This is a genomic window from Shimia sp. CNT1-13L.2, from assembly GCF_024331145.1.
Lineage (GTDB): Bacteria > Pseudomonadota > Alphaproteobacteria > Rhodobacterales > Rhodobacteraceae > Shimia.
Window position 1 is genome coordinate 393,536 of sequence record NZ_JANDJO010000003.1, and the last position, 113,074, is coordinate 506,609.

The 113,074-nt window shown below is 60.4% G+C and carries 107 protein-coding genes (2 of these 107 cut by a window edge); 49 read left to right on the forward strand and 58 right to left on the reverse strand.

Annotated features, from left to right (window positions below; genetic code table 11):
* From ligA to NNA36_RS08745, 3 genes are all read left to right on the forward strand, one after another.
* Positions 1-438 carry the end of an NAD-dependent DNA ligase LigA gene (ligA, locus tag NNA36_RS08735; protein WP_255106835.1) on the forward strand. It extends 1,785 nt beyond the left edge of the window, so the window shows 438 of its 2,223 coding nt (coding positions 1,786-2,223); its start codon lies beyond the left edge, outside the window; the stop codon is at positions 436-438.
* Entirely contained in the window at positions 435-2,525 is a 2,091-nt protein-coding gene (gene recG / locus NNA36_RS08740; RefSeq protein WP_255106400.1) for an ATP-dependent DNA helicase RecG, read from the forward strand. Before ligA ends, recG begins: the two co-directional genes overlap by 4 nt.
* Before the next feature lie 113 nt (positions 2,526-2,638).
* A complete protein-coding gene (locus tag NNA36_RS08745; RefSeq protein ID WP_255106403.1) occupies positions 2,639-2,761 on the forward strand; it encodes a hypothetical protein in 123 nt (40 codons plus the stop codon).
* A gap of 211 nt (positions 2,762-2,972) precedes the next feature.
* On the opposite strand, the gene NNA36_RS08750 is transcribed toward NNA36_RS08745, so the two are convergent.
* Entirely contained in the window at positions 2,973-3,425 is a 453-nt protein-coding gene (locus NNA36_RS08750; RefSeq protein WP_255106405.1) for an iron-sulfur cluster assembly scaffold protein, read from the reverse strand.
* A 65-nt stretch (positions 3,426-3,490) separates the two neighbouring features.
* On the opposite strand from NNA36_RS08750, the gene hisI reads away from it, so the two are divergent.
* Positions 3,491-3,850 (forward strand): phosphoribosyl-AMP cyclohydrolase, encoded by a 360-nt coding sequence (hisI, locus tag NNA36_RS08755; protein WP_255106407.1) that lies wholly within the window; start codon positions 3,491-3,493, stop codon positions 3,848-3,850.
* A gap of 56 nt (positions 3,851-3,906) precedes the next feature.
* On the opposite strand, the gene gluQRS is transcribed toward hisI, so the two are convergent.
* From gluQRS to NNA36_RS08775, 4 genes are all read right to left on the reverse strand, one after another.
* Positions 3,907-4,749 carry a tRNA glutamyl-Q(34) synthetase GluQRS gene (gene gluQRS, locus NNA36_RS08760; protein ID WP_255106409.1) on the reverse strand — a complete coding sequence of 281 codons (843 nt, stop codon included), beginning with the start codon at positions 4,747-4,749 and terminating at the stop codon, positions 3,907-3,909.
* Positions 4,746-5,357 (reverse strand): class I SAM-dependent methyltransferase, encoded by a 612-nt coding sequence (locus tag NNA36_RS08765; RefSeq protein WP_255106412.1) that lies wholly within the window; start codon positions 5,355-5,357, stop codon positions 4,746-4,748. Before NNA36_RS08765 ends, gluQRS begins: the two co-directional genes overlap by 4 nt.
* A gap of 54 nt (positions 5,358-5,411) precedes the next feature.
* Complete coding sequence (gene trmFO, locus NNA36_RS08770) at positions 5,412-6,755, reverse strand: methylenetetrahydrofolate--tRNA-(uracil(54)-C(5))-methyltransferase (FADH(2)-oxidizing) TrmFO (RefSeq protein WP_255106414.1); 1,344 nt, start codon at positions 6,753-6,755, stop codon at positions 5,412-5,414.
* A gap of 333 nt (positions 6,756-7,088) precedes the next feature.
* Positions 7,089-7,877 carry an enoyl-CoA hydratase gene (locus tag NNA36_RS08775; RefSeq protein WP_255106416.1) on the reverse strand — a complete coding sequence of 263 codons (789 nt, stop codon included), beginning with the start codon at positions 7,875-7,877 and terminating at the stop codon, positions 7,089-7,091.
* A gap of 56 nt (positions 7,878-7,933) precedes the next feature.
* Here NNA36_RS08775 and NNA36_RS08780 point away from each other — a divergent pair, with 56 nt between their 5' ends.
* Both NNA36_RS08780 and NNA36_RS08785 read left to right on the forward strand, forming a co-directional pair.
* A complete protein-coding gene (locus NNA36_RS08780) occupies positions 7,934-8,368 on the forward strand; it encodes a PaaI family thioesterase (RefSeq protein ID WP_255106418.1) in 435 nt (144 codons plus the stop codon).
* A 95-nt stretch (positions 8,369-8,463) separates the two neighbouring features.
* The gene (locus NNA36_RS08785) at positions 8,464-9,441 is read left to right on the forward strand and encodes an SLAC1 anion channel family protein (protein WP_255106421.1); all 978 of its coding nucleotides are present in this window, start codon (positions 8,464-8,466) and stop codon (positions 9,439-9,441) included.
* Positions 9,442-9,511: 70 nt separating this feature from the next.
* Here NNA36_RS08785 and NNA36_RS08790 read toward each other — a convergent pair whose 3' ends face one another.
* A complete protein-coding gene (locus NNA36_RS08790) occupies positions 9,512-9,742 on the reverse strand; it encodes a DUF1127 domain-containing protein (RefSeq protein WP_255106423.1) in 231 nt (76 codons plus the stop codon).
* A gap of 86 nt (positions 9,743-9,828) precedes the next feature.
* Here NNA36_RS08790 and NNA36_RS08795 point away from each other — a divergent pair, with 86 nt between their 5' ends.
* From NNA36_RS08795 to rpsI, 3 genes are all read left to right on the forward strand, one after another.
* Positions 9,829-11,223 (forward strand): PLP-dependent aminotransferase family protein, encoded by a 1,395-nt coding sequence (locus NNA36_RS08795; RefSeq protein ID WP_255106425.1) that lies wholly within the window; start codon positions 9,829-9,831, stop codon positions 11,221-11,223.
* A 159-nt stretch (positions 11,224-11,382) separates the two neighbouring features.
* Positions 11,383-11,844, forward strand: coding sequence for a 50S ribosomal protein L13 (gene rplM, locus NNA36_RS08800; RefSeq protein WP_255106428.1), 462 nt, complete (start codon positions 11,383-11,385; stop codon positions 11,842-11,844).
* Positions 11,845-11,847: 3 nt separating this feature from the next.
* Positions 11,848-12,333 carry a 30S ribosomal protein S9 gene (gene rpsI, locus NNA36_RS08805; protein WP_255106431.1) on the forward strand — a complete coding sequence of 162 codons (486 nt, stop codon included), beginning with the start codon at positions 11,848-11,850 and terminating at the stop codon, positions 12,331-12,333.
* A gap of 180 nt (positions 12,334-12,513) precedes the next feature.
* Here the strand turns inward: rpsI and NNA36_RS08810 are convergent, their stop codons facing one another.
* The 5 genes from NNA36_RS08810 to metA are packed head-to-tail and all read right to left on the reverse strand — an operon-like array spanning position 12,514 to position 16,686.
* The gene (locus tag NNA36_RS08810) at positions 12,514-13,287 is read right to left on the reverse strand and encodes a hypothetical protein (RefSeq protein ID WP_255106433.1); all 774 of its coding nucleotides are present in this window, start codon (positions 13,285-13,287) and stop codon (positions 12,514-12,516) included.
* Positions 13,288-13,298: 11 nt separating this feature from the next.
* Positions 13,299-13,916, reverse strand: coding sequence for a TetR/AcrR family transcriptional regulator (locus NNA36_RS08815; protein WP_255106435.1), 618 nt, complete (start codon positions 13,914-13,916; stop codon positions 13,299-13,301).
* Positions 13,909-14,778, reverse strand: coding sequence for a polyphosphate kinase 2 (gene ppk2, locus NNA36_RS08820; RefSeq protein ID WP_255106437.1), 870 nt, complete (start codon positions 14,776-14,778; stop codon positions 13,909-13,911). Before ppk2 ends, NNA36_RS08815 begins: the two co-directional genes overlap by 8 nt.
* 41 nt (positions 14,779-14,819) lie before the next feature.
* Positions 14,820-15,773 (reverse strand): alpha/beta fold hydrolase, encoded by a 954-nt coding sequence (locus tag NNA36_RS08825; RefSeq protein ID WP_255106439.1) that lies wholly within the window; start codon positions 15,771-15,773, stop codon positions 14,820-14,822.
* Positions 15,763-16,686, reverse strand: a complete 924-nt coding sequence (gene metA, locus NNA36_RS08830; protein WP_255106441.1) for a homoserine O-succinyltransferase — start codon at positions 16,684-16,686, stop codon at positions 15,763-15,765. Before metA ends, NNA36_RS08825 begins: the two co-directional genes overlap by 11 nt.
* Positions 16,687-16,872: 186 nt before the next feature.
* Here metA and NNA36_RS08835 point away from each other — a divergent pair, with 186 nt between their 5' ends.
* Together NNA36_RS08835 and NNA36_RS08840 are read left to right on the forward strand one after the other, a co-directional pair.
* Positions 16,873-17,859, forward strand: coding sequence for a hypothetical protein (locus NNA36_RS08835; RefSeq protein WP_255106444.1), 987 nt, complete (start codon positions 16,873-16,875; stop codon positions 17,857-17,859).
* A gap of 15 nt (positions 17,860-17,874) precedes the next feature.
* Positions 17,875-18,261, forward strand: coding sequence for a hypothetical protein (locus NNA36_RS08840; protein WP_255106446.1), 387 nt, complete (start codon positions 17,875-17,877; stop codon positions 18,259-18,261).
* 16 nt (positions 18,262-18,277) lie between these two features.
* Here the strand turns inward: NNA36_RS08840 and NNA36_RS08845 are convergent, their stop codons facing one another.
* From NNA36_RS08845 to guaA, 6 genes are all read right to left on the reverse strand, one after another.
* Positions 18,278-19,135, reverse strand: coding sequence for an ATPase (locus NNA36_RS08845; RefSeq protein WP_255106449.1), 858 nt, complete (start codon positions 19,133-19,135; stop codon positions 18,278-18,280).
* A 100-nt stretch (positions 19,136-19,235) separates the two neighbouring features.
* Entirely contained in the window at positions 19,236-20,153 is a 918-nt protein-coding gene (locus NNA36_RS08850) for a DMT family transporter (protein ID WP_255106836.1), read from the reverse strand.
* A gap of 103 nt (positions 20,154-20,256) precedes the next feature.
* Positions 20,257-21,381 (reverse strand): OmpP1/FadL family transporter, encoded by a 1,125-nt coding sequence (locus NNA36_RS08855; RefSeq protein ID WP_255106451.1) that lies wholly within the window; start codon positions 21,379-21,381, stop codon positions 20,257-20,259.
* A gap of 133 nt (positions 21,382-21,514) precedes the next feature.
* Positions 21,515-22,372, reverse strand: coding sequence for a DMT family transporter (locus NNA36_RS08860; protein ID WP_255106453.1), 858 nt, complete (start codon positions 22,370-22,372; stop codon positions 21,515-21,517).
* Positions 22,369-22,722, reverse strand: a complete 354-nt coding sequence (locus NNA36_RS08865; protein ID WP_255106455.1) for a hypothetical protein — start codon at positions 22,720-22,722, stop codon at positions 22,369-22,371. The genes NNA36_RS08860 and NNA36_RS08865 overlap by 4 nt, the downstream gene beginning before the upstream one ends.
* A gap of 143 nt (positions 22,723-22,865) precedes the next feature.
* On the reverse strand, positions 22,866-24,425 hold the full coding sequence (gene guaA, locus NNA36_RS08870) for a glutamine-hydrolyzing GMP synthase (protein ID WP_255106457.1): 1,560 nt from the start codon (positions 24,423-24,425) through the stop codon (positions 22,866-22,868).
* 147 nt (positions 24,426-24,572) lie between these two features.
* Here guaA and NNA36_RS08875 point away from each other — a divergent pair, with 147 nt between their 5' ends.
* Positions 24,573-25,271, forward strand: a complete 699-nt coding sequence (locus NNA36_RS08875; RefSeq protein ID WP_255106459.1) for an MgtC/SapB family protein — start codon at positions 24,573-24,575, stop codon at positions 25,269-25,271.
* 147 nt (positions 25,272-25,418) lie between these two features.
* On the forward strand, positions 25,419-26,963 hold the full coding sequence (locus NNA36_RS08880; protein ID WP_255106461.1) for a trimethylamine methyltransferase family protein: 1,545 nt from the start codon (positions 25,419-25,421) through the stop codon (positions 26,961-26,963).
* A 12-nt stretch (positions 26,964-26,975) separates the two neighbouring features.
* Here the strand turns inward: NNA36_RS08880 and NNA36_RS08885 are convergent, their stop codons facing one another.
* Positions 26,976-27,269 carry a DUF6477 family protein gene (locus NNA36_RS08885; protein ID WP_255106463.1) on the reverse strand — a complete coding sequence of 98 codons (294 nt, stop codon included), beginning with the start codon at positions 27,267-27,269 and terminating at the stop codon, positions 26,976-26,978.
* A gap of 441 nt (positions 27,270-27,710) precedes the next feature.
* On the opposite strand from NNA36_RS08885, the gene NNA36_RS08890 reads away from it, so the two are divergent.
* Complete coding sequence (locus NNA36_RS08890) at positions 27,711-28,610, forward strand: DUF6456 domain-containing protein (protein ID WP_255106465.1); 900 nt, start codon at positions 27,711-27,713, stop codon at positions 28,608-28,610.
* Between the two features lie 164 nt (positions 28,611-28,774).
* Here NNA36_RS08890 and NNA36_RS08895 read toward each other — a convergent pair whose 3' ends face one another.
* Positions 28,775-29,320 (reverse strand): peroxiredoxin, encoded by a 546-nt coding sequence (locus tag NNA36_RS08895; RefSeq protein WP_255106468.1) that lies wholly within the window; start codon positions 29,318-29,320, stop codon positions 28,775-28,777.
* A 226-nt stretch (positions 29,321-29,546) separates the two neighbouring features.
* Here NNA36_RS08895 and NNA36_RS08900 point away from each other — a divergent pair, with 226 nt between their 5' ends.
* Both NNA36_RS08900 and lipA read left to right on the forward strand, forming a co-directional pair.
* The gene (locus NNA36_RS08900; RefSeq protein WP_255106471.1) at positions 29,547-31,085 is read left to right on the forward strand and encodes a calcium-binding protein; all 1,539 of its coding nucleotides are present in this window, start codon (positions 29,547-29,549) and stop codon (positions 31,083-31,085) included.
* A gap of 106 nt (positions 31,086-31,191) precedes the next feature.
* The gene (lipA, locus tag NNA36_RS08905) at positions 31,192-32,142 is read left to right on the forward strand and encodes a lipoyl synthase (RefSeq protein ID WP_255106473.1); all 951 of its coding nucleotides are present in this window, start codon (positions 31,192-31,194) and stop codon (positions 32,140-32,142) included.
* A 15-nt stretch (positions 32,143-32,157) separates the two neighbouring features.
* On the opposite strand, the gene NNA36_RS08910 is transcribed toward lipA, so the two are convergent.
* Both NNA36_RS08910 and hpt read right to left on the reverse strand, forming a co-directional pair.
* A complete protein-coding gene (locus NNA36_RS08910; RefSeq protein ID WP_255106476.1) occupies positions 32,158-32,325 on the reverse strand; it encodes a hypothetical protein in 168 nt (55 codons plus the stop codon).
* Positions 32,322-32,861, reverse strand: coding sequence for a hypoxanthine phosphoribosyltransferase (hpt, locus tag NNA36_RS08915; protein ID WP_255106477.1), 540 nt, complete (start codon positions 32,859-32,861; stop codon positions 32,322-32,324). Before hpt ends, NNA36_RS08910 begins: the two co-directional genes overlap by 4 nt.
* Before the next feature lie 69 nt (positions 32,862-32,930).
* Between hpt and NNA36_RS08920 the strand changes: the two genes are divergently transcribed.
* Together NNA36_RS08920 and NNA36_RS08925 are read left to right on the forward strand one after the other, a co-directional pair.
* Positions 32,931-33,380 carry a type II toxin-antitoxin system RatA family toxin gene (locus NNA36_RS08920; protein WP_255106480.1) on the forward strand — a complete coding sequence of 150 codons (450 nt, stop codon included), beginning with the start codon at positions 32,931-32,933 and terminating at the stop codon, positions 33,378-33,380.
* A 37-nt stretch (positions 33,381-33,417) separates the two neighbouring features.
* Positions 33,418-34,710: an MmgE/PrpD family protein gene (locus NNA36_RS08925; protein ID WP_255106482.1), complete on the forward strand. Its 1,293-nt coding sequence runs from the start codon at positions 33,418-33,420 to the stop codon at positions 34,708-34,710.
* Positions 34,711-34,773: 63 nt separating this feature from the next.
* On the opposite strand, the gene NNA36_RS08930 is transcribed toward NNA36_RS08925, so the two are convergent.
* From NNA36_RS08930 to NNA36_RS08950, 5 genes are all read right to left on the reverse strand, one after another.
* A complete protein-coding gene (locus tag NNA36_RS08930; RefSeq protein ID WP_255106485.1) occupies positions 34,774-35,955 on the reverse strand; it encodes an ammonium transporter in 1,182 nt (393 codons plus the stop codon).
* 214 nt (positions 35,956-36,169) lie between these two features.
* Positions 36,170-36,823, reverse strand: a complete 654-nt coding sequence (locus tag NNA36_RS08935) for a uracil-DNA glycosylase family protein (RefSeq protein WP_255106488.1) — start codon at positions 36,821-36,823, stop codon at positions 36,170-36,172.
* Positions 36,807-37,283, reverse strand: a complete 477-nt coding sequence (locus tag NNA36_RS08940) for a CinA family protein (protein ID WP_255106491.1) — start codon at positions 37,281-37,283, stop codon at positions 36,807-36,809. Before NNA36_RS08940 ends, NNA36_RS08935 begins: the two co-directional genes overlap by 17 nt.
* Complete coding sequence (locus NNA36_RS08945; RefSeq protein ID WP_255106493.1) at positions 37,280-37,771, reverse strand: phosphatidylglycerophosphatase A; 492 nt, start codon at positions 37,769-37,771, stop codon at positions 37,280-37,282. Before NNA36_RS08945 ends, NNA36_RS08940 begins: the two co-directional genes overlap by 4 nt.
* A complete protein-coding gene (locus NNA36_RS08950; protein ID WP_255106497.1) occupies positions 37,768-38,910 on the reverse strand; it encodes a bifunctional 2-C-methyl-D-erythritol 4-phosphate cytidylyltransferase/2-C-methyl-D-erythritol 2,4-cyclodiphosphate synthase in 1,143 nt (380 codons plus the stop codon). Before NNA36_RS08950 ends, NNA36_RS08945 begins: the two co-directional genes overlap by 4 nt.
* Before the next feature lie 159 nt (positions 38,911-39,069).
* Here NNA36_RS08950 and dusB point away from each other — a divergent pair, with 159 nt between their 5' ends.
* From dusB to NNA36_RS08975, 5 genes are all read left to right on the forward strand, one after another.
* On the forward strand, positions 39,070-40,068 hold the full coding sequence (dusB, locus tag NNA36_RS08955) for a tRNA dihydrouridine synthase DusB (protein ID WP_255106500.1): 999 nt from the start codon (positions 39,070-39,072) through the stop codon (positions 40,066-40,068).
* Positions 40,065-41,150 carry an ATP-binding protein gene (locus tag NNA36_RS08960; protein ID WP_255106504.1) on the forward strand — a complete coding sequence of 362 codons (1,086 nt, stop codon included), beginning with the start codon at positions 40,065-40,067 and terminating at the stop codon, positions 41,148-41,150. Before dusB ends, NNA36_RS08960 begins: the two co-directional genes overlap by 4 nt.
* Positions 41,150-42,514, forward strand: a complete 1,365-nt coding sequence (locus NNA36_RS08965) for a response regulator (protein WP_255106505.1) — start codon at positions 41,150-41,152, stop codon at positions 42,512-42,514. The genes NNA36_RS08960 and NNA36_RS08965 overlap by 1 nt, the downstream gene beginning before the upstream one ends.
* 105 nt (positions 42,515-42,619) lie before the next feature.
* Positions 42,620-44,881 carry an ATP-binding protein gene (locus NNA36_RS08970; protein ID WP_369681647.1) on the forward strand — a complete coding sequence of 754 codons (2,262 nt, stop codon included), beginning with the start codon at positions 42,620-42,622 and terminating at the stop codon, positions 44,879-44,881.
* Positions 44,882-46,288 (forward strand): sigma-54 dependent transcriptional regulator, encoded by a 1,407-nt coding sequence (locus NNA36_RS08975; RefSeq protein WP_255106508.1) that lies wholly within the window; start codon positions 44,882-44,884, stop codon positions 46,286-46,288. It abuts the gene before it with no gap.
* A gap of 2 nt (positions 46,289-46,290) precedes the next feature.
* On the opposite strand, the gene NNA36_RS08980 is transcribed toward NNA36_RS08975, so the two are convergent.
* Complete coding sequence (locus NNA36_RS08980; protein ID WP_255106509.1) at positions 46,291-46,740, reverse strand: hypothetical protein; 450 nt, start codon at positions 46,738-46,740, stop codon at positions 46,291-46,293.
* A gap of 114 nt (positions 46,741-46,854) precedes the next feature.
* Between NNA36_RS08980 and trkA the strand changes: the two genes are divergently transcribed.
* The 4 genes from trkA to hflX all read left to right on the forward strand — a co-directional run bounded on the left by trkA (position 46,855) and on the right by hflX (position 51,389).
* Positions 46,855-48,231: a Trk system potassium transporter TrkA gene (gene trkA / locus NNA36_RS08985; RefSeq protein ID WP_255106510.1), complete on the forward strand. Its 1,377-nt coding sequence runs from the start codon at positions 46,855-46,857 to the stop codon at positions 48,229-48,231.
* Between the two features lie 67 nt (positions 48,232-48,298).
* Positions 48,299-49,753, forward strand: a complete 1,455-nt coding sequence (locus tag NNA36_RS08990; RefSeq protein WP_369681652.1) for a potassium transporter TrkG — start codon at positions 48,299-48,301, stop codon at positions 49,751-49,753.
* Positions 49,754-49,878: 125 nt separating this feature from the next.
* Positions 49,879-50,118 carry an RNA chaperone Hfq gene (gene hfq / locus NNA36_RS08995; RefSeq protein ID WP_008204623.1) on the forward strand — a complete coding sequence of 80 codons (240 nt, stop codon included), beginning with the start codon at positions 49,879-49,881 and terminating at the stop codon, positions 50,116-50,118.
* Positions 50,118-51,389 (forward strand): GTPase HflX, encoded by a 1,272-nt coding sequence (hflX, locus tag NNA36_RS09000; protein ID WP_255106512.1) that lies wholly within the window; start codon positions 50,118-50,120, stop codon positions 51,387-51,389. Before hfq ends, hflX begins: the two co-directional genes overlap by 1 nt.
* 107 nt (positions 51,390-51,496) lie before the next feature.
* Here hflX and NNA36_RS09005 read toward each other — a convergent pair whose 3' ends face one another.
* Together NNA36_RS09005 and NNA36_RS09010 are read right to left on the reverse strand one after the other, a co-directional pair.
* Complete coding sequence (locus NNA36_RS09005; RefSeq protein WP_255106513.1) at positions 51,497-54,286, reverse strand: bifunctional aconitate hydratase 2/2-methylisocitrate dehydratase; 2,790 nt, start codon at positions 54,284-54,286, stop codon at positions 51,497-51,499.
* Positions 54,287-54,534: 248 nt separating this feature from the next.
* Complete coding sequence (locus NNA36_RS09010; protein ID WP_255106515.1) at positions 54,535-57,000, reverse strand: penicillin acylase family protein; 2,466 nt, start codon at positions 56,998-57,000, stop codon at positions 54,535-54,537.
* A gap of 81 nt (positions 57,001-57,081) precedes the next feature.
* Here NNA36_RS09010 and NNA36_RS09015 point away from each other — a divergent pair, with 81 nt between their 5' ends.
* A complete protein-coding gene (locus NNA36_RS09015) occupies positions 57,082-57,954 on the forward strand; it encodes an NAD(P)-dependent oxidoreductase (protein ID WP_255106517.1) in 873 nt (290 codons plus the stop codon).
* Here the strand turns inward: NNA36_RS09015 and NNA36_RS09020 are convergent.
* The 3 genes from NNA36_RS09020 to hemB all read right to left on the reverse strand — a co-directional run bounded on the left by NNA36_RS09020 (position 57,929) and on the right by hemB (position 60,417).
* A complete protein-coding gene (locus NNA36_RS09020) occupies positions 57,929-58,726 on the reverse strand; it encodes an alpha/beta hydrolase (RefSeq protein ID WP_255106520.1) in 798 nt (265 codons plus the stop codon). The two genes, NNA36_RS09015 and NNA36_RS09020, sit on opposite strands and share 26 nt — an antisense overlap.
* 7 nt (positions 58,727-58,733) lie before the next feature.
* The gene (locus tag NNA36_RS09025) at positions 58,734-59,294 is read right to left on the reverse strand and encodes a YSC84-related protein (protein WP_255106523.1); all 561 of its coding nucleotides are present in this window, start codon (positions 59,292-59,294) and stop codon (positions 58,734-58,736) included.
* A gap of 121 nt (positions 59,295-59,415) precedes the next feature.
* Positions 59,416-60,417 (reverse strand): porphobilinogen synthase, encoded by a 1,002-nt coding sequence (hemB, locus tag NNA36_RS09030; protein ID WP_255106526.1) that lies wholly within the window; start codon positions 60,415-60,417, stop codon positions 59,416-59,418.
* Positions 60,418-60,527: 110 nt separating this feature from the next.
* Here hemB and NNA36_RS09035 point away from each other — a divergent pair, with 110 nt between their 5' ends.
* Entirely contained in the window at positions 60,528-61,052 is a 525-nt protein-coding gene (locus NNA36_RS09035) for a component of SufBCD complex (protein WP_255106528.1), read from the forward strand.
* Positions 61,053-61,062: 10 nt separating this feature from the next.
* Positions 61,063-64,530 (forward strand): transcription-repair coupling factor, encoded by a 3,468-nt coding sequence (gene mfd, locus NNA36_RS09040; protein ID WP_255106531.1) that lies wholly within the window; start codon positions 61,063-61,065, stop codon positions 64,528-64,530.
* A 107-nt stretch (positions 64,531-64,637) separates the two neighbouring features.
* Here mfd and NNA36_RS09045 read toward each other — a convergent pair whose 3' ends face one another.
* The 4 genes from NNA36_RS09045 to NNA36_RS09060 all read right to left on the reverse strand — a co-directional run bounded on the left by NNA36_RS09045 (position 64,638) and on the right by NNA36_RS09060 (position 68,475).
* Positions 64,638-65,846 (reverse strand): multidrug effflux MFS transporter, encoded by a 1,209-nt coding sequence (locus NNA36_RS09045; RefSeq protein ID WP_255106534.1) that lies wholly within the window; start codon positions 65,844-65,846, stop codon positions 64,638-64,640.
* 96 nt (positions 65,847-65,942) lie between these two features.
* Positions 65,943-66,320: a potassium channel family protein gene (locus NNA36_RS09050; RefSeq protein ID WP_255106536.1), complete on the reverse strand. Its 378-nt coding sequence runs from the start codon at positions 66,318-66,320 to the stop codon at positions 65,943-65,945.
* Positions 66,317-66,958, reverse strand: a complete 642-nt coding sequence (locus NNA36_RS09055) for a DsbA family protein (RefSeq protein ID WP_255106540.1) — start codon at positions 66,956-66,958, stop codon at positions 66,317-66,319. The genes NNA36_RS09050 and NNA36_RS09055 overlap by 4 nt, the downstream gene beginning before the upstream one ends.
* On the reverse strand, positions 66,955-68,475 hold the full coding sequence (locus NNA36_RS09060; RefSeq protein ID WP_255106542.1) for a class I adenylate-forming enzyme family protein: 1,521 nt from the start codon (positions 68,473-68,475) through the stop codon (positions 66,955-66,957). Before NNA36_RS09060 ends, NNA36_RS09055 begins: the two co-directional genes overlap by 4 nt.
* Positions 68,476-68,541: 66 nt before the next feature.
* On the opposite strand from NNA36_RS09060, the gene NNA36_RS09065 reads away from it, so the two are divergent.
* Complete coding sequence (locus NNA36_RS09065; protein ID WP_255106545.1) at positions 68,542-69,168, forward strand: helix-turn-helix domain-containing protein; 627 nt, start codon at positions 68,542-68,544, stop codon at positions 69,166-69,168.
* On the opposite strand, the gene NNA36_RS09070 is transcribed toward NNA36_RS09065, so the two are convergent.
* From NNA36_RS09070 to NNA36_RS09085, 4 genes are all read right to left on the reverse strand, one after another.
* Complete coding sequence (locus tag NNA36_RS09070) at positions 69,169-69,666, reverse strand: hypothetical protein (protein WP_255106548.1); 498 nt, start codon at positions 69,664-69,666, stop codon at positions 69,169-69,171.
* A 151-nt stretch (positions 69,667-69,817) separates the two neighbouring features.
* Entirely contained in the window at positions 69,818-71,020 is a 1,203-nt protein-coding gene (locus NNA36_RS09075; protein WP_255106551.1) for a hypothetical protein, read from the reverse strand.
* 173 nt (positions 71,021-71,193) lie between these two features.
* Complete coding sequence (locus tag NNA36_RS09080; RefSeq protein ID WP_255106553.1) at positions 71,194-71,832, reverse strand: DUF1638 domain-containing protein; 639 nt, start codon at positions 71,830-71,832, stop codon at positions 71,194-71,196.
* An 84-nt stretch (positions 71,833-71,916) separates the two neighbouring features.
* On the reverse strand, positions 71,917-72,615 hold the full coding sequence (locus NNA36_RS09085) for a B12-binding domain-containing protein (RefSeq protein ID WP_255106555.1): 699 nt from the start codon (positions 72,613-72,615) through the stop codon (positions 71,917-71,919).
* Between the two features lie 208 nt (positions 72,616-72,823).
* Between NNA36_RS09085 and NNA36_RS09090 the strand changes: the two genes are divergently transcribed.
* Entirely contained in the window at positions 72,824-73,909 is a 1,086-nt protein-coding gene (locus tag NNA36_RS09090) for a PA0069 family radical SAM protein (protein ID WP_255106838.1), read from the forward strand.
* A gap of 9 nt (positions 73,910-73,918) precedes the next feature.
* Here the strand turns inward: NNA36_RS09090 and NNA36_RS09095 are convergent, their stop codons facing one another.
* From NNA36_RS09095 to NNA36_RS09115, 5 genes are all read right to left on the reverse strand, one after another.
* Positions 73,919-74,185, reverse strand: coding sequence for a hypothetical protein (locus tag NNA36_RS09095; protein WP_255106558.1), 267 nt, complete (start codon positions 74,183-74,185; stop codon positions 73,919-73,921).
* Positions 74,186-74,436: 251 nt separating this feature from the next.
* Positions 74,437-75,285, reverse strand: coding sequence for an SH3 domain-containing protein (locus NNA36_RS09100; RefSeq protein WP_255106561.1), 849 nt, complete (start codon positions 75,283-75,285; stop codon positions 74,437-74,439).
* Between the two features lie 133 nt (positions 75,286-75,418).
* Entirely contained in the window at positions 75,419-76,432 is a 1,014-nt protein-coding gene (bmt, locus tag NNA36_RS09105) for a betaine--homocysteine S-methyltransferase (protein WP_255106564.1), read from the reverse strand.
* Between the two features lie 99 nt (positions 76,433-76,531).
* On the reverse strand, positions 76,532-78,283 hold the full coding sequence (locus NNA36_RS09110; protein ID WP_255106567.1) for a phosphatidylglycerol lysyltransferase domain-containing protein: 1,752 nt from the start codon (positions 78,281-78,283) through the stop codon (positions 76,532-76,534).
* A 264-nt stretch (positions 78,284-78,547) separates the two neighbouring features.
* The gene (locus NNA36_RS09115; RefSeq protein WP_255106569.1) at positions 78,548-78,862 is read right to left on the reverse strand and encodes a DUF1476 domain-containing protein; all 315 of its coding nucleotides are present in this window, start codon (positions 78,860-78,862) and stop codon (positions 78,548-78,550) included.
* Positions 78,863-79,020: 158 nt separating this feature from the next.
* Between NNA36_RS09115 and purC the strand changes: the two genes are divergently transcribed.
* The 6 genes from purC to NNA36_RS09145 all read left to right on the forward strand — a co-directional run bounded on the left by purC (position 79,021) and on the right by NNA36_RS09145 (position 87,652).
* The gene (gene purC / locus NNA36_RS09120) at positions 79,021-79,779 is read left to right on the forward strand and encodes a phosphoribosylaminoimidazolesuccinocarboxamide synthase (protein ID WP_255106571.1); all 759 of its coding nucleotides are present in this window, start codon (positions 79,021-79,023) and stop codon (positions 79,777-79,779) included.
* Positions 79,780-79,872: 93 nt separating this feature from the next.
* A complete protein-coding gene (gene purS, locus NNA36_RS09125) occupies positions 79,873-80,103 on the forward strand; it encodes a phosphoribosylformylglycinamidine synthase subunit PurS (protein WP_255106572.1) in 231 nt (76 codons plus the stop codon).
* A complete protein-coding gene (gene purQ / locus NNA36_RS09130; protein WP_255106574.1) occupies positions 80,103-80,771 on the forward strand; it encodes a phosphoribosylformylglycinamidine synthase subunit PurQ in 669 nt (222 codons plus the stop codon). Before purS ends, purQ begins: the two co-directional genes overlap by 1 nt.
* Positions 80,772-80,807: 36 nt before the next feature.
* Positions 80,808-82,574: an ATP-binding protein gene (locus NNA36_RS09135; RefSeq protein WP_255106576.1), complete on the forward strand. Its 1,767-nt coding sequence runs from the start codon at positions 80,808-80,810 to the stop codon at positions 82,572-82,574.
* 3 nt (positions 82,575-82,577) lie between these two features.
* Positions 82,578-83,912: a sigma-54 dependent transcriptional regulator gene (locus tag NNA36_RS09140; protein WP_255106578.1), complete on the forward strand. Its 1,335-nt coding sequence runs from the start codon at positions 82,578-82,580 to the stop codon at positions 83,910-83,912.
* Positions 83,913-84,445: 533 nt separating this feature from the next.
* On the forward strand, positions 84,446-87,652 hold the full coding sequence (locus tag NNA36_RS09145; protein WP_255106580.1) for a ribonuclease E/G: 3,207 nt from the start codon (positions 84,446-84,448) through the stop codon (positions 87,650-87,652).
* Between the two features lie 102 nt (positions 87,653-87,754).
* Here NNA36_RS09145 and NNA36_RS09150 read toward each other — a convergent pair whose 3' ends face one another.
* Positions 87,755-87,979 (reverse strand): sulfurtransferase TusA family protein, encoded by a 225-nt coding sequence (locus NNA36_RS09150; protein WP_255106583.1) that lies wholly within the window; start codon positions 87,977-87,979, stop codon positions 87,755-87,757.
* Between the two features lie 137 nt (positions 87,980-88,116).
* On the opposite strand from NNA36_RS09150, the gene NNA36_RS09155 reads away from it, so the two are divergent.
* From NNA36_RS09155 to NNA36_RS09165, 3 genes are all read left to right on the forward strand, one after another.
* Positions 88,117-88,869, forward strand: coding sequence for a cytochrome c biogenesis CcdA family protein (locus tag NNA36_RS09155; protein ID WP_255106584.1), 753 nt, complete (start codon positions 88,117-88,119; stop codon positions 88,867-88,869).
* Positions 88,870-88,956: 87 nt separating this feature from the next.
* Complete coding sequence (locus NNA36_RS09160) at positions 88,957-90,171, forward strand: hypothetical protein (RefSeq protein WP_255106586.1); 1,215 nt, start codon at positions 88,957-88,959, stop codon at positions 90,169-90,171.
* Positions 90,168-91,541, forward strand: a complete 1,374-nt coding sequence (locus tag NNA36_RS09165) for a cytochrome P450 (RefSeq protein ID WP_255106588.1) — start codon at positions 90,168-90,170, stop codon at positions 91,539-91,541. The genes NNA36_RS09160 and NNA36_RS09165 overlap by 4 nt, the downstream gene beginning before the upstream one ends.
* A gap of 1 nt (position 91,542) precedes the next feature.
* Here the strand turns inward: NNA36_RS09165 and NNA36_RS09170 are convergent, their stop codons facing one another.
* Positions 91,543-91,659 carry an entericidin gene (locus NNA36_RS09170; protein ID WP_255106590.1) on the reverse strand — a complete coding sequence of 39 codons (117 nt, stop codon included), beginning with the start codon at positions 91,657-91,659 and terminating at the stop codon, positions 91,543-91,545.
* Between the two features lie 6 nt (positions 91,660-91,665).
* Complete coding sequence (locus NNA36_RS09175; protein ID WP_255106839.1) at positions 91,666-93,378, reverse strand: extracellular solute-binding protein; 1,713 nt, start codon at positions 93,376-93,378, stop codon at positions 91,666-91,668.
* A gap of 401 nt (positions 93,379-93,779) precedes the next feature.
* Here NNA36_RS09175 and NNA36_RS09180 point away from each other — a divergent pair, with 401 nt between their 5' ends.
* A complete protein-coding gene (locus NNA36_RS09180; protein ID WP_255106592.1) occupies positions 93,780-94,553 on the forward strand; it encodes a 3-hydroxybutyrate dehydrogenase in 774 nt (257 codons plus the stop codon).
* 58 nt (positions 94,554-94,611) lie between these two features.
* Positions 94,612-95,649 carry a patatin-like phospholipase family protein gene (locus tag NNA36_RS09185; protein ID WP_255106595.1) on the forward strand — a complete coding sequence of 346 codons (1,038 nt, stop codon included), beginning with the start codon at positions 94,612-94,614 and terminating at the stop codon, positions 95,647-95,649.
* On the opposite strand, the gene NNA36_RS09190 is transcribed toward NNA36_RS09185, so the two are convergent.
* The 4 genes from NNA36_RS09190 to NNA36_RS09205 form a co-directional block, all read right to left on the reverse strand.
* The gene (locus tag NNA36_RS09190) at positions 95,646-96,344 is read right to left on the reverse strand and encodes a DUF502 domain-containing protein (RefSeq protein WP_255106597.1); all 699 of its coding nucleotides are present in this window, start codon (positions 96,342-96,344) and stop codon (positions 95,646-95,648) included. The two genes, NNA36_RS09185 and NNA36_RS09190, sit on opposite strands and share 4 nt — an antisense overlap.
* A gap of 83 nt (positions 96,345-96,427) precedes the next feature.
* A complete protein-coding gene (locus tag NNA36_RS09195) occupies positions 96,428-97,348 on the reverse strand; it encodes a pseudouridine-5'-phosphate glycosidase (protein ID WP_255106599.1) in 921 nt (306 codons plus the stop codon).
* Positions 97,345-98,238: a PfkB family carbohydrate kinase gene (locus tag NNA36_RS09200; RefSeq protein ID WP_255106601.1), complete on the reverse strand. Its 894-nt coding sequence runs from the start codon at positions 98,236-98,238 to the stop codon at positions 97,345-97,347. Before NNA36_RS09200 ends, NNA36_RS09195 begins: the two co-directional genes overlap by 4 nt.
* Before the next feature lie 44 nt (positions 98,239-98,282).
* A complete protein-coding gene (locus tag NNA36_RS09205; protein ID WP_255106603.1) occupies positions 98,283-99,095 on the reverse strand; it encodes a DUF4198 domain-containing protein in 813 nt (270 codons plus the stop codon).
* On the opposite strand from NNA36_RS09205, the gene NNA36_RS09210 reads away from it, so the two are divergent.
* A complete protein-coding gene (locus NNA36_RS09210; RefSeq protein WP_255106605.1) occupies positions 99,094-100,215 on the forward strand; it encodes a HupE/UreJ family protein in 1,122 nt (373 codons plus the stop codon). The two genes, NNA36_RS09205 and NNA36_RS09210, sit on opposite strands and share 2 nt — an antisense overlap.
* Positions 100,216-100,253: 38 nt before the next feature.
* Here NNA36_RS09210 and NNA36_RS09215 read toward each other — a convergent pair whose 3' ends face one another.
* Together NNA36_RS09215 and NNA36_RS09220 are read right to left on the reverse strand one after the other, a co-directional pair.
* On the reverse strand, positions 100,254-100,874 hold the full coding sequence (locus NNA36_RS09215; RefSeq protein ID WP_255106606.1) for a thiamine phosphate synthase: 621 nt from the start codon (positions 100,872-100,874) through the stop codon (positions 100,254-100,256).
* Between the two features lie 57 nt (positions 100,875-100,931).
* The gene (locus tag NNA36_RS09220) at positions 100,932-101,261 is read right to left on the reverse strand and encodes a TfoX/Sxy family protein (RefSeq protein ID WP_255106607.1); all 330 of its coding nucleotides are present in this window, start codon (positions 101,259-101,261) and stop codon (positions 100,932-100,934) included.
* Positions 101,262-101,386: 125 nt separating this feature from the next.
* On the opposite strand from NNA36_RS09220, the gene NNA36_RS09225 reads away from it, so the two are divergent.
* The 3 genes from NNA36_RS09225 (at position 101,387) to NNA36_RS09235 (ending at position 104,837) form a co-directional block, all read left to right on the forward strand.
* The gene (locus NNA36_RS09225; RefSeq protein ID WP_255106608.1) at positions 101,387-102,133 is read left to right on the forward strand and encodes an RNA methyltransferase; all 747 of its coding nucleotides are present in this window, start codon (positions 101,387-101,389) and stop codon (positions 102,131-102,133) included.
* Positions 102,134-102,209: 76 nt separating this feature from the next.
* A complete protein-coding gene (ctaA, locus tag NNA36_RS09230; RefSeq protein ID WP_255106610.1) occupies positions 102,210-103,358 on the forward strand; it encodes a heme A synthase in 1,149 nt (382 codons plus the stop codon).
* Between the two features lie 3 nt (positions 103,359-103,361).
* Complete coding sequence (locus NNA36_RS09235) at positions 103,362-104,837, forward strand: carboxypeptidase M32 (RefSeq protein ID WP_255106611.1); 1,476 nt, start codon at positions 103,362-103,364, stop codon at positions 104,835-104,837.
* Between the two features lie 9 nt (positions 104,838-104,846).
* Here the strand turns inward: NNA36_RS09235 and NNA36_RS09240 are convergent, their stop codons facing one another.
* The 3 genes from NNA36_RS09240 to gyrA form a co-directional block, all read right to left on the reverse strand.
* Complete coding sequence (locus tag NNA36_RS09240) at positions 104,847-105,410, reverse strand: hypothetical protein (RefSeq protein ID WP_255106612.1); 564 nt, start codon at positions 105,408-105,410, stop codon at positions 104,847-104,849.
* 139 nt (positions 105,411-105,549) lie between these two features.
* Positions 105,550-105,978, reverse strand: coding sequence for a hypothetical protein (locus NNA36_RS09245; protein WP_255106613.1), 429 nt, complete (start codon positions 105,976-105,978; stop codon positions 105,550-105,552).
* Positions 105,979-106,026: 48 nt separating this feature from the next.
* Positions 106,027-108,765 carry a DNA gyrase subunit A gene (gene gyrA, locus NNA36_RS09250; protein ID WP_255106614.1) on the reverse strand — a complete coding sequence of 913 codons (2,739 nt, stop codon included), beginning with the start codon at positions 108,763-108,765 and terminating at the stop codon, positions 106,027-106,029.
* Positions 108,766-109,175: 410 nt separating this feature from the next.
* Here gyrA and NNA36_RS09255 point away from each other — a divergent pair, with 410 nt between their 5' ends.
* Positions 109,176-110,492 carry a hypothetical protein gene (locus tag NNA36_RS09255; protein ID WP_255106617.1) on the forward strand — a complete coding sequence of 439 codons (1,317 nt, stop codon included), beginning with the start codon at positions 109,176-109,178 and terminating at the stop codon, positions 110,490-110,492.
* A 75-nt stretch (positions 110,493-110,567) separates the two neighbouring features.
* Here the strand turns inward: NNA36_RS09255 and NNA36_RS09260 are convergent, their stop codons facing one another.
* Positions 110,568-111,509: a radical SAM protein gene (locus NNA36_RS09260; protein WP_255106619.1), complete on the reverse strand. Its 942-nt coding sequence runs from the start codon at positions 111,507-111,509 to the stop codon at positions 110,568-110,570.
* 173 nt (positions 111,510-111,682) lie between these two features.
* On the opposite strand from NNA36_RS09260, the gene zwf reads away from it, so the two are divergent.
* On the forward strand, positions 111,683-113,074 hold the 5' portion of the coding sequence (zwf, locus tag NNA36_RS09265) for a glucose-6-phosphate dehydrogenase (protein WP_255106621.1). The gene runs 54 nt beyond the window's last position; 1,392 of the gene's 1,446 nt are visible here — the first part of the coding sequence; the start codon lies at positions 111,683-111,685; the stop codon falls past the right edge of the window.

Sequence of the window (113,074 nt, forward strand, 5' to 3'; positions counted from 1 at the left end):
GAAACCCGTGACAGGGCGATTGCAACTCAAGACGTGCCGGAAGGCGCCGCCGCGGCATGGGACGATCTGACGGGCATCGATGGGATCGGGGCCACCGTGGGCCTGTCGCTGTCGGATGCGATGGCGAACGAACACGAGCGGGCGGCGATTGATGAGCTGGTTGCCGAGCTTGAGATCGAAGCCCCGGCGGCACCAACCAAGGAAAGCCCGGTGGCCGGGAAAACCGTGGTTTTCACCGGCAAGCTCGAAAAGATGACGCGTGATGAGGCGAAGGCGCGGGCGGAATCCCTTGGGGCCAAGGTTTCGGGCTCAGTGTCGGGCAAGACCGATCTTCTGGTGGCGGGTCCGGGCGCGGGATCGAAGGCCAAGAAGGCGGCTGATCTTGGTGTCGAGACGATCGACGAAGATGCCTGGCTGGCGCTGATCGAAGGGCTATGAGCGGACGTCCGGAAATCCTGTTTCCGCTTTTTGCGGAGCTGACCACGCTGGACGGGGTTGGCCCCAAGACCGCGCAGCACATGGCGCAGATCGCGATAGAAAAGCCGCGTGACCTGTTGTTTTTGCTGCCTTATTCCGGTGTGGATCGTCAGCGGCGCGAAAGCGTGCTGGATGTGACCCTGCCGGATGTTGTCACCGTCGAGGTGCTTGTGGGCAGCCATCGGCCCGCCCGCAACCGTGGCGGTGCCTACAGGATCACCGTCGAGGATGGGCGCACGGCGTTTCAACTGGTGTTCTTTCATGCCAAGGGCGACTATCTCAAACGTGTGTTGCCGGAGGGCAGTCGACGGTTGGTTTCGGGCCGTGTCGAACTGTTCGACGGGGTGCCGCAGATGGTGCATCCCGAACATATCCTGCCGCCTGAGGAGGCCGCCGACATCCCGGCCTATGAGCCGGTTTATGCGCTCACCTCTGGGGTGACCCTTCGCACGATGACCAAAGCGGCGCAGTCGGTTTTGGCGCGGGTGCCGGAGTTGGAGGAATGGATTGATCCGGGCCAGAAGGCACAGGCCAAATGGCCCGATTGGCACGAGGCCATCACGGCAGCCCATGCGCCGGAAGGGCTCAAGGATCTGGCGGCGACGTCGCCCGCGCGGGAGCGGCTGGCCTATGACGAGTTTTTCGCCCATCAGGTGACGCTGGCCCTGGCGCGGTCGCGTCTGCAACGGGCCAAGGGGATCATCAGTGAGGCCAACGGGCGGCTGCAGGGCAGGGTGCTGAAGGCGCTGCCCTATCGCCCGACGGGGGCACAGCATCGGGCGATTGAGGAAATCACCGCCGATATGGCCACGCCTTTGCGCATGAACCGCCTGCTGCAGGGCGATGTGGGGGCGGGCAAGACGTTGGTGGCGCTGATGGCGATGCTGGTCGCTGTCGAGGCGGGTGGTCAGGCTGTGATGATGGCCCCGACCGAGATTCTGGCGCGCCAGCATATGGAAGGGCTGAAGCCGCTGGCAGAAAGCGCCGGTGTGGTGATCGAAATCCTGACCGGTCGTGACAAGGGCAAGGAGCGGCGGCTCAAGCTCGAGGCGCTGGCGCGTGGCGATATTCATATCCTTGTCGGCACCCATGCCGTGTTCCAGCAGGACGTGCATTTTGCCGATCTGCGCCTTGCGATCATCGACGAACAGCACCGGTTCGGCGTGCGGCAACGGCTGGAACTGGGCAAGAAAGGCGAGGGGGCGGATGTTCTGGTGATGACCGCGACGCCGATCCCGCGGTCGCTGGCGCTGGCGCAATACGGCGATATGGATGTGTCGATCCTTGATGAAAAGCCCCCCGGACGCCAGCCGATCAAGACGGCGCTTGTGTCGACCTCGCGGATGGACGAGGTGGTGGGCCACCTGCGCAAGGCGGTGTCCGAGGGCAAACAGGCCTATTGGGTGTGCCCCCTCGTGGATGAAAGCGAAAGCGTTGATCTGGCTGCGGCAGAGGAGCGTTTCAAACACCTGCGGGCGGCCTTGGGCGAAGGTGTTGTAGGGCTTGTGCATGGTCAGATGCCCCCGGCCGAGAAAGACGCGGCGATGGCGGCGTTTCAGAAGGGGGAAGCTAGCGTTCTTGTCGCCACCACGGTCATCGAGGTGGGCGTGGATGTGCCCAACGCAACGATCATGGTGATCGAACGGGCGGAAATCTTTGGTCTCGCCCAGTTGCACCAGCTGCGTGGGCGCGTGGGGCGGGGCTCGCAGGCGTCGACCTGTTTGCTGATGTATCAGGCCCCGCTGAGCGAGAACGGGGAAAAGCGCCTGACCACGCTGCGCGAGAGCGAAGACGGGTTCCAGATCGCGCAAACCGATCTGGAAATGCGCGGCGCAGGTGATCTGATCGGCACGGCGCAATCGGGAGTGCCGCGGTTCCGGATTGCCGATCTCGAGGGGCAGGCGGCCCTGATGGCGGTGGCGCAAAGCGATGCACGCAAACTGTTGTCGGATGACCCCACGCTCGAGTCGCCGCGCGGGCAGGCGGCGCGTGTTCTTTTGTGGCTGATGGAACAGGATCAGGCGATCCGTTTGATTACAGTGGGTTAGGTGAAGCGTTCCACTTTGTTCGCAAATGTTCTCAAAAAGTTCTTTACAGAATCTGAATCATATGAGAACAAATAAGCAACAAATGCTGATAAAGCTGAGCAGGAGCCGCCAAGATGATGACCCAGATCAAGACCGTGATCCGCAATTCCCGTAGCACCCTGATCCAGGATGCGATCGGGGGCGTTGCCTTGATTGTCATGATGCTGGTGGCCTTGCACGTGCCCGGCATTGCCTGAGTTTTCTGCCGCGTTCTCGTGCCGGTTCAACCTCGCATCCTGTCCCACTTTTTGATGCGCTGAGACTGACACTGCCTGTCCCAAGTCACTGAAGGGAATGCCTCTTTCCCCCTTCTTGCCAACCGGGTCCCTCACGGGAACGCACCTTTCCTGCGCCGCCTTCCTGTCCCGGAAGTGCGGCGTTTTTTTTGGTAAGGCCTTGGGGAGACGGTCAGGCGCAGCTTGCTTGAGCGGCCTGTTCCATGGCCTCGGCGGTGGCGTCAAGCGCCAGCATGATCGAGGCGTGCCGGTTCTTGTAGTCCCGCGCAGGGCGCAGCACTTCAAGCTCGTCAAATGGCGCCGGGGGTGTCGGGCCGTCCTCTTTGAGCATGACCTTGAGCGCGTCGCGGGCCGCGTGGATGTCCGCAAGCGAGCGGCCAATCACGTTGCTGCCCACAACCGAAGCCGCCGCCTGTCCAAGGGCGCAGGCTTTGACGTCTTGCGCGAAGTCGGCGATGCGACCATCGGCCAGCACAACATCCACCGTGACGGTCGAGCCGCACAGGGGGGAGCGCTTTTTGACCGTGGCATCCGGCGCATCGAGGCGTTTGGTATGCGGCATTTCTGCCGCCAGCGCCAGAATGCGCCCGGAGTAGAGTTTGATGAGATCGTTTTCACCAGACATGGCTGTTCCCTTTGCCGTGTCTTTCCTAGATAGAGGCCTTAAGCACAGATGCAAAGGAATTCGACATGGCATTCGATCCCAAATCCCTCACATACAACGAAGCAGGTCTGATCCCGGCCATTGCCCAAGATGCCACCAGCGGCGAAATCCTGATGATGGCCTGGATGAACGCCGAGGCCGTGGCCAAGACGCTTGAGACCGGCAAGGTGACCTATTGGTCGCGGTCGCGCCAGTCGTTCTGGATCAAGGGCGAGACCTCGGGCCACGTGCAGGAGCTGGTGGATTTCCGTTTTGACTGTGATCAGGACTGTATCCTCGTGATGGTGAACCAGACCGGCGCGGCCTGTCACACCAACCGCCGTACCTGTTTCTATACCGCCGTACGGGATGGCGAAGAAGTCGAACTGATGAAGCCGATGGGGTGAATGGCCCTTGCGGGCCATGCCTGCGGCGCGGGTATTTGATCCAAGAAGAAAAGGGCCTAGAGCCCGACAAGGGCGCGAATGTCGGCAGGCGTCGCGCCGTCCTGACGATATTTGGCAATGGCGCGTGCGTCATCGCGTTTGGCAAGGCGTTTGCCGCTGTCGTCGCGCACAAGGGCGTGGTGGTGATAGGTGGGCGTGGGCAGGCCGAGAAGGTTTTGCAGGAGAACGTGGATGCGGGTGGCGTCAAACAGGTCCTCGCCGCGCACCGCATGGGTGACACCGGTGGCCGCATCGTCCAGCACCACGGCAAGATGGTAGGAGGCTGCCATGTTGCGGCGCGCCAGAACAACATCGCCGATGGTGGTTTCCAGATCCTGTTGCGACAGCGCGTGTTGGCCGCGGTGCGCGGGGCCGGTTTCCGTGAAGGCAGCGGGCAGGCCCCTGATGCAGGCCCTGGTCATGTCGAGACGCGTGCAGGTTGCGGCTGAGGCGGGCAGGGCGCGGTGCCGGCAGGTTCCGGGGTAGATGCGCCCGTCGGGGCCGAATTCCGGCACGCCTTCCTGCGGGGCATTTGCCGCGGCTTCGATATCGCGGCGGCTGCACTGGCAGGTGAAGGTGAGGCCTTGTTTGGCGAGCTGTGCGAGGGCGGCTTCGTATTCGTCGAAATGCTCGGACTGGCGGCGCACGGGGCCGTCCCAGGTGAGGCCGAGCCAGGTCAGATCGTCGTAGATCTGCTGTTCCCAATGGGGCCGGGCGCGGGACTGGTCGAGATCGTCGATGCGCAAGAGGAACCGGCCACCTGATGCGCGCGCCATGTCATGCGCGACAATCGCGGAATAGGCGTGTCCAAGGTGCAGGGGGCCGGTTGGGGATGGGGCGAAGCGGCTTGTGAATGTCATGCCTTTTCAATGACATAAATGTAGGACTTTAGGTTCTGAGCGGGCAGGTGTGGCCCGTAGTCCCGCATTAGCAGACGGATGCCCCCATAGTCCATATGCTCACTGAGGCGGCCTTCGTAGGTTTTCTCGGCAATGGCATGGTCGTTCAGCGAGAACACAAGTTTCGCACCACGCGCAAGACCGGAGATCAGGGAGTCGAGAACCTCGGCAGGCGCACCGCCGGGGCCGAGCAGGCCGATGGCGGCGACGGTTTCATACTCTGCGATCCGATCGAAACCGGTGTCCGGAGCGATGCGGGTCAGGCGGCGGTAGATGCCTTTGGCCTCGGCCTGTGCGATCATTTCCGGCGAGATGTCGACGCCGTCGAGCGTCTCAAAACCGGCCATGCGCAGGGCAAGGCCCGAAAGGCCCGTGCCGCATCCGTAATCCAGAACCGGAGCGGCGGTGTTGGCCTTGTGGCGCAGAAGGGCCCTGGCGCAGCGTTCCGGTGTGGCATAGCCGTTGTCCTGGATCTCGGTCTCATAGGTGGCGGCCCAGGCGGCGTAGTGGGCGGCAACGTCCTCGGGGGCGTCGCCGCGGTAGATCTTGTCGATGAAGGTGTCTCCCATGCGATCAAGCTAACCGCATGGGGGAAAACGCGTCCAGCGTTTTGTCGGCCGTGTTTAGGCTTGGGTGTCCAGCCATGCCTGCCAATCGGTCTTGGCGCGGTCGGTATAGGCCTTGTAGCGGTCCTTGCGGCCACGACGGCCGCCCTTGAGGCCATCAACCGGCTGGAACAGGCCGAAGTTGACGTTCATCGGCTGAAAGGTCTTGGCCTCGGCCCCGCCGGTGATGTGGTGTACCAGAGCCCCCATCGCGGTGTTGAGCGGCGCGGTCTCAAGCGGTTTGCCGAGGATTTCGGCGGCGGCAAGGCGACCCGCCAGAAGGCCCATCGCGGCGCTTTCGACATAGCCTTCGACGCCGGTGATCTGGCCCGCGAAACGGATGTTCGGGCGCGACTTGAGACGCATCTGATCGTCCAGAAGCGTTGGTGAATTGATAAAGGTGTTGCGGTGAATGCCGCCGAGACGCGCAAAAGAGGCGTTCTCGAGACCGGGGATCATCTTGAATACCTCGGTCTGCGCGCCGTATTTCATCTTGGTCTGGAAGCCGACGATATTATAGAGCGTTCCCAGTGCGTTATCCCGGCGAAGTTGAACCACTGCATAGGCTTTTTCGTCGGGTTTGTGGGCGTTGGTCAGGCCGACCGGTTTCATTGGCCCGTGGCGCAGGGTCTCGCGGCCGCGTTCGGCCATCACCTCGATCGGAAGACAGCCGTCAAAGTAGCCGGCGGTTTCGCCTTCGTGGAATTCGGTCTTGTCGGCGGCCAGCAGAGCATCGATGAAGGCCTCGTACTGGTCCTTGGTCATCGGGCAGTTGAGATAGGCCTTTTGCTCTTCCTCGGTGTCGCCCTTGTCATAGCGCGATTGTAGCCATGCGACGTCCATGTCGATGCTTTCGGCATAGACGATGGGGGCGATGGCATCGAAGAACGCGAGGTGGTCGGCGCCGGTTTCCTTCTGGATCGCAGCCCCCAGACCGGCCGAGGTCAGCGGTCCGGTGGCGATGATCCAGTGGCCATCTTCCGGCAGTTCGGAAATCTCGCCGTATTCGACGCGCACGTTGGGCAGGTCGGTCAGCGCCTTGGTGACGCTTTCGGCAAAGGGGTCGCGATCAACCGCGAGGGCGCCACCTGCGGGCAGGCGGTGCTTGTCGGCCATGCCCATGATCAGCCCGTTGGCGGCGCGCATTTCCCAGTGCAAGAGGCCAACGGCGTTCTGTTCGTCGTCGTCCGAGCGGAAGGAGTTGGAGCAGACCATCTCGGCAAGGTTGCCGGTGCGGTGCGCAAAGGTTTCCACTTGGGGCCGCATCTCGTGAATAACCACGTCTACGCCCATATGCGCCGCTTGCCACGCCGCTTCCGATCCGGCCATTCCGCCGCCGATGATATGCAATGTCTGTGCCATGCAGCGGGACATAGGGCAGGAGGGCGGATTTGGAAAGGGGGAAGCGCGCGAAGGCGCGGTCTGGACGAGACGAGGTAGGTCAGTTGGTTTCGTGGCAGATCCGCACCTCCCGCAGCGCACACGGGAAGGCGCGCGCCTTGGTAAGGCGAAGCGGGTGGCCCTTGGGTGGTATCGGGACGGCCACCCGTCGCCGGGTGCGGCCGCGTGATTCCGGGCAGAAGGAAGGGCGCACACCCGAAGGCGCGAGAAGCTCGCGCAGGGACAGTGTGGCGCAGAACATCGAAATCCCCAAACAACCTTCTGGAAAAACACCGTTTTCCAGACGGAAACGGATCAGTCCTGCTGCCAGTTGGGGGGGCGTTTTTCCAGGAAGGCGCTGATCCCTTCCTCGGTATCGCGGTAAAGCATGTTCTCGACCATGACATCACCGGTATAGGCATAGGCCTCTGCGGTGGACATGGTGGACTGCTGGTAGAAGGCCTGTTTGCCAACCCGCACGGCCGCGCCCAGTTTTCCGGCGACGGTTTCGGCAAGCTCTGTCGCTGCCTGATCAAGCTGGTCATGCGGCACAACCCTGTTCACCAGGCCCTGCGCCTCGGCTTCGCTTGCGTCGAGAAACTGACCGGTGGTCAACATTTCAAAGGCTTTCTTGCGGTGGATGTTGCGCGACAGGGCCACCATCGGGGTCGAACAGAACAGGCCGATATTGACGCCATTGACGCCGAACCGCGTGCCTTCGGCGGCGACGGCCATGTCACAGGTCGCGACCAGCTGGCAGCCGGCGGCAGTGGCGATGCCGTGGACCTTGGCGATCACCGGTTGCGGCAGGGACTGAACCGTCAGCATCATGCGGGCGCAGCGGTCGAACAGGTCCTTGAAATAGGCCTTGCCGCCGTCTTCGGACTGGCGACCGGCGGTCATCTGCTTGAGGTCGTGGCCCGCGCAGAAGGCTTTGCCAGCACCGGACAGTACGATGGCGCGCACGCTGCGGTCGTCTTTCAGGGCGTCGAACTCGGACTGAAGCGCGGCCAGCATTTCGTCGGAAAGCGCGTTCAGGCGCTCGGGCGCGTTCATATGCAGATGTGCCACGGCGTTTACGTCGCGACGTTCGAGAATTGCCATCTTGTCCTCCCATGACTTTGCGGCAACCCTAGCGATCAAAATCACAGGAGAAAAGCATGGGCGTGAAATTCACGGTCGAGGAGATGAACAGCTACCTGGCAGAGGTGTTCCCGCAGGTTCAGGATGATTTCCGGGTGGAGGAACTGACCGAGACGGGCTGCGTCATGCGCCTGATGGTACAGGATCGGCATTTGCGCCCCGGTGGCACGGTTTCGGGGCCGTCGATGTTCGGTCTGGCGGATGTTGCGGCCTATGTGGCGACCATGGGCATGGTGGGCAAAGAGGCGCTCGCGGTGACAACCGGGTGTTCGATGGATTTCATGCGCAAACCGGCGGCGGGTGTTGACCTGATCGCCCGTGCATCTCTGCTGAAACTGGGCAAGACACTGTCGGTGACGGATATCCTCATCTACTCGGAAGGCATGGACCAGCCGGTTGCGCGCTCCACCATGACCTATTCCATTCCGCCCGCGGGCAAGGGGGCGCTTTGATGGGCATGGCGTTGATATTCTGTAATTGATATATGTCAGCGCGACTCTTCCCGCCTTCGGGCATTCGTGAAGAGAAAACAGAAGGACCGAGGCCCGTGACCGAGACGATTGAAACTGACAGCGCCGAACCAAAGCTCAAACATTTTCCCGTGCCGTTTTTCGCGGTGGTGATGGGGATCATGGGGTTGACCCTTGCCCTGCATGCAGGGGCCGAGGCCTATCCCGTTCTGGCAGGCGCATCCCAGGTGATCATGTGGGCCGGGATCGCGATCTTCACGGTGATCGCGGTGTTCTATTTCGCCAAGTACTTCAAGTATCCGGCAGCGGTGCAGGCAGAGTGGAACCATCCCGTGCGGTTGGCCTTCTTTCCAGCGATTTCGATTTCCATGCTGTTGATGGCCACCGCACTTCTGGCCCATGCGCCCGAGGCGGCGCGTGGTCTCTGGGTGATTGGCGCGGCGTTGCAGGGTGTTCTGACCGTGGCCGTGATCTCGGGCTGGATCAGTCACCGCAGTTTCGAAGTGGGGCAGCTGACACCGGCGTGGTTCATTCCTGCGGTGGGCAATGTCGTGGCCCCCATCGCTGGCGCCCGCCTTGGCTATATCGAGATTTCCTGGCTGTTCTTTTCGACCGGGGTGATTTTCTGGGTGATCCTGCTGACACTGGTGTTCAACCGCCTGATCTTTCACAACCCGATCCCGGGCAAGCTCTATCCGACGCTGGTGATCCTGATCGCACCGCCCGCCGTGGCGTTTTCGGCCTATGTGAACCTGACGGGACAGGTCGATCCCTTCGCCCGTATCTTGCTGAATGCGGGCTACCTGTTTGCGATCCTGATCCTTGTGCAGGTGCCCAAACTGGCCAAGTTGCCCTTTGCCCTGCCGTGGTGGGCGCTGAGCTTCCCCGTGGCGGCGCTGAGCATTGCGTCCTTCTCATTCGCACGCATGACCGGGTCGGCGGCGCATGAGATGATTGGCCTTGTGATCCTCGTGGTTCTGATCGCGATCATGGCCGGGCTGGTCTATCGGACCTGTCTGGCCATCCTGCGCAACGAAATCTGCGTGCCGGAATAAGCCGTTCACCAACGCGACCAACAAAAAAGGCCGGGACGTGTCCCGGCCTGAGTGCTGGCGTCCAACGGGGTCAGGCGCGCCAGAATCTCTTGGCGGCTTCGGCTTTCGCCTCTTCCAGGCTGATGCCAATATCCTGTAGACGCGCCGCCTCGAGACGGGCCAGCGCCCTCCGAGTGCGTGCGCGTCGGTCCCACTTGGTGACGAGCACAGCAAAGGCCAGAGCCCAGCGAGCGATGACCGGAAGAGGGTGGTCCTGCACGAATGAGATCAGCTGAATGCTGTTGTTTGCCGTCTGTACCATTGGGAACTCCTTTTGTATTGATACAATTTGCGACTTAGAGTAGGTATTTGATACAATTGTGCCGATCGGAAAGACAGGAAAACATTGTGACTGATACAATTTGGCCGCCAGATTTCGAGAAATCGTCCGAATCCAAGTATATTGTATTGGTACAATCCCTCCGCGCGGCGGTGCGGTCCGGCGAAATGGGCCCCGGCGAAAAGCTCCCGCCAGTGCGGGAGTTGGCCTGGAAGCTTGGCATTACCCCCGGAACCGTTGCGCGTGCCTATAAGCTCGCGGTCGAGGAAGGGTTGCTTGAGACAACGGTCGGGCGCGGCACCTTTGTGTCGTCCGGCAAGCGCGAGGAGGTGCCGGAAGAGGTGTCGCTCGTGGCCCACATGGCGAGCGACGATTTGAACCTGCGCGGCATTCGGGTGCCCGACGTCGGGCAGGACAGCATTATTCAGGGGATCATGCGTAAGCTGGGGGCAGAGGGTGGCATGGGCTATATCGACTGTCCGACGCCGCTCAAGGATGTGGCGGCGCGTCAGGCGGTTGTGCGCTGGATCGGTCAGGATCGCGTGGGCCGGTTCACCGAAGACGAGGTGGTGCTGGGGCTTGGGGCGCAACACACCGTGATCCTGACCTTGCAAGCCTGTCTGCACGGGGCGAACCCGATCATCCTGACCGAGGAACTGGCCTTTCCCGGCGTGCGCCACGCGGCCCGTCTTTTGCGGGCGCAGGTCATCGGCGTGCCGATGGATGCCGAGGGGCTGAGACCGGACAAGCTGGAAGAGATTCTGCGCCAGCATGGGGGGCAGGTCTTGTTGACCGCTGCGGAAACCCACAGCCCGACGACCCTGCGCACCTCGCTTGAGCGTCGTCGCGAGATTGCAGAGGTGGCCCGCCGCTACCAGTTGCAGATCATCGAGGATGATTGCCACACGGTGACGCGGCCCGAGTTGCCAGCCTACCGGGCAATCTGTCCCGAACGGGCGTGGTACGTGTCGTCGCTCACGAAATCCGTCTCTGCGGCGATGCGCTTTGGCTTTGTGGTCTGCGCCAAGGGGCAGGAGGGGGCTGCGCAGCAGGTGTCACAATCGTCCTTTTACGGGCTGCCCCTGCCGATGCTGGATATCTGCGCCGAGCTTATCAACAGCGGTCAGGCCGAGGTCATTCGCCAGCGCGTCGAAGACCGTGTGCGCAAAAGGGTGCAACTGGCGCTGAACATTCTGGGCCATTGGGACGTGCAGTGGCGCCCGGATGTTCCCTTTATCTGGATCAGGCTGCCGCGCGGCTGGCGTTGTTCCACCTTCATGCTGGCCTGTGGCAACGAGGGCATCGGCATCAAGCCCGCCGACGAGTTTGCATTGCCGGATGGACCGGTGCCAAATGCCGTGCGGATCGGCCTTAATCCTGATATTGCCGACCGCGAGTTCGAGGTCGCGATGCGAAAACTGTCCGATATCCTGTCAAAACCGCCCGCAGATGTGGATTTTTAATGGGGTAAAATAATACCTAATTTGCAACCTGTTGTTTTATATCATTTAATTCGGAAATAGTGCGCTTGACTGTGTTTGTGACACCTTTATAACCCGCCCATCGAATTTCGGTGCGTCCGTCTTGGGCGCATTCGTCAACCAAACATCAGGTAGACTGACATGAAAACCTTTTCTGCTACTCCGGCAGACATCGAAAAGAAATGGATCATCATCGACGCCGAGGGCGTGGTGCTGGGCCGTCTCGCATCGATCGTCGCCATGCGCCTGCGCGGCAAGCACAAGGCATCGTTCACCCCCCACATGGACATGGGTGACAACGTCATCGTCGTAAACGCCGACAAGGTCCAGCTGACCGGTCGCAAGCGTTCGGACAAGAAATACTACTGGCACACTGGCCACCCGGGCGGCATCAAGCACCGCACCGCCGAACAGATCCTGGAAGGCGAGTATCCGGAGCGTGTGGTCATGAAAGCTGTTCAGCGCATGCTGCCCGGCGGCAAGCTGTCGCGCAAGCAGATGACCAACCTGCGCGTTTACGCTGGCGCAGAGCATCCGCACGAGGCGCAAGCCCCGGAAGTGCTGGATGTGAAATCCATGAACTCGAAAAACACCCGGAGCTAATCAATGGCTGATCAAATCAACTCGCTTGAAGAGCTGAACGCCGTTGCTGGTGCAGAAGCTGTTGTCGAAGTAGAAGCCCCCCGCGAGCCGGTTCGTGACGAACTGGGCCGTTCCTATGCCACCGGCAAGCGTAAAGACGCTGTTGCCCGTGTATGGGTCAAGCCGGGTTCGGGCAAAGTTGTCGTGAACGGCAAGGACATGGACAAGTACTTTGCACGTCCGGTTCTTCAGCTGATCCTGCGCCAGCCCTTCCAGGTTGCCGGCGTTGAAGGTGAATTCGACGTATTCGCCACCGTTAAAGGCGGCGGTTTGACCGGTCAGGCCGGTGCGGTCAAGCACGGTATCTCGAAAGCTCTGCAACTCTACGAACCGTCGCTGCGTGGCGCTCTGAAAGCCGCTGGCTTCCTGACCCGTGACTCGCGCGTTGTTGAACGTAAGAAATACGGTAAGCGCAAAGCACGTCGTTCGTTCCAGTTCTCGAAGCGTTAAGCTCGACTGGACAAGAGATTACAAAGGGTCGCCTTCGGGCGGCCCTTTTTCGTTTTGTTTTGCGGCCAGAGGGCATTCGAGAAGGGCAGCGACTGCTTGGGCGGGCGCGAATGCGCCTGCCGGGAGGCAGGCAGGCGCAGCCCGGCGGGGCCGCCGGGCAAACCGGCCCGATAAGCTGAATTATTTCTGCGCGCGACGTTTCTTCAATTCGCGTCGCATCAGCCGGAAGCGGCGAAAGATCGAACCGCGTTCGCGGTTGATGCTGGTCAGGAGATGGCAGGCAAGGGGGCGCAGAACCGGATCGGTTTCAGCGGTGATCCAGATCATGCCAAGCAGGTTACGATCGAGATCGCCGTTCTTGATCGAATAAGGGGTCATTCCAAGCGGCAGGTTGCTGCGGGTGCGCGTGTCGAGGTCGAAGGGCTGTTTGGCCTTGAAACCGCTATAGCGTCTTTCGGTTTCGTAGAGTTTGATGAGGCCGAAAAACACGGTCAGTTCTGAGGCGCAACGGCGCTGGACTTCGTTTTCACCGTAGTCGCGAAAGGTCTGGAGCGCCGACAATTGCCAGCGCACGTCCAGCCGATCCATGAGGAAATCTCCGTGCTCCTGCCACATGGCAAGGAAGATCGCCCGCGCGATGGGGGGCGGATTGCTGCGGCGGGCGGCGGCGATGGTCAGGGCATGTAGCGCCAGAAATTCGGGCTGGCCTTCGAATTCCTTGCACAGGGTGGTGTATTTCTCGGCGGCGATCTTGTCGGGGTCCTCGAGCGTCTCAAGTTCGGCGTCTGTCGGGGCAATCACCTTTTGGTCGCGCAGGGGATCAAGCCCGAATTGCGCGATGTCGTGCAGGGTCTCGTTCATGCCGCGGTATTCCGCACGATAGGCGGGCGTCTGCTTGACGAGATCGGCAAACCCCTGCGGGTAGGTAAAGGAGCCTTCGAAGAGGTTTTCCATCACGTCCATCCTCAGCTGTCCGAGTCGATCAGGCCAAGCCCGCGCAAGTAAACGCCAATACCGCTTTCCAGCAGGTCTTCGGGCGGAAACGGGCTTTGGGTTCCGGGCGAGTTCCGCGCGAAAAGTTCCACAACCCCGTGGCTCATGGCCCAGATATGGGCGCTGAACATGCTGGCGGGCGGGCGTTTCTCGGGCGGGATATGGCGGCTCAGATCCTCGGCAGCCCGCTCCATGACACCTCGCGCGCGCGCCGCGACATCGGCCAGTTCAGGTGTCCGGTTCACCGAGATGCCGCTTTCGAACATTGCGATATAGTGGCCGGGGTACTTGCGGGCAAAGGCGAGATAGGCACGCCCGGTGGCCTCGAACGAGGCAAGCGCAGAGGGCTGGCCCTTGTCATAGGCGTATTGCATCAGGTCGGCGAAGATCACATAGCCCTGGCGTGCGGCCTCGGCGATCAGGTCCTCGCGGCCTTCGAAATGGCGGTAGACCGCCGCCGGCGTCACACCTGCCTGTTTCGCGGCCTCGGACAGGGTAAAGCCGGTGGGCCCTTTTGCCTCGATAAGTTTCAGGGCCGCTTCGACAAGAGCCTGGCGCAGATTGCCGTGATGATAGCCGCGTTTAGGCATTCCAGATGTCCGGTCCACCGCAAGTTTTTGTATCGATATCACCGATGGCCTTGGCATCCTTGCGGTCATAGTCAAGCGCGCCCAGAACGGTGCGGATCGCCGCCAGCCGCGCGCGGCGCTTGTCGTCGGAGCGCACGATTGTCCACGGTGCTTCGGACGTGTGCGAGCGTTCCAGCGTTTCCGAGATCGCGGCGCTGTAGTCATCCCACTTCTTGAGGCCCTCGACGTCGATCCAGCTGAGTTTCCACTGTTTCAGGGGATCACGCTCGCGGGCCATGAATCGGCGCAACTGCTCTGCGCGTCCGACGTTGAGCCAGAACTTGAACAGGTGAATGCCTTCGTCGACCAGCATTTTCTCAAAGTCCGGAACCTGCCGGAAGAAGTGCTCGCGTTGAGTGTCGGTGCAGAAGCCAAAGACCTTTTCGACCACGCCGCGATTGTACCAGGAGCGATCATAGAACACGATTTCCCCGCCAGAGGGCAGGTGGTCGATGTAGCGCTGGAAGTACCATTGCGACTGCTCGGCCTCGGTGGGTTTGGAGAGCGCCACAACGCGGGCGCCACGCGGGTTGAGGTTCTCGCGAAAGCGTTTGATGGTGCCACCCTTGCCGGCTGCGTCGCGCCCTTCGAACACGATAGCCACGCGCTGGCCGCTGTCCTTGGCCCAGCGTTGCAGTTTCACAAGCTCAACCTGAAGCGCCTCGATCTCTTTTTCATAGGCCTTGCGGCTCATGCGTTCGGAATGCGGGTAGCTGGCATCAAGGATGGCGTCCTTGTCGGCGTCTTTAATGGCCTTGCGGACGGCCTCGGGGGCGTCGTTCTCGTAGAATGCGCTGATGGCGCCATCAAAGGGCAGCTCCATGAAACCTCTCCGTTTTTTCTTAATATGGCCTTCGCAGCGGGCTAGTGCAATGCAGCGCGGTGCGCGGCCCGGTCGATTGCTGCCGCGACATCCCCGGCGGCGACGTGCTGCGGCATGTGGCCGACACCGGCCAGGATGGTGAGCTTTGCGCCGGAAATCCGCGTCACGAGGCGTTCGGCATGGTTCCAGTGCGGGACGATCGTGTCTTCGTCGCCGTGGATGATTTCCGTCGGCACGGCGATCTCTCCGTACCGCGGATAAAGGGCGTGGATTTCCGACAGCAGGTTGGCACGCTGAAGCGCGTTGGCCCGCAAGGCGGCGCGGCGGATCGTCAGGCCGGTGCCAAAGTAGGCGCCAAACCCCTTTGGTTCCTTTTGCGGTGTGAAGATGCTGGCCATGACCCTGTCAACATAGCTGTCGGTGACAAAAGCCGTGATCAGTGGGATCGCCAGCGGCCCGATCCAGCGGTGCGACACGGTCCGGTAGTAGCCATCAAGGGGCGTTTCCCAGATGCTGGCCACGGCTGCGACGGGCACAAGCGCCGAGAGGCGGTCAGGGAAATGCACCGCCCAGGCCAATGCAACGGCGCCGCCATAGCTTTGACCGCAGACGATGGGGCGGGGCGCGCCAAGCTGGGCACAGGCCTTGGACAGGAGGTCGGCCTGTTCGATGATTGTGGCACCCTTGCCATGCAGCCGGTCGGTATAGCCAAGGCCGGGGCGGTCAAAGACCAGAACGCGGTAACGATCTTCAAGATGGCGCACCAGTTCAAAGGTCATGTCCCGGGTGCTGCCGCTGGCGCCGTGGATCAGCACCAGATCAGGTCCGCTGCCGCGGATCACGACATGCACGCGGTGGCCGTCGACCTCGAGAAACTCGCCTTCGGGCGGGTGGCTGGCCTCGGAACGTGCCTCGTGGCGGCGCGCCCGCCACAGGACAACGCCGACGAAGCCCAGAGCAAGAAGGGCGATGAATATCAGGACGTTACCGGCCAATCTCGTTCATGTCGTAAGGCGTGGTTTCGTAGATCTCGGTGATCCAGTTGCCATAAAGAAGATGCGCATGGCTGCGCCAGCGGTTCATCGGCGGCTGGCTTGGATCATCGTCGGGGTAATAGTTCGTCGGCACGTTGATCGGCGTCCCTTCGGCCACGTCGCGATCATACTCCTGCTTGAGCGTGTCGCTGTCGTATTCGAAGTGGTTGAAAATATAGAGCGCCCGATGCTCGGGATCTTCCACAAGGCAGGGGCCGACTTCGTCGCTGGCCAAGAGGGTCTTCAGGGCCGGAACACTGTCGATTTCGTCCTGTTTCATCTCGGTCCAGCGGCTGACCGGAATCACGCAGTCATCCGAGAAACCGCGCAGGTAGTGCGAGGCGGAATCGAGATTCTTGTGCCGGAAACAGCCAAAGGCCTTGGCATCGAGAATGTGTTTCTTGACGCCATGGAAGTAGTTAATCATCGCCATGCCACCCCAGCACACGCCGAAGGTGGAATGCACGTGGGTCTGGGTCCAATCAAAGATCTCGCGCAGCTCGTCCCAGTAGGTCACATCGTCAAAGGGCATGTGCTCGATCGGCGCGCCGGTGATGATGAGACCGTCAAACTTCTCGCCGGAGGCCTTGACCTCGTCGAAGGGGCGATAGAATTCCGCCATATGCTCGGCGGCCGTGTTGCGGGTCTTGTGCTCGCTCATGCGGATCAGCGAGAGTTCGATCTGCAAGGCGGTGGCCCCGATCAGGCGCGCGAACTGGTTCTCGGTCTGGATCTTCTTGGGCATCAGGTTCAGCAACCCGATCCGCAAGGGCCGAATATCCTGCCGCGCCGCCTGCCGCTCGGACATGACCATCACACCTTCGCGCGAAAGCACGTCGAAGGCGGGAAGGTGCGAGGGCAGTTTGATGGGCATAACAGTATTCCTAGGCCGTAAAGTCCGCTGTGACATAAGCGGTTTTTGTATTTGATTCCAGTGCGAACAAGGGAATTTGAATTGTCCGGATCTAAATCGCCTTTGGGTTGTTCGCACTTTATGGTAGAGTGGTTGTCACGTTTTGAACCAATTTATTTTTGAACAGGTGATATCATGAGATATTCTATGCTCGCCATGGTGGGGGCAACCGTCGCTGCCTGTAGCGCTGCAAGCGTTACTCCCGACATCGAAAAGTTCAGCGATGCTGTGGCCGCGGCCATTGTCGCCGAGAACAAGAACTTCGACGAAGTTACTTTCGGAAAGAAAGTCGCCAAGGCACGGCGACTGGACCTCGTGGCCGTGGGAGCGGAGTACCACAGTTCTGATGCCGAGACTTGTTTGCATAAAAAACCCGCGCTCCGGGCGGTTCAGAAGGACTTTGCCAAAGTCTGCAGGATGATCGCCAAGGATGCCAAAGGGCGGAAGGTTGCAACGGTGTACGATACGGCAATGGTGCAGGAAACTGCGGCTTACATTGCGCCCGCTACCGATAAGAAAACGGCGCAAGCTTTCCATGCAAATGGGATCCGGAACGATCTCGATGCCTATGCAAAGGCGCTCAAAGCTATGGCTGAGAGTAACAATGCAGCAGACTTGCAAACGTCCGCTGCCGAGGCGATTGGTGCCGCTGGCGGATTGGTGGACGCGGTTCGTGCCTCCGAAAAGTTTACCGGTGAGGGGGGAAGTGCCAAGAAGCTGTCTGCTGTTTCCGAAGTCGTGGGGCTGGTGGCCAAGGAACTTGCCGAAGCTGCCAAGTATCGGAAAATTCGCAGCGTGGTAAAAAGCGCGGATCCCTTTGTTCGCAGGGCTTCTGTGCAACTGGCTTTGATCGCCTACGAAAGCGAAAAGGAAGGTCTCGAGACAACAGCGGCACTTTTGACAACTGCGTTGGAGGATTTCGACGCCGGAACCGAGGCCGGACTGGCGGCAATTGAAAAGGCCCACAAAGATATCGTCGAAGCCGACGAGAAAGCCAGGTACCGGATTTATTCCGACATCGGCCGCACACACGCGGCTATTTTGAAGAGCCTCACCAACGGAGGCTCGCTTGAAGATTTTCAAGAAGCGCAATCGCGTATCGTGGCCCTGCTAGAGGCCGTGAACAAATTGTAATTTAGGAGAAATTTCATGAACCAGAGCGTTATTCCCGAAAACGAATTCGACAAACTACTGCATCTCGTGGAGATCCTTCGAGGCCACTTTTCCAAGATCTACAGCAAGTCCGAACGTGAGCTCATTCGGTTGCGCCGAGCCCGCGACAGAGAGGGCTTCGATGCGCTGAAGGCAGTGCGTGCCGAGATGCGGCGCGAATACGATGAGGCGCTCGATTTGATCGCGGAAAAGCTCATCACACCGGAGCAACTGATGAAAACACGCAAGAAATTGCGGGAGGCTGCGGACAAGGCCTACAAGTTCCTGAAGGACATCAAGGAGATCAACGCGGGTCTAGAAGACTTTAAGAAAGCCGCGGAGTTTCTCAGCAAGCTTGTCGGCGATCTTAGAGTCTTCCTGTAGCGCTTGCCTTGCTGGCTCAACGCCTGTCCAGCGCCCGGGCGATCAAGGTGTTGAAATCTTCGGTCGTGTGCACCTCGGCCACCTCTTCGGCGGTGACGGTGATGCCCCATTTGGACATGGCGTCATACCGTGGTTGGCGGTGGGCGAGGGCCTTGGAGTAGGTCCAGCGCACGAAGGCGTTGGGGTCGACTTCGTCTTCGCCGATATCATTTTCGGCAAGGTATTCGCTCCAGCGGGCTTTGAGGAATTCGGGTTTGTAGAACATCGGCTTGGGCGCCTTGTCAAAGCGGCGTGCCAGTTCATCGGCGTGGGCGTCCGAGCCTTTGATCCAGACCATCAGGGTGTTTTTCGACAGCGCGGTCATGACCGGATCGTTGGGGTCATCCGCGTCGACCACCTCGCAGATGGACCCGCCGGTGTCGCAGACGAAATGGTCATAACCATAAAGGTCCTGTGCGCGGTTGATGAAATGCACGGTATCCAAGAGGGCGGACACTTCGGCTGCGTGGTGCTGTTCCTGACGGCGCATGTATTCGTCAAACGGGACCCCGCCAAGATCGGGGTTGCCCGGCTTGCCAAGATAGGTCGACAGGGGCGCGAGGTTGTCGAAAGTGATATTCGAGCCGATGTAGATCGAATCCGACATCAGCAACTCGCGCAGGAACGGGTTTTTCATGGCTTCGCGCTTGGCGTTGTCGGCGATGAACTCGCCCATGTAGCGGGTGCCGATCCGGTAGTCGATCGAGTAGTGGAACCATTCGCCGCTGTCGCGCAGCATGTTCGAGACATGGGTCTTGCCAAGGCCCGACATGCCAAACAAAAGCACCTTTTTGCGGTCGGCCGCCTGCCAGTCCTGCGCGGAAGTGTAGATCATTGCCCGGTCCTCAGAGATTTCCGCATTTTGGTAGCGGGCCTCTTCGAAAGGGTCAAATGGGAATCCGACATCCGCGTGTGTGGGATCGTCGCGTTTGGGCCTAGCTCTTCTTGTGTCCGGGCAGGGGAATGCGACCATCAAGCACGAGGAGGCCAAGTGCAAGGATGCCAAAGCCTGCGAAGGCGCGCATCTCAAGGGCCTCGCCAAGGACGAAGGCGCCAAGCACGATGGCGAAGGGCGGTATGAGCAGTGTCACGAGGGACAGGTTGCCGCTGCCAGCCATGTCGAGCACCCGGTAGTAGAGCAGGTAGGCGCCCGCCGTGGCGATCAGCGCGTAATAGGCCAGTGCGGCATAGGTCGTGGCCGAAAGCTGCATCTCGAAGGGGCCATCCACGGCCCAGGCCAGCGGCACGGCGATCAGCGCCGAACAGGTCAGCATACCCGCCGCCGAGACATGCGGGGCGAGACCGGCAAGGTGTTTGCGGGCCCAGACGGCCGCCAGCGCATAAGACAGCGGCGCGCCAAGCGCGGCAAGCTGGGCAAGGCTGCGCGGATCGAAATGGCGGATGGCGTCGATGCCGATGGCGGTTGCAACGCCTGCGAAACCGATCAGCACACCGGCGAGTTTGCGGCGGCTGAGCCGTTCATCCGCAAAGAACAGCGCCGCCGCCAGCACCCCGAAAGGGGCCGTGGCCGCATTAAAGATCGAGGCAAGGCCGCTTTCGATGTGAAGCTGGCTCCAGTTCAGGAGAGAGAAGGGGATGAGGTTGTTCAGAAGGCCCATGACCATGAAGGCGGTCCACGTCCGCAGGTCCCGCGGTACCGGCAATCGCAGCATCCTGACAGCCGCCCAGAGCACCAGCGCGGCCCAGAAGGTCCTATGTGCCACGGCGGTCAGAACCCCGACTTCGTTCAAGGCCAGACGGGCCGCAAGAAACACGCCCCCCCAGATCAGGCCAAGCAGAAGCAGTTCGATCCAGGCGCGCGGGGAAAGCGAAGTTTGGGTAACATCAGTCATGCGGGCGGTGTAGACGGGTTCGGCAGACCCATCACTCCGTTTCTTGCGCAAAGAAAAAGCCCCGCCGACTGGCGGGGCTGGCCTGTATCGACGATCCTTCGTATCAGTCGAAGTGATAGGTGATTTGGAAACCCGCGGCCCAGGCATCGTTGCCCGTGAAAACGCCACCGTTGTCTGTTATAGCATCACCGATATCGATATAGCTGACACCGAGTGAGAACTGAGTGTTTCCAGACGTATAGGTTCCGCCGATACCGACGCTTAGGAAGCCGTCAGATGGTCCGAGATCCGACACCGTTCCACCTTGGGATTCTTCGTAGCTTACTTGAATGGCGCCAGAGAATCGTTCGGAGAACTTGCGACCAACACCCAGCGTATAGGTGATTGCGTCGTCGTCGTAGCTGACGAGCGTGCCCGCCGGAGAGCCGCCCGGATAGTTTGGCGAGGTCAGGGCAAAATTGGACCAATCGACCCAACGGATGCTACCGAACACAAGCGTGTTGGCAGCAACGCCTGTCTGGAAATCCAGATTGAGTGATTGCGGTGTTTCGATGTTCGCTGAATGAGTGGAGGGTCCAGCCAGAACCTGTAGCTCTGTCAAATTCAGGGTCTGTTTGATGCTCGAATTATAGGTCAGTGCAACGCGTGCGGCGATTTCTGGTTTCTCCCAGGCAACACCGACGATGTAGCCAAGGTCCCAGGGCTTGTCCGAAGACGTCGTATACCCGGCGGCGGGAACGGTAATTTGAGCCTCGGCTGTTTGCAGGCGCAAGCCGCCCAAAAGGCTGAAGCCGCCGTCCAGTTTGTAGCGAAATAGGCCGGTAAGAGCCTGGGTATCCGCTTCCGCGCTCAGCACGCCCAGCGGGGAAGAACCGGTGCCTGCCGGTGTGCCGCTCAGGTAGTATGCAGCATCATATTCGACATGGGCGCCGTAAGGCTCGTCATAGATCAGCGCGACATCCAGCTTGTCATTCAATGCCTGCTTATACCCGAAATGAGCATTGCCATAGCTTTGGCCGACGTCTCCGGTCGAGCTGCCGTCTACCAGGCTTGTGCCGGACAAGCTGGGATCGACGTAGCGATACCGAAGCTGGAACGCGTCGCCTTCTTCAAAAATCAGGTTGATTCCCTGCCCGGAACGGTCCAGGCCGCCCGCGAGCGCGGTGCTTGCCGATAAGACGAGCCCGCAGGCCGCCAAGGACAGGCGGCAGTTTTTTGTGGTTTGCATGTATTCCTCCCTAGTAGTCCGGGAAGAAAATCAAATTGGCTGATTTTGCGTCAATTTGTCACCCAACGTAAAGATTGTGCCTTACCTAGGGGAATTGTTGCAAAACCGTTACATGTTCCCTTAGGGAAGCCACCTATTTGCGGGTTTCATTCAGGATATTCAGGTAGTTGCCGCCGAAAATGAGAATGGCCCCGATCAGAACGTAGATGTCCAGCGGCTCTGAATAGAACAGCATTCCGACAACGGCGATGGCGGGCAGGCGGGCGAAATCGATGGGCACGACAACGGTTGCGGGCGCGAGGGTGAGGGCTGTTGTCAGGCAGAAATGCGCGATCAGGCCGGCAAAGCCGATGAGGATGAGCCACGGCACGCTTTGGGCCGAAGGCAGGGCGATGTCCATGTCCCAGCCAGCAAAGATGATACCGAAAACGGCCTGCATGGTTGTGAGGTAGAACAGGATGCAGGTGATGGTTTCGGTGCGGGTCAGCCGCTTGGTCAGCATGATGGAAAAGGCAAACCCGATGGCGGAGAGCGCCGCGGTGACAAGGCCCGCGTTGATCGGTGTTGCCCCGGGGCGGGCAACGATCAGGATGCCGATGAAACCGATCAGGGCGGCCAGTAGGCGCATGCGCGTCAGGCGTTCCCCCAGCACCAGCGGCGACAGGACGATCACCCAAAGCGGCGAGGTGAATTCAAGCGCGAAGACCTGCGCCAGCGGGATAAGTGTCAGCGCATAGAACCACAGGTTCTGGCCCGCAAAATGCGCCGCGTTGCGGGTGAGGTGCAGCCCCAGCGATCTGCGGGTGATCTGGCTTTGCGTTCCTGCAAGGAAGGTCACGGTAATCACCACGATGACACCGACAAAACTGCGGTACATCATGATCTCGAAGGTATCGAGTTCAAAGGCAACCGCCCGCCCGGCAATCGCCATCGAGGAAAAGGACAGGATCGCGCCGATCATCCACAGCGCGGCTTTCAGCGTATTGCTCATTCCGCCACCGCGCAGCAACCGGTCAGTAGGATCGGGGTTTGCCCGCGCTGGGTCAGGACATGGGCTTTAAATGGCCATGTATCAGCGCCAAGGGCGCATGTTGCCTTGTCGACCAGCAGGATCGCCGTGTCGAATTCGGCAATCAGCGTATAGGCGCGGGGCCAGTCATGCCCTTCGGCGATGCTGGACTGCGGCACATCGAAACGATCGCTGCGCTGGAAGGTGAAGCTTGCGCTGTCTTCGGCGAGAGTGAGATCCCAATCCGGTCCCACGCCCTCGCAGGTCAGGGGAGCGTCCGCCCCTGCAGCCCCTGCGACGAGGGTTGCGCCCAATACCACTTTCCTGAACATCACCCGCTCCCTGACGACTGCTGCATTCTTGGGGCAAGGCTGCAGAGTTTTCTAGAAAATTCTTCAGTCTGAAATTCTTCGAGAAGAATTTCAGGGTTCCGAAAAAAAGAAAAGCGCCTCTGTTCAGGAGGCGCTTTCAATCGTTATTCCCACTCGATGGTGCCCGGAGGCTTCGACGTGATGTCATAGGTGCAGCGGTTGATGCCCTTGACCTCGTTGATGATCCGCGTGGCGGTTTCGCCAAGGAATTCGTGGGTGAAAGGATAGTAATCCGCGGTCATGCCATCGACCGAGGTCACGGCGCGCAGGGCGCAGGCATAGTCGTAGGTGCGGCCATCGCCCATGACGCCAACGGTGCGCACCGGCAGGATTGCGACGAAGGCCTGCCAGATCTCGTCGTAAAGGCCGTGCTTGCGGATCTGGTCGATATAGACCGCATCCGCTTCGCGCAGGATGTCCAGCTTTTCACGGGTGATTTCACCGGGGCAACGGATCGCAAGGCCCGGTCCGGGGAAGGGGTGGCGGCCGATGAACGACTGCGGCAGGCCCAGCTCGCGGCCCAACGCGCGAACTTCGTCCTTGAACAGCTCGCGCAGCGGTTCGACCAACTTTAGCCCCATTTTCTCGGGAAGGCCGCCGACGTTGTGGTGCGATTTGATCGTCACCGAAGGGCCGCCGGAGAAGGAAACCGATTCAATCACGTCAGGGTACAGCGTGCCCTGGGCAAGGAATTCAGCACCGTCGATGGTGTTGGCGTGTTTCTGGAACACGTCGATGAACAGCTTACCAATGGTCTTGCGCTTGGTTTCCGGATCGGACTGGCCTTCCAGTTCGCCAAGGAACAGCTCGGTCTCATCGGCGTGGATCAGCTTGATGTTATAGTTGTCGCGGAACATCGAGACCACTTCTTCGGCCTCGCCCTTGCGCAAAAGGCCGTGGTCCACGAAGACGCAGGTCAGCTGATCGCCGATTGCCTCGTGCAGCAGGATCGCGGTGACCGAGGAATCCACGCCGCCCGACAGGCCACAGATCACGTGGGAATCCCCCACCTGTTCGCGGATCGTCTTGATGGCTTCCTCGCGGTAGGCGCCCATGGTCCAGTCGCCGGTAAAGCCCGCAAGCTTGATGAAGTTCTCGTAGAGTTTCGCACCGTTCGGGGTGTGGTGCACCTCGGGGTGGAATTGCACCGCATAGAAATGGCGCTTGGTATCGGCGGTGATCGCGTAGGGCGCGTTCGGCGAGGTGCCATAGACCTCAAAGCCCGGGGCAATTTCGCTGACGTGGTCGCCGTGGCTCATCCAGACCTGTTCGTCGCCGTCTTCGAACCAGCCCTTGAGAATGTCGAGTTCGTTTTTCGGGGTCACATAGGCACGGCCGAATTCCGCGGTGCCGTGGCCGCTTTCGACCTTGCCGCCGAGCTGGTGCATCATGACCTGCTGGCCATAGCAGATGCCAAGGATCGGAACGCCGTAGTCGAAGATTTCCTGCGGCGCGCGCGGGCTGCCTTCGCGGGTCACGCTGTCGGGACCACCCGAGAAGATGATCGCTTTGGGCGCCATCTCGCGGACAACGTCCATGGTGACGTTCTGATAGGGGTGGATTTCGCAATAGACGTTCAGCTCGCGCAGGCGGCGCGCAATCAGCTGCGTGACCTGGCTGCCGAAGTCGATGATCAGGAGGCGGGCATGGGATTTGTCTGACATGAGTGCCGCATAGGCCAGTGTGGTGATTTTCGCAAGAGATGAAGAGCGTCACAGAGGCGGAGAGACAGGTTTTTGTTGCCAAGACTTGTTCCGCGCCATTAGCGTCGCGGATTTATCAGCCACGGATCACGGCAGGGAGAGCAGGAATTGGTTATCGGGATCGAAGGCGCGGCGCTCAATCTGGCGCTTGCACTGTTTTGCGGAGCGTTGATCGGATCGGAACGCCAGGTGCGCCAGCGCATGGCCGGATTGCGGACAAATGCTCTCGTTGCGCTGGGTGCCGCCACTTACGTTGTCTTCTCGCAGTTGTTTCCCGACGAGGTGAGCCCGACACGGGTTGCCGCGCAGGTGGTCTCTGGCATCGGGTTCCTCGGCGCGGGTATCATTTTCCGGCACGGTTTTACGGTGCATGGCCTCAATACGGCCGCAACACTGTGGTGTTCGGCAGCGGTTGGGTTGATTGCCGGGGCGGGCTATCCGGCTTTTGCTGTTCTGGCGACGGGGCTGGTGGTGTTCGTGAACCTTGGCCTGCGCCCGCTGGTGAAATGGCTGAAACGCAAAACGCGGGCGGGCATTCCCCTGTTGCTGGAATACCGCGTGATCGTGGATTGCGAGACCGAGAAGGAAAGCGATCTGAGGGCGCAGGCGCTGCAGCTTTTGTCAGGGCAGGGCGTTCAGATCACAGGTTTCGAGAAGTGCGACAGTGTGCGCAGCGGCACCGAAAGGCTCTCGGTCAGCATCTCCGTGGTCGAGAAGAGCGAAGACGAAATGAACAGCCTGATTGCGCCCCTGATGCTGGCCCCCGGTGTTGTGGCGATTGCGTGGGAATCGTCGGTCGAAGAGTAGCCGGGGCAGGGGGAAATCGCGCCAAGGTCGCTGGAATACCCCCTGAATGTCGCTTTTCAACTTCAATGGCCGTTATCTTTCTCTGGCTTTGGGGCCGGCACTTGTATCACGGTAGGGGAAAGAAACGCTTTTTGGTGAGGAAAGCACATGACTGAAGCGCGAGCACGTCGTCGGAGCCGTGGTGGTGGAGGCGCAGCCCGCCGCGCCGAACGCGGCGCTGTCTCCTTTGAGACCGCAAAATACATCGAACGCAATATTCCGAACTTCGAGGTTCTGAACGAAGAAGCGATCGAGACCATCGAGTACAACGCTGAAACCGTACTCGAAGAAATCGGTGTCAACTTTGTTGACAATCCGGCGGCGCTTGAACGCTGGAAAAACGCCGGTGCCGACGTCAAGGGCGAACGCGTCCACATCCCGCGCGGCCTGGCCCGCGAGTTGATCAAGACCGCCCCGTCGCAATTCACCCAGCACGCCCGCAACCCCGCCAAATCGGTGGAAATCGGTGGCCGCAACCTGGTTCTGGCACCGGTCTATGGCCCGCCCTTCGTGCGCGATGCCGCCGGTGGCCGTCGTTACGCGACCATGGACGACTTCAACAAGTTCGTGAAACTGGCCTATATGTCGAAATGGCTCCACCACTCGGGCGGTACGGTTTGTGAACCGACCGACATTCCGGTGAACAAGCGCCACCTCGACATGCTGATGGCGCACATGATCCTGAGCGATAAGCCGTTCATGGGCTCGGTCACCGAACCCAGCCGTGCGCAGGATTCGGTCGACATGGCGGGCATCCTGTTCGGTGAAGACTTTGTCCAGAACAACACCGTGATGACCTCGCTGACCAACATCAACTCGCCGATGACCTTCGACGACGTGATGATGGGCTCGCTCGAAGTCTATGCCCAGAACAACCAGGCCTGCATCATCTCGCCCTTTATCGTCGGCGGCGCGATGGCACCGGTTTCGGTTGCTGGTACCCTGACGCAGGTTCTGGCCGAAGTTCTGGCCGGTGTGGCCTATAGCCAGGTGGTGCGCCCCGGTGCGCCCGCGATCTTTGGCGCCTTCGTGTCGTCGATCGACATGGGCTCTGGTGCGCCGACCTTCGGCACCCCAGAAGCCTCGCTCGTCACCTATGGTGCCGGTCAGTTGGCCCGTCGTCTGAACCTGCCGTTCCGTTCGGCCGGTTCGTTCTGTGGCTCGAAACTGCCCGACGCACAGGCGGCGTATGAAACCGCCAACTCGCTCAACATGGGTCTGATGTCGGGTGTGAACTTCATGCTGCACGCCTGTGGCTGGCTGGAAGGTGGCCTTGTGGCCGACTTCGAAAAGTTCGTTATGGACGCCGACCAACTGGGCACGCTGCACGGTCTGGCCAAGGGTGTTCCCTATGACGAGGACGCGCAGGCCATGGGCGCGATCCGCGAAGTTGGTCCAGGTGGCCACTATCTCGGTTGTGACCACACCCAGGCCAACTTCAAGACCGCGTTCTGGAAGTCGGACCTGCTGGACTACAAACCGTTCGAGACCTGGGAAGAAGAAGGTGCGCGCGACACCCGCCAACTGGCGACGAGCCGTGTCGAGAAACTTCTCGCAGACTACCAGAAGCCGGAAATGGACGCTGGTATCGAAGAGGCCCTGAACGAATACGTGGCCAAGAAAAAGGCGTCCATGCCGGATTCGATGACCTGAGGCGCTTCTGCCCTATACCCTTTGGCGAGAGGCGCGCATCAATTGCGCCTCTCCCATCATCGCAATAAGTGTGTCTACATGTGACACAAGCGAATACCCAGCATCCCCCTTGCGGCGTTGGTCATTCAGTTGCGCTTCTTTCTCCATCAATGACATAAGGGCGACTGCATTTCGCGGCAGCTTGCCATAGCCGAAATGGCGTTGCAGATGCTCGGTGCGGCTGTAGCCGTCTACGCCGGCGCGGGCGGCCCGGATCAATAGGCGGGGGCGTTTCAGCGTGTTGAGATGGCCAAGGATATCTTTCATGAGTGTGTGCCTCCAACAAAGAGTTTTTTCTGACGGAGGCAATCACGAAAGCACAACCTAAGCGGGTGTTGCGTGAATTTGATTCCCGCGAACTCAGGGTTTCGTCACTGTTCATAAAATCGAAACAATGCTGTTCCCAGCGGACAACCGTTAACTTCCAGGTAAGGAATCGTTTTTAGTTTTGTGGATAGGTATGGGGATAACTCTTGGGTAACTGTGGGTGTCATTCTGACCTTTTCGAGGCTGTCATACATGCAGTCTAGAAGGACATTGGATCGGCTGCCTCAGTGGATACCGCAGGATGTTCTCCGGTATCTGGAGCATACTGAAACGGGTGTCTCCATCCGGTCCTTGGCGCGCCGCTCGGCCGCGCATCCCTCTACGATTTCAAGGCAGATCAGGCGTCTGGAATGCCGCCGGGACGATCCCTTGGTGGATGCCATGCTGATGCGTCTGGCAAACGGTTTGTACTTCCGCGTTGATAGTTCAGCCCGCGAGGAGATCCAGACCATGCACCATGCCGATACAGACACTTTCCTTCCGAATTCCACGACCTTCGATGCCGAGGCCCAGCGCGTGTTGCGCCGTCTTTGCGAAACGGGGGCCGTGTTGGCCGTGGCGGCCGACATGGACAAAGCGGTGGTGGTTCGTGAAACCGGCGAAGCCCAGACACGAACGGCCGTTGTCGCGCGCGACATTGTCGAGGCGCTGGCCCTGAAAGAATGGATCACATGCCCTTCGCCTGGTCGAATTTCCCGTTATATCATAACCTCTTGCGGGCGATCTGCCCTGAACCGGATGATGGCGGAGGCCGAAAGCAAGGCCGTTGGGTTTGCCGAGGCGCAGGCCGTCTTTGATGGTGCACCGGACCTTGCGATGGGGGAAGTGATCGCGCAGCGGTTCTCCGCCGCGGACTCACCGCTGGCCGCTCTTGCAAGGCGACGGGATCGGGATGGCTCTCCCTTCCTGAATGACGCACAGGTGGCGGCAGGTGAGCGCCTGCGCGAGGATTTCGAACTGGCGCAACTCGATGCCGAAACCGCGCTGGACTGGTACCAGATCCTGACCGATCACGAGACCCTGAAACAGGCAGAGCCTACACGCACTGCAACCATACCGGGGCAGGCAAGTCAGCGTGTTGTCGGGGCACTGCAAGAGTTGGGGACGGGGCTTGCGGATGTGACGCTCAGATGCTGCTGTTTTCTTGAGGGTCTGGAGAGCACCGAGAAGCGTTTGGGCTGGTCTGCGCGCTCCGGCAAGATCGTTCTGCGCATCGCGCTGACGCGGTTGAGTGAATATTATCGTTCACAAGCAGGGCAGGCAGGGCATATGATCGGGTAGGACCCTCCTTGGGTTTATCGCTTGAAGTTTTGAGCCAACAGCGAGCGAAGGGGCGGCGCACATCTGTTGCGCCGCCCAACACATTCTCCGCTTTGCGTTGCTGCAAAAAGAAACGGTCCGTGCATGAGGCACGGACCGTTCAAACTTTCCGGATGTCGCAAGACTTATGCGACGTCTGCCTTGGCCGCTTTCAGGTGGTCCATCAGGTTTTCCGGCGAGGAGACACCATAGGGGTCTTCACCGTGGTTGTCTTCCAGGCCGGGCTCTTCGAACCATGCTTCAACAACGCCGTTGTTGACGATGGCGGCATAGCGCCACGAACGTGCACCAAAGCCCAGGTTGTCCTTGGCGACCAGCATGCCGATCTTGCGGGTGAATTCGCCCGAACCGTCCGGGATGACCTTGACGTTTTCGAGGTTCTGCGACTCGGCCCATTTGTTCATCACGAAGCTGTCGTTGACCGACATGCAGTAGATTTCGTCGATGCCCAGCTCAGCGAATTCGCCGGCCATTTTTTCAAAGCCCGGCAGTTGGTAGGTCGAGCAGGTGGGGGTGAAGGCGCCCGGCAGCGAGAACAGGATAACGCGCTTGCCAGCAAAGTAATCGTCCGAGGTCATGTCCTGCCAACGGAAGGGGTTGGGGCCGCCAACGGCTTCGTCGCGAACACGGGTTTTGAAGGTCACTGCGGGGACTTTTACGCCTGTATGCATCGGGGGATTCCTCATGAGAAGATTGCAATCGCGGGGTGTTTAAAACGATTCTAATTTCGGTGCAATCCGCCTTGCGGCCGAGGTGACGACTTTCCGCATGGTCGTTGTGTGGGCGGTGGACAGCGGGCTCATTAAACAGTTAAGAAGATGCATATTTACGCAGGCCGCTCACCAAGAGCCGGTTCAAATTAACTTTTTGTAAACCACGTTTTCTTAAGGAATTCTTATGCCTACAATCGTTTCGTCTTCCAGTAATACATTTTCAATCAACTACCATATCTCGTATGACACGCTTTTGGTTGCACGCACGGCGAACGTCATCGTGTCGACGACGGGGCTCCCCGCGATCAATGCCGCATCAGGCAATGATGGCCGCATTATCATCGTTGAGGGTCTTATCGTGTCTTCACGATACTATGGGATCGAATTGGGCGACATCACCGATCCGAGCCTTGCGGTGGATAACACTGTCATTGTCACCCAAGACGGCAGCGTGACATCAGAGCTCACGGGCATCTCGGTTTATGCGGAAGATTCCGATATCAGCGTGCAAGGCAGCGTCTATTCCACTAGCTTCTATGGTGTCAGTCTGGGTGGCGATGGGTCTCGCCTGACGAACACCGGCACGATCGAGGGGTACGAGGGGGTCAGAATTTCCCAGACCGCCGACGTGATGAACCGCGGGTTTGTGACAGGTTCGAATGCCGGTCTCGGACTGGGCGGGTCTTCGGACAACTCCAACATTGCAAACGAAGGCACAATTTCTTCGGCATCCAAGGGGATCAGTAATTACGGAAAGAATGTCAGTGTCCTCAACACAGGGGACATTCTGGCAGGTGTGACCGGCGTTCAGAGCGATGCCAGTGGATTCGAATTGGTCAATGCCGGGAAAATCCTTGGGGAAAGCAGTGGCGTTCAACTGTCGGGTGACGACAATTACCTCGCCAATTCCGGCACGATCGAGGCCGGGACAACGGCGATAAACCATGTATCGGGACTTGGGCTGGAGGTGAAAAACACCGGCACGGTCATTGGTAACGACTGGGCGTTTTACGGGATTTCGAGCGAAGATATTGTCCTGCGAAACCTTGGTGACATGATCGGGGACGTGCGCACCGGGGACGGTGCCGATCTCCTTCGCAATGCCGGGGACATTTCGGGGAACGTGTTTCTGGTGTCGGGCAACGACATCTACCGTGGCGGCCTTGGTTCGGTGGATGGAAAAGTCGATGGCGGCAAGGGCAACGACACCCTGTATGGCGGCAGGTCCAATGATGATCTGATGGGGGCAGAGGGAAGCGATAGTCTTTTTGGTAAAGGCGGCGAGGATACTCTGAACGGCGGTATCGGCACCGACCTGCTCAATGGCGGTAAAGGACAGGATCATTTGTTGGGAGGAGGGCAGGCCGACGACATCTACGGCGGCATGGGAGATGACACGCTCTATGGCGGAGGCGGTGCCGACCTGCTTGCCGGCGGACGCGGTGATGACGTGCTGAGCGGTGGGGCTGGCGCCGACATCTTTGTGTTCAACCGCGACGCTGGCAATGACCTCATCGCTGACTTCACCAATGGTCAGGACCGGATCGACTTGAGCAGCTTTGGCATCGAAGTCGCCAACTTTCCTGCCGATCTGCTTGCCGCAGCCTCCGATCTCAAATCCGACTTCACCCTGATCGACCTTTCGATGCTCGGAGGGGATGGGGCGATCATCATCAAGGGGCTGGATTTCTCTTTGCTTGGGGCCAGCGACTTCATTCTCTGACACCCTGCCAGAGGCACGGTCATAGCGGCTATGCGTCTCTGGCCCTTCCTGTACGGTCAGGCTATGCTAAAGGAAACGGAAGCAATGTTGACCGAAGGGAAAGCCCGTGCGTGATCTGAAAATCCCCGAACAGCGCCATCCTGAAAAAGCGCATCGTCCGGATAACGCCCAGCCCAAGAAACCCAAGTGGATTCGGGTCAAGGCACCAACCGGCGAAGGGTATAACGCAACGCGCCGGATCATGCGGGACAACAAGCTGGCCACTGTCTGTGAAGAGGCGGCCTGTCCAAACGCCGGCGAATGTTGGAGCCAGGGTCACGCCACCATGATGATCATGGGTGAGATTTGTACACGCGGCTGCACCTTCTGCAATATCGCAACCGGAAAGCCGGACGAGCTGGACCAGTTCGAGCCGGGCCGCGTGGCCCATGCGGTTCAAAAACTTGATCTCAACCACGTGGTGATCACCTCTGTGGATCGCGATGACCTCAAGGATGGGGGTGCAGATCACTTTGCCCAGACCATCCGCGCCATTCGCCACCGTAGCCCCAAGACCACCATCGAAATCCTGACGCCGGATTTCCTCAAGTGTGATCCTTCGGTTCTCGAAATCGTGGTCGAGGCCAAACCGGACGTGTTCAACCACAACCTTGAAACCGTTCCGGGCCTCTATCCCACCGTGCGCCCCGGTGCACGGTATTTCCATTCCCTTCGCCTCTTGCAGCGCGTCAAGGAAATGGACCCGTCGATCTTTACCAAGTCGGGTATCATGGTTGGCCTGGGCGAGGACAAGCAATCGGTTGGGCAGGTCATGGACGACATGCGCGCCGCCGACATCGATTTCCTGACCATCGGCCAGTACCTTCAGCCGACCCCGAAACACCACCGCGTCGATCGCTTTGTGACGCCCGAGGAATTCAAGGCCTATGAAACTGCGGCCTTTGGCAAGGGGTTCCTGATGGTCTCCTCGACGCCGCTGACCCGCTCGTCCTACCACGCAGGCGACGATTTCGCGAAACTTCGCGAGGCGCGCAACGAAAAGCTGGGTCAGGCCTGATTTGGCGGGGCGCGTTTAGCGCCCCATCTTGTTGACGGTGGCCCAGGCGGGCCAGCCGATCCATTTCTCTACCGCCACCAGCGCCAGACACAGCGCAATCACCACGAACACGAGGATAACCCGCTTTTCCGAAGGTGGGTTGCGTGCCCATCGGGCCATGCGCATGAGGTGGCGCAGGTTCATTCGGTAAAGCGCACTTTGCCGATAAAGGGCAGGTTTCGGTTGCGTTGGGCAAAATCGATCCCATAGCCGACCACGAATTCATCCGGGATCGAGAACCCGATCCAATCGGCCTTGATGTCCGCCTCGCGCCGCGACGGTTTATCCAAAAGCGCAATGGTGCGCAGCTTGGCAGGATTGCGCGACTTCAGAAGGTGCAGCACGTGGGTCAGCGTGTGGCCTGTGTCGACGATGTCTTCCACCACCAGCACATCGCGGCCTTCGATCTCGCCGCGCAGGTCCTTGAGGATTCGCACCTCGCGACTTGATTCCATCGCGTTGCCATAAGACGAGGCCTCGAGGAAATCCACCTCGACCGGCAGGTCCAGCTCGCGCACCAGATCGGCGATGAACACGAATGACCCGCGCAAAAGCCCAACAACCACGAGTTTGTCGGTCTCCTTGTATTCCTGGGCAATTTCCCCGCACAGCTCTTCAATCCGCGCTGCAATCGACTTGGCCGAGATCATCTGGTCGATGACATATGGACGCTCTGACATAAGACCCCCTTGATTTTCCGGCCCGAGCATACGAAATGAGCCGCCACTGTCACGTGAAAATGGGGCGACATGCCGACCCACTCTGAAACCCGCACCCTGCCTTATACCGCCCAGCAGATGTATGATCTGGTGGGGGATGTGGCCTCCTATCCGAAATTCCTGCCGTGGTGCGCCGCGTCGCGCATTCGCAGTGTCACGGATGAAGGCGACGCCAAGGTGATGCTGGCCGATCTGGTGATCTCTTTCAAAGTCTTCCGCGAGCGTTTCGGAAGCCGCGTCACCCTGAAGGACGCCGAAAAGAGCATCATCACCGAGTACCTCGACGGGCCGTTCAAATACCTCAAGTCGACGTGGGATTTCACAGATGTCGAAGGCGGCTGTGACGTTTCCTTCTATGTTGATTTCGAATTCAAGAGCGCGATCCTTCAGGGTGTGATCGGGGTTGTCTTTAACGAGGCCATGCACCGGATCGTGCGGGCCTTCGAACAACGCGCGGCGGCCCTTTACGGTCCTGCCTGACACGCTAAGGTGGCCTCTGACCGACCGGAGGCCATCCATGATCACCCAATCCCTCGCCGATTTTATCGCCAACCCGCCCGAGGCACCCCATGCCACGCGGCATATGATGGCCTTGTCGCTTCTTGACTGGGTGGCCTGTGGCATGGCCGGAGCCGGTGAGCCCGTGTCGCGGATTACAAGGGACATGGTGTCCGAAGAAGGTGGCGCGGCGCAGGCCCATATGTTCGGCGCATCCGGCAAGGTGCCTGCACGGGCGGCGGCGCTTGTGAATGGCGCCACATCCCACGCGCTTGATTATGACGACACGCATTTTGCCCATATCGGTCACCCGTCGGTGGCCGTGCTTCCTGCGGCGCTGGCCCTGGCGGAAAAGCTGGGGGCATCAGGAGAGGATTTTCTGCGATCCGCGCTTATCGGTGTCGAAACCTCGGTCCGCGTCGGCGTCTGGCTTGGGCGTGACCACTATCAGACTGGATTTCACCAGACAGGAACCGCAGGGGCCTTTGGCGCGGCAGCGGCGGCGGCGCATCTGCTGGGGTTCGATGCCGCCAAGGTGGCCGCCACGCTGGGCCTGACGGCGACGCGGGCCTCTGGTCTGAAGTCGCAGTTCGGGACGATGGGCAAGCCCTATAACGCTGGCCTTGCGGCGGAGAGTGGGGTCGAGGCGGCCTTGCTGGTCGCCAAGGGGTTCGAACCCAATCCTATGGCACTGGAAGCTGCACAGGGGTTTGGGCCCACCCACGCCGGACAGGCTCTTGAAGGCGCGCTGGACGGGTTGGGCGAGGACTGGCTGTTCGACAGCATCAGCCACAAGTTCCACGCCTGCTGCCACGGTCTGCACGCCACCCTCGAAGCTCTGGCGGGCATGAACCGGCCCGCGCCAGAGGATGTTGAAAGGGTTGCGATCACCACGCACCCGCGCTGGATGACCGTCTGCAATCAGCCGGACCCGACCACAGGGCTTGGGGCCAAGTTCTCGTATCGGATGGTTGTGGCGATGTCGCTGACTGGCCATTCCACGGCAGCCCTCGACAGCTATTCCGATACCCTTTGCGCCGATCCGGCGCTGGTGGCCCTGCGCCAGCGGGTTGAGGTCACGCCGGATGAGGACGTTTCGGAAACCGAAGCGCGGTTGCGCCTTACCCTGAAGGACGGAACCGTTCTGACCGCAGCGCACGACCTGAATGCGCCCATGGCCATGTCAGATCGCGAAGCGCGGTTGAAAGGCAAGGCGGCGGCTCTGATCGGCCCCGAGACCGCGCAGGCGCTTTGGGGGATCATCGAAGTCGGGGCCAATCCTAAAGAGATCGGCAGCTTCATCGCTGGCTGAGGCAAAGCAAAAAGGGCGGCCCAATCAAGGCCGCCCTTTCACGTTCCGGAGTGGATTTGGAACTTATGAATTCATGTCGTAGGCGCGTTCGCCATGGACGCTTAGGTCAAGGCCGTTGACCTCGGTTTCAGCGTCGACGCGCAGCGGTGTGATCAGGCCCACGACCTTCACGAGGACAACCGAAACCACCAGCGTGAAGATGCCGACAACGGCCAGCCCGCCCAGCTGTGCCGCCCAGGAACCAGCACCGAAGACGGCGATCATGATGGTGCCGAAGATGCCGCCAACACCGTGGACGGCGAAGACGTCCAGTGTGTCGTCGATCTTGAGCATGTTGCGCACGACATTCACGGCTTCCTGACACAGGACACCGGCAACCGCACCGATGATCAGGGCTTCGATCGGGCCGACAAAACCGGATGCAGGGGTGATCGAGGCGAGGCCCGCGATGGTACCGGTCACCAGGCCAACCAGCGAGGCCTTGCCGTATTTGATCTTTTCCCAAAGCGCCCAGGTCAGCGATGCTGTGGCCGCAGAGATGTGGGTCACGGTCAGGGCCATTGCGGCGCCACCGTCAGCGGCAAGCTGCGAGCCGCCGTTGAAGCCGAACCAGCCAACCCAGAGCATCGCGGCACCGATCATCACCATCCACGGCGCGTGCGGCGGGGTGGTGCGGTTCTTGCGCGGACCAAGGAAGACAGCGATCACGAGGGCCGCGATACCTGCGGTTTCGTGCACCACGATACCACCGGCAAAGTCCTTGACGCCAACTTCGCCAAACAGGCCGCCGTCAGCCAGCATGCCGCCACCCCAGATCCAGTGGACCACCGGCGCATAGCACAAGAGCATCCACAGGCCCGAGAACAGAAGCACGAAACCAAAGCCGATACGTTCGACATAGGCACCGACGATCAGGGCAGGGGTGATGATCGCAAAGGTCATCTGGAAGGCAAAGAACAGAACCTCGGGCAGGGTGCCGGACAGGCTGTCCGCGTCAACGCTCGCAAGGAAGGCCTTGCCCAAACCGCCCCAGAGACCACCCTCGCCAGATCCGAAGGCGATGGAATAGCCGACGGCCAGCCACAGGACGCTCATCAGGCAGGCGATGGCGTAGGTTTGCATGAAGACGCTGAGGACGTTGCGCGCGCGTACAAGGCCACCGTAGAACAGCGCCAGACCGGGCAATGTCATGAACAGGACCAGGGCAGTTGCCACGATGATCCAGGCGGTATCCGCTCCGTTCATTGTCCCTTCCTTTCCGTTTGTTGCTTGTTTGGGCGTCACAAAGCGGAAGAAAAGGGCGGAAAGAAACGAGGGGGATGCGAAAAGATGCCTTTATCGTGGGCATTTTGCAATCTGCACAAAAAATGCGCAGAAATTGGCGGGTGTCGGTTATTTTGGCGTCATCTTGCGGAAGCGGCTTTTCAGGGGGAGGGGAAGGCGATTCCGCAGCAGTTCCCTAAAGAACTCTGTCTGCGAGATGTTTCCAATCTTCTTCCACGCGCTGTTTGCCACGATTGTTCGTTCCCAAAGCGCCGGTATGTGCAACCGTATGGACGAGCACTCCGTCAAGTTCGAGCGGTTTCGAAATAGCGATGTCCATTGGCGGCATCTTACCCAAGCCGGCCACGCTTCCAAAATGCCGCCTTACGCCAGCCCCCAAGCAAATGACGTGCTTCGGTTTCGCGATTTCTAGAGCTGGCATCAGGAACTCGACTGCGGCTCTCCGATATTCCGCCGCCGGAATTTGTGCGGACATGCCTCCAGATTTGACAAACGGAAAAAGGTTGGTTGCCCAAACATCCGAAAACCGTAGCTGAAGGTGGTCGTTCAATAGCCTCGACAGGTTGATGTTGGTCGGAAGCTTGGGGTCATACCCAAAGCGGGCAACGGCTTCGTTGAATGGACCTTGCAGGAAATCTTCGGATGCCCAGTCTTGTCCGAGAATGACGATGCCGCTTTCGAGGTTGTGTGCAGACTTTGACCAAGGTGAAATGTAGTCCGCCTCATAAGCCCCGTTGTGGAACTCGTGAATATTGCGATACCCCGGCCATTGGCTGGCTTGCCGTTTTCGGGCAAGCAGGAGCAGTTCTTCCTCAATCCTTTGGACCACCCGCTTTTCTCCACAACAATTGCAGTGCATGATTCCGTGCCGCCATGCGGACCTCGGTGCGCCCAAGTGCGCCGAACTCGATGGTTTCGGTCGTGCAGCCGGTCTTGTCGGCGATGCCAAAGCAGACGCGGCCCTCGGGTTTGAACTCCGATCCGCCAGGTCCGGCGATGCCGGTGATCGAGACCGCGATGTCCGCGTCACTGTTGACCAGCGCCCCCAGCGCCATCTCGCGGGCGACCTCTTCTGACACCGCCCCCACTTCCGCCAGCGTCGCCTCGCGCACGCCCAGCATTTCGGTTTTCGCGGTGTTGGTATAGGTGACGAAGCCGCGTTCGAACACGGCTGACGATCCCGCAACATCGGTCAGCGCCACCGCGACCATACCGCCGGTACAGCTTTCGGCGGTGGCGATGCGCAGGCCCTTGGCCTTGCACAGGTCTAGAAGGTCGATCGGCGTCATAGCCCCAGAACCCCGTGGCTGATCCATGCGAGGACGCCGGTTCCGATGGCGGCAAACACACCGGCAATCACGTCATCCAGCATCACACCCAGCGCGTCTCCGCGCCGGTCTGCCCATCCGATGGGGCCGGGCTTGGTGATGTCGAGCAGGCGGAACAGAACAAAGCCCGCGATCCATCCCGGATAAAGCAGAAGCGGATCAAGGCCGGCGTGCCATGCCCCGAAGCTGACCACGAGAAGGCCGATCCACTGGCCTGCGACCTCGTCGATGACGATCTCGCTCGGGTCATGGTCGTCCTTGCCACGCGTGGCTTCTGCCGTCGCCCACCAGCCGATGAAAAAGACCAGCACCGAGGCAGTCGCCAACAGGGGAAAGCCGCCGATGTAATGCAGGCCAAGCGCCATCAGGACGGCCGCGAAAGAGCCCCAGGTGCCAGGCGCAGGGCGCAGGTGGCCCACACCAAAGACGGTTGCAATCAATTGGCTCATGTCTTCACCAGTGTCGCGGTGGCAAGCGCCGCGATCCCTTCTTCGCGCCCGGTAAAGCCGAGGCGTTCGCTTGTTGTCGCCTTGATGCTGACGCGGTCGGCATCCAGCCCCATGATCTCGCCCATACGCTGCATCATGGCTGCGGCGTGCGGGCCGATCTTGGGACGTTCGCAAATCAGCGTGCAATCGATGTTGGAGATCGTGAACCCCTTGTCGGCGGCCAGTTTGACAGCGTGTTCAAGGAAGATCGCGCTGTCCGCGCCTTTCCACTGCATGTCGCTCGGCGGAAAGTGACGCCCGATATCGCCCTCGGCCAGTGCGCCGTAAATGGCATCCGTCACCGCGTGCATGCCGACGTCGGCATCGGAATGGCCCTTGAGGCCCCGTTCATGCGGAATTTCCACACCGCAGAGGGTGACAAAACTGCCTTCGCCAAAGGCGTGCACGTCGAACCCATTGCCCAGCCTGATATCCATGTTGTCCCTCAATACCTCTTCCATGCGGGCGAAATCGCCCGGGGTGGTGATCTTTAGGTTTGCTTCATCGCCCGGAACGATGGCCACGTCCAGACCTGCCTGTCTGGCGACCTCGACGTCGTCGGCCGCGCCACCCGGATGCGCGCGATGCGCGGCAAGGATGGCGTCGAAGTGAAAGCCCTGCGGTGTCTGGGCGCGAAACAGGCCCGTGCGATCCTGGGTGCCCGCGACAATGCCGTCAGCACCGCGCCAAAGGGCATCCGTTACGGCAAGGGCAGGGGCCGCGCCCTGCGCCGTGTCCAGCGCCTGAATCACGTCGCTGATGGTCTGGCCCGTGATTCCCGCGCGTGCCACGTCATGGATCAGAACGCGGGTCACACCGCGGCCTTCCAGCGTTTCAAGCCCCGCACGGACCGAGGCATCGCGGGTAGCGCCGCCATGCACAAAGTCGACGCCCAGTGTTTCGGCTTCGTGATCGTCATCCGGATGGGTGACCGCGATCACGAGATCGATGTCGGGATGCTGCGTGAATGCGGCGATGGTCCAGTCGGCAACACGGCGTCCGGACAGGGGGCGCCACTGCTTTGGAGCGCCCGCGCCAGCACGGGTTCCACGCCCTGCGGCCACGATCACGGCGGCTGTTTTTCCATGAGAATGCGTCATGTCCTTTGTCTAGAACTTGCGCGAGAGAGAGGCAATCGGCCCTGTGGGTGTGCCTATATTTTAATCATTTGAATTTTTGCGCTACATATTTCACCAGTCGATCATTGTGTTAGCGCCCTGAGTCGGCTAGCTCGAATTTAATGCACAAGGATTAAGCATGTGACCGTTCAAGTCGCACACCTCACTCTGAACCCTCCTGTTTTTCTGGCGCCACTCGCCGGAATTACCGATTTGCCATACCGCGATCTGGTGTCGTCCTTTGGGGCGGGGCTTGTCGTGTCTGAAATGGTGGCCAGCCAGGAAATGGTCCAGTCCAAGCCCGGTGTAAGGGAAAAGGCCGAACTCGGGTTCGGCAAGGCTAACACCTCGGTTCAGATCGCAGGCCGTGAGGCCTATTGGATGGCCGAGGCCGCGCGGCAGGTCGAAGCCAATGGCGCGGCGCTGATCGATATCAACATGGGATGTCCGGCCAAGAAGGTCACAAGCACCAGCGGAGCAGGGGCCTCCGGCTCTGCCCTCATGAAAGATCTCGATCACGCGCTTGGCCTGATCGAGGCGGTTGTAGAGGCCGTGAACATCCCGGTGACGCTCAAAACCCGGCTGGGGTGGGATGACAACATGCTGAATGCCGCCGAACTGGCGCGTCGTGCCGAAGATGCCGGCATTCAGATGGTCACGATCCACGGCCGCACCCGCTGCCAGTTCTACAAGGGATCGGCAAACTGGGCCGCGATTGCCGCGATCAAGGATGCGGTGAACGTACCGGTGATTGCCAATGGTGACATCGTCGACACGACCTCTGCCCGCGAGGCTCTGCGCCAGTCCGGAGCCGATGGCATCATGGTGGGTCGCGGCGCACAGGGGCGGCCCTGGGTGCTTGCGCAGATGGCGGCGGATTTGTTTGGCGGCGAGGCTCCGGAAATTCCTCGGGGTTGGGCCCTCGTCGAGATGGTCTCGGATCACTACGAAACCATGCTGTCCTTCTATGGTGAAGACCTTGGGCTGCGCGTCGCGCGCAAACACCTTGGTTGGTACATGGACGATGCGGCCACTCCGAAAGACCTGCGCCGGCTGGTGCAGACGGCCCGCGATCCGAAACAGGTTCTCGCACTATTGCCTGACGCGCTTGGCGCTGGGGACAAGAAGGATGTGGCGTGATGAATGATCTCGCGATTTGGAACTCCCTCCCAATTCCGGCGATCCTCGTGGATGGAAGCGATCGGGTGGAAGATATCAACCCGGCGGCTGAGAACTTTCTCAACACGTCCGTCAAATCCATCCGTGGTGTGCCGATCTGGGACAAGTTGATGGTGGATGCGCCCTTGGAAGAGGCCTTTGAGCGCGCCCGCAGCTTCAGCACGCCGCTGTTCGTGAACGATGTCGACATCGGCACAGGCGATGGGCCGCCGATGCAGTGCAATCTCAAGATTGCCCCGGTTTCGAACGCCAGCGAAAAGATGATATTCCTGATCTCGTCGCGCGAACTTGCGGGGCGCATGACACGATCCAACGGTGTGAAGTCCTCGGCCAAGTCCGCCATCGGCATGGCCGAGATGCTGGCGCACGAGATCAAGAACCCGCTCGCCGGGATCACCGGTGCCGCGCAACTTCTGTCGATGAACCTGAGCCCCGATGATCTCGAGTTGACCGATCTTATCGTCGAGGAAAGCCGCCGCATCGTGAAACTGCTGGAACAGGTCGAGCAGTTCGGCAATCTCTCGCCACCGCAGCGGGAACCGGTTAACATTCACGATGTCCTCGACAAGGCGCGTCGCTCCGCCGTGGTCGGTTTCGGGGCGCATATGACGGTGATCGAAGACTACGATCCCTCGCTGCCACTGGCGCAAGGGGATGCAGACCAGCTTTTGCAAGTCGTATTGAACCTGTTGAAGAACGCGTCGGAGGCCGCTGGTGATGCCGGCACGATCCGCCTGCGCACCTACTATGAACACTCCTTCCGCCTGCGCCGCTCCGATGGCACAGGCCAGGCCCTGCCGCTCCAGATCGAAGTGATCGACGACGGCCCGGGCCTGCCACAGGACATCAAGGGCGACGTGTTCGATCCCTTCGTGTCCGGCCGTGAGAACGGGACCGGGCTTGGCCTTGCCCTCGTGAGCAAGATCATCTCGGACCACGACGGCCTGATCACCGTAGACAGCGTGCCCGGGCGCACGGTGTTCCGCATTTCCCTGCCGCGCATGCCCCGCGACACGAACAAGAAACGTAAGGAGACCACCTGATGGATGGCACCGTACTTGTCGCTGATGACGACCGCACAATCCGCACCGTACTGACACAGGCGCTGACCCGCGCTGGCTGTAAGGTGCATGCCACCTCCTCGCTGACCACGCTGATGCGCTGGGTCGCCGAAGGCAAGGGCGACGTGGTGATCACGGACGTGATGATGCCCGATGGCAATGGTCTCGAGATGCTGCCCAAGATCTCCGAGGATCGCCCCGGTCTGCCCGTCATCGTGATCTCGGCGCAGAACACCATCATGACGGCGATCCAGGCGGCAGAGGCCGAGGCCTATGACTACCTGCCGAAGCCCTTCGATCTGCCGGACCTGATGAAACGCACCGGTAAGGCGCTTGAGCAGAAACGCCGCGCCCCCAGCGTGCCGCAAGCCGACGATGAACGCCCCGACGAACTGCCCCTGGTGGGACGCACCCCGGCGATGCAGGCGCTTTACCGCCTCGTGGCGCGGGTGATGAATACCGATCTTCCGGTTCTGATTTCTGGTGAAAGCGGTACAGGTAAGTCGTTGATCGCACGCGAAATTCACGATTTCTCGGACCGTCGCACACTGCCGTTTGTCGCGGTGACAGCCGCTGACCTGAACGATCTGGAAGGGCCAAGCAAGGTTCTTGCCAAGGCCAAGGGTGGCACGGTTGTTTTTGACGAAATCGGTGATTTCGATGACGAAATTCAGGCCCGTATCGTGCGCATGATCGACAATCCGGGCGAACATTCCCCGCGGTTCATGGCGACGTCGCAGATCAATCTGGAAGACGCGATGGAAAAGGGCAAGGTGCGCCAGGACCTGTACTACCGTCTGAACGGGGCCACCATCCACGTGCCGTCGCTGCGTGAGCGTGTCGACGATATTCCCTTGTTGGTCGAACACTTCCTGAACCGCTCGGAACGCGATGGCGCGCCCATGCGCCTGTTCTCGAAGGACGCGATGGAAATGCTGCGCGCCTACAGTTGGCCGGGCAACGTGCGTCAGCTTGAAAACGCAGTGAAACGTCTAGTCCTGACCGCGCGGACCGATGAAATCACCTTGGCCGAAGCAGAAGGCGTTCTTGGGGCGCAGCCGCAGGTGGGCCCGAACCTTGGCGGGGAAGACACAGAAAAACTGTCGGCCTCCGTGGGCCGTCACCTGCGACGCTACTTTGATCTGCATGGCAACATGCTGCCTCCCGCCGGCCTCTATGCTCGCATCCTGCGTGAGATTGAACTGCCTCTGATTGAAATTGCATTGGACGCCACCGGCGGCAACCAGGCCAAATGCGCCGATCTGCTTGGCATCAACCGAAATACGCTGCGCAAAAAGATCACCGATCTGGATATTCAGGTGACACGGCGCCGCAAGTTGATGTAAAACTGCCACAATAGCGTGGCCTTTCTGCCGCAGTTTTCTGCGGCTTGGCCCAAAAATCATGGCGGTATGCCGGTGCGCCGGCGAAGAATCAATTGAGGTTGTCGGGTGGATACCCTGGCAAAAAATGGTCACTGGGCGAAACTGAACCGCTTGCGAAGGCAGCGGCGTGTGCGGAATTTTGCCACCTGGGCATTGGTTTTTCTTGGCCCATGCCTCGCCCTTGCGACCTTCCTGATCCTCGGGCCAATGAACCAGCGCTCAACCTCCGGGGCATTGCGGCTGGTTCTCCTGCTTGACCTTGTCTACGTGATCGCCGTGGCGGCTCTGGTCGCCCAACGAATAGCCCGCATCTATGCCTCCCGACGGGCGCAATCGGCCGGCTCGCGCCTGCACATGCGTCTGACGGGGGCCTTTGCCCTTCTTGCGCTTGTCCCGACTGTTTCAGTCGCGGTGTTCGCGGGTTTGACAGTGAACATCGGTCTTGAAGGCTGGTTCTCGGACCGTGTCAGCAGCGTTGTCGGAAACTCGGTAGCCGCCGCACAGGCCTATGAAGAGGAACACGTGCGTGACCTCGAATTCGACGCGATGGCCCTGGCGCGGTTCCTGAACAGCCAGAGACGTTCGACTTTTTTTCTCTCAACCGGCGACATTCGGGTGCTTTTGTCCAGCGGGCAGAACCAGATCCAGCGCGGCGTGAAAGAGGCCTATGTGATTGATGGCACCGGTGAGATCCGGGCGCGGGGCGAAAGCTCGTACCTTTTTGATTTCGAACGGCCAACGCCGGAACAGATCGGCGAAGCCACGCAACAGGGCAGCGTGATCATCCGCGACTGGGAAACCAACGAACTTCGGGCGCTGGTACGGTTAGATGCCTTCGTGGACCGTTTGCTATATATCAGTCGCGAGGTGGATGGCTCTATCTTCTCGCTGCTCGATGAAACCCGGGAAACCGCAAAACTCTATAACCAGCTGGAAAGCGAACGCGGCCGCGTCTTGTTCGAGTTTTCGCTGGTCTACCTTGGCTTTGCCGTGATCCTGATTGCTGCTGCGATCTGGATGGGGCTCTGGTTTGCAGAACGTCTGGCACGCCCGGTCGGGCGCCTGACGGGCGCGGCTCAGCGCGTCGGGGCAGGGGATCTCAACGTTCAGGTGGTCGAGGAAGACGGCGACGACGAGATCGCCATGTTGGGGCGCTACTTCAACCAGATGACTCGTCAGCTGAAAGGCCAGCGCGATACGCTGCTTGAAAACACGCGGCAGATTGAACAGCGCCGTCGGATGTTCGACTCGGTTTTGAGCTCGGTGACCTCGGGTGTGGTCGGCCTTGACGCCGAGGGCAAGGTGGCTTTCGTGAACCGCTCCGCCGAACGTCTGCTGGACTGGTCGGGCGATCATCAGAGCATGGCAATCGCCGTCGCGGTTCCCGAGTTCGGACCGATGTTCGCAACATTGTCCGAAGGCCCTGCCGAAGTGGCGCAGGACGAGGTGCGCGTTGTACGCTCTGGACGGCTTGAGAACCTGCTGGTGCGCATGTCGACCCGCCGCAACGAAGATGGCGGCCTTGAGGGCTATGTTGTGGCCTTCGACGATGTCACCGATCTGGTGACGGCACAGCGGATGGCGGCCTGGGGCGATGTGGCCCGCAGGATCGCCCACGAGATCAAGAACCCGCTCACACCGATCCAGTTGTCTGCGGAACGTATCAAGCGCAAGTTTGCCTCGCGTGTCGGCGACGACAGCGAGAAGCTGGAGCAGATGACCGAAGTCATCGTGCGCCAGACCAATGATCTGAGGCGCATTGTCGACGAGTTTTCCAAGTTCGCCCGCATGCCGGAACCGGACCGTCGCAATACCGACGTAATACCGACGCTGGACCGATGTGTTCTTTTGCAGGAGGCAGGCCAGCCAACAGTCAAGTTTGTGCGTGACATCACAGAAGGCCCGGTCTGTGCCGACCTTGATGAAACCATGATTTCACAGGCTCTGACCAACCTGATCAAGAACGCCGGCGAAGCGATTGAAACCCGTATCGAAAAAGGCGCCCCGGACGGGTTTGCGCCGGAAATTCGGGTCGCCTGCGACGTGCAGGACGGACGTGTGGAAATCCGCATTTGTGACAATGGCATCGGTCTTCCCGAAGACCGCGCCCGTCTGTTCGAACCCTATGTCACTACACGTGACAAGGGCACCGGGCTGGGCCTGCCGATTGTCAAGAAAATCATTGAAGAACATGGCGGTAGCCTTGTTCTTGAAGACGCTCCGGTGTTCGGCGGCAACGACCGCCCCGGCGCGATGGCTGTAATCCGATTGCCTTTGTCCGCCCCGCAGAGGGCGGCCGGGGAGATGCAAGAAGAGGTGGGTGAGTAAATGGGTGACATTCTTATTGTCGACGACGAGCGCGACATTCGCGAATTGATTTCGGATATTCTCGAGGACGAGGGGTTCACGACCCGTCTCGCAGGCAATTCCGACGATGCAATGAAAGAGGTGCAGGCCGAACAGCCCGCCCTGATGATCCTCGATATCTGGCTGAAAGACAGCCACATGGACGGGATCGACATTCTCAAAGTCGTTAAACGCGACCACCCCGACGTTCCAGTGGTGATCATCTCTGGTCACGGCAACATCGAAATCGCTGTTGCCGCGATCAAACAGGGTGCCTACGACTTTATCGAAAAACCCTTTAATATCGATCAGTTGCTGGTTGTTATTCGACGCGCGATGGAGACCTCGCGGTTGCGTCGTGAGAACCAGGAACTGAAGAAGCAGGACGCAAAGCCCAGCGAGGTTCTGGGAGACAGCGCCGCGTTCCGGATGCTGATCGGACAGTTGGACAAGGTCACCAAATCGAACGGGCGGGTGATGCTGTCCGGTCCGGCCGGCGTCGGAAAGGAAGTCGCCGCACGCTATATCCACGCCAACTCGAACCGCGCCACGGCGCCGTTTGTCGTGATCAGCTGCGACGGCATGGATCCGGATCGCATCGATGAAATGCTGTTCGGGATCGAAAGCGCGGAACGTGGTGTGGAAACCGGTCTTCTTGAGCAGGCGAATGGCGGGGTCGTCTACTTTGACGAAGTCGCCGACATGCCCGAAGCCACCCAGTCCAAGATCCTGCGAGTTCTGGTTGAGCAACAGTTCCAACGTGTTGGCGGGCATGAGAAAATCCGTGTTGACCTGCGAGTGATTTCCTCGACCAACCGCGATCTGGATGCAGAAATCGAAGCAGGAAACTTCCGTCAGGAACTCTACCACCGTCTGAACGTCGTGCCGATTGCGGTGCCGTCGCTTGAGGACCGTCGTGAGGATATTCCGCTCCTGGCCGAGCACTTTATTCGCGAGTTGAACGCCTCGCAGGGCCTGCCGCTGCGGGAGATTTCGGAAGAGGCCGTCGCTCTGATGCAGACCATGTCCTGGCCTGGAAACGTGCGTCAGCTCAAGAACCTCATTGAACGCGTGCTTATTCTCGGTGACGGCAACGGCCCGATCGAGGCCAAGGAACTGCCCGGTGACGGCCCGGCAGACGAGGAAGACGGCCGCGTCGTCCTCTCTGGTGCGCTTGCGACCTTGCCGCTGCGCGAGGCCCGCGAGGCCTTTGAACGCGAATACCTGCTGACGCAGATCAATCGATTTGGCGGCAATATCAGCCGCACCGCGAATTTTGTCGGCATGGAACGCAGCGCGCTGCACCGCAAGCTCAAGTCGCTCGGCGTTGTGACCTCAGCCAAGACCGGTGCGCGGGTTGCACGGGTTCAGGAAGACGAGGCGAGCTGACCTTAAAGCGGCTTGTCGAGATCGATCAGGATCCGCTTGCCGTCGCGGCGGACAGCGCAGATCGACTCGTCGAGCTTTGGCGTTTTCGCCAATGGTTTGAAGGTCTTACCCGCGAGTTGCTCTTCCGTACAGTAGGGGATCGCAACGCGTTCATAGCCCGCGTCGCTCATACATTGCGCACGGACGCGATCGCGCAAACCTTCGTTCAGATCAATATAGTTGGTTTCCCAATAGAGGATGACACGCGGTCCTCCGGGCGTGCGGGGCGGGCCGTAGACGGGATAGCGGTCAATGATGATCCGGGGCGGCACCTCTCTCTCGGCCCGGGTGCGGCAGGACAGCGTGTCCCTGTCGATCTTTTCCAGCGTCGTGCCGGGTTTGTAATAGGTGCCGAAACTGGTGCATCCGGCAACTGCGATGAGAATTGAAATACCGAGAACATAGGGTTTCATGATCACCCCTCCTGGGTTCATGAAACCGCAAGGGGCAGGGCAGCGTCAATGGTAGTATTTGACCTCCGGCCCGGCATCTGGCATCCAGAACTCTGAAACCCAAAGAGGTATCCAATGAAGGTCATTATCTGCGGGGCTGGGCAGGTTGGTTGGCAAATCGCCCGGCATTTGTCTTCCGAGAAAAACGACGTCACCGTCGTCGACAACAATCCCGATCTTGTGCGCCGTGCCACGGATACGCTTGATGTTCAGGGCATTGCCGGGTTCGCAAGCTATCCGGACGTCCTCGACAAGGCGGGAGCGCGCGACGCGGACATGATCATTGCCGCGACCTACTCGGACGAGGTCAACATGGTGACCTGCCAGGTGGCCCATTCGGTCTTTGCCATTCCCCGCAAGATCGCGCGCCTGCGCAGCCAATCCTATCTGGATGCGATCTATTCCGATCTCTATCGGCGCGATCACATGCCGATTGATGTAGTGATCAGCCCGGAAATGGAGGTGGCCGAGGCGGCTTTGAAACGCCTTTCCGCGCCTGCGGCCTTTGATACCGAAACTTTCCTTGATGGGCGCGTCCAGATGTTCGGGGTGACGCTGGACGAGGATTGCCCGGTGGTGAACACCCCGCTGCGCCAGCTGACCGATCTGTTTTCGACCCTGCGTGCGGTGGTTGTCGGGGTTAGACGGGAAGGCACATTGTTCGCGCCCGAACCGGCGGACCAGCTGTTCGTGGGCGATGAGATCTATGTCTTTACCTTTGCCGAAGACGTTGTTCGCACCCTGGAAGTTTTTGGTAAAACACAGAAAAAACAAGAGCGCGTTTTGCTTGTCGGTGGTGGCAACGTCGGTTTGACCGTTGCGCAGAAACTTGAGGCCAGCACAGACCGCATCCGCGCCAAGGTGATTGAACGCAGCCGGAAAGTTGCGGAAGTGGCCGCCGAGGCTTTGGAGCGGACAATTGTTCTTCATGGGGATGGTCTGGACGCGGGGCTTTTGTCCGAAGCGGGCGTTGATCGCGCTGACGCCGTTCTCGCGGTGACGGACGACGATAAGGTGAACCTGCTGACGGCGGTGCGCGCGAAGTCGCGGGGATGCCAGATGGCGATTGCCCTGATCAATGACCCGACGTTGGTCCCCCTGATGGGGCCGCTTGGCATTGATGCCTACATCAACCCGCGGGCCACGACCGTCAGTTCGATCTTGCGGCACATTCGTCATGGCCGTGTTCGGGATGTCTACTCGATTGGTGACGCCGAGGCCGAGATCATCGAGGCCGAAGTCCTGTCGACTTCGCCTATCGCCGGCAAACAAATCCGCGACATTGAGTTTCCGGAGGGCGTGCTCGTGGGGGCGGTGCAGAAGGGCGACGAAATCATCAAACCCAAGGGCGGGACGCGCATTGATGAGGGGGACGTGATCGCGCTGTTCTCGATGGCCGCCGACGTTCCCGAAGTCGAACGCCTGATGCAAGTTTCTATCGATTTCTTCTGATCTGATGCTGTCTCGCCTCTCCAGACTTCCGCTTTTCCTGCTGTTCGTGGGGATGTCTGGCGTGGCGATGTATGTTCCCGCGATCTATGCAGCGCGGCTGCATGATCTGCACGAGGCACGCAGCTTTTTCTACAGCGGCACGCTCACGATCTTCGTATTCGGCTTAATCGCGCTTGCGATTTCGGACACAGGGCGTCCGCCGCGAGCGGTGGACCATCTGGTGGCGCTGTTTCTGGCTTTTACCTGTCTCCCGGTGATCCTTGCGGTGCCGTTCTGGGAGGGGCTGGCAACGACCAGCTTCCTGAATGCCTACTTTGAAATGGTGTCCTGCTTCACGACAACGGGCGCAACGCTTTATGACAATCCGGGGCGACTTTCCGGATCCCTTCATCTCTGGCGCGGTATGGTGGCCTGGCTCGGAGGGGCGATGATGTGGATCGCCGCTGCCGCCGTTTTTTCCCCGCTGAGCCTTGGCGGCTTTGAAGTCACTGCGCGACCTGATCCCGGCTACGATGAGAGCCAGCAGGGGCAATCGGCGGTCGTCGACTCGATGCGGAGATGGCAACGCGGCGCGATGGCGCTGATCCCTGTCTACGCGGGTTTGACGCTGGCGCTTTGGGTGATGCTCATCGTGATGGGTGAGGAGACCTTGACGGGGTTGATGCACGCGATGGCCGTGCTGTCGACAAGCGGTATCTCGTCGGTCGGCGGCGTGACGGCGGCGAAATCGGGGATTGGCGGCGAACTGGTGCTCTTGCTGTTCATGCTGTTTGCCCTATCGCGTGTCACCTTTTCCGCAGACACCGGCGCCGTGCGGCGCGACTCCCTGTTTCAGGATCACGAATTTCGCATAGGATTGCTGATCATACTGGCGGTTCCCGGCTTTCTTTTCCTGCGCCACTGGTTGGGTGCCTTCGAGTTCGATGAGCTGCAAAACCTTGACGTGGCGCTTCGGGCAGCCTGGGGTAGTATCTTCACCGTGCTGAGCTTTCTGACCACAACCGGATTTGAAAGCGCGGAGTGGGAAACTGCGCGGAATTGGTCGGGCCTTTCGACCCCGGGCATGATCCTCATGGGATTGGCCATTGTCGGTGGCGGCGTTGCAACCACCGCCGGCGGGGTCAAGCTGCTGCGGGTTTATGTGCTGTATCGTCAGGGCCTTGGCGAGATGCAGCGGCTGGTCCATCCCTCGATGATTGTGGGGCGGCGTTCGGATTCTCGCAGGATTCGCCGCAAGGGCGCGCAGATTGCCTGGGTTTTCTTCATGCTATTTGCCATGTCGCTGGCATTGATCACCATTTCGCTGGCCGCGGCCGGTGTTGGCTTTGAAGATGCGTTGACTTTGGCCATTGCGACGCTGACAACAACCGGCCCCTTGGCCTCGGTGGCGTCTGAAACCCCTGTGCAGATTGCCGCCTTTGGCAGTGGGGTCAAGCTGATCCTTGCCGGGGCAATGGTGCTTGGGCGGCTGGAAACCCTCGTGATTATCGCGCTTCTCTCGCCGGAATTGTGGCACAAATGATGCGCTAACCCGCGACGATTCATCCAAAATGTGTATTTGGGGGTGGAAAGTCTCCAAAGCCCACTCCATACTCCCTTCAATCAACTGCACCCGTGGCACCCAACAAGAACAAAGGCAAACGCGCGATGGCTTCGGATCGACAAAACCTCCAAGACGCATTTCTGAACCACGTCCGGAAAACCAAGGTTCCGGTAACAATCTTCCTGATCAACGGGGTCAAGCTTCAGGGCGTTATCACGTGGTTTGATAACTTCTGTGTACTTCTGCGCCGCGACGGCCAGAGCCAGCTTGTCTACAAACATGCGATCTCGACCATTATGCCGGCTCAGCCGATCAGCCTCTACGAGGGTGAAGACGCCTCTTGATGGAGCATGACGCGCGGGTCACCCGAGCATGGGTCCTGCATCCCGATATCACTGGTGCCGACCAACGGCGCGAGGCCTCTTTCGCTTTGGAAGAGGCCGTTTCGCTTGCGGCCGCCCTTCCCGAACTTGATGTCGTCGGCTCGAATACCGTGCGGCTTGCACGGCCGCATCCGGGTATGTTGTTCGGTTCGGGCAAGATCGAAGAGCTGAAGCAACTGTTCCACGACAACGAGGTTGAGCTTGTCCTGATCGATGGCCCCGTGTCGCCGGTTCAGCAGCGAAATCTTGAAAAAGCCTGGAAAGTGAAGCTTCTGGATCGGACAGGTCTGATCCTTGAAATCTTCTCGGACCGAGCCCGCACCCGCGAAGGTGTGCTTCAGGTCGAGATGGCGGCGCTGAGCTATCAGCGGACGCGCCTTGTGCGGGCTTGGACCCACCTTGAGCGCCAAAGGGGTGGTCTTGGCTTTGTTGGCGGTCCGGGGGAGACCCAGATCGAGGCCGACCGCCGTGCGATCGACGATCAACTGGTGCGCCTGCGTCGGCAGTTGAGCAAGGTTGTCAAAACACGCGAGCTGCACCGCAAGGCGCGGGCCAAGGTTCCGTTCCCGATTGTGGCCCTGGTGGGCTATACCAACGCCGGGAAGTCGACGCTGTTCAACCGTGTCACCGGGGCCGACGTGATGGCCAAGGACATGCTGTTTGCAACGCTTGACCCGACGATGCGGGCCGTGGAGCTGCCGAGCGGGCCCGAGGTCATTCTATCGGATACGGTGGGGTTCATCTCGGATCTGCCAACCGAACTTGTTGCCGCCTTCCGCGCGACATTGGAAGAGGTTCTAGCGGCGGACCTGATCCTTCACGTCCGAGACATTGCGCATCCCGAGACTGATATTCAGGCGGAAGACGTGCATGACATCCTGAACTCACTGGGTGTTGGGGCGGGTACCCCGATGATCGAAGTCTGGAACAAGGTCGACCTTCTGGATGAGGACCGTCAGGACGCCATGCGCACGCGCGCCGGGCGGGATGACAGCATCTTTGCGGTCTCTGCAATCACCGGCGAAGGTCTCGACGATCTTTTCACGGCGATTGCCGCATCGCTGGATGCAGAGCGCAGCGAGGAAACCGTTGATCTCGACTTTTCCCAAGGTAAGCAAAGGGCTTGGCTGTTCAAGGAAGGGGTGGTTGAGGAAGAAACCCAAGATGAAAACGGGTTTCATCTGCGAGTGAAATGGACAGCGCGGCAAGCCCGCAAGTTCGAAACACTCTGAGCTTCCAGACACCGATCTAAATCAAAAGGGCCTCATCACGATTGATGAGGCCCTTTTCACATTCGGAAAGAAAAACGGGGCGATCCAAACCGCCCCGTTTCCTGTTCTTAGAAGTGTGCCGACTTGGTCGTCGCCGGGATTGCCAGCGGCGGGGCAAACTTGGTCAGGTCGATGCCTTCAACCGCGGCTTTGTACTCTTCCAGGGTCGGCGTGCGGCCGAGGATGGCCGACAGAACCACAACCGGGGTCGAGGCCAGAAGCGATTCACCCTTCTTCTCGGGAAGGTCGCCCACGACGCGGCCTTGGAACAGGCGGGTCGAGGTGGCCAGAACGGTGTCGCCCTTGGCGGCTTTTTCCTGGTTACCCATGCAGAGGTTACAGCCGGGGCGCTCAAGGTAGAGAATGTTCTCGTACTCGGTGCGCGCCTGGGTCTTCGGGAACATATCGTCGAAAGTGAAGCCCGAGTATTTCTCGAGGATTTCCCAATCGCCTTCTTCCTTCAGCTCATCAATGATGTTGTAGGTCGGCGCGGCCACCACGAGCGGTGCCTTGAACTCGACCTTGCCCATCGACTTTTCGAGGTTCTTGAGCATCTGGGCCACGATCTTCATGTCGCCCTTGTGAACCATGCACGACCCCACAAAGCCGAGATCCACCTTCTTGTCCGCGTTGTAGTAGGACACGGGGCGGATTGTGTCGTGGGTATAGCGCTTGGACACGTCTTCGTTGTTGACGTCCGGGTCAGCGATCATCGGCTCGACGATCTGATCCAGATCCACAACCACCTCGGCAAAGTACTTGGCGTTGTCATCCGGGGTCAGGGCGGGTTTTTCACCCGACTTGATCTCGGCAATACGCTTGTCGGCTTTGTCCAGCAGCCCTTGCAGGGTGCCAGCCGCGTTTTCCATGCCCTTGTCGATCATCACCTGGATGCGCGACTTGGCCAGTTCCAGAGAACCGATCAGGGTCTCGTCGTTCGAGATACAGACCGAAGCTTTGGCCTTCATTTCGGCGGTCCAGTCAGTGAAGGTGAACGCCTGGTCCGCCAGCAGGGTGCCGATGTGGACTTCGATCACGCGGCCCTGGAAGACGTTGTCGCCGTGCTGTTCCAGCATCTGTGCCTGGGTGGCGTGCACCACGTCGCGGAAGTCCATGTGATCGGCCATCTGGCCTTTGAAGGTTACCTTGACCGATTCCGGGATCGGCATAGCCGCTTCACCGGTTGCCAGCGCCAGGGCAACGGTGCCCGAGTCCGCGCCGAAGGCAACGCCCTTGGACATACGGGTGTGGCTGTCGCCGCCAACGATGATGTCCCAGTCATCCACGGTGATGTCGTTCAGCACCTTGTGGATCACGTCGGTCATCGAGTGATAGACGCCCTTCGGGTCACGCGCGGTGATCAGGCCGAAGTCGTTCATGAACTGCATCAGTTTCGGGATGTTGGCCTGAGCTTTTTTGTCCCAAACAGATGCGGTGTGACAGCCCGACTGATAGCCCACGTCAACCGACGGCGAGATCACGGTGGCGGCCATCGCCTCGAGTTCCTGCGCGGTCATCGGGCCGGTAGTGTCCTGCGAGCCAACCACGTTGACCTTGACGCGGACATCCGAACCGGCGTGCAGGGTTACGCCCGGGGTGGTGCCCAGCGCGTTGCGGTTGAAGATCTTTTCGACCGCGGTCAGGCCCTGGCCTTCGACCGAAACCTCTTTGGAGGGGGCATAGGCCGATTTCAGCTCCTGGCCCAGCGCGGCTGCTGCAAATGTCTGCAGCTTCTTGCCGAAGACCACGGCGTAAGAGCCACCGGCCTTCATGAACTCCACCTTTTGCGGGGTGAAGGCGGCAGAGACGTCTTTCAGCACGTTGCCGTCGGCGTCATGCAGGGTTTTGGTTTTGCTGTTGATGGTCAGCACGGTGCCGGTGGCAACCGAATAGGCCTCTTCCAGAACCGCTTCGCCATCTTCGTCCAGAACCACATTGCCGTCGGCGTCGGTCTTCTTGACCCAGTTGTCCAGGTCGATGCCGATGCCGCCGGTCACGCCAACGGTGGTCAGGAAGATCGGCGAGATGCCGTTGGTGCCCGCCACAACCGGTGCGATGTTGATGAAGGGCACATAGGGCGATGCCTTCTTACCGGTCCAAAGTGCCACGTTGTTTACGCCGGACATCCGCGACGAACCCACACCCATGGTGCCCTTTTCCGCGATCAGCATGACGCGCGCATCCGGGTGTTGCTTTTGCAGCTCCTGGATTTCTACCTGTGCTTCCGGGCTGATCATGCATTTGCCGTGAAGTTCACGGTCCGCACGCGAGTGGGCCTCTGCGCCGGGCGAAAGGAGGTCGGTCGAGATATCGCCAATGCCTGCGATATAGGTGACGACTTTGATTTCTTCTTCAACTTCGGGAAGTTTGGTGAAGAACTCTGCCTTCGCGTAGCTTTCCAGAAGGTCCTTGGCGACAGCGTTGCCGGCTTTGAACGCCTCTTCAAGGCGCGCGGTGTCTGCTTCGTAGAGGAAGACCTGCGTTTTAAGTACGTCGGCAGCTTGCGCGGCGATGGCCGCGTCATCGCCCAGCGCCAGGTCGAGAAGAACCTTGACCGAGGGGCCACCCTTCATGTGCGACAGCAGTTCAAAGGCGAATTCTACTGAGATTTCGTCAACCGAGACCTGGCCCAGTGCGATTTCTTTCAGGAACTCTGCCTTGACACCTGCGGCGCTCGTGGTGCCAGGAAGGGTGTTGTAGATGAAGAAGTTCAGCGAAGCTTCGCGATGCTCGTTGCCGGTGTCCTTGATCTGTTCAATCAGTTCACCCACAAGCGCGCCATCATCGATGGGCTTGGGGTTCAGGCCTTGCTCTTTACGAGCGTCGATTTCATTGAGGTAATCTGTGTACAAGCTCATGACGATCCCGAAGTTTTAAGTTGGGTTTGGCTAGAGCACCGGGACGCAAATGGGGTGACGAACCGGGCTTTGGATTTCTGTATGCCGTCGTATACCAAAGTGTTTTTGGTTGCAAGTCATTCGACGGTGGCAAGATGCCCCAGTCGTTTGCATGCTCTATTTACGCGTTGCGCACCTATGAATCCAGCAAACTGGGTAAAAAACCTGATGAAACGCAGGCTAGGGCGCATTTACCGCAGGTGCGCCAACTAGGGTTTGGGAACCAGAGTCGTGACTCCAACGGCTGCCGCGCGTGCAAGGTCGGCATCCAAAGACATCGGAACGTATTCACCCCGCCGCCAGAGTTGCGCCATGTCATCATAGTAGCGCGACAGGAAGTGTCCGGACTGGCCTGTCGAGATGATGAACAGCGAACTGTCGGGGTCGGCAAAGTCATAGACACCCCGATAGGCCGCGGCGTGGACATTCTGGAACGGATCGTCTCCCGCGCCACTGGTGCGGCCGCGTTGCAACGTGTTGTCGCCGCCACTGGTGGATTGGCGGATGTTCACAAAATGGCGCAGAACCGGGATTTCACCAAGAACGGGGTGATCGTGGGTTGCCTGGTGGGCATCCCCCCAGCGCAGGCTTTCCAGCTGGTCACCATAGCGCTCTGCAATCCACAGAAGGGCATCGTCCAGCGCCAGACGCGCCATGTCTGTGCAGGTTTCAACCGGCGCGCTCTGGATCACGTCGCACCAGACCGAAGCGTTTTCGACGTTGCGGAAGACCCGCTCGATGAACAGGGGTTCCACATGGGTGAATTCCTCGGTGAGGGGGCCAAGATCATCCTGAATCAGACGGGTCTGCAGGGCGCGCATCCATGCGGCATAGATAAGAGGTTCCGGCAGATGTTCGTTCATTTCGCCGTTCCACTCGGCCAGAAGCGCCAGAGCGCGCTGGCGCTGGCGCTCCGGCGTGCCGTCGGGGGCCGCGTCGCCGGTAAACCACAGGTTTGCGCCAACCAGCGGCAACAGGGATCGGGCCGAGAAGCTGACGGTATCCAGCTGCGTTTCCACGAAACTGTCACGGGTGTGCACCTGACGGCCCTGCATCAGGCGCTGCCAGCGTTGGATGCGCTGGCTGTCGCCCCATTCGTATGAGACGTGCAGGGGGAACGGGCGTTCGACTGTCTTGTTGTTGGTATTGCCAACGATCCCTCCAACTGGAGCATAGAATTCGGGGTTGGAGCTGTAGGGCAGGCGACCCTGCCAGCGGTTCTGCGCAATCCAGCCCAGCGAGGGCATGCGCCCTTTGCTTTGGTGGTTGGCATGGCGACGGGGCATGGCGCCGATGGTTTTCATCGCGATGGTTTCCCGATCCGCGAGGGTCAGGTTCTGAGCCGGCGAGATATAGGGCTCGGTTGCATCAATAGCTTCGCGGACCGACTTTGCATACATGATCCCGACGGCGGCGCTCAGTGACGTGTCCTGCGCAGATAGCGCGGTCCAACCCAGCGCCGCGACATGGCCCGAGGGGGTGATGGTGCCGAGATCATAAAAACTACCGGGCAGAACCGGCCCGTTGTCCGTCCAGCGCAATGTGAGTGTCACCGGGGCTTCGTCGGCAATCGTGATGATGGACTTGCGGGTCACGAAGGGTTTGTACCCGTCTGGCGTTCTGTATTCCTCGGGGTTCTCGGGGTTCAGTTCCTCGATGAAAACGTCCTGATCGTCCATGTAGGCTGAGGTCAGCCCCCAACCTAGACCTTCGGAGCGACCGGAAAGGATGGTTGGCAGGCCGGGAATGGTGCCGCCGATCACGCCGCCGGATTGCAGTTCCAACCGCGCGAGATACCAGATGGCCGGTGCAGTCAGGCCAAGGTGTGGGTCATTGGCCATGAGGGTGCCGCCGGTTGCGGATCGGTTCGGCGCGGCGGCCCATGCGTTGGATGCCCCTGCCAGGCCCCGCGGTTTGAACGGCGACAGTGGGTGCAGTGGCTGTTCGGTCGAGGCTGCGTAACGCGGCGCGCCGGGAACCAGACTTGCAAAATCGGGCAGGGCGGCAACACCGGTTCCCGGTGCATCCGGCAGAATGTCGCGCAGTCGTTCTTCTTCTGGCAGCAACAATGACGTGCGGGCGCGCAACACCTCGTCCTGCAGGTGCCCGGCCAGTTGCAGGGCCATGACCTTTTGAATGGCAATGGAATCAGCAGGTTGCCAGGGGGCAATCGCGCTTGGGAAAAGGAACATCTCAGGCGCGCCACGGCCAAGAGAGTCGCGGTTGATCTCGTCAATCCGCGCGTTCACGCCGGCGGAGTAGGCGCGCAGCACGGCAAGGGTGCGCGCGTCTTGGGCGGAAACTGACTGTACCGACAGGGGGTAAATATCGAGCCGGCGGATCAGCGTGTCTGTGTTCAGGGTGGAACGTCCGAACAGTTCAGACAGCCGCCCCTGCGCCGTGCGACGCAGGATCATCATCTGCCAGAGGCGATCCTGAGCATGGGCATAGCCAAGGGCAAAAAAGGCGTCGCGGTCAGTTGCCGAGAAGATATGTGGAACATTGGCATTGTCGCGCACGATTTCCACCGGCGCGGAAATCCCGCCGATCTCGAGCGTCTTGTCGTATTCCGGCAAAGACCGGGATGCGAGGAAATAGGCCAGCATGACCAAAGCTGCCGCCAAAAATACCAAGCCGCCTGCAATGCGCAGCAGCCACTGAAAGAAAACGCCCATACCGAATCCCGGATTAAGTCTTGCCATCTGCCTCTGGGGACAGGACAAACACTACGACGAATGACAGCGAGGGAAAAGCACATGGCGAAAGTGGCGTTTCTTGGCCTTGGGGTGATGGGATACCCGATGGCGGGACATCTTCAGAAAGCCGGTCACGATGTGACTGTTTACAACCGTACTGCCGCAAAGGCAGAGGCCTGGGTGGCCGAACATGGTGGCGCAATGGGCGTAACGCCGAGAGAAGCTGCTGAGGGTGCTGCGTTTGTCATGGCCTGCGTGGGCAACGATGATGACCTGCGCAGCGTTTGCCTTGGTGATGATGGCGCCTTCGCAGGTATGGCCGAAGGTGCAGTTTTTGTGGACCATACGACGGTTTCGGATGACGTTACAAAAGAGCTCTATGTTGTTGGAAAAGAAGCGGGAATTGCCTTTGTTGATGCGCCGATCTCCGGTGGGCAGGCAGGGGCTGAAAACGCGGTTCTGTCGATCATGTGTGGTGGCGATCAGGCTGCCTATGACGCTGCTGAGCCGGTTATGGATGTCTATTCCAAGATCTGCCGCCGTATCGGTGAAAGCGGTGCCGGCCAATTGACCAAGATGAGCAACCAGATCGCCATCGCCGGCGTTGTTCAGGGCCTGGCCGAGGCGTTGCATTTTGCCGAGAAAGCGGGCCTAGACGGGCGCGCCGTGGTGGAAGTGATCAGCCAGGGTGCGGCTGGCAGTTGGCAAATGGTGAACCGCCACGAAACCATGCTGGACGATCATTTCGACTATGGTTTCGCTGTTGACTGGATGCGCAAGGATCTTGGCATTTGTCTGAACACTGCGAACCGGACCGACGCCAGCCTGCCACTGACGGCGCTAGTGGACCAGTTCTACAAGGACGTTCAGAAAATGGGGGGCGGCCGCTGGGATACGTCCAGCCTTTTCAAACGTTTGCGGGCGATGGATTAAGCTCTGTCTCAAACAGCGCGATCATGTGACCCCAATAGCTTGCTCCAGTCTCGTCAGAGTCTTCGAAGAGCGCCTGGTTTGGGGCATTGTGACCTTTGCGACCGCAAAACAGCACTTCTATGGGCGCGCCGGTCTGTTCGGCGCGCTTTTTCACGAGGTGCAGGTTCTTCGGTGCGATGATCCGATCGAGCGTGCTGTGAAGGAATACGCAGCGAGGGCCATCTGACCGCAATCGCCAAGGATGGATCATCGCGCCCCCGAGAACGAAAACCGCGTCGGGGGATGGAAGATTGGGGAGGTGGCGCGGGGCGTATGCCAGAGCCATCCCGGCAATACCACCGGCAGAGGTGCCGATCAGCCCGATCCGCTCATTGTGAATGCCCCATTGGCGCCTGTTGCGTTTCAGGAGTGCCAAGGCCTCTCCGATGTCCTGCCGAGCGGCCTCGCAACGAAAACCCATCAAACGTCTGGCCAAAGACACACCGGCACCAAGGCCGCGTTCCATGTTTTGGGAGATGATCTTTTGCTGTTCTTTTTCAATGCTCTCAGGGGCGGCGTTAAGGCGATAGTCGATGGCCGCGAGCGCATAGCCTTCGCCGGTTATTCGCTTTGCAAGCTGAGAGATGAAATCTGAGCAGCGCGTGCCTCGCGTGAACCCACCACCATAGGCATAGACAATAAGGGCTTTGGTTTTGCGGGACGGCAAATAAAGATCGAGCGCCAATCGGTCTGACTGGCGCTCGGTAAACACGATGTTGTTTTCAACGTGCACGCTGAAATCAGGGAATGATGCGCGTGTATTTGACGCCTTCGAGGGTTGCGCCGATGTGCAGGCCCGCGTGGCCGAAGACCACAGCGATCACGGGTGCAAGCGTGGTGGTGGTATCGGCCTTGAGGGTGCCGCCTTCATCGACGGCGGCATACTTGAGGTCCGCGCCCGCGGCCCATCCGTTCGAGCGGCGGAATTCGGCCAATGCGCCTTGTGTCATGAAGAACAGGACGTGGGCATATTGCTGCGCCCCGATCTGCAAGCCGAAGCTGCCCTTGGTTGCCGAGTAGTAGTCAACGGTGATGTCGTCGACCCGCAGCGCGCCACGGCCGTAACCGCCGCCAAACCCGAGGCCAGCCTCGGTGACAACTGGCATCACCAGCACACCGGTCGATTTCTCGGCCAGGTCCACCGCGTTGGGGTAGTTCGAATAGAGATAGTTGAGCGTGTTATCGACGCGGGCGTCGATTTCCTGCGCGCCGTTGCCGCCAATGCCGTTACCGCATGCGGCCGTTAGGCCCATTCCGGCCAATCCGGCCAAGGTAAAGCTGCGTCGGGTGATCAATGTCATGGGTCCGCCTGTATACTGCTGTTTCTTGCCGCCGTTGTGGCAGTCATTTGCGCGAGATTATAGGGACAATGAGCAAATCTGTCACTAGCACTGTCCCGTGATCGGCAAGTTACTGCACAGGTTATTCTCCGGCGAGTTTCCGCGCGACGGCCGGGGCAAAATAGGTCAGGATGCCATCGCAGCCAGCCCGCTTGAAGCCCAGCAGACTTTCGACCATGGCCTTGTCACCGTCAATCCAGCCGTTCTGGGCGGCCCCCATGATCATCGCGTATTCGCCCGACACCTGATAGGCAAAGGTTGGCACGCCGAATTCATCCTTCACGCGGCGGCAAATATCGAGATAGGGCATACCCGGTTTGACCATGACCATATCCGCCCCCTCATCAAGATCGCGGCAGACAAGGCGCAGGGCTTCGTCAGTGTTGCCCGGATCCATTTGGTAGGTCTTCTTGTCGCCCTTAAGGGCGCCGGATGCGCCAACCGCGTCGCGGAAGGGGCCATAAAAGGCGCTGGCGTATTTCGCGGCATAAGACAGGATCATCACGCGCGAATGGCCGTGCGCCTCAAGCGCAGTGCGGATGGCACCAATACGGCCGTCCATCATGTCGGAGGGACCAATGATATCGGCACCCGCTTCGGCCTGCGCCAGGGCCATTTTCACAAGCGCTTCAACGGTTTCGTCGTTGATGATTTCACCGTCGCGCACATAGCCGTCGTGGCCGTTGATGTTGTAGGGGTCCAAAGCCACGTCTGTCATGATCGCGATTTCCGGCACCGCTTCCTTGACCGCGCGGATGGCGCGGTTCGACAGGTTGTCGGGGTTCCACGCCTCGGCGCAGTCCTCGGTTTTGAGCGAAGGGTCTGTATAGGGAAACAGGCAGATCGCGGGGATGCCAAGATCGGCCGCTTCCCGCGCGGCTTCGACGATCTTGTCGACAGAGCGGCGCACGACGCCGGGCATCGAGGGGATGGGCTCTTCCACACCTTCGCCGTCACGCACGAAGACCGGCCAGATCAGATCGTCAACCGTCAGCGTGTGTTCGCGGACAAGGCCCCGGATCGCATTGGATTGACGAGTGCGGCGCAGGCGGGCGGTCGGAAAGGCGGCTGGCGAGTGGCTCATGGTGTCCTCATTTGTCTTCCTACCCGAGTGCCACGGTTTTTCGTCTATCTCAAGGCTAGGAATTGCCGCGGCAGCGGGTTATGTGGGGGATCAACACGAGGGCAGCAGAATTGAACTGGCACCAAACCGTCTTTGAACTCATCGATATGCGCAGTTTCTCGAACCTCTGGTTCTGGATTGCGTTGGCTGTCATGTGGTCCTCAGCGAGCCACTGGGTGCTTGGCGTGCCCTATGACATGGTGCTGCGGGCCAAGCGCGTTGGCGGCCAGTCGGAAGTGGATCTCGAAGATCTCGTGCGCATCAATACCAACCGAATTCTCTATATCGGCCGGGTGTCCGGGCTCTGGCTTCTGAGCTTTGGCTGTTTCGTCCTCGCGATCCTTGCGGTGGTCGGTTTCGGGTTCGGGATCGAGTTCGCGCAGGCCGTGTTCCTGTTGATGTTCCCGATGTCTCTTGTTGGTCTGATGAGCCTGTCGACGGCGACCAAGATCCAGGACGAAGAGGCCAGTGGCGCGCTTTTGTACAAACGTCTCAACCGCCATAGGATTTTCGTGCAAATCATTGGTATGATTTCGATTTTCATCACCTCGATCTGGGGGATGTACCAGAACTTCTCCTCGTCTCCGCTGGGTTGAGGATTACAGGATGGCTGGACAGAACCACATCACCATAGGCGGTGCGCCCGAAGGGTTTGACGCGCAATTGATCCTCAAGGAAGTGGCCAAGACCGGTGGTCCCGTCTGCCACGTTGCGCGGGATGACAAACGGCTTGCGGCACTGCAATCGGCGCTGGCGTTCTTTCAGCCTGACATGCCGGTGATCACCTTTCCGGGCTGGGATTGCCTGCCCTATGACCGGGTCTCGCCCAACGCCGACATTTCCGCGACCCGCATGGCGACGTTGGCGGGGCTTGTGCACGGCATGCCCAAGCAGTTCGTGCTGCTGACCACGCTCAATGCAGCGACGCAGCGGGTGCCGGCACGTGAGGTGCTGCGCGAGGCGGCCTTCAAGGCGCAGGTGAACTACCAGATTGACGAGGGCGCGTTGCGTGCCTTTCTCGTGCGCATGGGCTTTACTCAGGCGCCGACGGTGATGGAGCCGGGTGACTATGCGATCCGGGGGGGCATCATCGACATCTTCCCGCCGGGTGACAGCGGCCCTGTGCGGCTTGACCTGTTTGGTGATGTTCTTGACGGTGCGCGGCGGTTTGATCCGGTGAGCCAGCGGACGACGGAGAAGCTCGACATGGTCGAGCTGGCCCCGGTCTCCGAGGTCATTCTCGACGAGGCGGCGATCACGCGGTTCCGTCAGAACTATCGTATCGAATTTGGCGCTGCGGGGACGGATGATCCGCTTTACGAGGCTATCAGCGCGGGCAAGAAACACCAGGGTGTCGAACATTGGCTGCCGTTCTTTCACGAACGTCTTGAAACCCTGTTCGATTACCTTCCTGATGCGACGATTTCCCTTGATGATCAGGTGGATGCGGTGCGTCTTGCACGTTGGGACACGGTTCAGGACCAATACGAAACCCGCCATCACGCGCTGCAAAAGAAAAGCCGGATCGACACGGTTTACAAACCGGTGCCTCCGGCGCTGCTCTATATGGATGATGCCGCGTGGGACGCGGCTGTTGGGGCGCGTCGTGTTCTCAAGTTCAAGCCGTTGCAACAGGCATCGGGACCGGGGGCGATTGATGCGGGTGGTCGGATCGGGCGCAACTTTTCACCTGAGCGCCAGCAGGAAAACCTGAGCCTTTTCGGTGCCTTGGCCGATCATATCAAAGCCAAGATGCAAGACGGCCCAGTGCTTGTGGCCTCCTATTCCGAAGGGGCACGAGAGCGCCTGAGCGGGCTGATTGAGGACGAGGGGCTGGCCGAGGCGATTCCGGTCACGGATGCGACGCGGATCAGCAAGACGGGGTTGTATCTTGCCGTATGGGCCCTGGAACACGGGTTCGAAGCCCCGGGGATGACCGTGATTTCGGAACAGGATGTCCTGGGGGATCGCCTGATCCGTGCACCGCGCAAGAAGCGGCGGGCCGAGAACTTTTTGACGGAAACCCAATCGCTTTCGCCGGGCGATCTGGTGGTGCACGTCGATCACGGGATCGGGCGTTATCACGGGTTGGAAGTGATCACGGCGGCCGGTGCAGCGCATGAGTGTCTGAGTCTCGAATATGCCGAGAATTCAAAGCTCTACCTGCCGGTTGAGAACATTGAACTGCTGTCGAAATACGGCCACGACGAAGGGCTTTTGGATCGCCTTGGTGGTGGCGCGTGGCAGGCCAAGAAAGCCAAGCTCAAGGAACGTATCCGCGAGATGGCGGACAAGCTGATCCGCGTGGCGGCAGAGCGTGCGTTGCGCAAGGCGCCGGTTCTTGAGGCACAGCACCATGCCTGGGAAGAGTTTTCCGCGCGCTTCCCCTATCAGGAGACGGACGACCAGTTGCGCGCCATTGGCGACGTGGTTGGCGATCTGGGGGCCGGATTGCCGATGGATCGCCTTGTCTGTGGCGACGTGGGGTTCGGCAAGACCGAGGTGGCGATGCGGGCGGCCTTTGTGGCGGCCATGTCGGGGATGCAGGTTGCGGTGATTGCGCCGACCACGCTGCTGGCACGGCAACACTACAAGAGCTTTGCCGACCGGTTCCGTGGGTTCCCCCTTGAGGTGCGCGGCCTGTCGCGGTTTGTCAGCAACAAGGAAGCCGAGAAAACCCGCGAGGGCCTGTCGCGGGGGACGGTGGATATCGTGATCGGTACCCACGCTCTTTTGGCAAAAGGCGTGAGTTTTAAGAACCTTGGCCTTCTGATCATCGACGAGGAACAGCATTTCGGCGTGGCGCACAAGGAGCGCCTCAAGCAGATGCGGTCAGACGTTCATGTGCTGACCCTGACGGCGACGCCGATTCCGCGTACCCTGCAGCTAAGCCTGTCGGGCGTGCGCGATCTGTCGATCATTGGCACACCGCCGGTGGATCGCCTTGCCATTCGCACCTATGTCAGCGAATTCGATGCGGTGACCATACGCGAGGCCCTGTTAAGGGAACATTACCGCGGCGGTCAGAGCTTCTATGTGGTGCCACGGATCAGTGATTTGCCCGACATCGAAGCCTTTCTTCGGGAACAGGTGCCGGAAATCAGTTTTATCACCGCGCACGGCCAGATGGCGGCTGGTGAGCTGGATGATCGCATGAATGCCTTTTACGACGGCAAATACGACGTTCTGCTGGCGACAACGATTGTGGAATCCGGTCTGGATATTCCGACAGCCAACACGATGGTCGTGCATCGTGCCGACATGTTCGGCCTATCGCAACTCTATCAGATCCGGGGGCGCGTGGGCCGCTCGAAGACCCGCGCCTATGCCTATCTGACCACCAAGCCGCGTATGAAGCTGACGCCGGCGGCCGAAAAGCGGCTGCGGGTTCTGGGCTCTCTGGATACGCTTGGAGCCGGATTTACCCTTGCCTCCCAAGACCTTGATATCCGCGGGGCAGGGAACCTCCTGGGCGAGGAACAGTCGGGCCAGATGCGGGATGTGGGCTATGAGCTTTACCAGTCGATGCTGGAAGAGGCGATTGCCAAGATCAAGGCCGGAGAGATGGAAGGCCTGACCGACACGGATGACCAGTGGGCGCCGCAGATCAATCTGGGCGTGCCGGTGCTGATCCCCGAAGACTATGTGCCTGATCTGGATGTGCGTCTGGGTCTTTACCGCCGCCTGAGCGGGTTGCACAGCAAGGTGGAGCTTGAAGGCTTTGCTGCGGAACTGATTGACCGGTTCGGGAAATTGCCGAGGGAAGTCAATACGTTGCTACTTGTTGTTCGCATCAAGGACATGTGCAAGCGGGCCGGGATTTCCAAGCTGGATGGCGGGCCGAAGGGCGCGACGATCCAGTTCCACAACGACAAGTTTGCCTCGCCTCAGGGCCTTGTGGAGTTCATCCAGGATCAGCGCGGGCTGGCCAAGGTGAAGGACAACAAGATCGTTGTGCGTCGGGACTGGAAGAAGGAAAGCGACAAGATCAAAGGGGCCTTTGCCATTGCCCGCGATCTTGCCGAGAAGGTCATCGCAGAAAAGAAACGCGCCCGGGCGAAGGCCAAGGGTTAACCGCGAAACCCACGTCGGTGCAACGTCGGTATTACGTCGGTATTGCGGAGGTGCAGCCGCGGTATCCGGCGATCCGTTACCGCGGCGGTCGGTGGTAAACAGGTGGTTCAGGCGGCGAGCTGTTCGAGGCGGCGCATCTTGAGCATCAGAGCGTAGCCGACGACCGAACTGATCCCGATGCCGATCGCCAGCGGCAGCGGCGTGCCATCAAAGGCGAGGCCGATCGGTACGGCGATCATCGTTCCAAGAACCGTGGCAATCGCGCCCATGACGCTTGCTGCGGTGCCGGCCATGTGGCCGAGAGGTTCCATCGCCAGCGCGTTGAGATTGCCCAGCGTCATGCCGACCTGGAAAAAGACGCTGGTCTGCCACAGCACGAAGGCCAGGAACAACGGCAGGCTGGGGGGCAGGATCAGGCAGAGGACGAGCATGGTGGCGGAACAGAGGACTTGTGCGCCAAGCGCTACGGTCACGAGGAAGCGCATGCCGACACGCACCACCAGCCAGGCGTTCAGCAGGCTGGCGCTGCCCGAGACCAGTGCGATGCCGCCGAACCAGAGGGGAAATTCGTCGTTTTGCCCGAAGGTGGTGTCGAAGATCGGCTGAACCGAAGAGATCATCGCGAAGAGGACGCCGAAGCAGAGCGACTGTACAAGGATCGAGGTGCGGACAGAAGGAATGGCCCACATTTCCTTCATGCCGCTGATCAGCAGCGACAGGCGGAAGGGGCGGCGATCTTCCTGGGCCAGAGGTTCGGGAATGCGCAGCGCGAACCAGAGGCCGGTCAGGATCGAGAACAGCATGAAGGCCACGAAGACACCGCGCCAGCTTGAGTAGGCGATGATGATGGCGCCAAGAGAGGGGGCAATGGCGGGCACCAGCGTGAAGATCATCATGGCCAGCGAGACAATGCGCGCCATTTCGCGGCCCGAGAACAGATCGCGGATGATCGCCAGCGTCACGATGCGCGGGCCTGCGGCACCGATGCCCTGAAAGAGGCGTGCCGCGAGGACCAGTTCGAGGGATTGCGACAGCCAGCCTATGAAGGCGCAGACAGTGTAGAGGACCGCGCCGCCAAGAAGCACCGGCTTGCGCCCGAAGGCGTCCGATAGGGGGCCTGTGAAGAAGGTGCCGATCCCCATGCCCAGAACGAAGCTGGTGAGGATCAGCTGCGCGCGATTGAGATTGTCGGGGCTGAGCTCCTGGCCGATCTCCGGCAAGGCGGGCAGCATCGCGTCAATTGAAAAGGCGATGGTTGCAAACATCATGGCGCAAAGCGCCACGAACTCGGTTCGGGATATCGGCAGGGATGACATGGGGTGCTCGCAAAATACTACCCGTCGGCGCTAACATATTGTCAAAACACACGCCAGAGGCGACGTTGCGCAGGTTGGTGTGCGATTTTGCAGAGATCAGGTCTCGGTTTTTGCAGGGTCGGGCGCGTCGTCGAGGTTGTCGGCCTGTGGCTCAGGCGCGTGTTTGTGATGGCCAATGCGCGCGATCAGCCATTCTGAATGGGCGGCGTGGCGCTCGGCTGTCATTTTGCCGAACTGCTGGATCACGAAGGCGAAGATCCCGAGACCCATGATAATGAAGACGGTTGCGCCGATCTTGCCAACGGTTGTGACCGGGACAAGAGAGCCGTAGCCGACCGTCGACAGGGTTACGACAGAAAAGAAATAGGCATCCACCCAGCTCCAGCCTTCGACGTAGTGAAAGAAGACGGTGCCCGATCCGATGGTCGGGGCAATCAGGAGAAGGAGATAGATGATCCGTTCCTTTGGCGTCATTCGGCGGCGTCCTGTTCCATCAGTTCGTTGATGACCTTGACCCAGAGGTCAGCAGGCTGTGCGCCGGGGACGGCGTGGCGGTTGTCGACGATGAAGGTCGGCACCGAGTTCACCCCCATCTGGCGGCTGTGGGCATCGCGCTGGCGGATCATGTCGGCGTCGGCATCCGACTTGAGCAGTTTGGCAACCACGGCCGCATCCATGCCGATACCGTCGGCCAGATCGCACAGCACCTCGTCGTCGCCAATGTCGCGACCTTCCTTGAAATAGGCGTCGAACAGGGCGTTGACCATCTCGTCCTGTTTCTGCTCGATCCCGGCCCAGTGGATCAGGCGGTGGGCGTTGACCGTGTTCGGGGTGCGCTGAATGGCACCGAAATCAAGGTCGAGACCTTCTTCGCGGGCGTGCTGGTCGATCTCGGAATAGACTTTGACCGCGCGCTCCTTGCCGCCGAATTTGGTTTCGAGATAGGTGCGGCGGTCCATCCCGTCCTGCGGCATGTCGGGGTTCAGCTGGAATGGATGCCATTCGATCACGAAGGGGTGGTTGGGAATTTCTGCAAGCGCCTTTTCGAGACGCGTCTTGCCGATCAGGCACCAGGGGCAAATCGGATCAGAGAGAATGTCTAGCTTAATCATGTATTTGCCTCGAAGTTTTCACGTAGTGCCCGGCGGCTGAGCTTGCCATTTGGATTGGTAGGTAGCGCGTCCAGACGCTGGAACAACCGGGGGTGTTTGTAGCGGGCCAGATTGGATTGCGCAAATGCCTGAAGTGCGGCGTCATCCAGCGGCGCATCAGAGGTATAGAAGGCGGCGATGACGCGGGTGTCGGCCTTGACCTCGACATCGGTGACGCCAACGGTCCCGATGCCGGGAAAGCGCGAGAGCGCGGCTTCGACTTCGAGCGGAGAGACACGAAAGCCACCGGCGTTCATCATGTCGTCATCGCGACCCGAATAGGTGATGTAGAAGTCTTCGTCCATCACGCCCTGATCGCCGGTCAGGAACCAGTCGCCCATGAAACGCGCCTGGGTGTCTGCCTCGGCCCTGTAGTAGCCCAGCATCAGACCGGGATCGCGGCGGTCGACGGCGATGGTGCCCTCGGTGCCAAGCGGAACGGGGCCGGTTTCGTCCACGATGGCGATACGACGCCCGGGTTGCGGGCGACCAAGCGTGCCGGGATGGGCGGGCGAGGAGGGGCTGGCCGAGATGAAGGTTGAACATTCTGACATGCCATAGGCTTCGTAAAGTGCGGTGCCCGTGGCCTCGAACCAATCTTCGCGGATGGTCTCGGAGAGCTTTTCACCTGCGGTCAGGCCATGGCGGAGATCGGGCAGGTGGATGTCGGGATGGTCGCTTAGCAACTTGCGGTAGACGCCGGGGGCGGCGGCAAAGATCGTCGCCTTGTGGCTTTTGAGAAGCCTGGGTAGCGCCATCAGGTCAACGCCTTTGGCCGGGATCAGGGCGGTGGCCCCCACGGACCACGGGTCCATCAGACCTGTGCCAAGGGTGAAAGTCCAGTTGAAGGCACCGGCGTGCATCAGCCGGTCATCGCGGTGCAGGCCGTACCAGCCCTCGTGCATCATCTGGCGCGCCCAGATCGCGCGGTGGGCGTGGCAAACCGCCCGAGGCACGCCCGAGGTGCCGGAGGTGTAGATGATATAGCCAAGCCGCTCGGGATCGCCCATGTGGAAGGCGGCGGGCGGCAGGATGCGCATCTCTTCCAGCGCCTCAAGCGTCAGCTGGGGAATGCCGGGGGTGTCGGGACAGGCGATGTCGGGATCACGCAGGATGGCGGCCGGCGAAAGCTCGGCAACCATCTTGGCGACTTCGGGGTCTGTCAGCTGTGAAGAGGTGGGCACGGGCACAAGGCCAACTGCGATACAGGCGAGATAGGCAATCGGGAACTCGACCGTATTGCCAAGGCGCATGAGGACGATCTGGCCGGGCGCAAGGCCTTGTTGCAAGAGCCCCGTGCCGGTGCCGAGGATTGCCGCCTTCATCGCGCTGTAGGTCCAGTCTTCGGACCCATCCAGCGACATCACCACAAGCGCGACCTTGTCGGACAGGGCGTCGGCATGGGCCAGCACATGGGCCGCCATGTTGAAGGGCGTGGGGGCGGGCGTCGGGGCGCCTTGATCGAACAGAGACAGCATGGGTTCTTGGTAGGCGTCGGTTTGGGGAGTTGCAAGGGGAGGTTAGGGCGGTTTAGAAGGGCCAGCATGACAGATAAAGACCCGAAATCCCTGATCAAGGTGGCCCGTGAGAACGGGCAGGCGGACCATGTTGAACCTCTGGACCTTGGGGTTCGGGTGCGAGAGTTGCGCAAGGCGCGCAGCTGGACGCTCGAGCAGGCGGCAAAACAGGCCGGTCTGGCGCGATCCACATTGTCGAAGATCGAGAACGGCCAGATGTCACCGACCTATGACGCGTTGAAAAAACTGGCCGAGGGGCTGGAGATTTCCGTGCCGCAGTTGTTCACGCCGCCGCAGAAAAGCCAGGTGAACGGCCGCATGTCGGTGGTGAAGTCGGGCGAGGGCGTGCATCAGGCAACCGTGACCTATGAGCACGAGTTGCTTGCAGAGACGCTGACCAAGAAGTCGATGCTGCCTTATCGCGCGCGGGTGCGTGCGCGTTCGATCGAGGAATTCGACGGTTGGGTCCGCCATGACGGCGAAGAATTTCTCTATGTGCTGACGGGTGTTGTGAAGCTCTATACCGAGTTCTACGAGCCGGTAGAGATGCGCCGCGGTGACAGCGCCTATTACGATGCCTCGATGGGGCATAACGTGATTTCGGTGTCGGATGAGGACGCCACGATCCTGTGGGTGACGTCCCTGACGGGCTGATCAGGTCTGCTTGCGGCGCAGCAACGTTGTCACGATGCCGGGCAGGAAGGCATAGGCCATCACGGCCAGTGAAAACAGGATCATGCCGATACCGATCCATTTCAGTTGATCGATTTGGGCCTGTTTTTCCTGCTTGCTGGCAAAGGTGCGCGTGTTGGTCGAGGCCACAGTCGCGCTGGTATAGGTGATGCCCGAGAGCTTGTCAGCGGAGGCGTCTGTCACTAGAACCGCTGGTTCCACTGCTGCGGCCGAGGCGCGCATGACGGTTGCCGAAGCGCATCTGACATAGGCGACGGGTTCGGCGGATTTCTCGCCTCGGGCCACGCGCGCCAGTTCGTTCCAGTCGATATGGGAGAAATCGCCTTTTTCGTTTTTCTGAACACCCTGGCCGTTTTCTGTCCAGCCGGTGGGGCATGTGTCGGTGCGTGCGGCATCTGCCTGTACCGCGAGACCGAAAATAAGCGGAAGGGATAAGAATGCGGCCTTAAATTTGGTCAAGGTCTGCCTCCTTGGGTGGGTTGCCTCAAAGGTTTGTTTTTTCATTTCTTTTTACGCTACACTTAAAAGTTGTGGCGGGCGATACGTTTGATCAGTTTTAGTTGAGTGTTGCAGAATTGCACAACTTGAAGTGGTTTACGCTAAGGTCAAGTCAGTCAAAGCGTGCAGATTGTTCGGCCAGATGGCGGCGCCGTATTTCTGCATTGCGCATTTCCTTCAGCTTGTTCAGGCGCGCTTCGATGACTTCACGGCGTAGTTTCGCGCGGCCCTTTTTGACAGGCCGCCAACTGTCGAAACGCACATCAACGGTTGAGAGGGAGAGCATCGTGTCCTGCTCTTTCTTGCCCAGTTTTTCGACAAAGAAGATGGTGACATGGGGATCATCCACCGAGTCCACGAAGACGGCTTTTGTCCGGTCGCCGATCGTGATGTCGAATTCGTAGAAATGGTCTTCGCCGAGCAATTTTTTCAGCGCGGCCATCGTGTGCGGATCTTTGGGCAGAAAGCGAAGGCCGTATTTTCCCAGGACGGTGATCTGGCCCGGAAACTCGGTGCGACCGGTAAACAGCATGACCGGGATTCGGCAGGTTTTGCGCCGGCGCAGGATACCAAGGATGATGCCCGGCAAGTAGCGGGCGAGGACAAACACGCTTACGAAACTCAGAAGCGAGAGGGCAAGGATCAGGAGCTTTTCCAGAAGCTCGGAGTCGATGGTTGGCTTTTCCTCTTTTGCGGAAACTTTTGATCCTGCCACTTTGGGCGCGCGCCCGGATTCCGTGCCTGCGATACTCTTGCTGCTTGCGTCTGCGCCGCGCGCGGTTGTGGGGTGGACCGTCGCAATGCCGGTTTCCACGACTTGCATGCCTTCAGGCGGCGACAATTCGCCCTTGGGCAATGCGTCGGTTTCTCTTTCATCGAGCGCGCAACCTTCGGTTCTAATCGTCGTGGTTTCAGGATGATTTTTCTTGTCGCTGGGTGGTTCCCCGCGTGCAAGTCGCGCCAGTTCTGCCCAGTCGATCTGCTCCAGCTTTTCGTCTTCTGATTGTGGGGCTGTTACCGTGCGTTCAATGACGGTCTTGCTGTCACCGCAGTCGTTGATCTGTGCCACAGTGGGTGAAGACAGAAGGGGCACGCCCAGAACTGCGAGCGTGGTGATCCTGAGAGAAGATGCGAAGCGGGGTGAACAGGGGCTTTTTGAGGGGGGCTCGGTGCTTGAGGTGTTAAGTTCTATCGTATTGAAATTAGGTGTCTTTGAGCGAAAACGCGTTCGTACGCCATAAGCCCGCGATTGGGTGGCCAAAGGATCAGTCGGTTTCGAATTTGAAGTGCGACTCTGCCTGATGTCTTTGCTCAATTGCCTCTCCGGATAAAAACTTACCTCACAAACCGTTTGTACTCGGCATATTTATTCTTGTTTTGATATGTATACGCCTAAAAGTTGTGCGAAAAAAGTATTATGTTGAGTCACCTTTTGGCGTCAGCCTTTCGGCGACGCCGTGTCGGAGATAAATTGCGCGATGGGGTTTGTCAGAGCTTGGCGAGCGAGGTTTCGAGGTCGCCGTAACCAGTAAAGCGGCGCTCGAAGGCAAGGCCTAGGCGCTCGGCGCAGTCCTGGGCTTTCTCGGTCAGGGCGGGATCGTCGATCTGGGCCTGGTACACCAGTTTGGAATAGTTGCCGAAGTACATGTCGCGCAACTGGGGATGACGGTCGAGGCCCATGGGTTTCCAGACGAAGGCATCGAACTGGCGCACAAGGAAATCGGTCAGGTAGAAGGCGTCGAACTCGGTTTCCGAGACCTTTGCGAATGTGTCGTTGCCTTCAAAGAAGCTGTAGCAGTGCGGCCCCTGAACCATTTCCACGCCAAGGTCGGCGCAGGTCTGTTCGAGCAAGCCGCCGGTGCCGCAGTCAGCGTAAACCACGAAGATCTGGTCATAGGTGTCGCGATGCTTGGTTACGGCTTCGCGGACCGCTTCGGGGATTTTTTCAGGGTGAATGTGGTAGATGGCGGGCAGGCAGGTCAGGACCATGTGATCCCAGCCATTGGCCTTTTGCAGGGCGAGGATTTCGCGGGCCAGGGCACCACAGGCAATAAGCAGGATGCGGCCGGTCTGGGCGGTGGCAGTCATGCCGTCGCTGGTCAGGGTCTCGTCGCTGGGTAGGGCCATTTTGTTCGCCTTCCTGAAACAGATACGGCCCGCCCGGGGAGTGGGACGGGCCGTTTTTCAAAACGCCTGAATTGAGGAGGAGGATCAGGCGTTCATCGAGTTGTGTTTGCGGCTGACCATTTCCTTGGCCATTTCAACCGCAACAGCCGCGTCACGGCAGTAGCCGTCTGCGCCGATTGCCTTGCCGAACTCTTCGTTCAGGGGCGCGCCGCCGACCAGAACGATATAGTCTTCACGTACGCCTTGCTCGACCATGGTGTCGATCACGACCTTCATGTAGGGCATGGTGGTGGTCAGCAGGGCCGACATGCCGAGGATGTCCGGCTGTTCGTTTTCCAGTGCTTCCATGTAGTTCTCGACCGGGTTGTTGATGCCCATGTCGACAACTTCAAAGCCTGCGCCTTCCATCATCATCGCAACGAGGTTCTTGCCGATATCGTGGATGTCGCCTTTAACGGTGCCGATGACCATTTTGCCAACGCGCGGTGCGCCGGTTTCAGCCAGCAGCGGCTTGAGGATCGCCATGCCGCCCTTCATTGCGTTTGCCGCAAGAAGAACTTCGGGCACGAAGAGAATGCCGTCACGGAAGTCGGCACCAACGATGGTCATGCCGCCAACCAGGGCTTTGGTCAGGATGTCGTAGGGCTGCCAATCGCGCTCGAGGAGGATGTTAACGCCTTCTTCGATCTCTTCCTTGAGACCGTCGTAAAGGTCGTCGAACATCTGTTGTACCAGTTCCTCGTCGTCCAGTTCAGACAGGATGATATCGTCTTCTTCCGACATGGGCTTTCCTTATGGCTTGCCGGCGCGCGGCCTGTTTCGTTGTTTGATTCAGAATTCGTCTTTTTCTGCCGCCGCGACTGTCAAAATTGCGACATGGCTGACGCTGGGACCGACTTATAGCGATGAAACAGACGGTTGGGTGTGAAAGATTCTCATGCTCATCTTGGGGTTAATTGCATAAGTTCCCTATTTGTTCTATTTTGCTGGTATGGAACGGCGACATTCTCAGACGATTGATCCGGATCGGCGGCGTGGGCGGGGCGCGGTGAGCAATCACAGCGGCCGGTTTGACCTCGCCCGAGTCGAGGAAAACGACGGCTGGGAGATCGCTGAGGAGCGCTCCGGATTTCGCACCGAGCTGACGCTTGAGGCCGCGCGCAGCATGATCACGCGCAATACCTCGCCCGACATTCCGTTTGATCGCTCGATCAATCCTTATCGGGGCTGCGAACATGGCTGTGTCTATTGTTTTGCGCGTCCCACCCATGCCTATCTGGGGCTGTCACCGGGGTTGGAGTTTGAAACGAAGCTGGTGGGGCGCCCCAATGCGGCTGAGGTTCTTGAACGCGAGTTGCGGCGCAAGAATTACCGGGTGGATACGCTAGCGGTGGGCACCAATACCGATCCCTATCAGCCGGTTGAAAGAGAGCAGGGTATCTGGCGCGCCTGTCTGAAGGTTCTGCGAGATTTCAAGCATCCATTGGGGATCGTGACCAAGGGGACGCTGATTGAACGTGACATCGACATCCTGTCGGAGATGGCGCGCGACGGGCTGGTGCATGTCGGGATTTCGGTCACGACGCTTGATCCACAGGTCGCGCGGGCGATTGAACCGCGTGTGCCGTCGCCCGCACGCCGCCTGAAAACCATCGAAGCTCTGAGTGCGGCCGGTATTCCGGTGCGGGCGATGATGGCGCCGGTGGTGCCGTCGATCACCGATCACGAGATTGAGGCGGTTCTGGCTGCGGGGCGCGCGGCGGGGGCGGAGGCGGCCAGCTGGATCATGCTGCGGCTGCCGCGAGAAGTGTCGGAGCTGTTCCAGGAATGGCTGAGTGAACATTTCCCTGATCGCGCGGCACGGGTGATGGCACGGGTGCGGGAAATGCACGACGGTGCGGACTATTCGTCGGAATGGGGCAAGAGAATGCGCGGCGAGGGACATTATGCCCAGATGATCGCCGCACGGTTCGATGTGGCCCTGAAACGGCAGGGATTGCACAAACACCTGCCTTCGTTGCGGCGGGATCTGTTTTGCCCGCCGCTGGCGAAGGGGGATCAGCTGGCCTTGTTCTAGGCGTGGCGCTCAGGAGGCTTGTTTCATCTCGTTCAGGGCGTCGCGGACGCAGCGCGCCTTGGCGACAGCCATCTCGGCGAGGCTTTCATCATCGGTGCAGGCGGCGATTTTCGTATCGAACTCCGCACGGGCCTTTTCAAGAGCGTCACGTTCGCTCGGCAGCACTTCGAAAGCGTATTCCAGCGGGGCATCGGGGGCGAGCAGACCTTCTTCACGAAGGCGGGCCTCGGCGATGTCGCGGGCCGCGTGGGTCATCTTTTCGAACAGAATGCTCATGGGTGTCTCCTTTGAGGGACAGTCGAGTTATGGTCCTACGTTGGCGTCAGCCGACGTGTGGCTGGCGTTAGAAAAGCGAGGTTTTGGCGATGGCCGGGGCCGGAAAACCCCACCGGAACGGACCCGGCAACTTTACTTTGGGTCAGTGCGTTTCGGTGCGGCTCTGATCTAGGTCAAATTGCTCCGATTGGTCGCAAGCAAATGCTGCGTCTGCACGGTGTTTGAGCAGCGATTTCCGGCGTTTAGCGCAATCAGTTGCCGGTTTGAGCATCTTTCAGAGAATCAGCGAGGTAGGGCGCGTACATCCAACCGGTGATGGGCGGTGTCTGGGCGGGTAGGAAAATCCGCGCCCAGTTGCCCTGCCGGTCGACCAGTACAGCCTTTGTGCCGCTGTCGAATTTACCAAGCGATCGCGAGGAGGCGCGGGGCTGCCTGCGCAGGTTCACGAAGTCGCCGACGAGGGTAAGTTTTGGAAGGGCCGCCATCGGTGAGGACGGGGCGGATGATCGGCTGGGCCTTAAGGGGCGTGTCGGGCCGCGCAGGATCATCGCGGGCGGGCGGTGCAGGGGCAGGGCGCGGGGCGTCTGGCCTTCTGCGGGGGCAATCTGTTCAGCTCCGGATGTCTGAACCGATACCCGTGCGGGGCTTTCCAGCGCGGCGAAGCTTTCTTCGTGGGATGTTGGTTGCGGACGCAAAGGGCCTTGTAGGGCCAACAGAACATCAAAGGGCGCCAGCATCGCAAGGCGCGGCGGGGTGTCGGCAACCGGTGCGTCCGGCACTGAGGCCTTTAGCGAGACGGTCACGCGCGCTGGCGGTGCAGGCAGGGTGGCGACCTGACGGTCTGCGCCGGTCTCGGTGGCACGGCTCGAGCGTGCGGGGCGGGTTAGTTGCGGCTCTGGCAGCGGTTTTGGGGGCAGGGCCGCCAGAACGAGTTCTGCGGGGGGCGGTACCGTGTCTGCCTTTGAAATGACACCGGTATCCATCTTGTCCGCCGGGTTGGCATAGACAATTTCGGCCGGCGTATAGGTCGCCAGCGCGTAGACCATCAGGCCGATAAAGACGGCTGGCCCCAGAGTAGATGTGCGGTCGTCCAATGGCATCTCGGATTGTCAAAGGAACTTGGTAACGGGGGGCAGTGTTACAGGGCGCAATAGGAGGGGCAAGCCCCTAAGCTGAAAAGAAAAAGGCGCGATCCGGTCGGGTTCGCGCCTTGGTTGTTTTGATGTGTATGCCTTACCCGCGACGGCGGCTGCGGCGGCGGGCCGGTGCGGCGGCGTCGTCGCCGGTGCCATCGCTGGCCGAAGAGAAACCGCCAAGGGTTTCGGCGATCTGTTCGAGCGTAGGGCGGGTGCCACGCGGGCGGGTCTCCAGAGCTTCGCGCATCGCGGCAAGGTGCTCGGGCATGGTGCCACAGCACCCGCCGATGATGGTGGCGCCACAATCGCGGGCCATGACCGCATAGTCGGCCATCAGCTCCGGCGTGCCGTCATAGTGGATGTGGCCATCCACGTATTTCGGAATGCCGGCGTTGCCCTTGGCGATCACGGGGCGTTCGTTGCCCTGGGCGGCAAAGCCCAGAACCGTGCGCAAAAGATCGGGTGCGCCGGTGCCGCAGTTGGCGCCATAAGCGAGGGGCGCGTTCGGCAGGCCTTCGACAAGCTGCGACATGTCCTGCGAGGTCACACCCATCATGGTGCGGCCCGCGGTGTCAAAGCTCATGGTGCCACACCAAGGCATATCGGCCAGCGCAAAGGCTTCGGCGGCGGCGCGGTATTCTTCGGGGGCGGAAATGGTTTCGAGCCACAGGACATCAGCCCCGCCTTCCTTGAGGCCTTCGGCCTGTTCGTGGAAGATCTCGACGGCATCAGCGTGGCTGAGCGCACCAACCGGTTCCATGATCTCGCCGGTCGGGCCAACCGAACCGGCCACGATGACGGGGCGACCGGCAGCATCTGCGACTTCGCGGCCGATCTCGGCCGACATGCGCGACAGTTCGCGGGCGCGGTGGCCGGCGTCGTGCAGTTTGAGGCGGGCAGCATTGCCGCCGAAGGAGTTGGTCAGGAAGATGTCCGAGCCGTTATCGACAGCGAGGCTGTAGAGCTTCTTAATGCGGTCGGGGTGCTTTTCGTTCCAGAGTTCCGGGGCATCGCCGGATTCCAGACCCATGTTGAACAGGTTGGTTCCGGTGGCGCCGTCGGCCATCAGCCAGTCGCGGGTTTCCAGCAGTTTGGTCAGCGCGTTGGTCATTCGGGCCTCCTTATAGGGTCGTGCTGTCGTTGGGGCACATGTGTCACGCCGATTGCCGGTCTTCAATGGCAATTCGTCTCATGTTGATTATGAGGCGGGTTATTCGGCGGGAACCGGCACGGGGGCGGGGCGCGGTTGATCAAGGCGCACCGAGCGGATCAGGTCACAGGCGGCAAAGGTCAGCTGTGGCCAGCCGGGGGCGGCCATGAAGAGCGGTTGCCAGCGCGGCGCAAAACACTGTTTGAACTGGCGCAGGCCGGGGCCGTTGGCGTGTTTATCGAATTTGCGACGGATGGTGTTTTCCACCGGATGGCAGCCTTCGGGACGCGCGGGCACCGCGGCGAGGGACAGGCAGGGAATGTTGTCTTCGCGGGCCAATTCGATGGCGCGGTTCACAAGCGCGTGCATGGTGCCGTCAGGGGCGTCGGGCAGGATGCGCATCAGATCGAGGCACCATTCGCGGGCAGACCTGTGCAGGGTGATGAAACCGACGCAGCCCTTGTCGGTGCAGGCCAGAAGCACCTTTTGTTCGGCAACATAGCCTTCTTCGAAACGTCCCATCGAAAAGCCCCGTGCGACGCCGTGGGCATCTTCCCAAGCGTGTGAGATGCGGCGCATCTCGATCAGGGGCAGGTCGTGCGCGGCGGGGGCGTCGATGGACACACCGGCCTTTTCGGCATGGCGCAGTTTGCGGCGCAGCTGGCGATAAGAGGCGCCCTTGAGATCGTGCGATTGGGTGCAGATCAGGGCCTCGTCGGCGATATGCAGAACGGCCCAGCCTTCGCGGCGGGCATGAACCGCCTGTCGCGAGGTGATCTTGTACTTGCAGATGATGCGGTTTTGGGCGCGGGCAATACGGCGCAGCGGGGTGGCAAGCTCGCCTGCGTGGCTGTCGACGGGATCGAACAGCGCGGTCAGGGTCTGGCCGGTGCGCACGATGCCGCAAATGCCGTGACCACAATCCACCAGCGAACCGCCATTCTGGCGCAGGACCCCCAGTTCGGCGCGGGCCAGCGGGGTGGTGAGGGCGTCGGCGAGATCGGAGGCTTGCGTGGCGAGGTAGGCCTCATGCTCGCGCAGCGGGCGGAGCAGGGCAATCGCGGCAATCACTGCCGGGATGGCGTAATAGACAATGCGGAAGGCGATGATCGCGGCCATCAACTCGGGATGCGGCAGATGCGGCAGCATCGACAGCAGCGTGAGCTCAAATGGGCCAACGCCGCCGGGCGTGCCGGACAGGATCGCGAGACCCAGCGCAACAAGGAACACCGGCAGGAACATCAGCAGGTGCAACTGGATCCCATGCGGGATCAGGGCATGGAAGGCGATGCCCGCCGCCACGGTATCGATCAGGCACAGGGCCATCAGGCTGCCCATGGCGGGCAGGGTCGGCAGGGCGATTTCGCGCCCGCCAAGGATACGCAGAACCGGAAAGAAGAAGGCCAGGAAGGCAAGACAGCAGGCGGCGACCAGAATCACGGCAGGCACCCAGCCCGGGATATGCGGCACGGGCAGGATCAGGGCGCTGACGGCGATCACTACGGCAAGGGCCGCAAGGAAGGTCACGGCGACAAAGGCGGAGATGCGCGCGGCATCGATCAGGCTCAGGCCCGGCTGCATCCGCCAGCGTACGAAGCTGCCAACCACGGCACCGGCGCCAAGGGTCTGGCCAAGGGCGATGGCGGTTGCGCCGCCCAGCGTGGCATCGCGCGGGCGTACGCCGGTCTGGAAATGGCGGTGGGCAATCACATCGTAGCGGGCAACGGCAAGGAAGCTGATGGCGGTTGCAACAAGTGCGATCAGCCACTGATGCGGTTGCAGCGTGGTCATCGCGGCCTTGAGTGCAGCCATGTCGAGACCTTCCAGCCGCTCGACAACCAGCCAGCCGCACGCGGCCGCGATTGCGAGGGGCAGAACGTGTTTAGGGAGCTGACGCAAAGACCTCAACGACTGCAAGATATGTGCCTGTGTGTTTGTATTGTTTTCACCAGAATCCCCCAACATCATGTTTCGGGTCAAGGATTATCGGGTTAAAACAAGTGGCTATTTGGTTAAAGAAAAGGCGCGTGAGGGTAACCCACGCGCCTTTCTCTGTTCATTTCATGACAAACTCTATCAGAGTTCCTGCATGATCTGCTCTTTGGCGATGACCAGCAGCTCGGCGCGTTTGCTGCGGATCTCGTCCGAAGTGATCTTGCCTTCGAGGTCGGCAACAACCTTGCGCACGACGTCTTCGTGGCCGGCTTCTTCGAAATCGGCGATAACGACGGTCTTGGCGTATTCGTCGGCCTCGTCGCCGGACTTGCCCAGCAGTTCAGCGGCCCAGAGACCCAGCAGCTTGTTGCAGCGGGCTTCGGCCTTGAAGTTCATTTCTTCATCATGCGCGAACTTGTTTTCGAATGCGGATTCGCGATCGTCAAAGGTGGTCATCTGCGGATTCCTTTGCAAATGTTGGCGTTGGGCCTTGTATGCAGCGTCTCGCGCGTCGCCGCAAGAGGGCGTGCTGCGCTTGCGACAATGCCGCCCATGGATTAAGAGGGCGCATCAAAGCGGGGAGTCGCCCCCGCAAGACAGGAAAGAGACCTCTCATGGCGCGTGGCAAGAAGATTTACGAAGGCAAGGCCAAGATTCTGTTCGAAGGCCCCGAGCCGGGCACGATTGTCCAATATTTCAAGGATGATGCGACCGCGTTCAACGCCGAGAAGAAAGACGTGATCGACGGCAAGGGCGTGCTGAACAACCGCCTGTCCGAGTATTTCATGACCGGTCTGGCACAGATCGGCGTGCCGACCCACTTTCTCAAGCGCCTGAACATGCGCGAGCAGCTTGTGCGCTCCTGCGAGATCATTCCGCTGGAAGTTATCGTGCGCAACTTCGCCGCAGGCTCGATGAGTAAGCGCCTTGGCATCGAGGAAGGCACCCAGCTGCCGCGCCCGATCGTCGAGTATTGCTACAAGGATGACAGCCTGGGTGATCCGCTGGTCACCGAAGAGCACATCGCGGCCTTTGGCTGGGCCACCCAGCAGGACATGGATGACATCCTTGGCCTTGCGCTGCGTGTGAACGATTACCTGTCCGGCGTCATGTATGGCGTGGGCATCAAGCTGGTCGACTTCAAGATCGAGATCGGCCGCGTTTACGAAGGTGATTTCCAGCGTCTTGTCGTGGCCGACGAAATCAGCCCCGACAGCTGCCGGCTGTGGGACCTTGAGACCGGTCAGAAGCTCGACAAGGACGTGTTCCGCCGCGATCTTGGCAGCCTGACCGACGCCTATGCCGAAGTGGCGCGCCGTCTGGGTGTAATGCCCAAGACGTCGACCCCGACCAAGCCAACGCTGGTGAACTAATCTCTCGCGCCCCGGACCGGGGCGCGTCGCACTTAAGATATCTTGCAACGAAGAAGCCGGATCAGGGTTCTTCGCAAACCGGAGAGACAAGACATGAAAGCACGTGTGTACGTGATGCTGAAAAACGGCGTTCTGGACCCGCAGGGCGAGGCCGTGCGCCACGCACTGGGCAGCCTCGGCTTTGACGGCGTGGAAGGTGTGCGCCAGGGCAAGGTGATCGAGCTGGACCTCGCCGAGGGCACCACCGAGGACACCGTGACCGAGATGTGCGAGAAGCTTCTCGCCAACACCGTGATCGAAAGCTACCGCGTGGAGCTGATGTAATGAAGGCAGCGGTCATCGTTTTCCCGGGTTCGAACTGCGACCGCGATCTCGCGGTGGCCTTCGAACGTGCGGGCATGGATGTCACCATGGTGTGGCACAAGGACACCGACCTTCCCGAAGGTCTTGATATCGTGGGCGTTCCGGGCGGTTTCTCGTTCGGTGATTACCTGCGCTGCGGTGCAATCGCGGCAAACTCGCCGATCTGCAAATCGCTGATCCAGCACACCGAGCGCGGCGGTTATGCCGTGGGCGTCTGCAACGGCTTCCAGATCCTGACCGAGACCGGCATTCTGCCCGGCGCGCTGCGTCGCAACGCGGGTCTCAAGTACATCTGCCGTACCGTTGGTCTCAAGGTCGAGAACGCGGAAACCGCCTTTACCTCGGGCTACGAACTTGGCCAGGAAATCCAGGTTCCGATCGCGCACCACGACGGCAACTATTTCGTCACCGACGAAAAGCTGGCTCAGCTGCGTGACGAAGGTCGTATCGCCTTCACTTATACCGATAACCCGAATGGGTCGGTTGCCGATATCGCCGGTGTGATTTCGAAAAACCGTCGTGTTCTTGGCATGATGCCGCACCCGGAACGGGCCGCGGACGAAGGTCATGGCGGCACGGACGGGGTGGCAATGTTCCGCTCGTTGATGGACCAACTCGCCACTGCGTGACTTGTGACTGGTTTTGGGGCGGCGTAATCTGACGTCATGGAAGAGCTGCCCCTTTCCGACCAATCCCGGACGCCGAGGACACGCGCTGCAAGCTGGCGGGTGCGTCTGGCTTTTGCGCTGCTCCTTGTGGCGGCTGCGGTGACGATTATCGTCACCAACTCTTTCCTGACAGACCGTTTTACCGAGAACACCCGCACGCGGGCTGAGCTTCGTCTTGCGCTCTATTCCGGCAACCTTCAGTCGGAATTGCGCCGCAACGCGATCGTGCCACAGCTTCTGGCCAAGGACCCGGCGTTGATCGGGGCGTTGAACTCGGGTGATTTTTCGCAATCGACGGCACGGCTGATTTCTTTTGTTGATGAAATCGGGGCCGCCTCGCTGATGATGCTGGATGCCGACGGGCGCACCGTTGCGGCCACCGATCGCACGAAGATCGGCGCAAACTATCGTGGATATGAGTTTTTCATCAGTGCGTTACGATCCAACGTTACAGTTTTTTCAGGCGAGCGGCACGAGAGTGGTGCCTATCATTTCACCTATGCGCGCCGTCTTGAAAGCAATGGTCAGGTGATCGGAGTGATCGCTGTCGAGGCGGACTTGCAGAAGTTCGAGCGGGCCTGGGCCGGGATTTCCGATGCGGTCTATGTGACCGACAGCCAGGGCACTATCATTCTTGCCACGGAACCACGCTGGCGCGGCCTGAGCGAGGAAGAGGCCCTGCGTCGCCAGCCGGCCCAGGGCGCGATTGAACGCGCGCTTCAAGCGACCTCGGACTGGACCCAGCTTCCGCCCGATGCCTACCTGCGCGGAGAGGGCGTGATGCGCGAAGATGCGCGGATTCCCTTCCGCGGCTGGCGTATGACCCTGTTCACCACCTATTCCAGTGTGCGCGAGCGGGTGAACGCGGTTCTGGCGCTTGAATTCATGGGGTTTGCCATCCTTCTGGCGCTGGCGTTCTTTTTCCTGAACCGCAAGAATGCCATGCGCATGGCCCTTTTCCAGCGTGAATCCGCCGAGTTGCGGGTGCTGAACATGCGTCTCCAGCGCGAGATTTCCGAACGTGAACGGATGCAGCAAAGCCTTGCCGTAGCCGAACAATCGCTGGCCCAGAGTTCGAAATTGGCCGCGCTTGGCGAGATGTCGGCGGCAGTCAGCCACGAATTGAACCAGCCGCTGGCGGCGATGAAGACCTATCTGGCAGGCGCACGCCTTCTGGTACGGCGCAACCGCCCTGACGAGGCGCTGTCATCTTTTCACCGGATTGATGACCTGATTGAGCGCATGGGCGCGATTACCAAGCAGCTCAAATCCTATGCGCGAAAGGGCGGTGACGATTTCGTGCCCGTGGTGATGAATGACGCGCTGGTGTCGGCCCTGTCGATGATGGAGCCGCAACTCAAGCAGGGGCATGTGCGCATCAGCCGGATCATTCCTGATGAACAGGTCCGGGTGATGGGCGATCGTGTGCGCATCGAGCAGGTGATCATCAACCTTCTGCGCAACGCGCTTGATGCGATGGAGGGGCTGAGCCAGCCCGAAATCGAGATAATTCTGGCGGCGGGTGAAACCGCCACACTGACCGTGCGGGACAGCGGGCCGGGCATCGAGAACCTGGATGAACTGTTTGAGCCGTTCTTTACCACCAAGCAGCCGGGCGATGGTGTCGGGCTGGGGCTGGCGATTTCTTCGGGGATCGTGAGCGATCTTGGTGGTCGGATGACCGCGCGCAACGGACAGGACGGGGGGGCTGTATTTGAAGTGCAGCTTCCTATTTTGAGTGAAGATATCGAGGCAGCGGAGTAACTTATGGCCCAGGGTATGAAAATCGCGATTGTCGATGACGAACAGGACATGCGTCAGTCGATCAGCCAGTGGCTGGCATTGTCGGGCTATGACACTGAGACCTTTGCCAGCGCCGAGGATGCGTTGAAGAAGCTGGGGCCGGACTATCCGGGCATCGTGATTTCGGACATCAAGATGCCGGGCATGGACGGGATGCAGTTCCTGAAAAAGTTGATGGGATCGGACAGCGCGCTGCCGGTGATCATGATCACCGGCCACGGTGACGTGCCGATGGCGGTTGAGGCGATGCGGGTGGGGGCGTTCGACTTTCTTGAAAAGCCGTTCAATCCCGACCGGATGAGCCAGCTTGCCAAGAAGGCGACAACCGCGCGGCGTATGACGCTTGATGCGCGGGCCTTGCGGCGCGAGTTGTCGGATGGCGGCCAGCTGATGAAAAAGCTGATCGGGGCGAGCCCGGTGATGGAGCGCCTGAAAGAAGACATTCTGGATCTGGGGCAGGCGGACGGCCATGTTCTGATTGATGGCGAGACCGGCACCGGCAAGACGCTGGTGGCCCATGCCCTGCACGCGGTTGGTAGCCGCGCTGGTAAGAAATTCGTGCTGGTCAGCTGTGGCGCCTTTGAGGAAGAGGCACTGGCGCGGCGTCTGTTCGGGCCGATGTTGCCGGAAGACAGCCAGTTGCCCGCCATCGAGGAGGCCCGCGGCGGCACGCTTGTGCTTGAGGATGTCGAGATGCTGAGCGACGGGCTTCAGGCGAAATTGCTGAATGTTATCAACGAACAGGGGACACCTGCGGAGACGCGGATCATCGCGATCTGCAACATGCAGGAACAGGATCGCACCTGCGAGGATGCTCTGAGGTCGGATCTGTTCTATCGCCTTGCCGCGCTCAAGATCACGGTGCCGCCTTTGCGCCAGCGGGGCGAGGATATCCTGACCTTGTTTACCCGTCTGTCCGAGCAGTTTGCCGATGACTATGGCTGTGACGCCCCCAAGGTCAGCGCGCAGGAAGCGGCGCAGCTGTTGCAGGCGCCGTGGCCGGGCAACGTGCGCCAGTTGATCAACCTCGCGGAACGGGCCGTTTTGCAAAGCCGTCGGGGTGAGGGGACCATTGCCTCGCTCCTGATGAACGATCACGAGGATATGCAGCCGGTGATGACCACCGAGGGCAAGCCGCTCAAGGAATATGTCGAGGCGTTCGAGCGGATGCTGATCGACAACACCATGCGGCGGCACCGGGGGTCGATCGCCAGTGTCATGGAAGAACTGTGCCTGCCGCGTCGGACGCTGAACGAGAAGATGGCCAAATACGGCCTTCAGCGGGCGGACTACCTGTAGGTCCATACTGCAACGCATGTTGAAACACCCGCCCAACCGGCGGGTGTTTTCCGTTGGACGTTAAGGATTTGGTAAAAGATGCCGTGAAATCAGCCTTTTTGACGGGCGTTTTTGAAGCCGCTTACCATTTGGCATTGTAATTTCCCTGATCGTGGTCTTATGTAGCTTTACGGAGGTCTGTCCTACGGGACGCCCCGCATGAGTTTCGCTGGATTGAGATGGCTGACGGCAGAGAATGCCCAACTTCCCGTCCAGACCGATTGGCCCCTTGAAAGAGGGGCAGAGAGTTGCCCGGACCGCCAAGGCGGCGGGCGTATAACAGACGCAGAAAGTGCCCAAATGCCTTTCGAGCGTCGGAGAAGAAACGCGATGAAGCGCGCGATGACATTGAGAGACCGAGCAGAGGCCGCCAGCGGCCCCCTCGGCCGCGCGCCTAGCTTCGCCCAGACAAGACACCGCACGCAATCCCTCCAACTCGGCCCGCCGGGACGCGGGCGATTGCGGCTGTGCATACGGAACCAATGGCAAAGAAAATGCTTATCGACGCCACCCACGCGGAAGAGACCCGCGTTGTGGTGGTGGACGGAAACAAGGTTGAGGAATTCGACTTTGAGTCCGAAAACAAACGTCAGCTCGCAGGTAACATCTATCTAGCAAAGGTTACGCGGGTCGAACCCTCGCTCCAGGCAGCATTCGTGGACTATGGCGGCAACCGTCATGGCTTCCTCGCGTTTTCGGAAATCCATCCCGATTACTATCAGATCCCTGTGGCAGACCGTGAGGCGCTGCTTGAGGAAGAACGCGCCTATGCCGAGGCGATGAAGGCGCGTGACGAGGAAGAAGAAAAGCCGAAGTCGCGCTCGCGCTCCCGCTCGCGTAGCCGGTCGCGTTCGAAATCGAAAGAGACCAAGGCAGCAGAGGTCGTTGAGACCCAAGATACCGACGTTATCGTGGACACCGCGGATGCGGCACAGATCGAGGGTATGGAAACCATTGATCTCGAGACCGATGCCGGTGATGACACCACCGAGGGCCTGTCCCCGATGGAACTGGTCGCCGAGACCCCGGTAGAAGAACCGGCGGACGAGGTTGAAGCAACGGAAGACGTTGTCGAAGCCGAAGCGCCTGCGGAAGAGGCGGCCGAAGAGGTTGCCGAGGCCGAAGCACCGGAAGCTGAAGCATCGGAAGAGGAAACCGTTGTCGCAGAGGCCGAAGAGGTCGAGGGCGGCGCTGCCGAAGAGGCCGCGGAAGAGGTTGCGGAGGTTTCGGAAGAGACCTCGGAAGAGACTTCTGAAAACAAAGACGAAGACGACAGCGGCAAGACCATGGCCATGGCCACGGAAGGCGACGATGCGGTTGTCAGCCTTGATCCGGAAACCGGCGAGGAAGTCGAAAGCGCGCCCAAGGCCGAGGAAGAGGCCGAAGCTGCCGAAGCTCCGGCGGCTGAAGAAGCACCTGCCGAAGAGGTAGAGGCCGAGGCACCTGCGGAAACCGAAGAGGCTGTTGCTGAAGAATCCGAGGCGGAAACCGCTGAAGAGGCACCCGAGGCAACCGAAGAGGCGGATGACGCAGCAGAGGAAGCCGCAGAGGAAGCAAAAGACACCGAAGTCGAGGCGGATGACGCCGAGGACGGTGACGACAGCGACGATGATGACGACAAAAAGTCGAAGAAATCGGATGCCTCGAGCAAGGATTCCAGCATCGAATCTGTTGCCGACGAAGATGATTCCGACGACATCCGCCCGCCGCGCAAACCGCGCCCGCGCCGTTACAAGATCCAGGAAGTGATCAAGGTGCGCCAGATCATGCTGGTGCAGGTCGTCAAGGAAGAGCGTGGCAACAAGGGTGCAGCCCTGACCACCTATCTGTCGCTGGCCGGTCGTTACTGTGTCCTGATGCCGAACACCGCGCGTGGCGGTGGCATCAGCCGCAAGATCACCAACGCCACCGACCGCAAGAAGCTCAAGGAAATTGCCAACGAGCTGGACGTGCCGAAGGGTGCAGGCCTGATCGTGCGCACCGCCGGTGCCAAGCGCACCAAGACCGAGATCAAGCGCGACTATGAATACCTGCAACGCATGTGGGAGCAGATTCGCGAACTCACGCTGAAATCCATTGCGCCGGCGAAGATCTATGAAGAAGGCGACCTGATCAAACGCTCGATCCGCGATTTGTACAGCCGCGAGATCGACGAGGTTCTGGTCGAAGGGGATCGCGGTTACCGCATCGCCAAGGACTTCATGAAGATGATCATGCCGTCCCACGCGCGCAACGTGAAGCACTACCACGACGCGCTGCCGCTGTTCGCGCGCTACCAGGTGGAAAGCTACCTGTCGTCGATGTTCAACCCGACGGTTCAGCTGAAATCCGGTGGGTACATCGTGATCGGCGTGACCGAGGCGCTTGTGGCAATCGACGTGAACTCGGGTCGTGCCACCAAGGAAGGCTCGATCGAGGAAACCGCGCTCAAGACCAACCTGGAAGCCGCCGAAGAAGTAGCCCGCCAGCTGCGTCTGCGTGACCTTGCCGGCCTGATCGTCATCGACTTTATCGACATGGACGAGCGCAAGAACAACGCCGCCGTCGAAAAGCGCATGAAGGACAAGCTCAAGACCGACCGCGCCCGCATTCAGGTGGGTCGCATCTCGGGCTTTGGCCTTATGGAAATGAGCCGCCAGCGTCTGCGCCCCGGCATGATCGAGGCCACCACGCAGCCGTGTCCGCATTGCCACGGCACCGGCCTGATCCGTTCGGACGACAACCTTGCGCTGTCGATCCTGCGCCAGATCGAGGAAGAAGGCACCCGCCGTCGTTCGCGCGAGGTTCTCGTGCGGGTTCCGGTTGCGATTGCCAACTACCTGATGAACCAGAAGCGCGAACATATCGCGCAGATCGAAGCGCGTTACGGGCTTTCGGTCCGGATCGAGGGCGATGTGCACTTGATCTCGCCGGACTACTCGCTTGAGAAGTTTAAAACCGCGACCCGCGTGGTTCCGGAAGTCTCGGCGCCGGTTGTCTCTGTCGACATGTCGATCATGGACGATGTGGACGAGGACCTGATCGAGGCCGAAGCCGAAGAGGTGACCGAGGCCAAGGATGGTGAAGAGGGCGAAACCAAGCCCAAGAAGCGCCGCCGTCGTCGTCGTCGCAGCCGCAGCCGGTCGTCCAAGACCGAGGGCACCGAGGCGGATTCGGATCAGGAACAGTCTGAAGAGGCGTCCGAGGCGGGCGAAGACGCAACCGAAGGCGAGGCTTCGACCGAGGCCGAGGGGGAAGATGCTCCCAAGGAAGAGAAGAAGAAGTCCAGCCGTTCGCGCAACCGCTCGCGCTCGCGGTCTCGCAAGAAGTCGGACGACAAGGTTGAAGAGGCTGCGGAAGAAACTGCAGAAGAGACCGCGGTAGAGGCGAGCGAAGAAGCGACCGCCGAGACCGCTACTGAAGCGGTGGATGCGCAGGAAGAGGCCGCTGTTGCGGCCGAAGCCGAAGCCCCTGCGGAAGAGGCTGTCGAGGTGGCCGAAGAGGCGGAAGCGCCTACGGAGGCACCTGAAGAGGTCGCGGAAGCCGAGGCAGAAGAGGCCGTTGAAGCTGAAGCGCCTGCCGAAGAGGTTGCAGAGGTGGAAGAGGCTGTTGAAGCACAGACCGAAGCCCCCGCGGAAGAGCCGGAACCAGCCCTTGTGGCCGAAGCCGAACCGGCAGCCCCGCCCAAGCCGAAACGTCGCGGCTGGTGGTCGCGCGGATAACGCCTTGTAAATCAGAACAGAAAAAGCCGGGGGATCGACCCCCGGCTTTTTCTTTTGGTGCCAGCCGTCAGCGGTCTGGCGCAGTCTTGGACGCGCCTGATATCAGGCGCGTTTTTCCACGAGGAAGGTCAGGGCGCCGTCCTTTTCTTCGGACGCGACCAGCGTGTGGCCGCTTTCATTGCAGAAATGCGGCACGTCGACGATGGCCGCGGGATCGTCGGCGATCAGGAGGATACGGTCCCCGGCGGCAAGCGGTTGCAGGCGCTTGCGCAGCTTCAGGACGGGCAGGGGGCACAGCAGCCCGATGGCGTCGATTTCTTGTGTCATGCTGCTGACATAGGGCCAATCGGCGGCCCTGTCCATCGCTCTTGACTTGCCTCAAGGTTCGGGGCGCGAAAGCATGACACAGGGTTGTGAAAGGCTCTTGAGGTGACCTTTGCCTCGGATTGAAGTAAGCGGAAGACATGTTTGGAATCGACATCATCGACGCGGGCCTTCTGCCCGCCATGTTCGTGGCGCTCACGGCCGGGGTTATCTCGTTCCTGAGCCCCTGTGTGCTGCCTATCGTGCCGCCTTATCTTGCCTATATGAGCGGGGTCAGCGTGAGCGATCTTGCCGATGGTGGCGCGCAGAAGAAAAGCGCGGTTGTGCCGGCGCTGTTCTTTGTGCTGGGCCTGTCGACGGTGTTCCTGTTCCTCGGCTTTACCGCCTCGGCGATTGGCTCGCTGTTCCTGTCCTATCAGGGCTGGTTCAACACCATCGCGGGGGTCATCGTGATGATCTTTGGTGCGCATTTCGTGGGCGTCTACCGGATCGGGTTCCTTGATCGCGAGGCGCGGCTGGATGTCGGGGATCAGGGCGGTTCGTCCTTTGGGGCCTATATCCTTGGCCTGGCCTTCGCCTTTGGCTGGACGCCCTGCATTGGCCCGCAACTGGGCGCGATCCTGTCGCTAGCCGCGGGTGAGGCCTCGCTGACGCGCGGCACCATGCTGCTGGCGGTCTATGCTGCGGGGCTTGGCATTCCGTTCCTGCTGGTGGCGGCCTTCCTGCCGAAGCTGGGCGGCCTGATGGGCTGGATGAAGCGCCACATGGAACAGATCGAACGCATCATGGGCCTTTTGTTGTGGACCATCGGCCTTTTGATGCTGACCGGCGGTTTCTCGGCGTTTTCCTTCTGGCTTCTGGAAACCTTCCCGGCGCTGGCGACGCTTGGCTAATTCCTTGCCCTAGCGCAATCTTCTGGCTCTGCTTTTGACTTACTTCAGCCGCATTGTGGGGCTAGTGTTTGTCCCAGAGGTAGAACAATGGGCCAGAGCAAGGAACAAACGGTAAAGCGCCGTCGGGTATTCTATATTCCCGGCTATGATCCCATTCATCCCCGCCGCTACCGCGAATTGTACCGCAAGGAGAGCGGGGCGCAGGGCGCGATTTCCGGATACGAGGTGACACTGGCTCCCAAGACGGGGGGCGGCACCTATGGCTGGCATGTGACCGGCAGGATCGACGGGGCCGAGACACAGGCCGATGTCGAGGTTCTGGTCTGGTCTGACATCGTGCGCGACAGCATGTCGAATTCGATCCCCGCCACCTATCTGCAACTGGCGCGGACGGCCTGGGCCTATATCGGGTCAGGGGCGCTTTGGCGGTTGATGAAACTGCGCAAGGGGCCGGTGATCGCGGCGCTTTATCCCGTGGTGTTCCTGCTTGTACAGCTTGGTCTTGCGCTTGTCGCGGCCTATGGGCTGGGCCAGATTCTGGCTTTGGCTCTGCCGGATTGGACAGCCTGGGGCGGGTTGGTGATCGTGCCTTTCCTGCTCAACTGGTTTCGCAAGAAAGACGGCAAGTTCTTTGCCTATTACCTGATGCATGACTATGCCTATTCGGCGCGCTGGAAAGGGGCCAATCCCGCGCCGCTTGAGCGGCGGTTGGCCGAGTTTGCCGATGCCATCGAGGCCGCCCTGCGCGACGATGTGGATGAGGTTCTGGTGGTCGGTCATTCCAGCGGCGCGCATCTGGCTGTGTCGATCCTTGCCGACCTGATCCGGCAGGGGCGGGTGCCCGAAGACGGGCCGGCGCTTGGGTTCCTGTCCTTGGGGCAGGTGGTGCCGATGGTGTCGTTCCTGCCCGAGGCCAAACGCCTGCGGGGCGATCTGGCCTTTCTGTGCCAGCGCCGTGAACTGGCCTGGGTGGATGTGACCGCGCCGGGCGATGGCTGTGCCTTTGCGCTCTGTGATCCGGTCAGCGTGTCGGGCGTAGAACCGGAGGGCGGCAAACGCTGGCCGCTGGTGGTGTCTGCGGCCTTTACCCAGACCCTGAGTGCCGAGCGTTGGAAAGAGTTGCGCTGGCGGTTCTTCCGCCTGCATTTCCAGTATCTCTGTGCCTTCGACAATCCCGGTGATTACGATTACTTCAAGATCACCGCCGGGCCGATCACACTGCGCGAACGTTATGACGGGCGCGTGCCTTCCAAAAGCCGGATCGAACGTCCGGTCAACAAGTTCACGAGTGTTCTTGAATGACACGTCTTCCCCCGAAACCGGCGGCGCGGGCTGACCGGGTCTCGCTCTGGAAATACCTCAAGCTGTTCCGGCAGGACATTCTGTCAGCCCAGCCGCAGCGTCTTTACCGCGCGTGGATGGCGGAATTCCGCACCCCGTTCTTTCGCAGCTTCATGTGCAATGATCCCGAGCTGGTTGATCTTGTCCTGAACAAGCGACCGGATGATTTTCCCAAGTCCGAACGGGTGCGGGAGGGGCTGGTGCCGCTGTTGGGCAATTCGGTGTTCATCACCAATGGCGAGACATGGAAACGCCAGCGGCGCATCATTGATCCGGCTTTTGAAGGCGGGCGGTTGCGGGACACGTTTCCGGCGATGTGGGATGCGGGTGTGGCGGCGGTCGAGCGGTTGCGCAAAGAAGCGCTCGACGGGCCGATCGAGATCGAGGCCCAGACCAGCCACGCGGCGGCGGACGTGATTTTCCGCACCCTGTTTTCGATCCCGATCGAGCACGAGGTTGCGGGCAAGGTGTTTTCCACCTTCCGCGAACACCAGAACGAACAACCGGTTGTAAACCTTGGGGCGCTGTTGCCGCTGCCCAAGTGGTTCCCACGCTTTCACAGCCGCCGGACCAAGGAGACCGCAACCCAGATCCGCGCCCTGATCGAACAGCTGACAACCGAGCGTATGGCGGCCATCGAGGCAGGAACCGCGCCGGATGACCTTGCCACCAAGATCATGACCACCGCTGATCCGGAAACAGGCGAAAAGTTCGACACGGAAGAGATGGTCGACCAGGTGGCGATCTTCTTCCTGGCCGGCCACGAGACAAGCGCCTCGGCGCTTGCCTGGGCGCTGTATCTTCTGGCGCTTTATCCCGAATGGCAGGACAAGCTCGCGGCCGAGGCGAATGAGGTTCTGGACCCCGATAAGATCTATTTCTCGGCCGTGTCCAAGCTGCGCACCTCGCGCGAGGTGTTCCGCGAGGCGCTTAGGCTTTATCCGCCGGTGCCGATGATGGTGCGTCAGAACACCTGTCCAGAGGAATTCCGCGCCCGCGAGGTGCCTGTGGGCAGTCAGGTTGTCCTGAGCCCCTGGCACCTGCATCGCCATGAACGCCTGTGGGAACGCCCGGACGAATTCGATCCCGAGCGGTTCAAGACGGAGAACGGCAAAGAATGCCTGCGCAACGCCTATATCCCGTTTTCGTCGGGCCAGAGGGTCTGCACCGGCGCCGGGTTCGCGATGATCGAAGGTGCGTTGCTTCTGTCGCTGTTGGTGCGGGCCTTTCGGTTCGAAACCGTGCGTGGGCGTGAGCCGGTGCCCGAGGCCCATCTGACTGTGCGGGCCAAGGACGGCATCTGGCTCAGGCTAACACCGCGCGAGAGTTAGGTCAGAACCAGCTCTGCACGGTTTCCGCCCCGGCGGTCACGTCTTCGCCGATGCCAGCCACGGTGTTGCAGGCAGAGATCAGGGTGAGGCAGGTCAGAAGGATGAGAGTCTTTTTCATGGGTCTTCAGTCTTCGTGCCACCAGACGCCCGGCATCCATTCGACACCGTCGCCATAGATGGGCAGAGTTTCGGGGTATTTCAGTTCCTTGCGGTGGGCGATGCGGCCCACGGCGTAGGTCCAGATCGGGATCACGTAGCGTCCCGTGGTCAACACGCGGTCGAGGGCCTGTGCCGCGGTCTTGAACTCCTGTGGATCGCGCGCGTTGGTAAGGGCCTCGACAAGCGCGTCGATGGCAGGGGATTTGATGCCCATGATGTTGCGCGAGCCTTCCTGATCCGCGGCGGCGCTGCCCCAGTAGAGGGCCTGTTCGTTGCCGGGGCTAAGCGACATGGCGCGGCGATAGTCGGTCATGTCGAAATCAAAGGCAGACACGCGTTGGGTGTATTGCGCATTGTCGATCTCGGTGATGGTGACGAAGATCCCCAGCTTTTCCAGCGCTTTGCGATAGATGTCGATGATCGACTTGTCCTGTTTGTCTCCCTGTCGCAACAGGATGTCGAAGGTAAAGGGCGTGCCATCCGGCTTGGTCATGACGCCATCGACCACGTCGAACCCGGCATCGGACATAAGCTGCATGGCGCGGCGCATGTTGCCGCGATTGCGCGTGCTGCCGTTCGAGGCGGGCAGGTCGTAGTCCTCAAGAGTATCGGCGGGCAGGGTGTCTGCGTATGGTGCCAGAAGGGCCGCCACTTCTGACGAAGCGGGCGCGTCCTGCATGGCAAGGTATGAGCCGGAGAAGTATGAGGTGATGCGCGGCTGCCGACCGCCGGTCAGCGTGTCGGAGATAAATTCAAAGTTGAAGGCGTGCATCAGCGCATCGCGCACGCGGATATCATCAAACGGGGCGCGGCGCAGGTTCATGGCAAGGCCGGTGATCCCCGACGGTTTCTGGTGCGGGATTTCGGATTTCACAACCGCGCCGGAGGCCGCGTCGGGGAAATCGTATTGTGTGGCCCAGGCCTCGGCGTTGAATTCGCGGATATAGGACAGGGCACCGCCCTTGAAGGCCTCGAACATGACGTCTTCGTCGCCGTAAAAGTCGATGCGGATTTCGTCGACGTTGGCGATACCCTGGCGCAAAGGCAGGTGCAGGCCCCAGTAATCAGGATTGCGTTTGAGGGTGACAAACCGCCCGGCCTCGAAATCCTCTACCACATAGGGGGCAGAGCCGATGGGGATGTCCGACAGCGTGGCCTCGGCAAGGGGCTTGTCGTGCCACTGCGCCTTTTGCAGGATCGGTCGCAGGCCTGCGATCAGGGCCAGTTCGCGGTTTTCGGTGTTGAAGGTGATGCGCACAGATCGCGGCCCTGTGGTGTCGATGCGGTCGATCTGGTTCCAGAGGCTGTGATAGCGCGGGTGGCCTTCGGTGCCGAGGGTTTCATAGGACCAGATCACGTCTTCAACGGTGACGGGAGTGCCATCGGAGAACCGCGCTTCCTCGCGCAGGGTGAATTCGACCCATTCGCGGTTGGGGCCGGTTTCGATGCTTTCGGCCAGAAGCCCGTAAAGTGCGAAAGGTTCATCCCAATTTCGGCCCATGAGCGATTCGTGGGTGAAGAATCGCAGCTGCCAGGGCACCCGTCCCTTGCGCACGAATGGGTTGAGCGAATCGAATCCACCAGTGTTGCCGGTGACGATTCTGCCGCCCTTTGGGGCCGCGGCATTCGCGTAGGGTAAGGATTTGAAATCAGCCGGAAGTGCTGGGTCTCCGTACATGGCGATTCCATGCGAGGGTTCGGCAAAGCCGCCCGAAGCCAAGGAAAGAAGGGGAATCGCGAGGCCAAATCGGCGAATCCGCTGGAAACTAACTGGTCGCATATGGGGGACAATCCTGCTCGGGCCTGTTTTTATTGGCTCAGAGGGTACAGGGGGTTCTCTGCCTTATCAAACTTTTAGCTTGGACTCTGAGCGGCGGATTGCTTATAAAGGTGTCACTGCTCGATAGGTTTCTTGCCTGTATGAAACCTGCCTCAATGACTATACCCCGGCCTTGTGCCGGGGTTTTTTTTGTCTGTCGTGTTCAAATCTCCCGTAGGAATACGTGAACGGCCGGAAACCCCTTATTTTGCGGGTGCAGCATGGTATGGTGCGCGCAAGTTTGGATAAGGGAGATTTCCATGACTCTGGCAGGCAAAACCGCCATCATCACTGGTTCGAACTCGGGCATCGGTCTGGGTGTGGCCCGCGAACTCGCCAAGGCGGGCGCGAATGTGATTCTCAACTCGTTCACCGATAACGACGAAGATCACGCGCTGGCCGCGAGCATCGGCGAGGAGTTCGGTGTCGAGGCGCGCTATATCAAGGCGGATATGTCCAAGGGTGAGGAATGCCGGGCGCTGATCGAACAGGCGGGGGGATGTGACATCCTCGTCAACAACGCCGGTATCCAGCATGTCAGCCCGATTGACGAGTTTCCGGTCGAGAAGTGGGACGCAATCATCGCGATCAACATGAACTCGACCTTCCACACCACGGCCGCCGCCCTGCCGGGGATGCGCGAACGTGGCTGGGGCCGGATCGTGAATATCGCCTCGGCTCACGGCCTGACCGCGTCGCCTTTCAAAGCGGCCTATGTCGCGGCCAAACATGGCGTTGTCGGCATGACCAAGACCGTCGCGCTCGAGACCGCGCAGGAGCCGATCACCTGTAACGCGATCTGCCCAGGCTATGTGCTGACGCCGCTGGTCGAGGCGCAGATTCCGGACACCATGAAGGAATACAATATGAGCCGCGACGAGGTGGTGAAGAACGTGATGCTCACGCGCCAGCCCTCGAAAGAATTCGCGACCGTCGAACAGCTGGGCGGCACCGCCGTCTTCCTGTGTTCGGACGCGGCGGCACAGATCACCGGCACCACGATCAGCGTGGACGGCGGCTGGACCGCGCTCTAAATCCTGTCTTGAGTGCTAGGGTCCGCCAGCGCGGGCCCTTTTTGTTTTGGGGTGCCTGATGGGTAAGAAACGGATCAACCTCGCGCTTCAGGGTGGCGGCGCGCATGGCGCCTTTACCTGGGGCGCTCTCGAAGTGCTGCTGGATGACCCTGAAATCGAGATCGCGGGCATTTCGGGAACCTCGGCAGGGGCGTTGAACGGTGCCGCGCTGAAATCGGGCATGATCCAGGATGGTGAGGCAGGGGCGATTGCCAACCTTGAGGCACTCTGGTCGCGGATGGGCGCGGTTGGGGATATGCGGCTGATCAACTGGATGACCAGCTTTGGCCCGGGACCGGGACCCGTGGCGCGCGCGATGGAGTATTCGCTGCCCTATTCGATGGCTGAAACCATGTCGCGCATGGTGTCTCCCTATGCCTATGGCCCGTTCTATACCAACCCTCTCAGATCGGTAGTGGATGCCTTCAACTACAAAGAGGTCTGTTCCGAGATCGGCCCGCGTCTTTACATTTGTGCAACGAACGTGCGCACCGGCAAGGCGCGGGTGTTCACCAAGCAGGAGATCACCACCGACGTGATCCTTGCCTCGGCCTGTCTGCCCACAATGTTCCAGGCGGTGGAAATCGAAGATCCGGAGACGGGGGAGTGCGATGCCTATTGGGATGGCGGCTATACCGGCAATCCGGCCTTGTTTCCGCTGTTTGACCGCGAGTTGCCGGATGATGTGGTGATCATCAACATCAACCCGCTGGAGCGTGCGGAAAAGCCGGTGACACCGCAACAGATCCAGAGCCGCATCAACGAGATCAGTTTTAACAGTTCGCTGCTCAGCGAGTTGCGGGCGATTGCCTTTGCGCATCGGCTCTTGGAGCAGGGGGCGATCGACAAGGGCAGCATGAAGGATGTGAAGGTTCACATGATCGCCGATGACACGCTGATGAACGATCTGTCGGTGGCCACGAAATCGGTGCCCACACCCTATATCCTCGCCGAACTCAAGGCCGCCGGTCAGAAGGCGGCGCAGGATTTCCTCAAGTCACATAAGCAGGCGCTGAACGTGGAAAGCACCATCAACCTGCGGGATACCTACGGTTAGGACTTCGACTTTTCACCGGAGGGTTTCGTCGGGTCCTTGGCGTTGGGATAGACAAGGCCGGCGGAAATCACCAGTTTCGCGGCTTCCTCGATGCTCATGTCCAGCTCGATGATGTCTTCGCGCGGGAAGAACAGCAGGAAGCCCGAGGTTGGGTTTGGCGTGGTGGGTACGAAAACCCCCATCAGCTGATCGCTGGTATGCGGCTTGGCGTCGACTTCGCCCTTGGCCTCGGCCGAGATGAACCCAACCGCCCAAATGCCCTTGCGGGGGTATTCCACAAGGCAGGCCTTTTCAAAGTTCCGGTCAGACTGGGCAAACACCGTCTCGGCAATCTGCTTTACGCCGGAATAGATCGACCGCACGACAGGCATGCGATCCACAAGACCTTCGGCAAAGTTGATCAGCGAACGCCCGATCAGGCCCTTGGCGACCCAACCTACGAAAATCGTGAACAGGAGGAAGATGATGACGCCAACGCCACGAAGGTTGATGCCGATGTATTTTTCCGGCTGGAAGGTATAGGGCACCAGCGGTAGCACCACGCCATCCACCCAGCCAATCAGCGTCCAGATCAGCCAGATCGTCATGCCCACAGGCGCGATGACGACGATCCCCGTCAGGAATGAGGAACGCAGGCCGGCGAACATGCCGGGCTTGCGGTGGTGATGGGGTTCTTCGTCGAATGGCGTGGTCATGATCTTGGACGTCGTTTTTCTACCGCGTTACCTAAGGTCTGGGAGATTTGGGATCAACGATTCAAACCCCTCTGGCGACGTTTTTACCCTTTACCACGCATCTTTGTGATCTCGCCGGCGATTTTCGCAGCAAGACGTGCGTTGTTCAGAACCAGCGCTATGTTTGCCTCAAGCGAACGGCCTTCGGTCAGTTCGAAGATCCGCGACAGAAGGAAAGGGGTCACGCCCTTGCCAGTAACGCCCTGGGCTTCTGCTTCGGCGGTGGCTTGCGCGATGATCGGGGCGAGGGTCTCGGCGTCGATTTCGGCCTCGGTCGGGATCGGGTTGGCGATCAACTGGCCGCCGGGCAGGCCGATCTGGCCGCGTAGCACATGCGCCTTGGCGATCTCGGTCGCAGTGTCGAGGCGCAGGGGCGCGGCGAGGTCGGACTGGGCCGACCAGAAGGCGGGAAAGCTGTCCTGTCCAAAGGCGATCACCGGAACGCCGTTTGTTTCCAGAACTTCCAAAGTCTTGGGAAGGTCGAGGATGGCCTTTGCGCCAGCGGCCACGACAGTGACCGGTGTCTGCGCCAGTTCGGTCAGGTCGGCAGAGATGTCGAAACTGTGCTCGGCCCCCTTGTGCACACCGCCGATGCCGCCTGTGGCAAAGACGGGAATGCCGGCCATATCGGCGGCGATCATGGTGGCGGCGACGGTGGTCGCGCCATTGCCACCTCGCGCCATGCAGACGGCAAGGTCGGCGCGCGACAGCTTGGCCACGTCCTTGGCCTGCGCCAGTTGTTCCAGTTGCTGATCGGTCAGACCGGCGTAGAGCACACCGTCCAGAACCGCGATGGTGGCCGGCGTTGCGCCGTGCGCGCGGATTTCACCTTCGACACGACGGGCGGTTTCAAGGTTCTGCGGGTATGGCATCCCGTGCGTGATGATCGTGCTTTCCAGCGCGACAATGGGCGTGCCGGCGGCTTTGGCCTCGGCGACTTCGGGCGACAATGTGATGAGGGTCATTTCGCGTTTCCTCCGGAAACATAGGTGGCGGCCGCGTGCAGGGCGCGGGACAGGGCTTCGGCGCGGTCGCTGCCTGCGGCCTCGGCGGCGATATGGGCGGCCATGAAGGTATCACCCGCACCGGTGACGCGGGTCACCAGCACTTCGGGCGGTTTCTGGGTCAGGCATCCGTCGGCATTTGCATCCGAAGCGGAATCCCCGCCGTCGGTCACAAGGGCGCGACGTGCGCCGCGGGCCACAAGGCCCTCTGCGGCCTGTGCCGAGTTCTCGAAGGTGGTCTGGCACAGCAGTCCGGCTTCTTCGAGGTTCACGTAAAGCACCGCGCGGTCGTGCATCAGGAAGGGCATGAGGCGCGTGGCCTTGCCCGGGCTGGCCGGGGCGACCCGCAGGTCGGCATTCACGAAAAGCGGGCTTTGCGCAATGTTTTCAAGCAGGCGCTGTGTCAGGTTGCCATCCAGCGCGATATATCCGCTGTATGGGGCTTCGGCGCTGCCCAGCATCCCGTTTTCAAGCGGGCGCAGGATCTTGTCACCTGCCGCCTCAAGCGAATGGGCGTCGGCGATCGCGGCGATCAGACCGTTTGCGCCCTCAACAGCCATGTATTGATCGGTCGGCAGGTCTTCGGAACGGTAGACGTGATCGGTGACCATGCCCAATTCGTTGCAGGCGGTGATCAACTCGCGTCCCGCTGGATCCTGGCCAATGGCCGTCAGCAGGCCGGGGCGCAGGCCGAACCGCGCGAGCGTCATCGCGATATTCATCGCCACGCCGCCGGGCAAGCGGGTGATGCGGCCGGGCACATCCGATCCCTGACGCATATGGGCCGGAGAACGGCCAATGACGTCCCAGAGGACCGAGCCGATGCAGAGGATGTCAGGATCATGAGTCATGAGGCGGTTTTGACCTGTTGGTAAAGGGATGGCAAGAGAGGCCGTTACTTGGGCACGTGGAAAGTGAGCGAAGCCCAGAGGCTTTCCCATACGATGCCGTATTTGGCGGCGTCCGCGTCGGACGGGGGGCGCAGGACAACGGAATCCAGCAGGTAACTGTGGTTTGCGCGAACGGGGATGATGGCCTGTCCCGTTGCATCGGTTGCCTTAGTGAAAACCTCTACGGTTCCGTCCGGGGCGCGTTCGAATACTTCGATCAGGGCGTTCTGGCGGGGCTGGCCCTTGTAAAGCAGTTGCACCGGCAGACCATCATGCGGGGCCAACCTGTAGGGATTTGCCAGGGCGACGAACTCGCTCAGAAGGCCGGTCGCCTGATCCTGGCCGGCACCCTCATCCACTGCGACCAGAGATTTCACGAAGCGCCGGTAGCCTTCCTCGAACGGCGGCTCTGGAAGGCGGCGGCTTTTGTGCCAGTCGGCAATGTCGGCATAGCCCTTGTGGGTCGCGAAATCCACGAACCCCTGCCAGTCGCGATAGGCAACGGTCTGCATGGCGGCCTCGTGGGCAAAGCTTACAAGACCGGCCTGATCCGTCTCGTAGCGCACCGCCGGAACGTCTCCGGCGCGGCCGGTCACGGGCGTGACCCTGCCGTTCTGATAGGCATCGAACCGCAGGATACGGCGGTCGAACCAGGCGAAATCGGTGCCGCGAAAGTTTTCGCCGTTTTTCAGCGAGGCAACGATAGGCATACCGGAAGCGACTTGATACTGTTGCGGCTCAAGCCAGAACTCATGCGCGGCACAAGAGACCGCGAACAGGCAGGCGACGGAACTGGCAAAGAGGCGAGACAGGAACATGAGACAGGTGCTGCGCATTTTGGCGATGGTTTGGGTGGTGGCCCTAGGGTTGCCCGCCAAGGCCCACGAGATCAACCCGACAATTGCGGACCTGACGGTTGCCGATGGCCGCGCCGACCTTGTGTTGCGGCTCAACCTCGAGAGTTTTCTTGCCGGAATGGACCTTGATGTCACGGAAGACACGCTCGAGGCTGAGGTCGGGGCCGAGGAATACGAGGCCTTGCGCGCGCTGGGGCCGGATGCCCTTGCCGAGCGGTTCAACGAAGGGTTTGACCAAAGCCTCGGGGCGCTGGTTCTATGGGCCGACAACTCCCGCGTGCCCCTGCGGCTTGGGGCGGTCGAGATCGAAGACGCCATTGGCGTGGAATTGCCCCGCACCAGCGTCATTGGCCTGAGTGGGGATGTGCCAGAGGGCACGCGCGCGGTCTCTCTGGAATGGGGCAAGGGGTATGGGCTGTTGATCCTGCGCCAGCAGGGCGTTGAAGACCCTTATACCGGAACGCTGAACGGCGGTGAGCGAAGCCCCGCGATCTCGGTCTTAGGCGGCGACCAGTTGAGTGGCTGGCAGAGTTTCCTTGCCTATATCCCGGTTGGGTTCGATCACATCCTGCCCAAGGGGCTTGATCATATCCTCTTTGTGCTGGGGTTGTTTTTCCTGTCGCTGCGCATGGGGCCGTTGCTGTGGCAGGTCTCGGCCTTCACGCTGGCCCACACGGTGACGCTGGCGCTTGGGGCGCTGGGGTGGGTTGTGGTGCCGGCAAGCGTCGTCGAGCCGCTGATTGCCGCCTCGATCACCTATGTCGCGGTTGAAAACATCCTGTCCAAAGGCCTGACACGCTGGCGTCCCGTGGTGGTCTTCCTGTTCGGATTGCTGCACGGGCTTGGGTTTGCCTCGGTGCTGGGGGACTTTGGTCTGCCGGAGGGCACCTTTGTGGCCGCGCTCCTTGGGTTCAACGTGGGTGTCGAACTGGGCCAGCTTTGCGTGATTGCCCTTGCGTTCCTCGCAGTTGGGCTCTGGTTCGGGCAAAAACCGTGGTATCGCGCCCGCATCGCGGTGCCTGCGTCCTGCGGTATTGCCCTGATCGGTGCCTATTGGTGCGTGGAAAGGGTGTTCTTCTAATAGAACGGCGGGCGGGCCATCAGGCCCGCACCAAAAGCTTAGCTGAAGGCGGCCTTGAACTCGGCCAGCTGGGCAACCGGGTCTTCGGCACGCCAGATTTCCTCGCCAATGCCGAAGAAATCGGTGACCGGCGACAGTTTGCGGATGATCTCGACATCGAGCGCGCCCTCGGCGACCACGGGCACTTCGATCATCTGCGACCACCATTCGAACAGTTCATGATCGGCAACGGTGCCATCGCCCAGAGGGGTGCTGCCAACCGGACCGAACGAGATGTAGTCGGCACCCTGTTCGCCGGCGGTCATGCCGTCGTGACGCGACGCGCCGCAGTAGGCGCCGACAATGGCATCGTCACCAAGATCCTTGCGGGTCTTGCGCATGGACCGCGCGCCGTCGGTCAGGTGGACCCCATCAAGGCCAAGCCGTTCGGCCAGCACGACATGTTCCGCGATCACGATTGCCACGTCACGGGCGTGACAGGTCTCGCGAAGGGCATCGGCGGCGCGGCTGATGCGGTCTTCGTCCTGGGTGGCCAGCGCAAGGCGCACGCAGGCAATGTCGGTGTCGTCCAGAACCCGGGCCAATTGCTCGGGAAAACGGCTGAGTTCAATCTCGGGCGGGGTGATGAGATAGATCTGGGGCAGCTCGGTTTCGGCCATCTTCGGGCTCCTGTCGGTGAGTCTTCGCGCCGCTATAACGCGGTTTTTCGGCTTTGGCTACTTGGCAGGCATGGGTGCGACAAAATCAAGGGCGAGAGCAAGCAGTTGCGCGCGCCGGTCATCGTCGGCCATCAGGTCGTCATCGACGTCGATCATGCCGCCCATGGGGCGTCCGGTGAAATCCATCGGGCGCGCGCCTTCGATAGCAAGCGCTGTCGCCTCGTTGTCCTTGCCGACACGATACATGCCGCCACCCTTGTGCACCCCGCAGAGCATGTTGCCGTTCATGAGAAAGCACAGCCCCCCGAACATGCGCTTTTCACTGATGCCGATCCGGTCGACAAGGTCATCGCGGATCAGGCTCGCCAGCCCTTCGTCATAGGCCATGTCTCTTGCCTCCGTTCCATGCGCGAAAATTCTAGGCCGGAACGGGGGATAATTGAAGCCACGGCTTGTCATCAGAGGCACGCGGGCGATATGAGCAGCCAGATATTTCTGAAAAAGAGACGCCGATGCCCACCGCGACCCCACAGCCCGCCTTTGTTCTTGTTCGCCCGCAGATGGGGGAAAACATCGGGGGCGCCGCCCGTGCGATGTGGAACTTTGGTCTGGACCGTATGCGCATTGTCGATCCGCGTGATGGCTGGCCGAACCAGCGCGCGGTGGCGATGGCATCCGGGGCAGGGCGTCTTCTGGATGAGGCCAAGCTGTGCGACACCACCGCTGAGGCGCTTGAGGACTGTCACTTTGTCTTTGCCACCACGGCGCGGGCGCGGGGCCTGACCAAACCGGTGGTGACACCGGAGCGCGCGATGGAAATGGCACGCGAAAAGATTGCGGCGGGCGAAAAGGTCGCCGTGTTGTTCGGGCCGGAACGTTCGGGCCTTGAAAACGATGACATCGCCCGCGCCAACGCTATCATCAACGTGCCGGTGAACCCCGAGTTCGCTTCGCTCAACCTTGCGCAGTGTGTCTTGCTGACAGCCTATGAATGGCGACGCGGTGCCGTCGATGTCGAGGCCGAGCGCGTCGACATGGCCAAGACCGAATGGGCCAATCAGGCAGAAATGGAAGCCCTGCAAAGCCACTATGAAGAGCGGCTGGATCAGGCCGGTTTCTTCTTTCCCCCGGGCAAGGAGGAAGGCATGAAGACCAACCTGCGCAATATGTGGAGCCGGATGCGCCTGACCCGTGCGGATGTGCAGATGCTGCATGGCGTGATGCGGCAAATGGTACGCTGGAAAGAACGCGGCGATTAATCCGCGCAGGCCGCTTGAAGCCCGCTAGGGTGCGCCCTAATCTCCCCTCCGAAGAAGCACGAGGATCAACAGCCAGATGAGCCAGAAACGCAGCATTTTCGAAGAGGTCGGCAAGAGCAGCCCGAAGGACGCCCCCAAGGCGGTTGGCGTGATCGACAAGGGCGCGAAAGGTGCCCGCCGTGGCATTCGGGCCTGGCTCATGGTGCTGTTTGCGATGGTTGTGGTGATGATCGTCGTTGGCGGCTTGACCCGCCTGACCGACAGTGGCCTGTCGATCACCGAATGGCGTCCCGTGACCGGGGCCGTTCCGCCGATGAACGAGGCCGACTGGCAATCCGAGTTCGACAAGTACAAGCAGATCGACCAGTGGCGGATCGAGAACCAGTGGATGACGCTGGAAGACTTCAAGACGATCTACTGGTGGGAATGGGGTCATCGCCAGATCGGCCGCGTGATCGGCCTTGTCTGGGCCTTGGGCCTTGCCGGTTTCGCCATCGCCCGCAACATTCCGACGGGTTGGACCGGGCGTCTTGTCCTGATCGGCGCGCTTGGCGGAGTTCAGGGCGCCGTGGGCTGGTGGATGGTGGAATCCGGTGTGACGTCAGGGGAAGGCGTGACCACCGTGGCCTCGTATCGACTGGCAACGCACCTTGGTCTGGCCTTCGTGATCCTTGGGTTCATCGCCTGGTACATCTTGCTGCTTGGCCGCGAAGAACGTGACCTGATGCAGGCGCGCCGTGGCAAGGAGGCCAAGCTGTTCTCGATGTCCACGGGTCTGTTGCACATGGCGTTTATCCAAATTCTGCTGGGAGCCCTGGTGGCGGGCATCGACGCAGGTCGCAGTTATACCGACTGGCCGCTGATGGGCGGGCAGGTGATCCCGCCCGATCCGTTCCTGCTTGAGCCGATGTGGAAGAACTTCTTTGAAAACCCGGGCCTTGTGCAGTTCATCCACCGCATCTGGGGCTATCTCTTCGTGATTTTCGCGGTGATCGTCTGGCGTCGTGGCCGGACCTCGGCGCACGCCGGTACCCAGTTTGCCTTCAATGCCGTGATGGCCGCTGTCGCGGTTCAGCTGTTGCTGGGCATCGGCACCGTTCTTTACGCCGCGCAGGTTCATATCGCGATCACGCACCAGATCGTGGCGATTGCCGTCTGGGTGCTGATCCTGCGGGCGCGGTTCCTGTCTCATTTCCCCGTATCCCGTTCCATTCGAGAAGGTTGATCCATGTCCGCATTTGACGAGTTGATGGCGTTCCAGCACCAAACCGAGGCGCTGGGGCAGGTGGCTGGCCGCTTGGGCTGGGATCAGGAAACGGTCATGCCTCGTGGATCGGCGGCGCAGCGGTCCGAAGAGATGGCGGCAATGGAAAGTGTGCTGCACGCCCGTCGCACCGATCCGCGCGTGGGCGAGTGGCTGGCCGCGATCGACGATGCGATGCTGGACGAGGTCGGTCAGGCCCAGATGCGCCACATCCGCAAATCCTTTGCCCGCACCATGAAAGTGCCTGCCGATCTGGCAGCGCAGATCGCCAAGGTGACCAGCCGCGCACAGGGCCAATGGGCCGAGGCGCGGGCCAGTGAGGACGTGGCGGCCTTCCTTCCGGTGCTGCGCGAGGTTGTCGATCTCAAGCGTCAGGAAGGGCAGGCGCTGGCGGATGGCGGCGATGTCTATGACGCGATGATCGACGACTACGAACCCGATATGAAGGCGGCGGACCTGCAGGCCATGTTCGATGCCATGCGTCCACGTCTTGTTGCCTTGCGCAGTGCCGTTCTGGACAAGCCCGCGCCCCGTGCGCTCAAGGGCAAGTTCCCGCCGCGTAAGCAGATGCAGCTGACCCGCAAGCTGGCGCAGGCTTTCGGCTATGATCTTGGCATGGGTCGCATCGACAAGGCCGTGCATCCGTTTTCGTCGGGCTCGGGCCATGACGTGCGTATCACCACCCGCACCAGCCCGCGCGATCCGTTCAACTGTTTCTATTCGACAATCCACGAGGTTGGCCACGCCTGCTATGAGCAGGGCATCGACGATGCCTATGCGCTGACACCGCTGGGGCAGGGCGTGTCGATGGGTGTGCACGAAAGCCAGAGCCGCATCTACGAGAACCAGCTTGGGCGCAGTCAGGCCTTTACCGGCTGGCTGTTCAAGGAGATGCGCGAAGCCTTTGGCAAGTTCGGCGTCGGGACGCCCGAGAAGTTCTATGCCACCGTGAACACCGTTCACAAAGGCTATATCCGGACCGAGGCCGACGAGGTGCAGTACAACCTGCACATCATGCTGCGCTTTGATCTTGAACGCGCCCTGATGGGGGGCGATCTGGAGGTCGAGGATCTGGAAGCGGCGTGGAATGACCGGTTCGAAGCGGATTTCGGCTATGCCGTCGACAAGCCTTCGAACGGTGTCTTGCAGGATGTCCACTGGTCGGTGGGCCTGTTCGGCTATTTCCCGACCTACAGCCTTGGCAATGTCTATGCCGGTTGCCTGCATCAGGCGCTGCGCAAGGCGGTTCCAGACCTCGATGCGCAGCTTGCGCAGGGGGACACATCGGCCGCAACTGGTTGGCTTCGCGAAAACTTGCAACGCCACGGTGGCCTGCGCCGTCCGGCCGAGACCATCGAACACGCAAGCGGCATGGCCCCGACGTCCGAGCCTCTTCTGGCCTATCTCGAAGAGAAATTCGGCGCGCTTTACGGCCTGTAACGATCTGACTTAGTTGAAGATATTCACGACATCCTCGTCATCGAGGGTGTCGTTTCGTTTTGCGTGCACCGGCACAGGTACAAGGGCGGGGGTGTCCTGCAAAGGTGTGATCGGAAGGACCGCGCGCAACCGAGTCTGTGGATCAAGCCGGCGCACCGCGACCTTGCGTTTGACAAGGGAGGAGTGGCGAAAGTGACGCCCCTTCATCAGCATCAGGCATTGAAGCAGGGCGCAAAGCGTGACCGCCTCTTGCCAGAGCGCACCCAGTTTCGGGGTGTCGTTAAACACCAGCGTATCCAGTGCGGTGGCCAGAACAACCATCATCGCGATGACGTGGATACTCGCCCGCAGCCAGATGCCCGCCATCATCGTATAGGCCGGCAGGAACAGGGCGGCGGCACCGATGATCGTGGCCTGGGTCTCGGGCATGAAGTGTTTCAGGGTCGGTACGAGGTCTGGCCCCGGTGCGATGCCAACGCTGACTGCCATGAGGTAAGAGGCAATCAGGATACGCATCAAGACCAGTTTGAAACTGCGGGTGCTGGGCGTGTCAGTTGGATGTGTGTTGCGCATGGGGCCGTCTTGGATCGTGAGTAGAAAGAGGCCGGCACTACACAAAATGCGTAAAACTCACGCGGCACCACTAACGCGCCGGCCTTTGCCTCAATCCTAGGCCGGGAATGGGACGAAAATGGGACGCGGCTGTGACGGTTTAGCGGGCTTTGCAGACCATCGCCCGTCCATCGCTGCGGGTAACGCGCAAGGCGCCGTCCTCCAATCGCTCAACGATCCGCTCTGCGCCATAGCCATCCGAGGTGAGCCGCCCGTTCGTGGTGAGCTCGTATTCGGCCTCGACGGTCTTGCCTTTGACAATGGCCACGTAGGGCACCGCCGTGGCATCCGGTGCGATGATCTCAAACGACCATTGCAGGGGGATCGGCCCCTGGAGGCAATCAAAGGTGCGGTTGCTGAGGCTGTCCAGAAGGGCCGCACCCGCGAGTTCTTCGGCGGCAAGGGGCGCGGCGAGGAGGGCAAGGGAAACGGCGAGGGGGCGAATTGCGAGCATGGACGACCTCTGGGTGGCGAAAGGGGCAGGTTCGACATAGGCGTTTTTCCCCAGTCGAACCTTGACCTTGGTCATGCGCCGCTTGCGATCAAAAAGGGCGACCCGCGGGCCGCCCTGATCTGGTTAGTCTTCCGAACCTTCCGAGGTCTCGTCCTCATCATTCTGTTCGGCAATCCGGGCGACCGAGACAACCTCTTCGCCCTTGCCGGTGTTGAAGACCCTGACGCCACCGGCCGAGCGGGAGCGGAAGGAGATGCCGTCAACCGGCACGCGGATCGACTGGCCGCCAGAGGTGGCGAGCATGATCTGGTCGTCCATCTCGACGGGGAAAGAGGCCACGAGGTCACCGCCGCGCATTGCCTTGTCCATCGCGGCGACACCCTGACCACCACGGCCACGCACCGGATAGTCATGGCTCGACGAAAGCTTGCCCGCGCCACCGGTGGTGATGGTGAGGATCAGGTTTTCGAAGGCCGACATTTCGGCATAGCGTTCCTGCGAGAGTTCACCTGCCACCGCGCCTTCGTCATCGGCCTCGCCCTCGTCGGTCACACCAGCCACGGCGCGGCGCATCTTGAGATAGGCGGCACGCTCTTCCGGGCTGGCTTCGAAGTGGCGGATCACCGACATCGATACTACCTTGTCGCTGTCATTCAGGCGGATACCGCGCACACCGGTCGAGTCGCGGCCTTTGAACACACGCACCTCGGTGGTGGGGAAGCGGATTGCCCGGCCCGAATTGGTGACCAGCATCACGTCGTCCTCTTCGGTACAGATGCGTGCATTCACCAGTTCCACGCCCTCGGGCAGTTTCATGGCGATCTTGCCGTTGCGTTTCACATTGGTGAAATCGCTCAGCGCATTGCGGCGCACGTCACCGGCCGAGGTGGCAAAGAAGATCTGCAGGTCGCTCCATTCGTCCTCGTCGCGGTCGACAGGCATGATGGCCGCAATCGACACACCGCTCGGGATCGGCAGGATATTGACGATGGCCTTGCCCTTCGAGGTCCGTCCGCCAAGCGGCAGGCGCCAGGTCTTGAGTTTGTAGACCATGCCATCGGTGGTGAAGAACAGAAGCTGGGTGTGGGTGTTGGCCACGAAGAGCGTGGTGATCACGTCCTCTTCCTTGGTCTGCATGCCCGAAACACCCTTGCCGCCGCGCTTCTGGGCCCGGAAATCGGCCAGCGGGGTGCGCTTGATATAGCCGCCCGAGGTGATGGTCACGACCATATCCTCGCGCTCGATCAGGTCTTCGTCGTCCATGTCGCCCGACCAGTCGACGATCTCGGTACGGCGCGGTACGGCAAAGTTGGTCTGAACTTCGCGAAGTTCGTCCGCGATCAGGCCCATGATACGTTCGCGCGAACCGAGAATTTCAAGGTATTCCTTGATCTTGGAGGCCAGTTCTTCAAGTTCGTCCGTGACTTCTTTGACACCAATCTGGGTCAGGCGCTGCAGGCGCAATTCAAGGATCGCACGGGCCTGGGTCTCGGACAGGTTATAGGTGCCGTCCTCGTTCATGGTGTGGGTCGGATCGTCAATCAGCTGGATATAGGCCGCGATGTCGGCCGCCGGCCAACGGCGGGTCATCAGCTTGTGACGGGCCTCGGCTGCATCCGCCGATGACCGGATGGTGGCAACCACTTCGTCCACGTTCGACACGGCCACGGCCAGACCACACAGGATGTGGCTGCGTTCACGTGCCTTGCGCAGATCAAAGGCGGTGCGCCGTGCCACGACCTCTTCGCGGAAGTCGATGAAGGAGGTCAGGAACTTGCGCAGGGTCAGCTGTTCGGGGCGACCACCGTTCAGCGCCAGCATGTTGCAGCCGAAAGACGTCTGCATCGGGGTAAAGCGGAATAGCTGGTTCAGCACCACATCGGGGGTGGCGTCGCGCTTGAGTTCGACCACGACGCGCACGCCGTTACGGTCGGATTCATCCTGAACGTGGGCAACACCCTCGACCTTTTTCTCGCGCACCTGCTCGGCGATCTTCTCGATCATCGAGGCTTTGTTCACCTGATAGGGGATCTCGTCGATGACGATGGCATAGCGGTCCTTGCGGATCTCCTCGACGCGGGTCTTGGCGCGGATGATGACGCTGCCACGGCCTTCTAGATAGGCTTTGCGCGCACCGGAACGGCCCAGCATGATGCCGCCGGTCGGGAAATCCGGTCCAGGGATATACTGGATCAGCTGTTCGCTCGACAGGTCAGGATCATCGATCAGGGCCAGCGTCGCGTCGCAGACTTCGCCAAGGTTGTGCGGCGGGATGTTGGTGGCCATACCCACCGCAATACCGCCTGCGCCATTGACCAGCATGTTGGGGAACCGCGCCGGAAGCACCGTCGGTTCCTTGTCCTTGCCGTCATAGTTGTCCTGGAAGTCGACCGTGTCTTTTTCGATGTCGGCCAGGATCGAGGCGGCGGGCTTGTCCATCCGCACCTCGGTGTAACGCATGGCCGCCGGGTTATCGCCGTCCATCGAGCCAAAGTTGCCCTGACCGTCCAGAAGCGGCAGCGACATCGAGAAATCCTGCGCCATACGAACGAGCGCATCGTAAATCGCGCTGTCACCGTGCGGGTGGTATTTACCCATCACGTCGCCCACCGGACGGGCCGACTTGCGGTAGGCCTTTTCGTGGGTGTTGCCGGTCTCGTGCATGGCATAAAGAATGCGGCGGTGGACGGGTTTCAGGCCGTCACGGAGGTCGGGAATCGCACGGCTCACGATCACGCTCATGGCGTAATCGAGGTACGAGTTGCGCATTTCTTCCTCGATGGTCACCGAGGGTCCGTCGTGCGGCATATACTCGTGTACGGATTCTTCTTCGTTTTCAGGGGTTTCCGGAGTGTCGCTCACGTAGTGGCTCGCTTCTTTCTGGCGGTCGCTATCTTGTTGTCATTTTTATAACAGCCCCATCATATGGGGGCAATGGCCGTGCGCGAGGAATTGCTTTGCGGGGTGGGTTAATGCGGATTGCGCTGAGAAAACCCATGTCGGTGCCACGTCGGTATTTTGTCGGTATCACGTCGGTGGGGTGTGTGTCGGCCTGGTGGATGAACAGAGAGTACGCCACCAGACTTTGAAACAGGGAACGGCGACAGTCGTGGCCACGCCCCAAGCCCAAGCCGGAGCATGTCTCTGCATCACCACCACGGGCAGAGTGCAAAAAAATCCCGAAAACATCACCCACACGGGTGATATTCCCGTTCGCATGGGGTAAGGCGTAGGAAGACGTATCAAAACTTAAGGCAACGAAGATAGCCGAGATGAAGACTTCCATTCCTTTGACTTCCATTCCCGAGAACACCCTGTTTGGGGCGGGTGATACTTTTGTCCTGTTTGGGGAACTGTTCGGCCGTGGCTATGCCACCGGCCTGATCGAGTCGGCCAAGGCGGCCGGCATGAACGTGGTCGGCATTACCGTCGGCCGCCGCGATGACGCAGGGGCGCTGCGGGCGCTGACCGACGAAGAACTGGCCGCAGCCGAAGCCAACCTTGGCGGCAAGATCATCAACGTGCCGCTGATGGCCGGTTTCGACATGGACGCGCCGGAAGGCGAGAAGACTCCAACCGATCTCGTTGGCGAAATGACCATCGACGGCTGGCAGGAACACAAGCTCGACTGGGACCTGATCGATCGCTGCCACGCGCTTGGCGTTGACCGGTTCAAGACCGCGCTGGCCGAGGTCATGACGCAACTGGACGCGCTGCTGCCCGATGGCAAGAACGTCTATTTCGCGCACACGATGGCGGGCGGCATTCCGCGTGCCAAGGTGTTCATGGCAATCGCCAACCGCATCTACAAAGGTCGTGGTGCGCGTTACATGCCGTCGCAGGCGCTGGTTGACAGCGATCTTGGCAAGCTGATCCTGCAGAACTTTGATGAGGTGACCGCCCATACCTTTGGTCACCTTCTGGACGCCTCGGGCGCGATCCGCGACCGGATCGAAGCTTCGGGTGGGCAGGTGCGCTATACGGCTTACGGCTACCACGGCACCCGCGTCCTGATCGGCGATGACTATGCCTGGCAGACCTACACCAACTATACCCAGGGCTATGCCAAGATGCGCCTTGAAGAGCACGCGCAGGCGGCATGGGACAAGGGTATCAAGGCCACCGTCTTCAACTGCCCCGAAATCCGCACCAACTCGTCCGACGTGTTCGCCGGGATCGAGCTTTCGTTGGTGCCGCTGCTGTCGGCGCTCAAGAAAGAAGGGGGCGGCGCATGGGTGGATGCACAGTGGCAGGCCTGCCAGGAGCTTCTGAAAGATGATGTTTCGCTCGAGTCGGTTCTGAAGATGGTCGGCGACTACCAGCAGGATGAGGTGATGCAGGCGTTTTCGGACTTCGAGGCCTGGCCGATGCCGAACAGCGCCGAGCAGGTTGAAAAGACCGTCGGCACCTCGCAGGACATCGTGGCGCTGCACAAGAACCGCAAGGAACTGGTGAGTGATCTCCTGAGCCAGCTGGTTCTGGATGCCACCGGTTCGCTGATCTTCAACGAGGCCAGCGCGCCGAATGGCCCGGTCCTGTGGCTTGACCACGATCTCGTGGCACAGCAGCTGATCAAGACCAACGGCTGAAGTCGGCCATAACCAAAAAACAAAACGCCCTCGCAGTGATGCGGGGGCGTTTTTTCATGGTTCAGGCGTCGTGGTTCAGGCCGAGCAGCTTGCCCCGCCCAGAACACAGAACTTGGCGCAGTGCGGGTGGTTCAGACGCACGTCTGCCTCGGCCTCGGCCAGGGTGGTGCCCATATCGAACTCGGCCTCATAGGGCAGGAGGGTGCAGGCAATGACCGACGGGCTGTCGGCGCCCTTGTGTTTCACCACCATGCGCGAGTTCGAGCACATGACCTCGGTTGGGGCCTTGTTCAGGATGCCCCAGCAGGCGGTGGTGATTTCCGGTACTTCGGCCATTTCGTCCATTTCCGGGAACAGAACGGTCTGGCCGGGGTTCATCGCGTCGATGGCAAAGCCCTCGCGTTCATACAATGCGCTGTAGCCGGCGCGGGATTCAGCGTCGCTTTCGCCCCAGACGGTGCGACCCGCAACCGCCATGCGGAAACCGTTGTCACGCAGCCAGCGCATTCCGGTCAGCGTCTTTTCAAACGATCCCTTGCCGCGTTCCTTGTCGTGCAGCTCCGCGCCCCAATGGTCGACAGAAATTCGCAGGGTCAGCTTGTCGGCGTAGGCCTTGTGCAGCTCAAGAAGCCCCTCGCGCACGGATTTGCGCATCATCGGCAACATGGCGTTGGTGAGGATCAGAACCTCGTAACCCCTTTCCAGCGCGCGGCGGGTCATCTCGATCATCTGCGGGTTCATGAAGGGTTCGCCGCCGGTAAAGCCGATTTCGCGCACGTTCCAGCGCCGCTCTTCCAACTGGTCAAGGTAGTCGCTGACTTCATCCGCGGTCATATAGACCAGCGCGTCATTGGTGGGCGACGACAGGATATAGCAGTTTTCACATTCGATATTGCAGAGCGTCCCGGTGTTGAACCACAGGGTTTCGGGGTTTTCCAACGATACATGCGCACGGGTTTCGCCCTTGGCCGTCAGATAGGGGTCCGAGAATTTTCCTGCGTTTACCTGATCTTTCATCACTCTGCCTTCGTCTTTGGTGAGACCGTGCTAGCAAAAACCTGAGGTTCGGGAAAACCTCTTTCCACATCAGTGACACAGTTGTGATGCAGAACAGGTTTGATAGAGTTGTCCAAGACGGGGCGTGCCTGATTTGATGGCGTGATGACGATCCCGAGGAATGCGAGAAAACCATGACGCCGCGCAGCGTGCCCGTAGATGAGTTTGACCTGGTTGTCTTTGGCGGCACCGGGGACCTGTCCCGCCGCAAGATTCTGCCGGCGCTATACAAGCGTTTTTGCGCCGGTCAGATGCCCGGACAGTCCCGCCTGATCGGGGCAGCCCGTTCCGATATGGGCCGCGCCGCCTATCAGGCCTTCGTGCGCGAGGCCCTCGAAGAATTCGCCAATGTCGATGGCAGCACTCAGCTGGACGGGTTTCTTGACCGTCTGGATTACGTGACGCTGGATGCGCGTGGTGACACGGGTTGGGCCGATCTTGCGCAGAAGATGGTGCCGGGCCGGGTGCGGGCGTTCTATTTCTCGGTGGGGCCAAGCCTTTTCGGCGATCTTGCACAGGGGTTGCAGAAGTGGAACCTGTCGGACGATCAAAGCCGTATCGTGGTCGAGAAACCCTTTGGTCATGACCTTGAGACCGCGCGTGCGCTGAACCGCGAGTTGGCCTGCCATTTCGAAGAACGTCAGATTTACCGGATCGACCATTACCTTGGGAAGGAAACCGTTCAGAACCTGATGGCTGTCCGGTTCGGGAACATGCTGTTCGAACCGCTCTGGAACTCGCAGTATATCGACCACATCCAGATCACTGTGGCGGAAACCGTCGGGGTGGGCGGTCGCGGGGCCTATTACGAACGTGCGGGCGCGATGCGCGACATGATGCAGAACCACATGATGCAGCTTCTGTGCCTGATCGCGATGGAGCCGCCCGCCAAATTCGAGCCGGATTCGGTGCGGGATGAAAAGCTCAAGGTGATCCGTGCGTTGGACCCGGTCGAGCCGCACCATATCCAGCGCGGTCAGTACACTGCATCGGACGGGGTTCTTAGCTTCCGGGAAGATGTCGAGAATGCGCGGTCAAAGACCGAGAGTTTCATTGCCCTCAAGTGTCACATCAGCAACTGGCGTTGGGCGGGAACGCCGTTCTATTTGCGCACCGGCAAGCGTCTTGCCACCCGCAGTTCCGAGATCACGGTGGTGTTCAAGGATGCGCCGCACTCGATTTTCGGGCCGGAAGCGGGGCGTCACAACAATGAGTTGACCATCCAGTTGCAGCCGGATGAAGGGATCACCCTTGACGTGACCATCAAGGAGCCGGGACCGGGCGGAATGCGCCTGATCGACGTGCCGCTCGACATGAGTTTCGCCGAGGCGCTGGGGCCGGAAGCCGACAGTCCCGACGCATATGAGCGTTTGATTATCGACGTGATCCGTGGCAACCAGACCCTGTTCATGCGCAATGACGAGGTGGAGGCGGCCTGGGCGTGGACAGACCCGATCATTCAGGGCTGGGAGGCGCGCGGTGACGTTCCCAAACCCTATGACGCATTTACCACCGGACCGGATGGC

Bases quoted from the DNA above. Each gene is read 5' to 3' on its own strand.
- NNA36_RS08790 (WP_255106423.1), bottom strand. From the start codon at position 9,742: ATGGTACAGACGGCAAACAACAGCATTCAGCTGATCTCATTCGTGCAG.
- NNA36_RS09215 (WP_255106606.1), bottom strand. From the start codon at position 100,874: ATGGCCGAAACCGAGCTGCCCCAGATCTATCTCATCACCCCGCCCGAG.
- NNA36_RS09205 (WP_255106603.1), bottom strand. From the start codon at position 99,095: ATGTTCCTGTCTCGCCTCTTTGCCAGTTCCGTCGCCTGCCTGTTCGCG.
- NNA36_RS08940 (WP_255106491.1), bottom strand. From the start codon at position 37,283: ATGACGCCGATCGACCTTCTAGACCTGTGCAAGGCCAAGGGCCTGCGC.
- NNA36_RS09165 (WP_255106588.1), top strand. From the start codon at position 90,168: ATGACACGTCTTCCCCCGAAACCGGCGGCGCGGGCTGACCGGGTCTCG.
- NNA36_RS08885 (WP_255106463.1), bottom strand. From the start codon at position 27,269: ATGAAAGATATCCTTGGCCATCTCAACACGCTGAAACGCCCCCGCCTA.
- NNA36_RS09195 (WP_255106599.1), bottom strand. From the start codon at position 97,348: ATGACCCTCATCACATTGTCGCCCGAAGTCGCCGAGGCCAAAGCCGCC.
- NNA36_RS09055 (WP_255106540.1), bottom strand. From the start codon at position 66,958: ATGATTAAGCTAGACATTCTCTCTGATCCGATTTGCCCCTGGTGCCTG.
- metA (WP_255106441.1), bottom strand. From the start codon at position 16,686: ATGCCCATCAAACTGCCCTCGCACCTTCCCGCCTTCGACGTGCTTTCG.
- hflX (WP_255106512.1), top strand. From the start codon at position 50,118: ATGGAGCATGACGCGCGGGTCACCCGAGCATGGGTCCTGCATCCCGAT.
- NNA36_RS08780 (WP_255106418.1), top strand. From the start codon at position 7,934: ATGGGCGTGAAATTCACGGTCGAGGAGATGAACAGCTACCTGGCAGAG.
- rplM (WP_255106428.1), top strand. From the start codon at position 11,383: ATGAAAACCTTTTCTGCTACTCCGGCAGACATCGAAAAGAAATGGATC.
- hemB (WP_255106526.1), bottom strand. From the start codon at position 60,417: ATGAGCCACTCGCCAGCCGCCTTTCCGACCGCCCGCCTGCGCCGCACT.
- NNA36_RS09135 (WP_255106576.1), top strand. From the start codon at position 80,808: ATGGAAGAGCTGCCCCTTTCCGACCAATCCCGGACGCCGAGGACACGC.
- NNA36_RS08930 (WP_255106485.1), bottom strand. From the start codon at position 35,955: ATGAACGGAGCGGATACCGCCTGGATCATCGTGGCAACTGCCCTGGTC.
- NNA36_RS09060 (WP_255106542.1), bottom strand. From the start codon at position 68,475: ATGCTGTCTCTGTTCGATCAAGGCGCCCCGACGCCCGCCCCCACGCCC.
- NNA36_RS09175 (WP_255106839.1), bottom strand. From the start codon at position 93,378: ATGTACGGAGACCCAGCACTTCCGGCTGATTTCAAATCCTTACCCTAC.
- NNA36_RS09140 (WP_255106578.1), top strand. From the start codon at position 82,578: ATGGCCCAGGGTATGAAAATCGCGATTGTCGATGACGAACAGGACATG.
- NNA36_RS09085 (WP_255106555.1), bottom strand. From the start codon at position 72,615: ATGTCGGAAGAAGACGATATCATCCTGTCTGAACTGGACGACGAGGAA.
- NNA36_RS08900 (WP_255106471.1), top strand. From the start codon at position 29,547: ATGCCTACAATCGTTTCGTCTTCCAGTAATACATTTTCAATCAACTAC.
- NNA36_RS09145 (WP_255106580.1), top strand. From the start codon at position 84,446: ATGCTTATCGACGCCACCCACGCGGAAGAGACCCGCGTTGTGGTGGTG.
- NNA36_RS08980 (WP_255106509.1), bottom strand. From the start codon at position 46,740: ATGAAACCCTATGTTCTCGGTATTTCAATTCTCATCGCAGTTGCCGGA.
- trkA (WP_255106510.1), top strand. From the start codon at position 46,855: ATGAAGGTCATTATCTGCGGGGCTGGGCAGGTTGGTTGGCAAATCGCC.
- NNA36_RS09095 (WP_255106558.1), bottom strand. From the start codon at position 74,185: ATGAGCATTCTGTTCGAAAAGATGACCCACGCGGCCCGCGACATCGCC.
- NNA36_RS09240 (WP_255106612.1), bottom strand. From the start codon at position 105,410: ATGCGCAACACACATCCAACTGACACGCCCAGCACCCGCAGTTTCAAA.
- NNA36_RS09210 (WP_255106605.1), top strand. From the start codon at position 99,094: ATGAGACAGGTGCTGCGCATTTTGGCGATGGTTTGGGTGGTGGCCCTA.
- NNA36_RS09005 (WP_255106513.1), bottom strand. From the start codon at position 54,286: ATGAGCTTGTACACAGATTACCTCAATGAAATCGACGCTCGTAAAGAG.
- NNA36_RS09260 (WP_255106619.1), bottom strand. From the start codon at position 111,509: ATGAAAGATCAGGTAAACGCAGGAAAATTCTCGGACCCCTATCTGACG.
- hisI (WP_255106407.1), top strand. From the start codon at position 3,491: ATGGCATTCGATCCCAAATCCCTCACATACAACGAAGCAGGTCTGATC.
- NNA36_RS08745 (WP_255106403.1), top strand. From the start codon at position 2,639: ATGATGACCCAGATCAAGACCGTGATCCGCAATTCCCGTAGCACCCTG.
- NNA36_RS09110 (WP_255106567.1), bottom strand. From the start codon at position 78,283: ATGGCTGCACTCAAGGCCGCGATGACCACGCTGCAACCGCATCAGTGG.
- NNA36_RS08910 (WP_255106476.1), bottom strand. From the start codon at position 32,325: ATGAACCTGCGCCACCTCATGCGCATGGCCCGATGGGCACGCAACCCA.
- NNA36_RS09200 (WP_255106601.1), bottom strand. From the start codon at position 98,238: ATGACTCATGATCCTGACATCCTCTGCATCGGCTCGGTCCTCTGGGAC.
- NNA36_RS09080 (WP_255106553.1), bottom strand. From the start codon at position 71,832: ATGGCCCTACCCAGCGACGAGACCCTGACCAGCGACGGCATGACTGCC.
- recG (WP_255106400.1), top strand. From the start codon at position 435: ATGAGCGGACGTCCGGAAATCCTGTTTCCGCTTTTTGCGGAGCTGACC.
- NNA36_RS09115 (WP_255106569.1), bottom strand. From the start codon at position 78,862: ATGACCACCTTTGACGATCGCGAATCCGCATTCGAAAACAAGTTCGCG.
- purS (WP_255106572.1), top strand. From the start codon at position 79,873: ATGAAAGCACGTGTGTACGTGATGCTGAAAAACGGCGTTCTGGACCCG.
- NNA36_RS09050 (WP_255106536.1), bottom strand. From the start codon at position 66,320: ATGACGCCAAAGGAACGGATCATCTATCTCCTTCTCCTGATTGCCCCG.
- mfd (WP_255106531.1), top strand. From the start codon at position 61,063: ATGGCTGGACAGAACCACATCACCATAGGCGGTGCGCCCGAAGGGTTT.
- NNA36_RS09045 (WP_255106534.1), bottom strand. From the start codon at position 65,846: ATGTCATCCCTGCCGATATCCCGAACCGAGTTCGTGGCGCTTTGCGCC.
- NNA36_RS09090 (WP_255106838.1), top strand. From the start codon at position 72,824: ATGGAACGGCGACATTCTCAGACGATTGATCCGGATCGGCGGCGTGGG.
- NNA36_RS09015 (WP_255106517.1), top strand. From the start codon at position 57,082: ATGGCGAAAGTGGCGTTTCTTGGCCTTGGGGTGATGGGATACCCGATG.
- NNA36_RS09220 (WP_255106607.1), bottom strand. From the start codon at position 101,261: ATGGCCTATGACGAAGGGCTGGCGAGCCTGATCCGCGATGACCTTGTC.
- NNA36_RS09245 (WP_255106613.1), bottom strand. From the start codon at position 105,978: ATGACCAAGGTCAAGGTTCGACTGGGGAAAAACGCCTATGTCGAACCT.
- NNA36_RS08975 (WP_255106508.1), top strand. From the start codon at position 44,882: ATGGGTGACATTCTTATTGTCGACGACGAGCGCGACATTCGCGAATTG.
- hpt (WP_255106477.1), bottom strand. From the start codon at position 32,861: ATGTCAGAGCGTCCATATGTCATCGACCAGATGATCTCGGCCAAGTCG.
- hfq (WP_008204623.1), top strand. From the start codon at position 49,879: ATGGCTTCGGATCGACAAAACCTCCAAGACGCATTTCTGAACCACGTC.
- NNA36_RS09150 (WP_255106583.1), bottom strand. From the start codon at position 87,979: ATGACACAAGAAATCGACGCCATCGGGCTGCTGTGCCCCCTGCCCGTC.
- NNA36_RS08990 (WP_369681652.1), top strand. From the start codon at position 48,299: ATGTATGTTCCCGCGATCTATGCAGCGCGGCTGCATGATCTGCACGAG.
- NNA36_RS09160 (WP_255106586.1), top strand. From the start codon at position 88,957: ATGGGCCAGAGCAAGGAACAAACGGTAAAGCGCCGTCGGGTATTCTAT.
- NNA36_RS09065 (WP_255106545.1), top strand. From the start codon at position 68,542: ATGACAGATAAAGACCCGAAATCCCTGATCAAGGTGGCCCGTGAGAAC.
- purC (WP_255106571.1), top strand. From the start codon at position 79,021: ATGGCGCGTGGCAAGAAGATTTACGAAGGCAAGGCCAAGATTCTGTTC.
- NNA36_RS08815 (WP_255106435.1), bottom strand. From the start codon at position 13,916: ATGCCTAAACGCGGCTATCATCACGGCAATCTGCGCCAGGCTCTTGTC.
- NNA36_RS08895 (WP_255106468.1), bottom strand. From the start codon at position 29,320: ATGCATACAGGCGTAAAAGTCCCCGCAGTGACCTTCAAAACCCGTGTT.
- NNA36_RS08890 (WP_255106465.1), top strand. From the start codon at position 27,711: ATGCTGATGCGTCTGGCAAACGGTTTGTACTTCCGCGTTGATAGTTCA.
- NNA36_RS08765 (WP_255106412.1), bottom strand. From the start codon at position 5,357: ATGGGAGACACCTTCATCGACAAGATCTACCGCGGCGACGCCCCCGAG.
- NNA36_RS08925 (WP_255106482.1), top strand. From the start codon at position 33,418: ATGATCACCCAATCCCTCGCCGATTTTATCGCCAACCCGCCCGAGGCA.
- NNA36_RS08965 (WP_255106505.1), top strand. From the start codon at position 41,150: ATGGATGGCACCGTACTTGTCGCTGATGACGACCGCACAATCCGCACC.
- purQ (WP_255106574.1), top strand. From the start codon at position 80,103: ATGAAGGCAGCGGTCATCGTTTTCCCGGGTTCGAACTGCGACCGCGAT.
- NNA36_RS09235 (WP_255106611.1), top strand. From the start codon at position 103,362: ATGTCCGCATTTGACGAGTTGATGGCGTTCCAGCACCAAACCGAGGCG.
- rpsI (WP_255106431.1), top strand. From the start codon at position 11,848: ATGGCTGATCAAATCAACTCGCTTGAAGAGCTGAACGCCGTTGCTGGT.
- NNA36_RS09255 (WP_255106617.1), top strand. From the start codon at position 109,176: ATGAAGACTTCCATTCCTTTGACTTCCATTCCCGAGAACACCCTGTTT.
- guaA (WP_255106457.1), bottom strand. From the start codon at position 24,425: ATGTCAGACAAATCCCATGCCCGCCTCCTGATCATCGACTTCGGCAGC.
- NNA36_RS09170 (WP_255106590.1), bottom strand. From the start codon at position 91,659: ATGAAAAAGACTCTCATCCTTCTGACCTGCCTCACCCTGATCTCTGCC.
- NNA36_RS08860 (WP_255106453.1), bottom strand. From the start codon at position 22,372: ATGAGCAATACGCTGAAAGCCGCGCTGTGGATGATCGGCGCGATCCTG.
- trmFO (WP_255106414.1), bottom strand. From the start codon at position 6,755: ATGGCACAGACATTGCATATCATCGGCGGCGGAATGGCCGGATCGGAA.
- NNA36_RS09025 (WP_255106523.1), bottom strand. From the start codon at position 59,294: ATGACATTGATCACCCGACGCAGCTTTACCTTGGCCGGATTGGCCGGA.
- ppk2 (WP_255106437.1), bottom strand. From the start codon at position 14,778: ATGGAGCTGCCCTTTGATGGCGCCATCAGCGCATTCTACGAGAACGAC.
- NNA36_RS09180 (WP_255106592.1), top strand. From the start codon at position 93,780: ATGACTCTGGCAGGCAAAACCGCCATCATCACTGGTTCGAACTCGGGC.
- gluQRS (WP_255106409.1), bottom strand. From the start codon at position 4,749: ATGACATTCACAAGCCGCTTCGCCCCATCCCCAACCGGCCCCCTGCAC.
- NNA36_RS09185 (WP_255106595.1), top strand. From the start codon at position 94,612: ATGGGTAAGAAACGGATCAACCTCGCGCTTCAGGGTGGCGGCGCGCAT.
- NNA36_RS08865 (WP_255106455.1), bottom strand. From the start codon at position 22,722: ATGTTCAGGAAAGTGGTATTGGGCGCAACCCTCGTCGCAGGGGCTGCA.
- NNA36_RS09010 (WP_255106515.1), bottom strand. From the start codon at position 57,000: ATGGGCGTTTTCTTTCAGTGGCTGCTGCGCATTGCAGGCGGCTTGGTA.
- NNA36_RS08835 (WP_255106444.1), top strand. From the start codon at position 16,873: ATGCTCGCCATGGTGGGGGCAACCGTCGCTGCCTGTAGCGCTGCAAGC.
- NNA36_RS09225 (WP_255106608.1), top strand. From the start codon at position 101,387: ATGCCCACCGCGACCCCACAGCCCGCCTTTGTTCTTGTTCGCCCGCAG.
- NNA36_RS08950 (WP_255106497.1), bottom strand. From the start codon at position 38,910: ATGACGCATTCTCATGGAAAAACAGCCGCCGTGATCGTGGCCGCAGGG.
- NNA36_RS08775 (WP_255106416.1), bottom strand. From the start codon at position 7,877: ATGGCAATTCTCGAACGTCGCGACGTAAACGCCGTGGCACATCTGCAT.
- ctaA (WP_255106610.1), top strand. From the start codon at position 102,210: ATGAGCCAGAAACGCAGCATTTTCGAAGAGGTCGGCAAGAGCAGCCCG.
- NNA36_RS08855 (WP_255106451.1), bottom strand. From the start codon at position 21,381: ATGCAAACCACAAAAAACTGCCGCCTGTCCTTGGCGGCCTGCGGGCTC.
- NNA36_RS08845 (WP_255106449.1), bottom strand. From the start codon at position 19,135: ATGATCTACACTTCCGCGCAGGACTGGCAGGCGGCCGACCGCAAAAAG.
- NNA36_RS08945 (WP_255106493.1), bottom strand. From the start codon at position 37,771: ATGAGCCAATTGATTGCAACCGTCTTTGGTGTGGGCCACCTGCGCCCT.
- NNA36_RS08850 (WP_255106836.1), bottom strand. From the start codon at position 20,153: ATGACTGATGTTACCCAAACTTCGCTTTCCCCGCGCGCCTGGATCGAA.
- NNA36_RS08840 (WP_255106446.1), top strand. From the start codon at position 17,875: ATGAACCAGAGCGTTATTCCCGAAAACGAATTCGACAAACTACTGCAT.
- NNA36_RS08810 (WP_255106433.1), bottom strand. From the start codon at position 13,287: ATGGAAAACCTCTTCGAAGGCTCCTTTACCTACCCGCAGGGGTTTGCC.
- NNA36_RS08750 (WP_255106405.1), bottom strand. From the start codon at position 3,425: ATGTCTGGTGAAAACGATCTCATCAAACTCTACTCCGGGCGCATTCTG.
- NNA36_RS09100 (WP_255106561.1), bottom strand. From the start codon at position 75,285: ATGCCATTGGACGACCGCACATCTACTCTGGGGCCAGCCGTCTTTATC.
- NNA36_RS08880 (WP_255106461.1), top strand. From the start codon at position 25,419: ATGACTGAAGCGCGAGCACGTCGTCGGAGCCGTGGTGGTGGAGGCGCA.
- NNA36_RS09190 (WP_255106597.1), bottom strand. From the start codon at position 96,344: ATGACCACGCCATTCGACGAAGAACCCCATCACCACCGCAAGCCCGGC.
- bmt (WP_255106564.1), bottom strand. From the start codon at position 76,432: ATGACCAACGCGCTGACCAAACTGCTGGAAACCCGCGACTGGCTGATG.
- NNA36_RS08920 (WP_255106480.1), top strand. From the start codon at position 32,931: ATGCCGACCCACTCTGAAACCCGCACCCTGCCTTATACCGCCCAGCAG.
- NNA36_RS09155 (WP_255106584.1), top strand. From the start codon at position 88,117: ATGTTTGGAATCGACATCATCGACGCGGGCCTTCTGCCCGCCATGTTC.